At 43.0% G+C, this 115,343-nt stretch carries 108 protein-coding genes, 2 tRNA genes, 1 other RNA gene and 1 riboswitch (2 of these 112 only partly in view); of the genes, 51 read left to right on the top strand and 60 right to left on the bottom strand.

The annotated features are described in order from the left end of the window. Both ACTHQF_RS07135 and ACTHQF_RS07130 read right to left on the bottom strand, forming a co-directional pair. On the bottom strand, positions 1-1,137 hold the 5' portion of the coding sequence (locus ACTHQF_RS07135) for a phytoene desaturase family protein (RefSeq protein ID WP_440429326.1). 360 nt of this gene lie to the left of the window's left edge; 1,137 of the gene's 1,497 nt are visible here — the first part of the coding sequence; the start codon lies at positions 1,135-1,137; its stop codon lies beyond the left edge, outside the window. Between the two features lie 351 nt (positions 1,138-1,488). Continuing rightward, on the bottom strand, positions 1,489-1,977 hold the full coding sequence (locus tag ACTHQF_RS07130) for a hypothetical protein (protein ID WP_440429324.1): 489 nt from the start codon (positions 1,975-1,977) through the stop codon (positions 1,489-1,491). Positions 1,978-2,085: 108 nt separating this feature from the next. On the opposite strand from ACTHQF_RS07130, the gene ACTHQF_RS07125 reads away from it, so the two are divergent. The 4 genes from ACTHQF_RS07125 (at position 2,086) to ACTHQF_RS07110 (ending at position 7,336) form a co-directional block, all read left to right on the top strand. After that, positions 2,086-3,201, top strand: a complete 1,116-nt coding sequence (locus ACTHQF_RS07125; protein ID WP_440429322.1) for a trans-sulfuration enzyme family protein — start codon at positions 2,086-2,088, stop codon at positions 3,199-3,201. A gap of 154 nt (positions 3,202-3,355) precedes the next feature. Further along, positions 3,356-3,467: riboswitch (SAM riboswitch) on the top strand. A gap of 240 nt (positions 3,468-3,707) precedes the next feature. Then, positions 3,708-5,027, top strand: a complete 1,320-nt coding sequence (locus ACTHQF_RS07120) for an O-acetylhomoserine aminocarboxypropyltransferase/cysteine synthase family protein (RefSeq protein WP_440429321.1) — start codon at positions 3,708-3,710, stop codon at positions 5,025-5,027. 6 nt (positions 5,028-5,033) lie between these two features. After that, the gene (locus ACTHQF_RS07115) at positions 5,034-6,092 is read left to right on the top strand and encodes a homoserine O-acetyltransferase family protein (protein ID WP_440429320.1); all 1,059 of its coding nucleotides are present in this window, start codon (positions 5,034-5,036) and stop codon (positions 6,090-6,092) included. Further along, a complete protein-coding gene (locus ACTHQF_RS07110) occupies positions 6,092-7,336 on the top strand; it encodes a homoserine dehydrogenase (RefSeq protein ID WP_440429318.1) in 1,245 nt (414 codons plus the stop codon). Before ACTHQF_RS07115 ends, ACTHQF_RS07110 begins: the two co-directional genes overlap by 1 nt. A gap of 58 nt (positions 7,337-7,394) precedes the next feature. Here the strand turns inward: ACTHQF_RS07110 and ACTHQF_RS07105 are convergent, their stop codons facing one another. From ACTHQF_RS07105 to ACTHQF_RS07095, 3 genes are read right to left on the bottom strand one after another with little or no spacing between them, the layout of a single operon-like run. Then, a complete protein-coding gene (locus tag ACTHQF_RS07105) occupies positions 7,395-8,717 on the bottom strand; it encodes a dihydrolipoamide acetyltransferase family protein (RefSeq protein WP_440429317.1) in 1,323 nt (440 codons plus the stop codon). 60 nt (positions 8,718-8,777) lie between these two features. After that, positions 8,778-10,022 (bottom strand): competence/damage-inducible protein A, encoded by a 1,245-nt coding sequence (locus tag ACTHQF_RS07100; RefSeq protein WP_440429315.1) that lies wholly within the window; start codon positions 10,020-10,022, stop codon positions 8,778-8,780. Positions 10,023-10,025: 3 nt separating this feature from the next. Beyond that, the gene (locus tag ACTHQF_RS07095) at positions 10,026-12,668 is read right to left on the bottom strand and encodes a putative LPS assembly protein LptD (RefSeq protein ID WP_440429313.1); all 2,643 of its coding nucleotides are present in this window, start codon (positions 12,666-12,668) and stop codon (positions 10,026-10,028) included. Between the two features lie 92 nt (positions 12,669-12,760). Between ACTHQF_RS07095 and ACTHQF_RS07090 the strand changes: the two genes are divergently transcribed. Genes ACTHQF_RS07090 through ACTHQF_RS07080 form a run of 3 tightly spaced genes read left to right on the top strand, consistent with a single transcriptional unit; the run spans position 12,761 to position 15,374 of the window. After that, positions 12,761-13,606, top strand: a complete 846-nt coding sequence (locus ACTHQF_RS07090; protein ID WP_440429312.1) for an N-acetylmuramoyl-L-alanine amidase family protein — start codon at positions 12,761-12,763, stop codon at positions 13,604-13,606. After that, a complete protein-coding gene (locus ACTHQF_RS07085; protein WP_440429311.1) occupies positions 13,606-14,406 on the top strand; it encodes an N-acetylmuramoyl-L-alanine amidase family protein in 801 nt (266 codons plus the stop codon). The genes ACTHQF_RS07090 and ACTHQF_RS07085 overlap by 1 nt, the downstream gene beginning before the upstream one ends. A gap of 17 nt (positions 14,407-14,423) precedes the next feature. Further along, positions 14,424-15,374, top strand: coding sequence for an MlaD family protein (locus ACTHQF_RS07080; RefSeq protein WP_440429310.1), 951 nt, complete (start codon positions 14,424-14,426; stop codon positions 15,372-15,374). A gap of 6 nt (positions 15,375-15,380) precedes the next feature. On the opposite strand, the gene ACTHQF_RS07075 is transcribed toward ACTHQF_RS07080, so the two are convergent. The 4 genes from ACTHQF_RS07075 to ACTHQF_RS07060 all read right to left on the bottom strand — a co-directional run bounded on the left by ACTHQF_RS07075 (position 15,381) and on the right by ACTHQF_RS07060 (position 18,724). Then, positions 15,381-16,292: a ribonuclease Z gene (locus tag ACTHQF_RS07075; RefSeq protein WP_440429309.1), complete on the bottom strand. Its 912-nt coding sequence runs from the start codon at positions 16,290-16,292 to the stop codon at positions 15,381-15,383. A 3-nt stretch (positions 16,293-16,295) separates the two neighbouring features. Continuing rightward, a complete protein-coding gene (locus tag ACTHQF_RS07070; RefSeq protein WP_440429308.1) occupies positions 16,296-16,718 on the bottom strand; it encodes an STAS domain-containing protein in 423 nt (140 codons plus the stop codon). 28 nt (positions 16,719-16,746) lie between these two features. Beyond that, positions 16,747-17,694, bottom strand: coding sequence for a phosphoribosylaminoimidazolesuccinocarboxamide synthase (locus tag ACTHQF_RS07065; RefSeq protein WP_440429307.1), 948 nt, complete (start codon positions 17,692-17,694; stop codon positions 16,747-16,749). A 64-nt stretch (positions 17,695-17,758) separates the two neighbouring features. Continuing rightward, on the bottom strand, positions 17,759-18,724 hold the full coding sequence (locus ACTHQF_RS07060; protein ID WP_440429305.1) for a PhoH family protein: 966 nt from the start codon (positions 18,722-18,724) through the stop codon (positions 17,759-17,761). 103 nt (positions 18,725-18,827) lie between these two features. On the opposite strand from ACTHQF_RS07060, the gene ACTHQF_RS07055 reads away from it, so the two are divergent. Both ACTHQF_RS07055 and ACTHQF_RS07050 read left to right on the top strand, forming a co-directional pair. Beyond that, on the top strand, positions 18,828-19,604 hold the full coding sequence (locus ACTHQF_RS07055) for an SAM hydrolase/SAM-dependent halogenase family protein (protein ID WP_440429303.1): 777 nt from the start codon (positions 18,828-18,830) through the stop codon (positions 19,602-19,604). 38 nt (positions 19,605-19,642) lie between these two features. After that, positions 19,643-20,170: a hypothetical protein gene (locus ACTHQF_RS07050; RefSeq protein WP_440429301.1), complete on the top strand. Its 528-nt coding sequence runs from the start codon at positions 19,643-19,645 to the stop codon at positions 20,168-20,170. Between the two features lie 72 nt (positions 20,171-20,242). Here ACTHQF_RS07050 and ACTHQF_RS07045 read toward each other — a convergent pair whose 3' ends face one another. The 5 genes from ACTHQF_RS07045 to rpsO all read right to left on the bottom strand — a co-directional run bounded on the left by ACTHQF_RS07045 (position 20,243) and on the right by rpsO (position 25,626). After that, positions 20,243-21,193, bottom strand: a complete 951-nt coding sequence (locus tag ACTHQF_RS07045; RefSeq protein ID WP_440429299.1) for a D-2-hydroxyacid dehydrogenase — start codon at positions 21,191-21,193, stop codon at positions 20,243-20,245. Between the two features lie 2 nt (positions 21,194-21,195). Beyond that, positions 21,196-22,266 carry a 3-phosphoserine/phosphohydroxythreonine transaminase gene (gene serC, locus ACTHQF_RS07040; protein WP_440429297.1) on the bottom strand — a complete coding sequence of 357 codons (1,071 nt, stop codon included), beginning with the start codon at positions 22,264-22,266 and terminating at the stop codon, positions 21,196-21,198. Between the two features lie 60 nt (positions 22,267-22,326). Continuing rightward, positions 22,327-22,998, bottom strand: coding sequence for a ribulose-phosphate 3-epimerase (rpe, locus tag ACTHQF_RS07035; RefSeq protein ID WP_440429295.1), 672 nt, complete (start codon positions 22,996-22,998; stop codon positions 22,327-22,329). A 93-nt stretch (positions 22,999-23,091) separates the two neighbouring features. After that, positions 23,092-25,230, bottom strand: coding sequence for a polyribonucleotide nucleotidyltransferase (pnp, locus tag ACTHQF_RS07030; RefSeq protein ID WP_440429293.1), 2,139 nt, complete (start codon positions 25,228-25,230; stop codon positions 23,092-23,094). Between the two features lie 117 nt (positions 25,231-25,347). Continuing rightward, the gene (gene rpsO, locus ACTHQF_RS07025; RefSeq protein WP_440429291.1) at positions 25,348-25,626 is read right to left on the bottom strand and encodes a 30S ribosomal protein S15; all 279 of its coding nucleotides are present in this window, start codon (positions 25,624-25,626) and stop codon (positions 25,348-25,350) included. A gap of 160 nt (positions 25,627-25,786) precedes the next feature. Here rpsO and ACTHQF_RS07020 point away from each other — a divergent pair, with 160 nt between their 5' ends. Both ACTHQF_RS07020 and ACTHQF_RS07015 read left to right on the top strand, forming a co-directional pair. After that, positions 25,787-26,206: an acyl-CoA thioesterase gene (locus ACTHQF_RS07020; protein ID WP_440429289.1), complete on the top strand. Its 420-nt coding sequence runs from the start codon at positions 25,787-25,789 to the stop codon at positions 26,204-26,206. Positions 26,207-26,241: 35 nt separating this feature from the next. After that, a complete protein-coding gene (locus ACTHQF_RS07015; protein WP_440429287.1) occupies positions 26,242-27,033 on the top strand; it encodes a DUF3575 domain-containing protein in 792 nt (263 codons plus the stop codon). Positions 27,034-27,053: 20 nt separating this feature from the next. Here the strand turns inward: ACTHQF_RS07015 and ACTHQF_RS07010 are convergent, their stop codons facing one another. Then, positions 27,054-28,040 carry a D-alanine--D-alanine ligase gene (locus ACTHQF_RS07010; protein WP_440429286.1) on the bottom strand — a complete coding sequence of 329 codons (987 nt, stop codon included), beginning with the start codon at positions 28,038-28,040 and terminating at the stop codon, positions 27,054-27,056. A 98-nt stretch (positions 28,041-28,138) separates the two neighbouring features. Here ACTHQF_RS07010 and ACTHQF_RS07005 point away from each other — a divergent pair, with 98 nt between their 5' ends. The 5 genes from ACTHQF_RS07005 to ACTHQF_RS06985 all read left to right on the top strand — a co-directional run bounded on the left by ACTHQF_RS07005 (position 28,139) and on the right by ACTHQF_RS06985 (position 31,563). Next, complete coding sequence (locus tag ACTHQF_RS07005; protein WP_440429284.1) at positions 28,139-28,909, top strand: PASTA domain-containing protein; 771 nt, start codon at positions 28,139-28,141, stop codon at positions 28,907-28,909. A gap of 15 nt (positions 28,910-28,924) precedes the next feature. Then, a complete protein-coding gene (gene mltG, locus ACTHQF_RS07000; protein ID WP_440429282.1) occupies positions 28,925-29,977 on the top strand; it encodes an endolytic transglycosylase MltG in 1,053 nt (350 codons plus the stop codon). Between the two features lie 4 nt (positions 29,978-29,981). Continuing rightward, the gene (locus ACTHQF_RS06995) at positions 29,982-30,386 is read left to right on the top strand and encodes an acyl-CoA thioesterase (RefSeq protein WP_440429281.1); all 405 of its coding nucleotides are present in this window, start codon (positions 29,982-29,984) and stop codon (positions 30,384-30,386) included. 12 nt (positions 30,387-30,398) lie between these two features. After that, positions 30,399-31,382, top strand: coding sequence for a YihY/virulence factor BrkB family protein (locus ACTHQF_RS06990; protein WP_440429280.1), 984 nt, complete (start codon positions 30,399-30,401; stop codon positions 31,380-31,382). A 96-nt stretch (positions 31,383-31,478) separates the two neighbouring features. Beyond that, positions 31,479-31,563 (top strand) — tRNA-Ser (locus tag ACTHQF_RS06985). Between the two features lie 366 nt (positions 31,564-31,929). Here the strand turns inward: ACTHQF_RS06985 and ACTHQF_RS06980 are convergent. Further along, positions 31,930-33,966, bottom strand: coding sequence for a hypothetical protein (locus ACTHQF_RS06980; protein ID WP_440429279.1), 2,037 nt, complete (start codon positions 33,964-33,966; stop codon positions 31,930-31,932). A gap of 73 nt (positions 33,967-34,039) precedes the next feature. Further along, positions 34,040-35,695, bottom strand: coding sequence for a glycoside hydrolase family 43 protein (locus ACTHQF_RS06975; RefSeq protein WP_440429278.1), 1,656 nt, complete (start codon positions 35,693-35,695; stop codon positions 34,040-34,042). Positions 35,696-36,123: 428 nt separating this feature from the next. On the opposite strand from ACTHQF_RS06975, the gene ACTHQF_RS06970 reads away from it, so the two are divergent. Beyond that, positions 36,124-36,993, top strand: coding sequence for an SGNH/GDSL hydrolase family protein (locus ACTHQF_RS06970; protein WP_440429277.1), 870 nt, complete (start codon positions 36,124-36,126; stop codon positions 36,991-36,993). Between the two features lie 50 nt (positions 36,994-37,043). Here the strand turns inward: ACTHQF_RS06970 and ACTHQF_RS06965 are convergent, their stop codons facing one another. Genes ACTHQF_RS06965 through ACTHQF_RS06955 form a run of 3 tightly spaced genes read right to left on the bottom strand, consistent with a single transcriptional unit; the run spans position 37,044 to position 38,938 of the window. Continuing rightward, entirely contained in the window at positions 37,044-37,445 is a 402-nt protein-coding gene (locus tag ACTHQF_RS06965) for a hypothetical protein (protein ID WP_440429276.1), read from the bottom strand. Between the two features lie 46 nt (positions 37,446-37,491). Then, positions 37,492-37,926: a hypothetical protein gene (locus ACTHQF_RS06960; protein WP_440429275.1), complete on the bottom strand. Its 435-nt coding sequence runs from the start codon at positions 37,924-37,926 to the stop codon at positions 37,492-37,494. Positions 37,927-37,936: 10 nt separating this feature from the next. Beyond that, positions 37,937-38,938, bottom strand: coding sequence for a beta-ketoacyl-ACP synthase III (locus tag ACTHQF_RS06955; protein WP_440429274.1), 1,002 nt, complete (start codon positions 38,936-38,938; stop codon positions 37,937-37,939). 119 nt (positions 38,939-39,057) lie between these two features. Here ACTHQF_RS06955 and ACTHQF_RS06950 point away from each other — a divergent pair, with 119 nt between their 5' ends. From ACTHQF_RS06950 to ACTHQF_RS06935, 4 genes are all read left to right on the top strand, one after another. Then, positions 39,058-39,711 (top strand): SCO family protein, encoded by a 654-nt coding sequence (locus ACTHQF_RS06950; RefSeq protein WP_440429273.1) that lies wholly within the window; start codon positions 39,058-39,060, stop codon positions 39,709-39,711. Next, positions 39,711-40,142, top strand: a complete 432-nt coding sequence (locus ACTHQF_RS06945; protein WP_440429272.1) for a c-type cytochrome — start codon at positions 39,711-39,713, stop codon at positions 40,140-40,142. Before ACTHQF_RS06950 ends, ACTHQF_RS06945 begins: the two co-directional genes overlap by 1 nt. 23 nt (positions 40,143-40,165) lie before the next feature. Beyond that, positions 40,166-40,535: RNase P RNA component class A (gene rnpB / locus ACTHQF_RS06940), an RNA gene on the top strand. A 93-nt stretch (positions 40,536-40,628) separates the two neighbouring features. Continuing rightward, a complete protein-coding gene (locus ACTHQF_RS06935) occupies positions 40,629-42,029 on the top strand; it encodes a sigma-54-dependent transcriptional regulator (protein ID WP_440429271.1) in 1,401 nt (466 codons plus the stop codon). A gap of 23 nt (positions 42,030-42,052) precedes the next feature. Here the strand turns inward: ACTHQF_RS06935 and ACTHQF_RS06930 are convergent, their stop codons facing one another. The 5 genes from ACTHQF_RS06930 to gatB all read right to left on the bottom strand — a co-directional run bounded on the left by ACTHQF_RS06930 (position 42,053) and on the right by gatB (position 47,959). Then, positions 42,053-43,846: a chloride channel protein gene (locus ACTHQF_RS06930; RefSeq protein WP_440429270.1), complete on the bottom strand. Its 1,794-nt coding sequence runs from the start codon at positions 43,844-43,846 to the stop codon at positions 42,053-42,055. Positions 43,847-43,853: 7 nt separating this feature from the next. Continuing rightward, positions 43,854-44,576 (bottom strand): RluA family pseudouridine synthase, encoded by a 723-nt coding sequence (locus tag ACTHQF_RS06925; RefSeq protein ID WP_440429269.1) that lies wholly within the window; start codon positions 44,574-44,576, stop codon positions 43,854-43,856. A gap of 27 nt (positions 44,577-44,603) precedes the next feature. Next, a complete protein-coding gene (locus tag ACTHQF_RS06920) occupies positions 44,604-45,293 on the bottom strand; it encodes a response regulator transcription factor (protein WP_440429268.1) in 690 nt (229 codons plus the stop codon). A 108-nt stretch (positions 45,294-45,401) separates the two neighbouring features. After that, positions 45,402-46,508, bottom strand: a complete 1,107-nt coding sequence (locus tag ACTHQF_RS06915; protein ID WP_440429266.1) for a redoxin domain-containing protein — start codon at positions 46,506-46,508, stop codon at positions 45,402-45,404. 2 nt (positions 46,509-46,510) lie between these two features. Beyond that, the gene (gene gatB, locus ACTHQF_RS06910; protein ID WP_440429265.1) at positions 46,511-47,959 is read right to left on the bottom strand and encodes an Asp-tRNA(Asn)/Glu-tRNA(Gln) amidotransferase subunit GatB; all 1,449 of its coding nucleotides are present in this window, start codon (positions 47,957-47,959) and stop codon (positions 46,511-46,513) included. Positions 47,960-48,063: 104 nt separating this feature from the next. Here gatB and ACTHQF_RS06905 point away from each other — a divergent pair, with 104 nt between their 5' ends. After that, a complete protein-coding gene (locus ACTHQF_RS06905) occupies positions 48,064-48,531 on the top strand; it encodes a hypothetical protein (RefSeq protein ID WP_440429264.1) in 468 nt (155 codons plus the stop codon). Between the two features lie 87 nt (positions 48,532-48,618). On the opposite strand, the gene alaS is transcribed toward ACTHQF_RS06905, so the two are convergent. Beyond that, positions 48,619-51,327: an alanine--tRNA ligase gene (gene alaS, locus ACTHQF_RS06900; protein ID WP_440429263.1), complete on the bottom strand. Its 2,709-nt coding sequence runs from the start codon at positions 51,325-51,327 to the stop codon at positions 48,619-48,621. Between the two features lie 115 nt (positions 51,328-51,442). On the opposite strand from alaS, the gene ACTHQF_RS06895 reads away from it, so the two are divergent. The 6 genes from ACTHQF_RS06895 (at position 51,443) to ACTHQF_RS06870 (ending at position 59,700) form a co-directional block, all read left to right on the top strand. Beyond that, positions 51,443-51,778 carry a MerR family transcriptional regulator gene (locus tag ACTHQF_RS06895; protein ID WP_440429262.1) on the top strand — a complete coding sequence of 112 codons (336 nt, stop codon included), beginning with the start codon at positions 51,443-51,445 and terminating at the stop codon, positions 51,776-51,778. A 98-nt stretch (positions 51,779-51,876) separates the two neighbouring features. Then, positions 51,877-53,892 carry a ComEA family DNA-binding protein gene (locus ACTHQF_RS06890; RefSeq protein WP_440429261.1) on the top strand — a complete coding sequence of 672 codons (2,016 nt, stop codon included), beginning with the start codon at positions 51,877-51,879 and terminating at the stop codon, positions 53,890-53,892. Position 53,893: 1 nt separating this feature from the next. Next, positions 53,894-56,053: a ComEC/Rec2 family competence protein gene (locus tag ACTHQF_RS06885; RefSeq protein ID WP_440429260.1), complete on the top strand. Its 2,160-nt coding sequence runs from the start codon at positions 53,894-53,896 to the stop codon at positions 56,051-56,053. Positions 56,054-56,071: 18 nt separating this feature from the next. Continuing rightward, a complete protein-coding gene (locus ACTHQF_RS06880; RefSeq protein ID WP_440429259.1) occupies positions 56,072-56,851 on the top strand; it encodes an enoyl-CoA hydratase/isomerase family protein in 780 nt (259 codons plus the stop codon). 18 nt (positions 56,852-56,869) lie between these two features. Continuing rightward, complete coding sequence (locus tag ACTHQF_RS06875) at positions 56,870-57,550, top strand: DUF4412 domain-containing protein (RefSeq protein ID WP_440429258.1); 681 nt, start codon at positions 56,870-56,872, stop codon at positions 57,548-57,550. A 5-nt stretch (positions 57,551-57,555) separates the two neighbouring features. Further along, on the top strand, positions 57,556-59,700 hold the full coding sequence (locus ACTHQF_RS06870) for a S9 family peptidase (RefSeq protein WP_440429257.1): 2,145 nt from the start codon (positions 57,556-57,558) through the stop codon (positions 59,698-59,700). Positions 59,701-59,811: 111 nt separating this feature from the next. On the opposite strand, the gene ACTHQF_RS06865 is transcribed toward ACTHQF_RS06870, so the two are convergent. Beyond that, the gene (locus ACTHQF_RS06865; RefSeq protein ID WP_440429256.1) at positions 59,812-60,663 is read right to left on the bottom strand and encodes a dienelactone hydrolase family protein; all 852 of its coding nucleotides are present in this window, start codon (positions 60,661-60,663) and stop codon (positions 59,812-59,814) included. A gap of 119 nt (positions 60,664-60,782) precedes the next feature. Here ACTHQF_RS06865 and ACTHQF_RS06860 point away from each other — a divergent pair, with 119 nt between their 5' ends. The 4 genes from ACTHQF_RS06860 to pdeM are packed head-to-tail and all read left to right on the top strand — an operon-like array spanning position 60,783 to position 66,550. Then, positions 60,783-61,802: a ligase-associated DNA damage response exonuclease gene (locus tag ACTHQF_RS06860; RefSeq protein ID WP_440429255.1), complete on the top strand. Its 1,020-nt coding sequence runs from the start codon at positions 60,783-60,785 to the stop codon at positions 61,800-61,802. Continuing rightward, a complete protein-coding gene (locus ACTHQF_RS06855; protein WP_440429254.1) occupies positions 61,799-63,394 on the top strand; it encodes an ATP-dependent DNA ligase in 1,596 nt (531 codons plus the stop codon). Before ACTHQF_RS06860 ends, ACTHQF_RS06855 begins: the two co-directional genes overlap by 4 nt. After that, on the top strand, positions 63,391-65,931 hold the full coding sequence (locus ACTHQF_RS06850) for a ligase-associated DNA damage response DEXH box helicase (RefSeq protein WP_440429253.1): 2,541 nt from the start codon (positions 63,391-63,393) through the stop codon (positions 65,929-65,931). The genes ACTHQF_RS06855 and ACTHQF_RS06850 overlap by 4 nt, the downstream gene beginning before the upstream one ends. Beyond that, positions 65,915-66,550: a ligase-associated DNA damage response endonuclease PdeM gene (pdeM, locus tag ACTHQF_RS06845; RefSeq protein ID WP_440429252.1), complete on the top strand. Its 636-nt coding sequence runs from the start codon at positions 65,915-65,917 to the stop codon at positions 66,548-66,550. The genes ACTHQF_RS06850 and pdeM overlap by 17 nt, the downstream gene beginning before the upstream one ends. Before the next feature lie 2 nt (positions 66,551-66,552). On the opposite strand, the gene ACTHQF_RS06840 is transcribed toward pdeM, so the two are convergent. Then, complete coding sequence (locus tag ACTHQF_RS06840) at positions 66,553-66,993, bottom strand: NUDIX domain-containing protein (RefSeq protein WP_440429251.1); 441 nt, start codon at positions 66,991-66,993, stop codon at positions 66,553-66,555. Beyond that, positions 66,990-67,967, bottom strand: a complete 978-nt coding sequence (locus tag ACTHQF_RS06835; RefSeq protein ID WP_440429250.1) for a cation diffusion facilitator family transporter — start codon at positions 67,965-67,967, stop codon at positions 66,990-66,992. The genes ACTHQF_RS06840 and ACTHQF_RS06835 overlap by 4 nt, the downstream gene beginning before the upstream one ends. A gap of 115 nt (positions 67,968-68,082) precedes the next feature. On the opposite strand from ACTHQF_RS06835, the gene ACTHQF_RS06830 reads away from it, so the two are divergent. Further along, positions 68,083-69,276 carry a pyridoxal phosphate-dependent aminotransferase gene (locus ACTHQF_RS06830; protein ID WP_440429248.1) on the top strand — a complete coding sequence of 398 codons (1,194 nt, stop codon included), beginning with the start codon at positions 68,083-68,085 and terminating at the stop codon, positions 69,274-69,276. 106 nt (positions 69,277-69,382) lie between these two features. Here the strand turns inward: ACTHQF_RS06830 and ACTHQF_RS06825 are convergent, their stop codons facing one another. Further along, positions 69,383-70,627, bottom strand: coding sequence for an ABC transporter permease (locus tag ACTHQF_RS06825; RefSeq protein WP_440429247.1), 1,245 nt, complete (start codon positions 70,625-70,627; stop codon positions 69,383-69,385). Positions 70,628-70,930: 303 nt separating this feature from the next. On the opposite strand from ACTHQF_RS06825, the gene queA reads away from it, so the two are divergent. Beyond that, on the top strand, positions 70,931-71,980 hold the full coding sequence (gene queA / locus ACTHQF_RS06820) for a tRNA preQ1(34) S-adenosylmethionine ribosyltransferase-isomerase QueA (RefSeq protein WP_440429246.1): 1,050 nt from the start codon (positions 70,931-70,933) through the stop codon (positions 71,978-71,980). An 84-nt stretch (positions 71,981-72,064) separates the two neighbouring features. Continuing rightward, the gene (locus ACTHQF_RS06815; RefSeq protein WP_440429245.1) at positions 72,065-72,745 is read left to right on the top strand and encodes a 2-C-methyl-D-erythritol 4-phosphate cytidylyltransferase; all 681 of its coding nucleotides are present in this window, start codon (positions 72,065-72,067) and stop codon (positions 72,743-72,745) included. 30 nt (positions 72,746-72,775) lie between these two features. Here ACTHQF_RS06815 and ACTHQF_RS06810 read toward each other — a convergent pair whose 3' ends face one another. The 6 genes from ACTHQF_RS06810 to ACTHQF_RS06785 form a co-directional block, all read right to left on the bottom strand. Next, complete coding sequence (locus tag ACTHQF_RS06810; protein WP_440429244.1) at positions 72,776-72,934, bottom strand: lmo0937 family membrane protein; 159 nt, start codon at positions 72,932-72,934, stop codon at positions 72,776-72,778. A gap of 123 nt (positions 72,935-73,057) precedes the next feature. Then, entirely contained in the window at positions 73,058-73,279 is a 222-nt protein-coding gene (locus ACTHQF_RS06805) for a DUF2795 domain-containing protein (RefSeq protein WP_008240955.1), read from the bottom strand. 69 nt (positions 73,280-73,348) lie between these two features. Further along, positions 73,349-73,915: a cob(I)yrinic acid a,c-diamide adenosyltransferase gene (locus ACTHQF_RS06800; protein ID WP_440429243.1), complete on the bottom strand. Its 567-nt coding sequence runs from the start codon at positions 73,913-73,915 to the stop codon at positions 73,349-73,351. A 5-nt stretch (positions 73,916-73,920) separates the two neighbouring features. Continuing rightward, the gene (locus ACTHQF_RS06795; RefSeq protein ID WP_440429242.1) at positions 73,921-74,676 is read right to left on the bottom strand and encodes an ABC transporter ATP-binding protein; all 756 of its coding nucleotides are present in this window, start codon (positions 74,674-74,676) and stop codon (positions 73,921-73,923) included. Positions 74,677-74,736: 60 nt separating this feature from the next. Then, positions 74,737-75,027 carry an Asp-tRNA(Asn)/Glu-tRNA(Gln) amidotransferase subunit GatC gene (gene gatC / locus ACTHQF_RS06790; RefSeq protein WP_440429241.1) on the bottom strand — a complete coding sequence of 97 codons (291 nt, stop codon included), beginning with the start codon at positions 75,025-75,027 and terminating at the stop codon, positions 74,737-74,739. Between the two features lie 5 nt (positions 75,028-75,032). Then, the gene (locus tag ACTHQF_RS06785) at positions 75,033-75,758 is read right to left on the bottom strand and encodes a lysophospholipid acyltransferase family protein (protein ID WP_440429240.1); all 726 of its coding nucleotides are present in this window, start codon (positions 75,756-75,758) and stop codon (positions 75,033-75,035) included. 132 nt (positions 75,759-75,890) lie between these two features. Here ACTHQF_RS06785 and trpS point away from each other — a divergent pair, with 132 nt between their 5' ends. From trpS to ACTHQF_RS06740, 9 genes are all read left to right on the top strand, one after another. After that, positions 75,891-76,889: a tryptophan--tRNA ligase gene (gene trpS / locus ACTHQF_RS06780; protein WP_440429239.1), complete on the top strand. Its 999-nt coding sequence runs from the start codon at positions 75,891-75,893 to the stop codon at positions 76,887-76,889. A gap of 25 nt (positions 76,890-76,914) precedes the next feature. After that, on the top strand, positions 76,915-77,529 hold the full coding sequence (locus tag ACTHQF_RS06775; RefSeq protein WP_440429238.1) for a deoxynucleoside kinase: 615 nt from the start codon (positions 76,915-76,917) through the stop codon (positions 77,527-77,529). After that, positions 77,529-78,263, top strand: a complete 735-nt coding sequence (gene kdsB, locus ACTHQF_RS06770) for a 3-deoxy-manno-octulosonate cytidylyltransferase (protein ID WP_440429237.1) — start codon at positions 77,529-77,531, stop codon at positions 78,261-78,263. The genes ACTHQF_RS06775 and kdsB overlap by 1 nt, the downstream gene beginning before the upstream one ends. A gap of 26 nt (positions 78,264-78,289) precedes the next feature. Then, positions 78,290-78,832 carry a hypothetical protein gene (locus tag ACTHQF_RS06765; RefSeq protein WP_440429235.1) on the top strand — a complete coding sequence of 181 codons (543 nt, stop codon included), beginning with the start codon at positions 78,290-78,292 and terminating at the stop codon, positions 78,830-78,832. A 169-nt stretch (positions 78,833-79,001) separates the two neighbouring features. Beyond that, complete coding sequence (locus ACTHQF_RS06760; protein ID WP_440429234.1) at positions 79,002-80,618, top strand: CTP synthase; 1,617 nt, start codon at positions 79,002-79,004, stop codon at positions 80,616-80,618. Positions 80,619-80,636: 18 nt separating this feature from the next. Beyond that, the gene (yidC, locus tag ACTHQF_RS06755) at positions 80,637-82,448 is read left to right on the top strand and encodes a membrane protein insertase YidC (RefSeq protein WP_440429233.1); all 1,812 of its coding nucleotides are present in this window, start codon (positions 80,637-80,639) and stop codon (positions 82,446-82,448) included. A gap of 288 nt (positions 82,449-82,736) precedes the next feature. Continuing rightward, positions 82,737-85,604 (top strand): prolyl oligopeptidase family serine peptidase, encoded by a 2,868-nt coding sequence (locus ACTHQF_RS06750; protein WP_440429232.1) that lies wholly within the window; start codon positions 82,737-82,739, stop codon positions 85,602-85,604. 62 nt (positions 85,605-85,666) lie between these two features. Then, the gene (locus ACTHQF_RS06745; protein ID WP_440429231.1) at positions 85,667-86,833 is read left to right on the top strand and encodes a M14 family zinc carboxypeptidase; all 1,167 of its coding nucleotides are present in this window, start codon (positions 85,667-85,669) and stop codon (positions 86,831-86,833) included. Positions 86,834-86,956: 123 nt separating this feature from the next. Continuing rightward, positions 86,957-88,129, top strand: a complete 1,173-nt coding sequence (locus ACTHQF_RS06740) for a nucleoside recognition domain-containing protein (RefSeq protein WP_440429230.1) — start codon at positions 86,957-86,959, stop codon at positions 88,127-88,129. A gap of 29 nt (positions 88,130-88,158) precedes the next feature. Here the strand turns inward: ACTHQF_RS06740 and ACTHQF_RS06735 are convergent, their stop codons facing one another. Continuing rightward, positions 88,159-88,398: a hypothetical protein gene (locus tag ACTHQF_RS06735; protein ID WP_440429228.1), complete on the bottom strand. Its 240-nt coding sequence runs from the start codon at positions 88,396-88,398 to the stop codon at positions 88,159-88,161. Positions 88,399-88,460: 62 nt separating this feature from the next. Then, the gene (locus ACTHQF_RS06730; RefSeq protein WP_440429227.1) at positions 88,461-88,823 is read right to left on the bottom strand and encodes a response regulator transcription factor; all 363 of its coding nucleotides are present in this window, start codon (positions 88,821-88,823) and stop codon (positions 88,461-88,463) included. A 126-nt stretch (positions 88,824-88,949) separates the two neighbouring features. Between ACTHQF_RS06730 and ACTHQF_RS06725 the strand changes: the two genes are divergently transcribed. Together ACTHQF_RS06725 and ACTHQF_RS06720 are read left to right on the top strand one after the other, a co-directional pair. Further along, positions 88,950-90,341, top strand: coding sequence for an exonuclease domain-containing protein (locus tag ACTHQF_RS06725; RefSeq protein WP_440429226.1), 1,392 nt, complete (start codon positions 88,950-88,952; stop codon positions 90,339-90,341). A gap of 73 nt (positions 90,342-90,414) precedes the next feature. Next, positions 90,415-90,488 (top strand) — tRNA-Arg (locus ACTHQF_RS06720). Positions 90,489-91,019: 531 nt separating this feature from the next. Here the strand turns inward: ACTHQF_RS06720 and ACTHQF_RS06715 are convergent. The 3 genes from ACTHQF_RS06715 to ACTHQF_RS06705 all read right to left on the bottom strand — a co-directional run bounded on the left by ACTHQF_RS06715 (position 91,020) and on the right by ACTHQF_RS06705 (position 93,812). Next, complete coding sequence (locus tag ACTHQF_RS06715) at positions 91,020-91,427, bottom strand: hypothetical protein (protein WP_440429225.1); 408 nt, start codon at positions 91,425-91,427, stop codon at positions 91,020-91,022. A 797-nt stretch (positions 91,428-92,224) separates the two neighbouring features. Further along, positions 92,225-92,605: a helix-turn-helix domain-containing protein gene (locus tag ACTHQF_RS06710; RefSeq protein ID WP_440429224.1), complete on the bottom strand. Its 381-nt coding sequence runs from the start codon at positions 92,603-92,605 to the stop codon at positions 92,225-92,227. Beyond that, positions 92,595-93,812 carry a tyrosine-type recombinase/integrase gene (locus ACTHQF_RS06705; RefSeq protein WP_440429223.1) on the bottom strand — a complete coding sequence of 406 codons (1,218 nt, stop codon included), beginning with the start codon at positions 93,810-93,812 and terminating at the stop codon, positions 92,595-92,597. Before ACTHQF_RS06705 ends, ACTHQF_RS06710 begins: the two co-directional genes overlap by 11 nt. 185 nt (positions 93,813-93,997) lie before the next feature. Between ACTHQF_RS06705 and ACTHQF_RS06700 the strand changes: the two genes are divergently transcribed. After that, entirely contained in the window at positions 93,998-94,132 is a 135-nt protein-coding gene (locus tag ACTHQF_RS06700; protein WP_440429222.1) for a hypothetical protein, read from the top strand. A gap of 587 nt (positions 94,133-94,719) precedes the next feature. Here ACTHQF_RS06700 and ACTHQF_RS06695 read toward each other — a convergent pair. Both ACTHQF_RS06695 and ACTHQF_RS06690 read right to left on the bottom strand, forming a co-directional pair. Further along, positions 94,720-94,974: a hypothetical protein gene (locus ACTHQF_RS06695; RefSeq protein ID WP_440429221.1), complete on the bottom strand. Its 255-nt coding sequence runs from the start codon at positions 94,972-94,974 to the stop codon at positions 94,720-94,722. Positions 94,975-95,086: 112 nt separating this feature from the next. Then, complete coding sequence (locus tag ACTHQF_RS06690; RefSeq protein ID WP_440429220.1) at positions 95,087-95,422, bottom strand: hypothetical protein; 336 nt, start codon at positions 95,420-95,422, stop codon at positions 95,087-95,089. A 338-nt stretch (positions 95,423-95,760) separates the two neighbouring features. Here ACTHQF_RS06690 and ACTHQF_RS06685 point away from each other — a divergent pair, with 338 nt between their 5' ends. The 3 genes from ACTHQF_RS06685 to ACTHQF_RS06675 all read left to right on the top strand — a co-directional run bounded on the left by ACTHQF_RS06685 (position 95,761) and on the right by ACTHQF_RS06675 (position 97,926). After that, positions 95,761-96,567, top strand: a complete 807-nt coding sequence (locus ACTHQF_RS06685; RefSeq protein WP_440429219.1) for a hypothetical protein — start codon at positions 95,761-95,763, stop codon at positions 96,565-96,567. A gap of 22 nt (positions 96,568-96,589) precedes the next feature. Next, positions 96,590-97,393, top strand: a complete 804-nt coding sequence (locus ACTHQF_RS06680) for a hypothetical protein (protein WP_440429218.1) — start codon at positions 96,590-96,592, stop codon at positions 97,391-97,393. Between the two features lie 242 nt (positions 97,394-97,635). Then, entirely contained in the window at positions 97,636-97,926 is a 291-nt protein-coding gene (locus ACTHQF_RS06675) for a hypothetical protein (RefSeq protein WP_440429217.1), read from the top strand. A 251-nt stretch (positions 97,927-98,177) separates the two neighbouring features. Here ACTHQF_RS06675 and ACTHQF_RS06670 read toward each other — a convergent pair whose 3' ends face one another. From ACTHQF_RS06670 to ACTHQF_RS06655, 4 genes are read right to left on the bottom strand one after another with little or no spacing between them, the layout of a single operon-like run. Then, positions 98,178-100,655 carry a hypothetical protein gene (locus ACTHQF_RS06670; protein WP_440429216.1) on the bottom strand — a complete coding sequence of 826 codons (2,478 nt, stop codon included), beginning with the start codon at positions 100,653-100,655 and terminating at the stop codon, positions 98,178-98,180. A gap of 29 nt (positions 100,656-100,684) precedes the next feature. Then, complete coding sequence (locus ACTHQF_RS06665; protein WP_440429215.1) at positions 100,685-104,908, bottom strand: tape measure protein; 4,224 nt, start codon at positions 104,906-104,908, stop codon at positions 100,685-100,687. 3 nt (positions 104,909-104,911) lie between these two features. After that, positions 104,912-105,364, bottom strand: coding sequence for a hypothetical protein (locus tag ACTHQF_RS06660; protein ID WP_440429214.1), 453 nt, complete (start codon positions 105,362-105,364; stop codon positions 104,912-104,914). Between the two features lie 4 nt (positions 105,365-105,368). Beyond that, positions 105,369-105,704, bottom strand: a complete 336-nt coding sequence (locus tag ACTHQF_RS06655) for a hypothetical protein (RefSeq protein WP_440429213.1) — start codon at positions 105,702-105,704, stop codon at positions 105,369-105,371. Between the two features lie 485 nt (positions 105,705-106,189). On the opposite strand from ACTHQF_RS06655, the gene ACTHQF_RS06650 reads away from it, so the two are divergent. Next, a complete protein-coding gene (locus ACTHQF_RS06650; RefSeq protein ID WP_440429212.1) occupies positions 106,190-107,506 on the top strand; it encodes a hypothetical protein in 1,317 nt (438 codons plus the stop codon). 65 nt (positions 107,507-107,571) lie between these two features. Here the strand turns inward: ACTHQF_RS06650 and ACTHQF_RS06645 are convergent, their stop codons facing one another. The 13 genes from ACTHQF_RS06645 to ACTHQF_RS06585 all read right to left on the bottom strand — a co-directional run. Then, entirely contained in the window at positions 107,572-108,087 is a 516-nt protein-coding gene (locus ACTHQF_RS06645; protein WP_440429211.1) for a hypothetical protein, read from the bottom strand. Between the two features lie 64 nt (positions 108,088-108,151). Further along, the gene (locus tag ACTHQF_RS06640) at positions 108,152-108,331 is read right to left on the bottom strand and encodes a hypothetical protein (protein ID WP_440429210.1); all 180 of its coding nucleotides are present in this window, start codon (positions 108,329-108,331) and stop codon (positions 108,152-108,154) included. Between the two features lie 3 nt (positions 108,332-108,334). Further along, on the bottom strand, positions 108,335-108,544 hold the full coding sequence (locus ACTHQF_RS06635; protein ID WP_440429208.1) for a hypothetical protein: 210 nt from the start codon (positions 108,542-108,544) through the stop codon (positions 108,335-108,337). Then, positions 108,537-108,758: a hypothetical protein gene (locus ACTHQF_RS06630; protein WP_440429207.1), complete on the bottom strand. Its 222-nt coding sequence runs from the start codon at positions 108,756-108,758 to the stop codon at positions 108,537-108,539. Before ACTHQF_RS06630 ends, ACTHQF_RS06635 begins: the two co-directional genes overlap by 8 nt. A 197-nt stretch (positions 108,759-108,955) precedes the next feature. Beyond that, positions 108,956-109,213 carry a hypothetical protein gene (locus ACTHQF_RS06625; protein ID WP_440429205.1) on the bottom strand — a complete coding sequence of 86 codons (258 nt, stop codon included), beginning with the start codon at positions 109,211-109,213 and terminating at the stop codon, positions 108,956-108,958. Further along, entirely contained in the window at positions 109,194-109,526 is a 333-nt protein-coding gene (locus ACTHQF_RS06620; protein WP_440429204.1) for a hypothetical protein, read from the bottom strand. Before ACTHQF_RS06620 ends, ACTHQF_RS06625 begins: the two co-directional genes overlap by 20 nt. A gap of 6 nt (positions 109,527-109,532) precedes the next feature. Next, entirely contained in the window at positions 109,533-109,928 is a 396-nt protein-coding gene (locus ACTHQF_RS06615) for a hypothetical protein (RefSeq protein WP_440429203.1), read from the bottom strand. Then, on the bottom strand, positions 109,925-110,059 hold the full coding sequence (locus ACTHQF_RS06610) for a hypothetical protein (protein ID WP_440429202.1): 135 nt from the start codon (positions 110,057-110,059) through the stop codon (positions 109,925-109,927). Before ACTHQF_RS06610 ends, ACTHQF_RS06615 begins: the two co-directional genes overlap by 4 nt. After that, positions 110,056-111,321, bottom strand: a complete 1,266-nt coding sequence (locus tag ACTHQF_RS06605; protein WP_440429201.1) for a hypothetical protein — start codon at positions 111,319-111,321, stop codon at positions 110,056-110,058. Before ACTHQF_RS06605 ends, ACTHQF_RS06610 begins: the two co-directional genes overlap by 4 nt. Before the next feature lie 135 nt (positions 111,322-111,456). Continuing rightward, positions 111,457-112,659: an AAA family ATPase gene (locus ACTHQF_RS06600; RefSeq protein WP_440429200.1), complete on the bottom strand. Its 1,203-nt coding sequence runs from the start codon at positions 112,657-112,659 to the stop codon at positions 111,457-111,459. 274 nt (positions 112,660-112,933) lie between these two features. Then, the gene (locus ACTHQF_RS06595; RefSeq protein WP_440429199.1) at positions 112,934-113,272 is read right to left on the bottom strand and encodes a helix-turn-helix domain-containing protein; all 339 of its coding nucleotides are present in this window, start codon (positions 113,270-113,272) and stop codon (positions 112,934-112,936) included. A gap of 89 nt (positions 113,273-113,361) precedes the next feature. After that, positions 113,362-114,324, bottom strand: a complete 963-nt coding sequence (locus ACTHQF_RS06590) for a hypothetical protein (protein WP_440429198.1) — start codon at positions 114,322-114,324, stop codon at positions 113,362-113,364. A gap of 11 nt (positions 114,325-114,335) precedes the next feature. Beyond that, positions 114,336-115,343 carry the 3' portion of a tyrosine-type recombinase/integrase gene (locus ACTHQF_RS06585; RefSeq protein ID WP_440429197.1) on the bottom strand. It continues 348 nt past the right edge of the window, so the window shows 1,008 of its 1,356 coding nt (coding positions 349-1,356); its start codon lies off the right edge, out of view; it ends in the stop codon at positions 114,336-114,338.

Genomic DNA, 115,343 nt, shown 5'->3' with positions numbered 1-115,343 from the left:
TGCAGTAGCAACCGGAACCAGGATAAATAAATTTTCCATGCCGGCGGGCGCAACAGTATCATCAGTTTTTGAAGGACAACAAACATAAAACAATGGTTTCTCCGGCCATTGTGGCGTCTTATAAATGTCTCCCGCATGCTTCTTAAAATCCGCATCAAAAAATAAGCTATGATGAAGTAATTTGTCGATGCGTTTATCTACGCCAATATAATAAATGAGGCATGACGGCGCAAAGGTTTTTTCTGACCAATAGCTTGCCGGATAGTTACGGTATTTTTCCTCCAGTAATTGCTGTTCTACATGATGATAGTCCGCAGAGGCAATAATACCGTCGCATTCAAAACTGCCGCCAGGGGTTTGCAGAGCTTTCACCTCCCCATCTTCCACCAGAATTTTTTCTACAGGTGTCCCGGTATGGAAGGTCACGCCAAGTTCCAGCGCAAGTTTGTGCATGCCGGAAATAATCTGGTGCATACCGCCCTCCGGATACCAGGTGCCCTGTACCAATGCAGAATAATTCATCATGGTATAAAGGGCGGGAATTTTATTGGCCATGGCCCCAAGGAATAAAACTGGAAATTCCATCAGTGCTACCAGCTTCGGATCTTTGAAATATTTTTTAACATAACGACTTACCGAACTGAAAAGATTTGACTGCAGCATACCTTTGGCAACACGCAGGTTCGCATATTCCAACCAGGAGAAAGCAGGTTTATAAACCAGGTCTTTCATGCCCACCTCATATTTAAACTGGGCTTCTTTCAGAAATTTATGCAGCGCAACGGAGCTGCCGGGTTCAACTTCTTCGAAACGCAAGTAAAGTGCCTTTAATTCTGCAGGTATTTGAAGGAGTTCATCCTGATCAAAAACGATCTGGAAGCCTGGGTCAAGCTTTTTCAGCTTATAGTAGTCTTCCGTTTTCTTTCCGAATTGTGCAAAAAAGTTGTCAAAAATATCCGGCATCCAGTACCAGCTCGGGCCCATATCGAAAGTAAAACCTTGTTCGGTATAGGTTCTGGCCCTACCGCCTATCGCAGAATTTTTTTCATAAACGGTGACCTCATGCCCGTCACGGGCCGCAAAACATGCCGCGGAAAGTCCGGAAAAGCCACTTCCGATGATAGAAATTTTTGCCATTAAGCTATTTGTATAGATGGATATATTTGCAAGATAAGGTATAAGTACCCATTCTTTGATGTTGCTGGAACAATATTGTTTGAAGGTATCATTAAGCTTTGTAGTTGATCGAGTACATAACACCATTATACCTGCGATGGTTTTGATACGAGTTTGTGACGTACTTGCCAGGTGGTTGCTACGTACTTCGTTCGTGTGGATACGTAGCAAACCCGTTTCAACGCCCTGGCAATTTACTACCAAGTTCATTACTGACACTCATCCATAACGCATCCGCCAGCAGGATGCGTAGAAACAAAAAAGGCCTGAACACAAAAGTGTCAGGCCTGGTTGATTAAGATGCTTTAAATGCTAATTAGTTGCCTTGCTGAAATTCAACACTACATAAGCGGTTGTAGATCCATATTCAACAGGAGATTTCAAAACCATAGAGTCGCCGGTAGCAGAAAATAACACCAGGCGGTATCCCTGATCTACATTCTTGGCTTTATCGCCATCCTCAAGTTTCTTGAACTGGAAGGTTTGATCCGCCGGGCTTGCTGACCAGAAAATGCTCTGTGTTTTAGCCACACAGCCCTCTGCCCCACCAGATAAAATGTAACTTCCGTTACCGCTGTTGGTTAAACTCCATGTACTACCATTGAAACAGCTTGCAGAAGCCTCTCCCAGAAAAGATCTAACTGCTATAGCAGGTACGCCTTCGTAACTCACGTTGCTTAAAACCCATGTTCCTGTAACATTACCGCGCTTTATGGTGCTGGCATTCTTTGTTGAGGAACAACTTTGCAACACCATTATAGCACTACACAAAATGGCTGCGATTACTAATATTCTTTTCATAAAATTGTTTTTTCATCATAACTTACACAAATCCTGCCAAAGCGTGGATCAATTAATTCCGAACCTTAATTTTGTTCATCAAAAGAACGTTTTTTAAAATACACTAAAATGAAAACAGAAACCATTGCCATACATGCCGGGAACTTAGTAAAGAGTAATACGGGTGATGTTACTCAGCCACTTAGCTTATCTACCACATTTTTCAGGGATGAAAATGGTGGCTACCCAGGCGGACATATGTATAGCAGGGTCAGTAATCCAAACCGCTCCACGCTTGAAAATTTACTCGCTACGCTAGAAAAGGGTGTCGAATGTTGCGCATTTTCCTCAGGTAATGCAGCAGGAATGGCAGTATTTCAGGCGCTGAAACCTGGCAGCCACATCATCGCACCAGATGATATGTACTGGGGCTTTAAGAAACAGTTGCAGACTATTTTTAAAGACAGTCTGGAGATCGATTTTGTTGACCTCACCAACACCGGGGGCATTGCCGATTACATCAAAGAAAACACGGTGATGATTTGGATCGAAACCCCATCTAATCCACTATTGAAGATCACAGACATCAGGGCCCTCAGTGCGATTACCAAAAAGCATAATTTGATCCTGGCTTGCGACAGCACCTTTGCTTCACCGATATTACAGCAACCTATTACCTTAGGTGCAGACATTGTGATGCACTCCACGACTAAATATATTGGAGGACACAGCGACGTGCTGGGCGGCGCTTTGATTACTGCGAAAAAGGATGAGGTTTGGGAACGAATCCGTAATATCCAGCAAATTGGCGGAGCAGTACCATCACCTTTCGATAGCTTCCTGTTGGTGCGAAGTATCAAAACATTGCCCTACCGCATGCGCGGGCACTGCAGCAATGGTATGGCCTTGGCGCAGTACCTGGAAAAACATCCGCAGATCGAAGCCGTTTATTATCCAGGGCTAGCCTCACATCCCCAACATCAGATCGCAAAGGAACAGATGTCTGATTTCGGTGGAATGATGTCAGTATTGATCAAAGGAGGCTTCGAAGAAGCAAAAAAGGTGGTTAATCAAGTGAAGTTGTTTGCCCAAGCAACGAGTCTTGGTGGCATAGAAAGTCTGATCGAACACCGGGCCTCTGTAGAGGGCCCTGACACCAAAACCCCGGGTAACCTACTGCGCATATCGGTTGGGCTGGAGCACGTTGATGACTTGATTGAAGATTTTAACCAAGCCCTTGGCTAATTATTTTATTTGGCAAACGTATATTTTAGCTCCAAGTATCCGAATTTTAGGTAGCTGAAAATATTTTTTCAGAATAAAATTTTGAACTTGAAGATCTAAAATATACATTTGTGACATCAGCGATGCTGAACTAATCAATACCGGTAAATGGTTTGATTTATTAAGAAGTGGCGAGAGACAGGCTCATTAACCCACTGGCAACCCTCCTAACACGAGAAGGTGCCAATTCCTGACCAGAGGGCATGGAGCCACTGGAAAAATAATATTAAACTAAATGAAAACGAACCATCAACGTCTGTTGGCAGTCAGACAAAATCATTTGCCACAATCCAACCTTCTTATCCTACCTGGAACCAACATTTGCAGAATTGTAGCTGCTGCAGATGATATGTGCTGTTGCATATCTTAAACTCAAAAATCTTCCTTCTATGTTAAGCCATTCAATTAGGAAGGCCTCGTAACGGGGTACGCTTTTTTACAAGAATAATTTTAACTAATTTAAAGATATGTCAACTTCATATAAATTTGAAACGCTGCAACTACATGCAGGTCAAGAGATTGATCCAACTACAGGATCTCGCGCAGTACCAATTTATCAAACCACTTCTTACGGATTCAAGAACTCAGAACATGGTGCAAACCTGTTTGCATTGAAGGAATTCGGAAACATTTACACCCGTTTAATGAACCCGACGACGGATGTTTTTGAGAAGCGTATCGCTGCACTAGAGGGCGGTGTAGCTGCTGTGGCGGTAAGTTCTGGTCAGGCAGCCCAATTCCTTGCCTTGACAAACATTCTACAAGCGGGCGACAACTTTGTTTCTTCGACACACCTATATGGTGGCAGTTACAACCAGTTTAAAGTCTCTTTCAAAAAGCTGGGTATAGAAGTAAAGTTTGCACAAGGTGATAATCCGCAGGATTTTGAAGCCAAGATAGATGAGAAAACAAAAGCGATCTATGTAGAAACCATTGGAAATCCTTCGTTCAGCATTCCTGACTTTGAAAGGATCTCCTCCATAGCTCAAAAACATGATCTGCCATTGATCGTAGATAATACCTTTGGTGCTGGTGGATACCTGTTCAGGCCGCTGGAACATGGGGCGAATGTTGTTGTAGAATCGGCAACGAAGTGGATCGGCGGACATGGTACCAGCATCGGCGGTGTAATCGTTGACGGCGGAAACTACAACTGGGGCAATGGTAAATACCCGCAGTTTACCGAACCGTCCGAAGGTTATCATGGTCTGGTGTTCAATGATGTTTTTGGAATTGGTGGTCCTTTTGGAAACATTCAATTCGCAATCCGTACAAGAGTTGAGGGTTTGCGCGACTTCGGTCCTTCCATCTCTCCTTTTAACTCCTTTTTACTGATTCAGGGTCTTGAAACCTTATCATTACGTGTACAGCGTCACGTTGAAAATGCTTTGGCTTTAGCAACATGGTTGGAGAAACATCCTGCGGTGAAGAGTGTAAGTTACCCTGGACTAGAAAGCAGTCCATATCACGCTTTAGCGAAGAAATACCTTCAGAATGGATTCGGCGCGGTGTTGTCTTTTGAACTTCAGGGGGAAAAAGAACAGGCTATTACGCTGGTAGACAATCTGAAATTGGTGAGCCACCTGGCCAATGTGGGTGATGCAAAAACGTTGATCATCCAGCCTTCTGCAACAACACACCAACAATTGAGCGCTGAAGAACAACGCCAGGCAGGTGTAACACCTACACAATTGAGAGTATCCGTTGGTATTGAACATATTGACGACATAAAAGCTGACTTTGAACAGGCATTTCAGAAGATCTCGGGTACGGATGTTGCAAGCTAATTTGAAATGAGCGAAGTACAATATTTTCATGCCGCAGAAGGCCTGACACTCGAAAGTGGTAAGCAACTGAAGAACTTCAGAGTTGCTTACCATACTTATGGCCGGCTGAATGCAAAAAAAGATAACGTGATCTGGGTTTGTCACGCACTGACGGCGAATTCAGATGTCTTTAGCTGGTGGACAGGGCTCTTCGGTAAGAAAGAGTTGTTCAATCCTGAAGAACACTATATCATATGTGCCAATGTAATTGGTTCCCATTACGGGACCACTAATCCTTTGTCTCTAAATCCAATTACGGGCAATGCCTACTATCTTTCCTTTCCTGAGTTTACCATCCGTGACCTGGTTAAAGCACATCAGCTGCTCGCCGCCCATCTTGGGATTGAAACGATCAAGGTTTTAATTGGAGGTTCTCTTGGAGGACAACAGGCGCTCGAATGGGCCATCATGGCCAATAAGGAAATTGAAAACCTGGTCCTGTTGGCATGTAATGCAGTGCATTCCCCATGGGGCATTGCATTTAATGAAAGTCAGCGGCTCGCGATAGCGACTGACCGAAGCTTTTATGCACAGAAAAAGGACGGCGGGAATAAAGGGCTTAAAACCGCGCGTAGCATAGCTTTACTGTCCTATCGCACCTATGAAGCTTATGGGGCTACGCAGTTGGAGAGTTCCAATGAGAAAACCAGTGATTTCCGGGCCTCCTCCTACCAAAATTATCAAGGGGAAAAGCTGGTTAAGCGCTTCAACGCTTACAGCTACTGGTATCTTACCAAAGTCATGGATAGCCATAATGTTGGTCGTGGCCGACAAAGCATCACTGCTGCACTTGCTGCAATTAAATCGAATACCCTGGTGATCGGCATTCAGAATGACGTATTGTTTCCAGTGTCCGAGCAAGAATTCATTGCACAACATATACCCGGCGCGAAGTACCACCTGGTTAACTCTGCGTATGGACACGACGGCTTTTTGATCGAGACACAGGCACTTACGGGCTTGATCAGTAACTTCCTTAAGGAGCACGCAAATAAGAAAATTGTAAAATTAATACAGACTGCATAATGAGTGAAAAAATAAAGATTGGACTTTTTGGTTTTGGCGTTGTTGGCCAGGGTTTACATGACGTAATTCTTGGACAAGACCTAAATCTGGAGATCATCAAGATTGCCATCAAAAACCCAGAGAAGAAAAGGAGTCTTGACCCTTCCTTATTTACCACCAATCACCAGGAGATCTTCGATCACCCGGAAATTAATACCATCGTTGAACTGATAGACGATGCAGATGTCGCCTTTGAAATTGCAAAAAAGGCGCTAAGCAGCGGCAAACATGTTGTTTCCGCTAATAAAAAAATGATAGCGATCCATTTGGCGGAGTTGGTTGAACTGCAGCTGAAGCATGGTACCTCATTGCTGTATGAAGGTTCTGTATGCGGCAGTATTCCGATCATCCGAAACCTGGAAGAATATTACGATAATGAGCTTCTGCATGGGATCAGTGGTATCTTCAATGGTTCATCGAACTACATACTTTCAAAAATATTCAATGAAAAGCTGAACTACCATGTCGCTTTAAAACAGGCACAGGATCTTGGATTTGCAGAAACTGATCCGATCTTAGACGTGGGTGGCTATGACCCAAAATTTAAGCTGACCATTGTTGCTGCACATGCTTATGGCCTGTTCCTGAAGCCGGAGGAGATCCTCAACGTCGGGATACAGCACATCTCAGACCATGATATCCGCTACGCAAAGGAAAAGGGCTACAAGATTAAACTTGTACCTACTGCGAAAAAGATTGGCAGTTCAGAGTTGATCACCTATGTATTGCCAAAATTCATCAAACCGGACGACTTCCTGTACAATGTAGAAAATGAATACAATGGTGTAACCGTGCAGGCTGCATTTGCAGACAAGCAGTTCTTTTTTGGTAAAGGCGCTGGAGGACATCCGACAGGATCAGCTGTTTTATCTGACATCACTGCTTTAAGGTACGGCTACCGCTACGAGTACAAGAAGTATCACCGTCAAGGCAGCCTTAGCCATTCCAATAAGGTGAATATAGAGGTTTACATCCGCTATGTGGAAGAAAGCACTTTAGAAAAGCTGCAGGTGAGTGATATTGTTGAACGGTTTAGCCGGAACGATTACAAGTATGTAATCGGAATGGTAAGCCTGGAGAATTTGTTAAAGAATAAAGATCTTCTGGAACATGGGGATGTCTTTATTGCACATACTGGAGATTACTCCTTTTCGGAAGCAGCGTTGGAGATTGCTGCAGATGAAGAAGCGCTAATACTTAATTAGTTTTGTTTGTTTAATGAAAAAGGCCGGTTTTACCGGCCCTTTTTGTTTACAAGATATTTTAGATTTCGCGATTGATGTCCCAGTTTTCAAGGTACTCGGCAACTCGCTTCACGAAAGAGCCACCTAGCCCCCCGTCTACTACCCTATGGTCGTAAGACAAGGACAAATACATCATATGTCGGATGGCGATTACATCACCAAACTCCGTCTCGAGCACTGCAGGTTTCTTTTTGATCACGCCCACAGCCAGGATAGCCACTTGCGGCTGATTGATGATCGGCGTACCCATGATGTTACCGAAAGATCCCACATTCGTAATGGTAAAAGTACCACCCTGGGTTTCATCTGGCTTTAGTTTGGAGTTCCTTGCACGGCTTGCCAGATCGTTCACTGATTTGGTTAGTCCCACCAGGTTTAGCTGATCGGCCTTTTTGATCACAGGGACAATAAGATTTCCGCTTGGTAAAGCCGCGGCCATTCCAATATTAATGTCTTTCTTTTTGATGATCTGGGTACCGTTTACAGATACATTGATCATCGGGTAATCTTTTATGGCTTTCGTAACGGCTTCTACAAAGATTGGAGTAAAGGTGATCTTCTCGTTTTCACGCTTTTCGAAATTCTTCTTTACACGGTCTCGCCAGAGCACCATATTGGTTACGTCAGCTTCTACGAATGAAGTTACATGCGGAGAAGTCTGTACACTCATCACCATGTGATCGGCGATCAGTTTACGCATGCGATCCATTTCGACAATCTCATCACCGCCACTTACGCTAACTGCTGCTGCTGGCTTAGCTACAGCTGCTGGTGTTGATGGTATTTGTTGTGAAGCAGGTGCTGCCGGGCTTGGTGTACTACTGTTGTCCCGCGCTGCGATATATTTCAATAGATCGTCTTTGGTCAGGCGGCCTTCGGCGCCTGAGCCCTCAATCTGATCAAGCTCTTCATTGGATATATTTTCCTGCGCAGCAATGTTCCTGACCAAGGGCGAATAAAAACGATCTCCGCTGGTACTGCTTTCGGTCATTGTTGCTTGTTGAGCTGGCGCCTCTTGTGTCAGGGCTGCAGGAAGTGGAACTTCCGGAAGTTCGCTGACCTCTTCTGTAGCTACAGCTGGCGGAGTTGTGGCTTCGCCCTCTGCCGTTTCAATGATCGCGATTACTGCACCTACTTGTACAATTTCGTCTTCTTTATAGAGCTGCTTGACAAGGGTTCCGGCAACTGGCGCAGGAACTTCAGAATCGACTTTATCGGTAGCAATCTCGAGTATGGTATCATCCAGTTCAATGCGCTCACCAGGTTGTTTGGTCCATTTGATAATGGTTGCTTCTGCAACGCTCTCCCCCATTTTGGGTAACAGTAATTCGTATTGAGCCATTTTAATTCGGTAAATTATTATTTGGTTTTCCCAGCAAAAGTAAGTGTTTTCGGGAACTTATTATTGATCTAGTTTAAGGCGGCTTAAAAGCAAGGTTAATGCAGAGGCAGCAGCACGTTCAATATTCTGTGTGCGTTTATTGCCGAAATTGAATTTCCTGGCTTCCACACCATGCCTGCTTGCTACTGCAATCCACACGGTGCCAACGGGTTTGTCTGGCGTGCCACCATCGGGACCAGCAATACCGCTAACGGATATTGCATAGTCTGTTTTAAAATTTTGCAAGGCACCCGAGGCCATCTCTTTTACGGTTTGTTCGCTTACCGCACCAAATTCCATGAGGGTTGAAGCCTGTACACCAAGTACAGCCATCTTCAGGTCGTTAGCATACGTGACGGCACCGCCGCTGAATACTGCCGAACTTCCCGGGTGTTTGGTTAAAAGGTGTGCAATGTAGCCGCCAGTGCAGCTTTCTGCAGTAGATAGGCTGAGGTTCCTGGATTTCATGATATCCGATACTGCTTTTTCTAAGGGGATATCATCTTCAACCACTACAAATTCGCGGACCTCATCTGCAATCATTCTGGAGTACCGATCAATGTCGGTATGCAGCTGTGCTTCATCTCTCGAACTTCCGCTTAAACGTAGCCGCACTTGGCCCAGTTTAGGCAGGTATGCAAGCTTAATATATTCGGGTAGTGCTGCTTCGATCTCCGCAATCCGCAAGGCTAGGAAAGACTCACCGATGCCAGCGGTCAGTATGGTCTTGTGGTAGATGAATGGAAGGTTCAGTGCTGCCTTCAAACGTGGCAACACTTCTTCTTCCATCATGTACATCATCTCATAGGGTACGCCTGGCATGGAAACGAAGATCTTTCCATGTTCATTGAACCACATGCCGGGAGCCGTACCGTTCCTGTTGGGCACCACCACACAGCCATCAGGAACATCTGCCTGCATGCGATTGAGCTCAATCATCGGCCGGTTGGCTCTTTGGAAGATGGCTGACACTTGTTCTAACGTTTCTTCATCCCGACGAAAGCCCATGTTAAAGTACTTGGCCAGGGTGCGCTTCGTGATATCATCTTTTGTGGGTCCAAGTCCGCCGGTGATCAGGATCACCTCGGCGCGGCTTTCGGCAAGTTTCAGCGCATCAAGGATGTGCTGTTCATCATCCGATACCGAGCTAATCTGTTTTACCCGGATGCCAATGTTGTTTAACGTTTGAGCCATCCAGGCAGAGTTCGTATCAACGATTTGCCCTATGAGAATTTCATCTCCGATGGTAATAATTTCTGCTAGCATATGTTAGTCATAACGCGAGTAGTAACCTTGTTGTTTGCTTAACTTAAGGTCCTGAAGAATTGATGCTTTAACTTTGATGGTAATAGAATAGCTCTTGTAATAACCGAAAGGTACCCAGTTGATACTCATGTCCCAGCAATGTAGATCACGATAGATCGCGATGTTGGTTAATGAAATGTCCTTTCGTTCGAAATCGTAACCAGAGTTAAACTGTACTTTCAGTTTTTCGGTTAAGTTGAAATCGCCATTGAAAGTTAATGCATTGGTGATTCTGGAGTTTGTGCCCTCCGGACTGGTAGAATATTGGAAACTGTAGGCAAAGGCAAAGTTCCATGGAATATTGAAGTCTACAAAGGCGTTAGGATCTCTACTGATGGCCCGAAGTTGTGCATCCTGCTCAGGTGTGCGGCCCGTTTTAACGGTTTCTTCATTCACCCGGTCGATGTTTTCGTTTCTCCGTTTGAAAGATTCAGGATTCAGACTGTAATCGAATGAAAAACCAAAGCTGGTTAAACGTGGAATGGTGTACTGGTCGACCAACCTTTTCGTGATCCGGCTGTTGATTATGGTGTCGCCTACCTGATAAGGGTTCAGGATACCATTATAGTTGATCCCCAGTTTATCTGTAAACTGAGAACGGCCACTGAAAGAGATGGTGGAAAGCTTGAAAGCCGGTGCCAGGAAGTTGTAAGATCCCGAGAAGTTCAAACCCTGGATTACTGGGATCTTCCTGAAGCCTGTACCAGTGGTGTCTTTGTCTGACCTTACTTTCGCTTCAACGGTGTTGTCTAATCCAAAGCTCAGTAATGCCTGCTCCCCTTGCGAAGGTCCGGTGTAAAGGGTTCTTTCAAAGATGGAATACCTGCGATTTCTTCCCGGATAAGAAGGATCAAGTACCGGACTGCCATCCTGATAGCGAAGTTCGTTGTAATACCCTTTTCTAGGATCGGAAAAATCCGGTTTATAGCTCAGGTTAAAGTTTGGCGTCATGACATGTCTGATGGCACTGATTTTACTTGAACTACCAAACTGTGCCTGGTTGTAGATCTTGGTAGACATACCGATACCGATGTTGTATTCCCCGGAACGTTTGAATCCTTGTATGGTATCGTAAGTTAATGAGTCAGGGCGGTTCACCAGTCTCAACATCTTCTGTTGCACAGACTGAAAGTGCCATTGCTCATTGTACTGCGCATTCACGTTGAAATTGAAATAGTTTGCAACGTTGAATGGTAAACTGATTGGAATGTTGTGGTTAAAACCATTCTGGAACCTTTTAAACCCGTCTTTATCAAAAAGCTTGTCTTCAGTTGTACTTACCGTATTATTGGCCTGCAAGGAATAACCGAGCGTTAACTTCTGATACCACTTTTGTTCCCCAACCCTATTCTTGGAATCAAAAGGATTGATGGTATTCATACTTAGGTTTACCTGCGGCAAGGTTAAGCTTATGGTTTTACTCTGGATCTCCTGGCTGTGCCCTAATGCCGCCGTAAGATTGAAGATGCCCATGGTTTTTCCGTAGCTCACACTGGAAGCGAGGGTATTTTGCGATATGGCACGAACGTCATAGGTATTTCCAGCAGCCGTAGCCCGGTTATAAGAAGATGTTCCTGCATTCACATAAGCACTAAAAACGGTTCCGGGATTTGCATTCGCATTCTGGCTATGGGTCCAGTTGATATGGAAGTTTTTCTGCGGTTCGTACTCCGGTGTACCTTCAAGTCCGTTTCTGGTGCTTGCATACGATATATTGACGTTACCGTTGTATTTATACCGCTTCAGGTAATTGGAGTTGATGTTGGCTTCATAGGATCCCCGGGTAAAAATGGTCCCCATAATGCGGGCATCGAGGTAATCATTGAAACCTAGGTAATAACCGGCATCGCGAAGGAAGAATCCTCGTGTAGCATCTTCACCAACACTCGGCAGAATGATTCCGGAGGACTTTTTATTGGGCTTAGGAAAGAATGCAAAGGGAAGACCTATGGGAATCGGGATATCTTCAATTTTAAGGTAAGCAGGTCCGGTAATGATCTGATGTTCTGCAACGATCCCTTTGGTGATATAAATACCGAAGTGTGGATGTGGCAGGTTACAGGTACTATAGGTCATCCCCTTTACATGGATCTCATCATCGGGTTGTTTCTTACTCTGGCCTCCGGAAAAGAAACCACCCTCCTGTTCGGTGAAGGTGTTGTACACGGTACCCTTTCCTGATTTGGTATTGTAAAGCAATGAGTCAGCAACGGATGAGCCTTCCTGTTCCATCTTGAAGATTGGTTTACCGTAGTAACGTCCTTTCTCGTCCTTCAAACCGCTGGCGAAGATGGTGTTGTTTTTGGAATCGTATCGAATGTACTCTGCATCAAGCTCAAAGCTTTGGTAAACGACGCGTGCATTTCCATACAAATACATGATGCTTCGGTCTTTGCTGTATTTTGTAGAGTCGCGTGCATAGGTTTCTACCCTATCACTTAAACCTCCTGCAGGAGGCGTCTGGCGCTTAGCCGTATCTTGGTTCAGGGTATCTTGCTGTGGTATAACCTGGATCATCGCCAGGCCCGCAAAGCCATAGGACTTATTACCTGTTACAGCTAATAAAATGAATGAGGTAACTAAAATGATTGACCGTAAAAGTTTCAAATTCGTGTGTGAATGTTATTTTTGCATTAATGTATAATCCAAAACGTCCAAAATTAATCAAAAATATACCATTGATAAGTCCAAATGCTATAATGATGGTATTTATTTCTTTGCTAACCATCATCTCCTTTGATAATCAAGCCTTTAGCCAGGGATACAAAATAAAAACCATCGTCATTGATGCGGGTCACGGTGGCAAAGACGGCGCCACCAGAGGTGCCTTTTCTACTGAAAAAGAAGTTGCTTTAAAAACCGCTCTAAACCTAGGAAAGCTCATCGAAGCCGAAATGCCTGATGTCCGGGTGGTTTATACCCGTACTTCAGATGTCTTTGTGCCATTATACGACCGCATCGGCGTTGCCAACGAGTCTAAGGCGGATCTTTTTATCTCCATCCACTGCAACGATATGCCCCTTCGCCGGAGTACCGTAACAACAGGTTACCGCAAGCTAAAAAGCGGAAAACGGGTACCGATCAGGAAGACAGTTTATAGAAAGAGCACTTCCACCCGCGGAACGGAAACCTTTGTTTCTGGTATGGGCCGGATGAATGAGCAGGATGAGGTGATAAAAAGGGAGAACGCAGCCATTCTACTCGAAGAGAACTATCAGGAAAATTATCAGGGCTTTGATCCGAACAATCCTGAGAATTATATCATACTTTCGTTGATGAAGAATAACTTCCGCGAGGCTAGTTTAAACTTCGCCAAGATGGTGCAGAATGAATATGTTAAGGCTGGTCGCATAGACCGCGGCGTACAGGAGAAAAGTCTCGCTGTGTTGGCCAGAGCGGGTATGCCGGCGATTTTGACGGAGATCGGCTTTATCTCCAATCCCGAAGAAGAAGAATATATGAACTCCGAACTTGGTCAGGCGGAGATCACCAGAGGACTATTCAATGCAATTTCAACATATAGAAAAACGGTAGAACATAATTAATGAGCGGAATTTGTAGGAAGGAAATGCGGAAATACTTTAGATTTTTTGTTTGCACATTATTGGCTGGTAGTAGTTTAGCAGTAAAGGCACAAGGTGAGAACTACCGGGTAAAAACAATTGTAATAGATCCGGGCCATGGCGGTAACAAACCTGGCGCCAGGGGCTCTTTCTCGACGGAGAAAAACGTAGCCCTGGAAGTAGCGCTAAAACTGGGAAAAAGATTTGAGGAAGATATGCCTGAGATGAAGGTGTTATTCACCAGAAAAACTGACGTGGATGTAGATTTCCTTAAGCGGGCAGCAATTGCCAATAATGCGAAGGCAGACCTCTTCATATCGATCCACTGTAACTCCGTAGCGAGTTCAAGAGCCAGATCAACCTATGGAACGGAGACCTTCGTGGCGGGTTTACACCGCATAGATGAGCAGAATGTAGCCATTCGGGAGAATGCGGATATTAAGCTTGAAAAGAACTATAAGGAAAAATACGACGGGTATGATCCAAACGATCCTGAAACTTTTATAATACTTTCTTTGTTTAGAAATAACTTCAGGGCTAAGAGCACTGAAATTGCGAAGTTGATCCAGTCGAATTATGAAAAGAACGACAGGATAAACAGGGGCGTTAAAGAGCAGGGTTTATTGATCCTACAGCGCGCGGGAATGCCGGCTGTACTCACGGAAATTGGCTTCATCAGCAATCCTGCGGAGGAGAAATATATGAATTCGGAAAAGGGCCAGAATGAGATTGTCGATGCCATCTTTAACGCAGTGAAAAAATACAAACAACAAAACGAATAAATAAAAACCAGGATCGAGTGAAAATAGCAAACGAAACCAAAGTGGGCATACTAGCTGCCTTTGCCATAGCCTTATTAATCATCGGGTATAACTTTCTAAAAGGCAATTCCATTTTTTCAAACGAGACGGTACTATATGCCAAATACCCAAGGGTTGACGGTTTAGGAGTATCCAAGCCAGTGCTGATTAATGGATTTCAAATTGGTCGCGTAGACAAATTACAACTACAGCCCGACGGTTCAATCGTTGCAACACTGAAGATCAATGGCAAGTACGACATTCCTAAAAACAGCATTGCACGCCTGGAGAGCACTGACCTTTTAGGTAGTAAAGCGATCGTTATGGGACTTGGTACCGGCACCGTGTTCGCACAGGAAGGCGATACCTTGAATGCCAATGTCGAGAAGAACCTGATGGAGGCTGTTGAGCCGGTGCAGAAAAAGGCAGAAGTGATGGTTGGAAAGTTAGATTCCATCCTGACCTCTATCAATTCCATCATGAATCCAAACTTTCAGAAGAATGTTGACAAAAGCTTTAACAGCATTGCTTCTACGCTTGCATCCTTGGAAGCAACTTCAAAAAAGGTTGATCGTATGGTTGGTACCGAAAGTTCTAAAGTTGAAGCGATCATGAATAATGCGGTATCGATTTCAAATAACCTGAAAAACAATAACGAGAAGATCAATTCAATTCTGAACAACTTGAATACCGTAACCGATCAGGTTGCTGCCGCTAACTTTAAGCAGACGATCGACAACGCTAATCAGGCGGTTGCCGAGTTGCAGGGTGTCGTGGGCAAAATTAACCAGGGACAGGGAAGTTTAGGTTTACTGGTGAACGACAGGCAGATGTATGATAACCTGAATAATGCCTCAAAAAGTTTGGATAATCTCCTTATTGACCTGAGAGAAAATCCTAAACGCTACGTACACTTCTCGGTATTCGGAGGCGGAAAGAAAGATAAATAAAGATTATTAAATCAGATAGGTTACACCTTCGAGTGCCAGTTCGGTATTCGGAAATACTGCAGCCGCTTCATCAAGGAGCGGCTGCAGTGTTTTATAACGGGACGAGAAATGTCCGATCAGAAGTTTACTTGCACCGGTTTGCTGCGCAATCTCAGCGGCCTGCAAAGCAGTGGTATGGTGCGTAAAAATTGCCCGGTCCAATAGTTCATGTAAAAACGTTGCTTCATGATAAAGCACTGTACTGTTCTTGATGCTATCCAGGTAAGTGCCATCGGCAAGTGTATCCGAACAGTAGCAATAGGTTTTTGGTTCGTTGGAATCAACGGTATAGTCGATGTTCAGAATGGTTGAGCCATTCGGAAGATCCAGATCTACCCCACGCTTTAACAAGGGATAATATTCTATCGGCACCTGATCTGCCTCAAGTTTTTCGACCAGCAGTTTTCGAAGGCGTTTCTTCTCTCTGAACTTAAAACCCGTACAGGGGATGCGGTGGTTTAAAATGATGGTCTCGACGCTCAGGTCTTGGTTCTCATAAATACAGGTAGGTTTATCTGCCTGTACCGCGGTAAACTCGATTGGAAATTTAAGGCTTGTGTCGGAATGTTTAAACTGAAGGTTTAATATTTCAAGTAAGGGTTCCGGACCAAAGATCTTCATCGGTTTGGTCCGGCCATTGAGGTGCATGCTTGATAGCAATCCAATTAGTCCAAAGTAATGATCTCCATGTAAGTGACTGATGAATACGTGGTCAATCTTACTGGATCTTATGCCATATTTAATTAGCTGCTGTTGGGTACCTTCACCGCAGTCGATTAAGTAGAACTTTTCATTACAATTGAGCAGTTGCGCCGTAGGGTTTCTATTATAGACCGGCGTTGCAGAACTACTGCCTAAAATGGTTACCTCAAATTTCATTTGTTATTTCACTTCTTCGTCTAAATCATCTTCGTCGTCTTCGTCACCAGCTCCGCCACCTAGAAGGTCTTTTTCAACTTCTTCCATGAAGATCAGGTCCTCTGCTTCACGCAGCTTTGCAACAAAGTTTAAGGATTCGTCAAGACCGGAGATTTCGATGATCTTCTCGAGCGAATCGTTCACACCTGTGATCAGGAAGTGTCCATTTGACTTCTTGCACAAGCGGTCGCCAACCAGCAGGCAGCTTAGGTCCTGGCTATCCTCACAATCCTTTACCATAGAAAGATCCATGATGATGTTACGATATCCCTGAGAGTTCAACAGGATAAATTCAGATTTCAATAGTGGTGCATTGTCGTTGGTAAAAGTTTCCTCATTCAGCTTAACAACAACGTACTTTTCGTGTTTATCAACAATTAATGCCATTCGTTTTTGTATTTAGGTGCGTTTGTGTTTAGGAAAGAGACCTCAGACATTCCTGAATATTAGATTTTATTCGGGTGTAAATGTCTTCGGCTTCATTCTTCACAAATTGATCACCGGTTATTTGTTCGTATAATTCAATGTAACGTTCGGATATGGACTCAATGATCTCTGGTGTCATTACAGGTACAACTTGCCCTACTTTCCCCTGAAAATCATTTTCAATCAACCACTTTCTGACAAATTCTTTAGAAAGCTGCTTTTGTGCAGTTCCATTGTCTTGCCTTTCCTGATATCCTTCAGCATAAAAGTAGCGGGAGGAATCCGGGGTATGGATTTCATCAATCAGATAGATTTGGTCACCCACTTTACCGAACTCGTATTTTGTATCCACCAGGATAAGTCCACGTGAAGCTGCGATCTCGGTTCCACGTTGGTAGAGCGCACGAGTGTAAGCTTCCAGCTGTTCATAGTCCTTAATTGAGACAATGCCCTGCGCAAGAATATCTTCGCGGGAAATGTCTTCATCGTGCCCCACGGCAGCTTTCGTGGTCGGCGTAATGATTGGCTCAGGAAGTTTATCGTTTTCCTTCAATCCCTCTGGTAAAGACACGCCACAAACGCTGCGTTTACCGGCGGTATACTCACGCCAGGCATGACCTGCAAGGTAGCCTCTGATCACCATTTCAACTTTAAAAGGTTCACAGATGCGGCCAATCGTTACCATTTCATCCGGCACAGCCAAAACCCAGTTCGGCACAATATCTTTAGTGGCTTCAAGAAACTTGGCTGCAATCTGATTCAGAACCTGCCCCTTGTAAGGAATTGCTTCAGGGAGCACGACATCGAAGGCGGAGATACGGTCGGTAACCACCATCGCCATAAACTGGTTCGAAATGGTGTAAACATCTCTGACTTTACCCTTGTAAAAATTTGTTTGTCCTGGAAACTGGAAGTTGGTTTCTTTAATTGCCTTCATTCTGTTGGTATTCGCGTGTTATATTTTGATGCCTTTTTGGGGCTGTAATTAATGAAGCTCCCGGTTATTGAATATCGCCGTAAGCTTTTAGTATTCGTTTTACAAGTTTATGCCTTACCACATCTTCCCCGGTTAGATAAATGATATCAATACCTGGAATATCTCCGAGAATTCTTAGTGCGTTGTGCAGACCCGACATTTGCTTCTTTGGTAAATCGATCTGCGTAACGTCACCAGTAACAATGAATTTCGCCGTTGGGCCCATCCTGGTCAGGAACATCTTCAGCTGAAGATCGGTGGAGTTCTGGGCTTCATCAAGGATCACGAAGCAGTTATCCAATGTTCTACCACGCATGAATGCCAAAGGAGCAATTTCGATGGTCCGGTTCTCCAGGTACATTCTGAGCTTATCTGCAGGGATCATGTCGTCTAAGGCGTCATATAAAGGTCGTAGATATGGATCTACCTTTTCCTTCAGATCCCCAGGAAGGAAGCCAAGGCTCTCCCCTGCTTCTACTGCCGGGCGTGTTAGGATGATCCGCTTCACCTCTTTATTTTTCAATGCACGTACGGCGAGTGCCACTGCGGTATAGGTTTTACCAGTACCCGCAGGTCCAATGGCAAATAGCACATCATTCTTAACGATGCTGTCGACCATCTTTCGCTGGTTGGCCGTACGGGCCTTGATCATGAGGCCACTATTCCCAAATACGATCACCTCGCCAGTACCTGAAGCAGGTCTGTCGGCTGCCGGAGCATTGTCACTTTCAGCAGGTTTGGTGATCAGTAAAATAGACTCTACGTCGGAGGGTGTCAGCGACCGAAAACGGTCAAGATGCGCAACAAGCGCGTTGAATTTATTCTCGAAATTCTGGAGTTCACGTTCATCACCAAGGACCTTTATATCAGTACCTCTGGCCACGATTTTAAGCTTCGGAAAAGCGAGCTTAATGAGTTCGTAATGTTCGTTATTGGTACCCCAAAATTGTGCGGGATCTACAGATTCTAATGTCAGTTTTTTTTCGTTCAAAATATTGTTTTTTAAGATAGACGTCTATACTTTGATTTAAAAATTGAATATTTGTAGGCTTTTTACCACATAGGCAAGATTAAGCATAAATATTCAAATTTTAATGGCCATTATCACTTTAACAACGGATCTAGGTTCCAAAGATTTCTACCAGGCCGCCCTTAAAGGCAGTATCCTGAGCATCATGCCTACAGCCAATATTGTTGATGTGACCCATGAAGTACCTTCCTTCAACATCTCTTATGCAGCCTTTGTTTTAAAGAATGTTTATCCTTATTTCCCCAAAGGAACAGTCCATTTAATAGGGATAGATTCCGTGTTTAATGAAGGTTCGAAATACGTAGCATTGAAGCATCAGGACCACTATTTTGTAGGTGCAGATAATGGTATTTTTTCGCTGCTTTTTGACCAGGAACCTGATGAAGTCGTAGAGTTAAACATCATGCAGGATCTTAAATATCTGCACTTCCCCCTGGTTGACATCTTTGTGAAGGCCGCCATACATCTGGCTAAAGGAGGACGCATGAGAGACATTGGCGTACCGGCAGATAGCATCGAGGAACGCATGCTTTTACATCCGGTAATAGAAAAAGACATTATCCGCGGAAGTGTAATTTATATAGATACTTTTTGCAATGTAATTACCAATATTACCAAGGACCTATTCACCAGGGTACAGCGAAATCGTGACTTTACCTTATACTTCCGGAAAAGTGAGACGATCACGCAACTTAGCTGGCATTATAATGAGGTGCCGGAAGGTGAGAAACTATGCCTTTTTGGCATCAGTAATCATCTGGAAATTGCAATTAATAAAGGAAAAGCAAGCGGACTGCTTGGTTTGCACCTGAATGACATTGTCAGAGTTGAATTTCATTAGCTTTTATCCTAAGGCATAAAGTTTGATATCCCACAGGTATGATTAAACATTTGCTATTTGTATGCCTGCTTTGCTTCACATTTTTCGCTCAAGCACAAGTAGATACCAACTCCTATCAAACGCAGCGCTTTAAGATCAATGAACTATTAAAAGAACGCAGCGCGAGATTCGGCCAATACGATCAAAGTCTGAATCAGCGTACTGGTATTTTTGGCTTCCAGACTAAAAAAGACATTAAAAATTCCAACGAAATTCTACGGCAAATTGTACTGAATGACAATAATATCTTCAAAGAACTTAAGGTGTTACTGGAGTATAAGGACCTGCAAGTACAGCAGGTACAAAGCAATGCAAAGGCTAGTAATGAAAGGATCAGCGCCTACATGGCAGCGATTAAAAAGCTGCAGGATCAAAATGAAATACTCAGGAAGCAACTTAGTGAACAGGAGAAGGAATCTGGAAATGCATCCTTCTATGTGATTCTGTTGATGGCAGCACTACTCGTAGCCGCTGGCTATATTATCTACACAAAAGTAGCATTGATCAAAAAAATAAGGAACGCCTAAACGTTCCTTATTTTTTATCTTTTGTAAGTCATAGCTGAATGTTCTGCTGAAGATTGCAGCCATGAATTGAGCCTACTTACTGAAATGCCCTATAATTAGATTTGCAAGCTCCGTTCCAATCCGCTCTTGCGCTTCATTGGTCGAAGCACCAATATGTGGTGTAAGTGAAATCTTTGGATGCTGTAAGATTGCAGTTTGTGGTGTTGGTTCATTGTCAAATACATCCAATCCTGCAAACCCTACCTGGCCAGAATCAAGTGCAGCCATTAAGGCTGCTTCGTCGATTGTACCACCTCTGGAGCAGTTTACAACCCCCACGCCATGCTTCATTTTTGCAAACTCTGCTTCACCTAAAATTGGTTTGTCGGCGAAAGGTGTATGCAGCGTGATAAAATCGCTATGCTGAATCACATCTTCGAATGAAACCGTGTCCACTGGGATATCAACCTCAACACCACCTTGAAAATCCAGCTTTATGGTAACTGCAAATGGATGCAGGTCATAAGCAAGTACCTTCATACCTAGGCGCAACGCTATTGTAGCAGCCTCACGGCCAATTCTACCAAATCCAATCACACCTAAGGTTTTGCCCTTCAGCTCTATACCAGGCGCATAAGCCTTCTTTAGCTTGTTAAATGTACTTGCACCCTCTACTGGCATCTTGCGGTTGGCATCTTGCAGGAATCTAACACCAGTAAACAGATGAGCAAATACCAACTCTGCCACTGATAACGAAGAGGCCGCAGGTGTATTTACTACAGCAACACCTTTGCTACGTGCATATTCAACATCAATATTGTCCATGCCCACACCACCCCTGCCAATTAGCTTCAGGTTTGGACATGCATCAATAACATCTTTTCTAACCTTGGTAGCACTTCTCACGGTGATGGCATCATAATTCTGAAGTGCTTCTATTAATTTATCCTGAGGAACAGTTTCTGTATCCACAACGTATCCGGCTTGTTCCAGTAAAGCTTTACCGGTGGGATCAATCCCATCATTAGCAAGTATTCTGATCATTATTATTGATTTGGGTGTTTTTCTGCAAAAGTTTGCATTAAATCTATTAAATGGTGTACACTAGTGATTGGCAGGGCATTGTATATCGAAGCACGGAATCCACCAACACTGCGGTGTCCTTTCAGACCTTCAACACCGTTCTCTTCCACAAACTTTAAGAAGGGTTTTTCCAGTTCTGGATTGTTCATCACAAAACAAACGTTCATCCTGGAACGGTCTTCAACGTTGCAAGTTCCTTTAAATAATGGATTGCGGTCAATCTCTGTATATAATGCCTGAGCTTTAGCGATATTCTCTTTTTCAATTTCTGCAACGCCGCCTTTCGACTTCAACCATCTTAGGTTTAACATGGCTACGTATATTGAAAATACCGGAGGCGTATTGTAAAGTGATCCGCCGTCTATGTGCACTTTATAATCCAACATGGAAGGAATCTTACGTCCGCTTTTACCGAGAAGTTCATCTTTCACCACCACCACGGTTAAACCCGCAGGGCCGATGTTTTTCTGCGCTCCGGCATAGATCAATCCGAATTTCGATACATCAATCTGGCGGCTTAGAATATCAGAGGACATATCACAAACAATGGGAACATTCGTTTCTGGAAAGTTAAAAATCTCTGTACCATAAATGGTATTGTTAGAAGTACAGTGGAAGTATGCGCTATCTGCAGGAATTTCAAAGCCTTTCGGCACAAACGTATAGTTGTCTGATTTAGATGAAGCAACGACATTTGCTTTTCCGAAAGCAGCAACTTCTTTGATTGCTTTTGTTGCCCACACACCTGAATCCAGGTAACTGGCTGTCTGCCCTTCCGGCAACAAGTTCATTGGCACCATAGCGAACTGTAAACTTGCACCACCTTGTAAGAACAACACCGAATATCCCTCAGGCACATTCAACAATTCCTTTACCAGTCGACGGGCCTCCTCAATCACAGCTTCGAACTCGGAAGTTCTGTGGGAGATTTCCAGAATGGATAAGCCATCTTTAAAGTCAAGCACCGCTTGAGATGCCTGTTTAAATACTTCTTGTGGTAAGATGCAGGGTCCTGCGCCAAAATTATGTCTCATTATGTATAAGGGTTTGTATGGATGTAAATATAGTATTTTAGTAGACTATGAAACGGGGAATTAGAGATTTACCGTACCTGTAGAAACGTTTTTAAGGTCCGAGATCATTTTAGATGGGGATTCAGCGGCGAATACAGCACTGCCCGCAACAAATGCAGTTGCACCAGCTTCAACCAGCAAACCGATGTTCTGCAGGCCTACACCCCCATCGACTTCGATGATGAGATTGGGATGAACCGTCATTGCCATCGCCTTAAGTGCACTGATCTTCCGGTAAGTGTTGTGAATGAAACGTTGACCACCGAAACCTGGATTAACCGACATGATGAGCACCAAATCCAGATCTACCAGGATGTCTGTAAGTACAGAAACAGGGGTATGTGGGTTGATGGCGACCCCAGCTTTACAGCCCGCGGCTTTAATGGCCTGCACCGTACGGTGAAGGTGAACGCAGGTTTCGTAATGTACGGTTATGACCTCTGCACCTGCCTGTGCAAAGCGCTCAATGTAAGCATCTGGGTTTACAATCATCAAGTGCACATCGAGCGGCTTCGTTGCATGTTTCTTTATCGCTTCCATCACGGGAAAGCCAAAAGATATATTAGGTACAAACACCCCGTCCATCACATCCACATGAAACCAGTCGGCTTCACTGGCATTAATCATTTCCGTATCACGTTGTAGATTGGCGAAATCCGCTGATAGAATAGATGGCGCTATAAGGTGTTTCATGGTGGTAAATATAAATAAATAAACTTTTTGGATAACAAAAAACCCCGCAATTGCGGGGTTTCGTATGTCAACTGAATAACATGTTCCGAGAACTTATTTCTTCTCCGTAGCCTCTGGCTTCGGTGGGCGCGGCATCAACGCTTTCTTTGAAAGCTTCATTTTGCCTTGCTTATCAACGTCAAGTAACTTAACAGTAACCTTATCGCCTTCTTTAAGTACGCCGTCCATAGTTTCTAAACGCTCCCAAGCAATTTCAGAAATATGTAACAGACCATCTTTACCTGGCATAATTTCAACGAATGCACCGAAAGGCATGATTGATTTTACTTTACCTTCGTAGGTAGCACCAATTTCTGGCTTAGCAGCTATCGCATTGATACGACCAACAGCAGCATCAATTGCAGCTTTGTTGTCCGCGAAGATCTCCACGATACCTTTGTTACCAACCTCTTCAATTGAAATTGAAGCGCCAGTTTCACGTTGCATCTCTTGGATAATCTTACCACCTGGCCCGATTACCGCACCGATAAATTCTTTATCAATGGTAAGCGAAACGATACGAGGCGCATGTGCTTTGTAATCCTCACGTGGCTCAGCAATCGTTTTCTTCATCTCATTCAAGATGTGTAAACGTGCTTCTTTAGCCTGGTTTAAGGCATTGGTTAACACTTCCCATTTCAGACCATTGATCTTCAAGTCCATCTGGCAAGCAACGATACCTTTTTCAGTACCAGTTACCTTGAAGTCCATATCACCTAAGTGATCTTCATCACCAAGGATATCTGAAAGGATCGCATATTTACCGGTTTTCTCATCCGTGATTAAGCCCATTGCGATACCTGAAACTGGTGCTTTGATCTTAATACCTGCATCCATAAGTGCCAATGTACCAGCACAAACCGTAGCCATAGATGAAGAACCATTTGACTCCAGAATATCTGAAACGATACGGATGGTATATGGGTTTTCTTCAAGTCCAGGTAATACCTTTTTCAAAGAGCGCATAGCAAGGTTACCGTGACCAATTTCACGACGACCAGCACCTCTGTTCGGGCGAACCTCACCAGTAGAGAAACCAGGGAAGTTATAGTGTAATAAGAATTTGTTGTAACCATTAACAAATGCACCATCAATCATTTGCTCATCATCCTTAGAACCTAAAGTAACGGTGGTTAATGATTGTGTTTCACCACGGGTGAATACTGCTGATCCGTGTGCTGCAGGCAAGTAACCTACTTCACTCCAAATCGGACGCACGGTACGTACATCACGACCATCTAGACGGATACCTTCATCCAGAACAAGGTTACGGATGGCATCATACTGCACATCATGAAAATACTTCTTTGAAAGGAAGCCAGTAACATCATCGATGTCTTCGCCTAAAGAAGCAATGAAGTCCATAAGGATCTCACCGAACTTATCACCACGTTCGTGTTTAGAAGTTCCGCTTTTTGCAATAGCATATACCTTATCATAAGTCGCTGCATAAACCTGCTCTCTAAGTTCAGGGTTGCTCTCTTCATGAGAATAGGTACGTTTAACAGTTTTACCAACTGCTTCAGTAAGTTCTTTCTGAACCTGAACCTGAACCACAATAGCTTTGTGTGCAAATTCAATAGCTTCCACCATTTCAGCTTCAGAGATCTCGTTTGCTTCACCTTCAACCATTACAATGTCGTTTTCAGTACCTGCAACAAGGAATTCCATGGTAGCACGTTCAAGATCACTTAAGTAAGGGTTGATAACCAGCTGTCCGTCGATTTTCGCCACACGAACTTCAGAGATCGGTCCGTTAAAAGGAATATCAGACACTGCGATTGCAGCAGAAGCCGCTAGACCAGCAAGGCAGTCTGGTGTAATATTTTTATCTGCAGAGATTAATGAAATCATTACCTGCGTATCCGAGTGATAATCTTCAGGGAACATTGGGCGCAATGCACGGTCAACCAGACGAGAGATCAGAATCTCATAGTCAGACAACCTTGCCTCACGGCGTAAAAATCCTCCTGGAATACGTCCAGCAGCAGCATATTTTTCTTGGTAATCAACAGATAATGGTAAGAAGTCGACGCCAGCTTTCGCACCTACTGTAGAAACTACAGTGGCAAGCAACATCGTGTCGCCCATTTTTACAACAACAGCTCCATCAGCTTGTTTAGCCAATTTACCTGTTTCAATTTCGATTGTTCTTCCATCGCCCAGATCGAACGATTTTGTTATTACATTCATTTAAAAAGTGTTGTGGTGTGTTTCCTCTTTCTGTCACACCGGATTTATGTATGGTATTTTATTTTTCAAATTAAAAAAGCCATCCCTGAAGAATGGCTTTTCTTGATATGACTACTCTTACTTAATGATATCTCTAAGCCCTAAAGCTTTGATAATAGCACGATAGCGAGCAATATCTTTCTTAAACAGATAAGCCAAAATTCCGCGGCGTTTACCTACTAGTTTTTGCAATGATAACTGCGTAGAATAATCTTTACGATTTTTCTTTAAGTGTTCTGTCAAATGCGCAATACGGTAAGTGAATAATGCTACTTGACCTTCAGCAGAACCAGTGTTGGTTTCTACTTCGCCGTGTTGTTTAAAGATGTCGGCTTTTACTTCTTTACTTAAATACATTCTTGAATGTTACTAAAGTGTTTATTTTTTAATTAATTAGGCACAAAGATACGTATGTTTTATTTATTACCAAGTACATCATTAAGTATAAATAGGCATAAAATCGATTATTGGCATAATATTGATACGAATTCTAATTTTGCAGCCATATAAAACATAGATGGAAAAGAATCAATACAGCATTTTTGAAACGCAACTCACCGTTAGGCCTGATGATATCGACATGTTTCAGCATGTCCACAACAGCAAATATTTTGATTATGTACTTGCTGCACGATACGAACAAATGGAAAAATTCTATAAGATGCCAATGGAAGACTTCCTGAAAAGCGGCTTTGGCTGGGTGGTAAGAACCGCGATGGTCGACTTTAAACGTCCATTATTGCTGGGTGATGTTCTGAAGATTAGAACCGGTATCTTAACCATCAATGAAAAAGGCTGCAGGGTCCAATTTGAAATTGAGGCGGTACGAACGGGCAAGATCGCATCAGACGGTTATTTCGATTATGTTTTGATCGACACCAATACCGGCAGAGGCTGTAAGGTAAGTGAAGAGATGATCCGGGCTTACAGCATTTAAGACAATCATCCCAGATTTTGTTAAATCCCTAACCTATGAAATATTTAATTAAATCTCTTGCGGGCCTGGCCGTGGTCTCGTCCACTTTCATTGCCACAAACAGCCTTGCGCAAACCTCAGCACAAGCAACAACAAACACAAACGATTACGAACAGATTAACCTGGTTAAGCTGAATGCTGGAGCCTTGCTCCTGAAAACCTTTTCCATACAGTATGAACGGGCAATCAGCAGAAAAAGCTCGCTTGCACTGGGTTTTAGAGCAACCCCAAAGTCCAGCCTTCCATTTAAATCTACTTTAGAGTCCATTATCGATGATGATGAAACCTGGCGGAATGTGCGTAACCTGGAAACTGGTAGCTTTGCAATTACCCCGGAGTTCCGTTACTACCTGGGTAAAGAGCAACTCAGCGGCTTCTATTTCGCTCCCTTCCTACGCTACTCGCATTATACCGCAGAGATGCCTTTCATCTATGACATCACTGATCCCACAACCAGTACCGTCGTAGCGCAGGATGTTATGCCACTTAGCGGAAGTATGAACACCTATACTGCCGGTATCATGATCGGCGCTCAATGGCGATTATCTAAGAAGTTTTATTTAGACTGGTGGATTCTTGGACCAAACTTCGGCGCTTCAAAAGGCAAGATAGATGGTGCCAAGAACCTAAGCCCTTTTGAGCAGCGAGATTTACGGGAACAACTGGCTGATCTGGATATTCCTTTAACCGATTACACGTACGAGGTAACGGATACCGGAGCCAAAATGGACTTTGATGGAGGCTGGGCCGGTGTACGTGCCGGATTAGCCATTGGGTTCAGATTTTAAGCTGAACCCGGAATAGAATATTATCCAATGGTTTCCTTAACCAATTTGGTATAGAAATCATTCAGTTTCATACCCATAGCAGCCACCTGTTGTGGAATGAAACTGGTTGCGGTCTGGCCTGGAATGGTGTTAATTTCAATAAAATAGAATGCCTCTTCCGTGCCGGATAAAATAAAGTCGATCCGCACCACTCCACGGCAGTTAAGCACTAAATAAACATTCTTTACAATTTCCGCCACCCGGTCGCGCGTTACAGCATTCAGATTTGCAGGCGTAGTTTCTTTAGCCATGCCTGGAGTGTATTTAGCTTCAAAATCAAAGAAGTCCTTCCCGGTTTCTACCTCTGTAATGGGTAGCACAGTGATCTTTCCATCAAGCTTCACCACCCCTACCGAAAATTCCCGACCGGAAATAAATTCTTCAATCAGCACTTGTTTGTCTTCCTTAAAAGCTTTTTCAATCGCACCTTTCAGATCAAACTGATTGGTCACTTTACTCATACCAATACTACTGCCGCCATTGTTCGGCTTTATAAATAAAGGAAGCTTTAACGAAGACTTAATGTTTTCCAGGCTATATGGGGTATGATCAAACAGCTGTACAGACTTTGCCACATGAAGTTTATCAATGTTCTGCACAATTGCTTTGGTATAGCCTTTATTCATTGATATTGCAGAAGTAAGGGCATCGCAGGTGGTATATGGAATACCAAGCATATCAAAGTATCCCTGAAGCTTACCGTCTTCCCCGGGAGAACCATGAATAGCGATATAAACACCGTCAAACATCACTTTACGACCTTTAATCGTGATGGAAAAGTCATTTCGATCAACTTCGATCTTTACGGAATCCGCAGGTTCATAAAACCATCCCTGTTGGGTAAGCATGATTTTGTAGACGTCATATTTGTCCGCATCCAGATGATGCGCAATCGTTGCTGCACTCTTTACAGACACTACCCACTCCCCGGTAGTACCTCCGGTAAGCAATGCTATGGTTTTTTTCATGGCCAAATATAAATAAGTACCCCTAAATGATTTTAATTCCTATAAAATATTTTTTTAGCCTATTTTTGACCAGTTTCCATGTACATCTACAAACCGAAATGAGCAAATTTATAGCCTATCTAAAAACTAAATCCTTCCGAAATAACCTTCTTGCAGCAATCCTGACCGTAGCCGTACTACTCTCGATTGCTTTTTTTAGTTTAAGGTATTATACTAAACACGGTCAGGGGCTTGATGTACCCGCCCTGAAAGGATTGTCTTTCACACAGGCAGTTACCAAATTGGAGAGCCTTGGTTTACGATATGAAGTAGACTCTGTGTACATTATGGACAAACCACCGGGCATCGTGATAGATCAGGATCCTGACGCAGGCACCTTCGTGAAAGATAACCGTACCATATATCTTACCATCAACAAAGGCTCTGCACCGGATGTAAAGTTTCCGGATATCGAATTTAAGTCAATCCGCGAGGTACAACCGCTTCTGGAAGGTTATGGTCTGAAAATTGGGGACACCACCTACAAAGCCGATGTAAGTCGCGACGTGGTATTAAGTGCATCTTTTGGCGGACGGGAAATTAAAGCCGGCGAGGTATTGCCAAAAGGATCCAGAATAGATCTTGTATTGGGCGATGGCCGAGGAAATGAGGAAGTTGAAATCCCAACACTGTTAGGCTTAACCATTGACGAAGCCCGTTTTGCACTTAGAGGTTCCATGCTTGCGCTCGGTACTGTAACCTATGAAGGTGCCGTAACCGACACCGCAAATGCGGTGATCATCATGCAGACGCCTGTGGTTACAGACTCTGTATCCAAAGTCAAAATCGGCACACCGGTAAACGTTGTATTGTCTAACCAATCCTTTTAGAACGCATTCCAGTTTATGAGTAACGAAAAAAAGACCTTGTCTACCAAATACAAAATTATAATTGCCGCTGCTGCCCTGATCCTAATTGTAGGCGCGGTCATAGGCTTGCAGTTCTATAACACCTATTTCGCACCAAATGTAACTGATAACGAGAAATTCCTTTTCGTGCGTACGGGTTCTGATATGGAGGCCTTACTTAAGGAAGTTGAAGAAAAAAAGATCTTAAATAACGTAGAGGCTTTTCAGAAGGCAGCCTTGAAAATGGAACTATTCAGCCGGCTAAAGCCAGGTAAATACACCTTAAAAAAGGGCATGAACAACCGCAATCTGATCAATATGATCAAAGCCGGCAATCAGGACCCCGTTAAATTGAAATTTCAAGGACTTCGGACTAAGCAGAACTTCGCAGGCTACCTCTCCCGACAACTTGAGCCAGACTCCCTGACCTTCATCAATTACCTCGATTCAAATGCAGTGATTGAAAAATATGGTTTCGACAAAGAGAATTTCTACACGATGTTCATTCCAAATACCTACGAAATGTACTGGAATACCGCTGCAGGAGATTTCCTGGAGAGAATGCATCAGGAATACACCAAATTCTGGACTTCAGCGAGAAAGGACAAGGCAACAGCACTAAATCTTACACCGATACAGGTTACGATCCTGGCTTCAATCGTTGATGGTGAAGCATTATATGATAAGGAAATGCCTACTATCGCCGGACTGTACTTGAATCGTCTCTCCAAGGGTATAAAACTTCAGGCAGATCCAACGGTGATCTATGCAAATGGAGATTTTACCGTTAACCGGGTTACGGGCCCTTTGTTACGCATCGAGTCACCATACAACACCTACAAGCATGCAGGACTTCCTCCGGGACCAATCATGATGCCGAGCATTGCTTCGATCGATGCTGTCTTAAACAAAGAAAATCACCAATACATTTATATGTGCGCGAAGGAAGATTTTTCCGGATATCATAATTTTGCTAAAACCCGTGCAGCACATGAAGTGAATGCAAGGAAGTATAGAGCAGCCTTAGACGCACGTAAAATTTTCAGATAGATACATGTACACACACAGCACAACAATAAGGGTAAGGTATAGTGAGACGGATCAAATGGGCTATGTCTACAATGGTAACTATGCACAGTACTACGAAGTAGGTCGTGTAGAGATGCTTAGAAGCCTGGGCATGACCTACCAGGAAATGGAGAAAGACGGCGTGATGATGCCCCTACTGGAGCTTAACAGCAAGTTTATCAAGCCTGCTTTCTACGATCAGGAACTCACCATAAAGACCACGGTCGATGAAAAACCGGGTATCAGGATCAAGTTTATCTATGAGATCTTCAACGAGGAGAATGAACTGATCAATATCGGTAAAACCACCCTGGTGTTTTTCGATATGGAAAAGAAGAAGCCATGTCTGCCGCCACCAGCATTTGTAGAGCGAATGCTCAGGTTTTTTTAGCAATTTGCATAAATGGAATGGGTACATAAGCAGTTACTACGAATACGTATCTATCATCTATTTATAGAATGGACTAAGGTTTACGTTTTACCAGGCTTCAGTCCACTTCCGATTTACACCGTAGCAAGCTTTTTCTTTAAGGAGATTTCTAAAGATTCCCTCATCGACCGGGCGTCCTCGCTGGCCTATAATTTCATGCTGGCAATCTTTCCTGCAATCATCTTTCTCTTCACCCTCATCCCCTTCCTGCCCGATGGTTTTCAGAACCAGTTGATGTCGCTTATTGCGCTGATCCTACCGACAAAGGCTTTTGAAGCGTTCCAGAGCACAATCGAGGAAATTGTCAAGATTCAAAATGGCAAGTTACTTTCCTTGGGCTTTTTACTGTCCCTGATTTTTGCAACCAATGGTGTTCATTACCTCATGGTGGCATTCAACAAATCATCCCTGATCATCGAAACACGTTCCTGGTTAAAGCAAAGGGTGATTGCGATCGTCCTTACCCTGGTAATTGCCTTCTCGGTGATCATCTGTATCGGTGCGATGACGATCGGCGAGATCGCCCTGACTTACATCAAAACCGAACTACATATCAAAGGAAATCTAACCTACTATGCTATACAACTTACACGATGGGCACTACTGGGTGTACTTTACTTTGTAACCATATCCGTGTTGTATCGCTATGGCCCCGCAAATGCGAAGAAGTGGAAGTTCTTTAGCCCGGGTTCATTCCTGGCCACGGTACTGGCATTCCTTACCATCTGGGGCTTTTCGTTTTACATCAATCAATTTGGATCTTACAACAAAATTTATGGTTCTATCGGCACTTTGCTGGTGATGATGATCTGGTTATACCTGAATTCTTTAATCCTATTGCTCGGATTTGAGCTAAATGCGAGCATAGACCTGACAAAAAGAAGCGTAAAAATCATCAAACCGAACTTTAACAGATTCAAAAAAGAGGTGGAAATTGAGAATAAATTTCACAAATAAAATTTATTCTCGCTCATTTTAAAGGCATTAGCCCGTTTTCCAGAAAAAAAGCAAGTCGCTGTTTGCAGATCCAGCCGGAGTTTGTACTTTTGTCGCGGAGAGTTGGCAGAGTGGTCGATTGCGGCAGTCTTGAAAACTGTTGAGTGTAATAGCTCCGGGGGTTCGAATCCCTCACTCTCCGCAGAACCCGTCTTAGTTAATACTAAGACGGGTTTTTTCATTTCAGCGCAGTCTCAAAGACAAGTGAAGATAATAAGTCGCTTACTTTTTTAAACTAGTTGAATTACCTGACAGTTTTGTTTATGATTTAGATTGTCATTAGCTTTGAAGAAAAAAGATCATGATAAAATCGCTCTCAATTCTCTTCGTCTCATTCATCTTCCTAAGTGCTTCACCAAGTAATGTGGCGGTGAAAAACCATAGTTACGGTTCCCGTGTAGCTACTTGCAAAGGCTCTAGTTCATGCAAAGCTTGTAAAAACTGCAAGTACTGCAAACATTGTAAAAAAGATGGCGGTACCTGTGGCGTTTGTAAGTAATCTGATCGATCATTCCATTGCTATAAACACCGGCTTTTCTGAAACTTCAAGATTGATTGTTCCTGCTGTTACATTCAAAACCTGAACCGCAGGTATTTCTCCATCTTCATTCAACACATATTTAGTGACTTTTCCCGTCGGCACCTTTAAAGAATAGCTTCCTTGCTGGTTGATTTCCGTATCATAGTACAAGCTGAATACGAATGAATCTCCATGCTGCCACTTGTCTACAAGCGGGCTTAAACCAATCTGCTCAACCCAGACATAGTCCTTCATAAATGAATTTGTCTGAATCAGGTACATTGCGGATGGCCGTAATACCAGCTGCCTGTCAGCACTTTCACTTGTGATCCCGGAAGAACTAAACTGCCAGCCGTCTATCGCCCCGTCGTCCCTCCAGGTAAAAAAGAAGTTTCGGTACAATCCGTGCTTAGCATAAAATAGTGCTGTTCTGAGGATCAGTATCCCTTGCCAAACATATGGGGAGTACCCGCTATCTTTAGGCGGCTCCGCACGAAGCGGACTATTTTTGCTGATATCATAACCACTTTCTCCGACCACCAACCTCTTATTTCCAAGATGTTGATAGTTCACCTCATGAAATTTCTTGAGCTGGGCAGGAACTAAACTCTGTTCAATGCACATGCCTCTATTTTCAGTTTCGGCATGCTGCCCGCCGCTATAACTTGCGTAGCAGTGAAAGGAATAATAGCCATCTATAGGAATATTGACCTTGCCGTCGGGATGGTACCCTCTTATTTTTGCACATTCCTGAACAAAAGACATCAGAAAATCAGGAGATGTTGAAGCAAGTCCGGCATTAGTAACCTGCATGGTCGGATCGGCCGTTTTAATACCAACGTTTCTGCCTAGTGTCCCTTTGTGCCCATCATATACCGTGGATTGCATGTATGCAAACTGACGACCTAACAAGTTGGCATCTTCTCCCTCCCACCATTTGTCAAGCTCATTGCCGATCTCCATCAATGTAATTAGATCAAGACCGACCAACTTTCCAGATTTACTTTCATACCAGGGCTGCGTTTCATCCACTTCAATCAAGGAAGGTTCAATGTTTTTATTACGTCCATATCGAGCCGCAAACTGAAAAGCCATTTTACCGAGCGCTAAGTAACTAAAAACATCTTCCTTATCCTTTCCATATGGCATCGTGTAACTGTCCTTTCTGTTGTTTGCAGGCCATGTATTCACCACATAAGGTGGCGATCCCTGCAGACAGATGTTTACAAAAATTTGATCAGCTTTGCATCGGGAAAATAAACCATCAAGATCAAAGCCTCTCCAATCATGTTTAAACCTGTATTTACCTTGCTCCTGAACCAGTTCCTTTGCATCCAGATAGATCCTGCATGAACCCAGTTGTTTTAGGACCTGATAAGATCTTTCATTGAATGGATCTGCTTTATTCAGGCTCTTATTAAAGCTCCAGCTCCAGGAAAAGCCATTAACACCTGTTTGGTTCCCGAATGGATACCTTACAAGTTTTGGATATGCAATCTTTACAGGCTGATAATCACCAAATAATTTAATATAAGTGGGTCTGCATTGTTCGGATGTCGTGAAGCTGATCTTCTTTAGCGCTAGCGGCGCAGGCAGATCGTAGACAGTTTCAGTATTGTAGCCCAGTCCTTTAAACTGGAAGATCAGCACCTCGGAGTCATCATGTTTAGTTCCGACAATGAAAAAAGGCATGTCTTCGAAGGTTCCACTTCCGTCCCCCAGTCTGATTTGCCTCAAGATCACATTTGTACCATTCGGAAATAAGTAATGGCTCGTGTAACGCTTATACAATTGCCCCCATGCCTCTACCGGGCTGAAACTGGATTTGGTGAATAGTGAAAAGTCCGCGTCAAGAACTGGTGTATTTTCCTGATAAAAGTTGTTCGGATCCATAGGAATTTGATTTTCCAACCATTTGCCATCAAAAGGAGGTTCAGGGAAAAAGCCTGAAGCCACACTACTGATCTTCTCATAGGTTTTATAAACGATTGCTGTTGTTGCTCCACCCAGGATGGACAACGCCATCCGCCTAAATTTATTTGCTGTCTTGCTTGAATCTGTCACTACGGATCTATGTCTTTTCTTGTGTTAAAGCCTACTATTTTTCATCCCCTACATATTCAAACCAGTCATAATCCGCATCCGCAGTACTGGCTTTGCCATTACCGGTCGCATATAAGCCCAGGTACAAACCTGAGAACCCGCCAACGGTTTCCGTGCTGATGAATCGACCATCTACATGCTGAACCGGTTTCAGTGTTTCGTTACCTTGAGCATACATAAAAGATAATGATGCTTTCTCCCCTTGAACAGCCAGCTTTACCGGACCCGGTTTCAAGATTATTGGCTTAGAATCATGCACAACACCACCAAACCTTAATCTGCTTACCAACACCCGCTGACCATTTTCCTGTTTTATCAGCAGATCAAAGTGTGCACCGTTATTTATTAAGGTTAAACCAGCTTCTTCATTTACCTGGCGGGGATTAAATTCCAGCTCGGTGGAAGCGGTAAAATTTAAGTTCCGAACCCTCCGGCCAATGAAAGTGGGTGACTTTCGGTCTTCAATTGTCTGCGCTGAACCTTTAAGCCTCAAGTAGCCTTTCCTTGCGGTAGTCGAATAATTAGAGCTTACCGGATATCGTAGATAGTTCCATTCCAAATCGAGTTCTTGGTCCTTGAAGTCGATCCTTGCAGGTTTGGCCGCAAAAGGCTTCAATGGGAGTGTAGGGACACGCATATCCAGCGTCACGGTTCCATTTCCATTCACAACAGGCCAGCCGTTTGTCGGCCAGCTTACTGGCGCAAGGAATGTCTCTCTTCCAATGGTATGATGTACCGGATATCCAATTACCGGACGATAGCCATGGAAGATCATCCACCAGGAGCCATCATGTGCTTGTGTAATGTCGGCATGCCCCACCCCTTGTATCGGACTGCCCTGCCCTGCGGCATTCACGTGGGAAAGAATCGGATTTGCAGGATTATCACTATATGGACCCCAGATGTACTTACTGCGGGCGATTGTTTGCGTATGCGCTTCTTCCGTCCCACCTTCAGCGGCCATCAGGTAGTAGAAGCCGTCTTTCTTGTAAATGTGCGGACCCTCCGGGTAGCGTCCACCTGTGCCATTCCAAACTTTGCGTCCTTCGGATAAAAGGTTGCCGGTTTTAAGGTCAATTTCAAACAGTTCAAATGTGGAGGAGGTAACATAAACCTTACCGTCATCATCAAAAAACAGATCAGGGTCAATCGCCTTTACCTTAATGAATACGGGATCAGACCAGGGGCCAGCAGGATTGGTCGCAGTCACATAGAAGTTCCCCTCTATCCCCGTGTTTGTGGTAATCATATAAAAGACGCCGTTGTGATGGCGGATGGTTGTTGCAAAGATGTTAAGCTCATTGGGCAGTTGATCCGGGCGGGTGATACAATGCCCAATAAGTTGCCAGTTGACCAGATCTTTACTGTGATAAACAGGAACCCCGGGGAAGTATTCAAAGGTACTGCTTACCATGTAATAATCGTCACCTACCCTACAGATGCTTGGATCTGAATTAAAGCCGGCAATAACCGGATTACGGTAAGTAATGGGTGCGGCAGTGTCTACCAATGCAGAAAATGCATTTTCTGGTGGGCCCGTGGGTACCGTCTTTTTAATCTGTGCATCTGCACCGGTGCAGAAAGATACCAATGAAAAGACGAGCACAGGAACCTGAAACAGCTTTTTCTTAAATTTTTTATAGACAGTCATTCTTTTATCTGGTTAGTTGAATTTTCCGCAACTGGAGCACCCTGCGTTTCATCAATGATAGTAATTTTCATAATAGCTTTAAAAATTAAATCACAGATAAACGGTTTAGCTATATTAGGATAGGACATAGGATCGGACATGGACAAGACAGCTTCGGATCAAACGCACATGAACCACACAACAATCGCACATCAGCCCAAGGCGGATGTGTGTTTGATGTTGGGTTGATGTTTCTCTCATCCCTGTTCCAGGTGAACCTGGTAAGTGTATGCGCTAAACCTAATGTAGATTTTTCTCTATTTTTCCCATCTTCTTGTGTAGTAGTTTGTGCCGCATCAGATGTGATTCTATTTGCACTTTCGTGGTGTCTAAGTATTCCAAAATTAAATAGACAAAAACAACCATAACATTGCTGTTTTCTACCAAAAATGAACCTGAAATTAAGCGCTTCAAGGCTTTCAATTTTACTGATTGCCCTCACCCTCTTTGGCTGTAAAGAACAGCTTTTTGATAGTCCAGTCGTTACTACGCCATCTGCAGCTGTACCCGATCCAGAACCTGTCACCAATACCGGCCCTTCAGTGAAATGGTATGAGGATGTTTCACCGGTTGTTCCACCTGTAAGCAATAAGAAGCCCGTTGATCCCTCCTTCAAAAGAGGTAACACTAATCCGACGATCGTTATCTTAGGTTCTGCTACCGCAGAAGGTGTAGGCGCCAGTACAAAAAGCAAAAGCTGGGTGGAGTTAATGAAAACAAAACTCAAGAAAGACAATAAAACGGTCTCGGTTGTAAATTTGGCCAAACGCACGTATACCTCCTACCACATTATGCCTAGTGGCACGAAAGCCACAAACAGGCCGGCGCCAAATAAAGACAGGAACATTACCAAAGCACTGGAAAGAAAACCGTTCCTGGTGATTATACAACTAACCACCAACGACATCAACAATGGTTATAGTGACCAGGAGACACTCCGCAACTATGAAACCTTGCGGCAGATGTTGGTGAAAGCAAATGTCAACTATCTTTTTGCCGGCCCACAACCGAGAAACTTTAACGCGAAAAGCCAGCGTAATCGCTTGCTAACGTTCAATGAAAAACTGATCAAATGGGATCCCGATCATGTGGTTGATGTACTTAAAAAGCTAAGTCAGCAAGACTTTAAGATCAAAAAAGCCTATGCCTATACAGACGGTAGAAACATCAATGATAAAGGGCATGAGGTTGTAAATGGCTATATGTTCAATGCACCATTGTTTAAACATTTACTCGGTTACGGTCCGGTTAACCCATAAACAAGTAAGGCCCGCATCATCTGCAGGCCTTACTTGTTTATAAGATCAAATTAGTGGCTTTCTTTGTCTTCTGTACAAAGACCAACAATATCGTGGAAGGTGTCATGTACCGAAACTAGCGCAGCGTTAATTTTTTCATTTTTAGCTTTTTTAAGCACAATCTTGTTTAACGCTGTGGTTTTAGTCTTGAGTGTTTTCAATGCAGCTCTGATCTCCGGCTTGTCAAATTGAGCAGGCACAGCAGACTTTTCCAATAATGCCGCCTTGTCGACCATTTCACCACTGCGTTGCTTAACAGGATCAAAATCGCCTTTTTCAGCTGGATGGAAGGTTGCAGACATAACGGTATGAAAGCTTCCCAAAGCTGGCCATGCAGCAAACTTGTCCTGAGCATTAGATTCAACAGCAACAAGGCTAATCAGGAGCATTACAACGAAACAGATTTTTTTCATAATGATTATTAAAAACAGCCGATATTAGCCGTTACAACGAATATAATTATTTTTTGAACTTGCTCAAATAAGCCTCTGCACGCTTAAGTTCAGCCTTGAAAAGGGTATCCACCTTCTGGATCTTTTGCTTTTCAGCTTCAAAATAAGTGATCGCCTCTTCGTTTGATTTACCAGTAATGTCTGGCTCAAATTCATGCATCCAGGTGTTCATCGCTTCTTCAGCAACATTCAGCCTGTCCCGCACAATAGTAATGCTGTCTTTTTCTTTAAGGGTATCAATATCGGGGTTCTTCAGCTTTAAGGCCGACAAATCTTTCAGCATACCGTTTAGCTTTAATTGCTGATCGACAACCTTGCCATGATCGGCCATCACAACATCGTGCACCTCGATCACTTCATCCCGGCTCGCCTTATAGTCCGCCTGCTGCTTGCAGGATGACAAAGCGAGTGCAAGCAATAAAAAACAAGAAATTTTATTCATGATTTTAGAATTAGTCTCTCAGTTCAGCCCACCTTAAATAGGTCGCACCCCATGAAAACCCTGCACCAAAGGCAGTAAGAATCATGTTATCGCCAGCTTTAAAGTCCTTTTTGTAGTCCCATAAGCAAAGCGGTATGGTCGCCGCCGTAGTGTTTCCGTAGCGTTGAATGTTAACTTTAACCTGCGCATCAGTAAGACCAAGTTTCTCTCCAACTGCATTAATGATTCGTAGGTTTGCCTGGTGTGGAATCAGCCAGTTGATTTCGTCAACACGCAACTCATTACGTTTTAGCAAGGTCGTGCAGGTATCACTCATGCCTTCAATAGCGGCTTTGAATACCACTTTACCATTCTGACTAATGTAATTCAGCTTGTTGTTTACAGTATCTACGCTGGAAGGCGTTTGTGAACCGCCGGCAAGTACGATGAGGTGTTCGCGGCCTGCGCCATCTGTTTTGAAAACATTGTCCATAACACCAACATCTTCCGTGGTTTGTTCCAGGAGCACCGCGCCAGCACCGTCTCCGAAAAGAATACAGGTGTTACGGTCTTCATAATTGATGATGCTGCTGTTCTTATCTGCACCTACAACAATTACATTCTTGTAACGGCCGCTCTCCACCAGGCCTGCGCCCAGGGTTAAGGCATACAAAAAGCCACTGCAGGCAGCATTCGAATCTACGCCCCATGCATTCACAAGTCCGGCTTTCTCACAAACCACACTTGCTGTAGAAACCATGATGTAATCGGGTGTTGAAGTGGAGATAATGATACATTCCACCTCTTCAGGGCTCATGTTCGCACTTTTAAGTAAGTCTTTAACCGCCATGGTTGCCAGGTCTGAGGTCGCAAACCGTTCGTCATTTACAATCCGGCGTTCTTCAATTCCTGTTCTGGATACAATCCATTCACTGTTTGTATCCACCATTTCCTCTAAAGCTTTATTAGTAAGAACAGTTTCTGGTACATATCCTCCTAAAGCGGTAATAGCGGCATTATATCTAATCCTCATTAATGTCTCAATTATGTGGGCGCAAAAGTATGAAATATTACAGCTACGTTACATTTTATTTTGAAGGTAATGTACCTTTGCCCGGTATTATAACAATCATTCAACAATCCTTTTAGCTGATGAAATTTTCTCCCTTATTTTCCCTGCTTCTTTTTGCTTCAATGGTCGGTATGCTGACTTCCTGTAAACAAGATAAAAAGCTACCAATTTTTGGAATGCGGGATACGAAAACGGTCACATTGGCCGACGGCTCGAAGCAGGTGGATACGGTGTATCAAACCATTCCAAACTTTTCATTCCTCAATCAGGATAGTACTTACATCAACAACGATACGTTCAAGAATAAGGTATACGTGGCAGATTTCTTCTTTACCTCATGCCCTAGCATTTGCCCAATCATGCATCGGAACATGAAAAAGGTTTATGAGGAGTATAAATCAAACCCGGAAGTAGGTTTTCTTTCACATACCATTGATTTTAAATACGATAAGCCGAGTGTGCTAAAGCGATATGCTTCTAAACTTGGGGTTGATGATCAAAAGTGGCAGTTTGCGTATGGATCTAAGGAGGATATTTATACCATCGCTGAGAAAAGCTACCTGGTTTCAGTTACCATAGACTCAACTCAAAAAGGGATGTACGTACATCAGGGGTGGTTAGTATTGGTTGACAAGGATCGTCGAATCCGTGGTGCTTACGACGGTACAGACGCAAAACAAGTTGAACAAATGGCTAAAGACATTCCAGTATTGCTTGCCGAATACAAAAAATAATGAATCGTCGTCACCTGATTTCTGCAATCCTGCTTTGTGCCCTGCTCAGTATCTTCTACTCGTGTCACCGGGAAGCGGGCGGTAGCCTGGAACAGGATATGTACTATACCAATGGCCGCGATCTCTATGTACAACATTGCCAAAACTGCCATGGCGAGAAAGGTGAAGGTCTGGAGAACCTCATTCCACCTTTAACTGACACCACATATCTGAGGCAAAATCGAAACAAGCTGGCTTGCTATATCAAGAACGGGATGGAAGGCAAGATTGTAGTGGATGGACGAACCTTTGAGGACAAGATGCCTGCTCATGAAGAGTTTACCGATATAGATTTGGCGCAGCTGATCGTGTTTATCACAAATACCTACGGCAATAAACAAGGCATGTACCGCACGGAAGATGCTGCCAGGGACCTTGAAAACTGTAAATAATTAATTTTCGTATGTTTGCAGGAAATGCAAGCCGTCCTATCGCTGCGATTTCATTCGAAGAGGAAAGTCCGGGCAACGCAGAGCATCTCGCTTCCTAACGGGAAGAGGTCTGGGCTTTAAGCCTGGATTATGGAAAGTGCCGCAGAAAACATACCGCCGATGGCTTAGGCACAGGTAAGGTTGAAAACGTGAGGTAAGAGCTCACGACAGTTGCGGGCGACCGTAATTGTGGTAAACCCCGGGAGTTGAAAGACCAAATAGGCTAACGCATGTAGGGCTGCTCGTCCGATGTTAGTGGGTAGGTCGTTTGAGGTAAATGGCAACATTTATCCTAGATTAATGGTAGGAACCGGTTATCCGGAACAGAACCCGGCTTACAGGCTTGCATTTTTTATTTTATGTCAGCTTTTTATCTTTTTGTGACTCTCCTATAAAGATAAAAGTAATATATTCGTGTCCTTAAATTAGAACAATCTCAACCCCCTTATGGCGAAATTATTAATAATAGACGATGAGCGTGCGATTAGAAGCACTTTGCGTGAGATCTTGGAATATGAAAATTACGAGGTTGATGATATTGATAATGGTGCGGATGGATTGGAATTAATCAAAAAGAAAAAATACGACCTGGTACTCTGCGATATCAAGATGAACCGCATGGACGGCATGGAGGTTTTGGAGCAAGCGCTTGCTTTCAGCCCTGACCTTCCTTTCATCATGATCTCCGGCCATGGTACTGTGGAAACCGCTATTGAGGCCAGTAAAAAGGGTGCTTTCGACTTTATCTCCAAACCACCTGATCTTAATAGATTATTGATCACCGTTAGAAATGCACTTGACAGAGGTAGCCTGGTAACGGAAACTAAAGTTCTAAAAAGACGTGTTAGCAAGACCAGGGACATTCTTGGTAATTCTGAAAGCATTCAAAAAATCAAAGAAACTATCGAGCGGGTTGCGCCTACCGAAGCCCGTGTATTAATTACAGGAGCGAATGGTAGTGGTAAAGAACTTGTAGCGCGCTGGTTGCATGAGAAATCTAACCGGGCGGATAGTCCACTTATAGAAGTGAATTGTGCGGCAATCCCTTCAGAGCTTATCGAATCTGAACTTTTCGGCCACGAAAAAGGTTCTTTTACCTCTGCGGTGAAGCAGCGCATTGGAAAATTTGAGCTGGCTAATGGTGGAACGCTTTTCCTTGATGAGATTGGTGACATGAGCCTTTCTGCTCAGGCAAAGGTTTTGCGTGCTTTGCAGGAGCATAAAATAACCCGGGTTGGTGGCGAAAAAGAGCTTGAAGTGAACGTTCGTGTACTTGCAGCAACAAATAAGGATCTGCTGAAAGAGATTGAGGCTGGAAACTTCCGTATGGACTTATACCACCGTCTAAATGTGATTAACATCCACGTGCCTAATTTAACGGAACGCACGGAAGATATCCCGGAAATTGCGTTAAGCTTCCTGGATGACATCTGTAAAGGTTATGGCATGCCAGTGAAAAGCATCAGTGATGACGCAATGGTGGCACTGCAGTCTTTACCATGGACGGGGAACGTGCGCGAGCTACACAACATGATAGAACGTCTGATCATCTTGAGCGATAAAGTGATCACCGAACAGGATGTTATCGCTTTCGCAAATCCAGGAGGTGGCACCAACATTGGCCAGGGTAACGGCACCAATGTACAGCCAAGAAAATCGACCTTAACGAACTTCGACCAGTTCAGCAACTTCCAGGAATATAAAGACCATGCTGAAAAGGAATACATCAAATTCAAGCTGGAAAAGAACAACTGGAACGTATCCAAAACTGCTGATGACATTGACATTCAGCGTAGTCACCTATACAGCAAAATTGAGAAATTTGGATTAAAGCGCGTAACGGAGTAATCCACGCGCTTTTCCATTCCTGATTAGGACTCCATGTAATCAGCCTGCCTTCTAAGCATCGCCCGATACTTATTGAAAATCGCCGTTTTAGAGACAAATCCAAGAAATTGCCCTTGTTCATTCAGTGCTGGTAAGAGCCACACATTTTCCTGCTCCATTTTCTCGAGTACAACTTGCATAGAATCTGTGAGTAGCAACACCTTCGGTGCAGGGGCCATGAGGTCATTTGCAGTTAGTTGTGCGCTTTCAGGATTGTTAACCGCCCGGAGTACATCCTCTACATAGATCAGGCCTTTAAACTGCTGCTTTTCATCTACTACGGGGAAAATGTTACGCTTAGATTGAAGGATGTCATTCATACGGGCGCTGATCAGATCATTGCAATCCAGAATCAGGTAATCCTTCTTTTCAATCAGGTATCGTAGCTTCATCATGTTTAATACGGTGGTATCCTTATCTTCCAGGGAAAGTAATGCGCCAGATTCTGCAAGGGGTTTGGTATAGATGGAGTATTTGAACTTGCTACGATTGATGAAGTATGAAATTGCCGAAGTAATCATCAGTGGCACCATCAACTGGTATCCTCCGGTAATCTCTGCAATCAGGAATATGCCAGTTAACGGGGCGTGCATGATGCCGCTGAGTGCTGCCGCCATACCTGCAACAATGAAATTGGGCACACTCACCTGCGCAAAGCCAAGTGTATTTATGCTATATGCCAGCGTGAAGCCCATAAGCCCGCCCATAACCAGACTTGGTGCAAAGGTACCCCCATTCCCTCCTGCACTCAGCGTGACTAACGTCGCCACAGACTTCGTGAAAACAGTAAGTACGGAGAAAAGAATGATAAACAGCGGCACATGGCTGTAGTCGGAGAAAATACTGTTGCTGAGCATGGAGCTGTAATTTCCACTAAGCAGTTCTTTGATGGTAATATAGCCCTCTCCGTATAGCGCAGGAAATAAAAACACCATCCCACCAAGCATGAGCCCACCTACAACTACCTTCTTATATGGATGCTGAATATCTGCAAAGAAATGTTTGATGGCAAAGTTTGCACGGGCAAAGTAGATGGAAAACAAACCTATGAGTACTGCTAATACTACATACCAGAGTAAGGCGTTGGTTTCCCAGCCTTCGGTCAGCAGATAGAATAGTTGTTCCGTATAGAACAACCTGGCGACTACGGCGGCAGTTGCTGAAGCAAGTAGTAGCGGTATGAATGCCGGAATGGTAAATTCGGGCAGTAAGATCTCAATGGCGAATACCATTCCTGCAATCGGGCTGTTGAAGGCTCCCGCAATCCCTGCGGCAGCGCCACAGGCTAGCAGCATTGTGATCTCCCGATAAGAAAGGCCCAGAATGCGGCCCAAAGTTGAACCTATTGCAGAGCCACTGCTTACAATAGGTGATTCCAGTCCAACGGAGCCTCCAAAACCAACTGTTATCGCTGAAGTGATGATCTGCGAGTAAATATTGTGACTTTCAATGTTACTCGACTTCCGTGAGATCCCGTACAGTATCGGTGTTAATCCAGTCTCGAACTTTCCTTTTCTGATGAACTTACGTACATACAGCACGGAAAGAAAGATCCCGATCATGGGAAAGAGAAAATAGAGAAAGTACTTATACTTCCATTGAAACTCGGTTTGCAGGAAATGTTCAATGTAGTGTGTAAGTGATTTCAACACGGAGGCCGCAAGGCCCGCGATAATGCCCACAACAAGCGCGCATATAATAAGGAAGTTTCTGTTCGATATTTTCGTCCGTCGAAATTGGTTGACCTGATCAATATAGTTTACAAACTTCACCTGCATGCAGCACTTATTTATCGAATTTGTCTAATAGTTTAATTAGCGTTGCAAAATCCTTTGGGTAAGGTGCCTCTATGTTAATCTCCTGATCATCCAGACCTTTAAATATGATCTGTCTTGCATGGAGTGCAAAGCGTTTCATGATGGGCTGCTCCTCTTCGTCTTTCGACAACCGGTATCCTTTTTTGATTGAAGAAAGGAACACGGGTTTACCGCGGTACATTACGTCGCCCACAATTGCCGCGCGTTGTGTTGCAAGGTGTATACGGATTTGGTGCATCCGGCCGGTAATTGGCTTGCATTCAACCAATGTATAATGACGATATTGCGTAATGGAGTTAAAATAAGTCTCGGCACGTTTTCCTTCTTTCCTGTCGATGGTTACGTTTTTATTACCATCATTAAGAATAGGAAGATCAACGAACAGATTGTCAAAGACAAACTGTCCGTCTACTATAGCATGATAAAATTTCTGAATTCTTCTTTTCTCAAACTGAATGGCTACCGAGCGATAGGCCTCAGGGTGTTTTGCAATGATTATTGCACCTGATGTTTCTTTATCCAGGCGATGGCAAACCTGCGCATCCGGACTGTATTGTTTTGCTAGTCTTAATATGTTAACCTCTCCCGAACCACCGCGCTCATCTAGTGAGGCTACAAAGGGCGGCTTGTTGACAACAATAAAGTCATCATTTTCGAACAGGATCAGGTCTTTAAAGGAAGGATATTTCAAATTCTAATTTTCTAAAGCACAAAAGTACTAAGAAAGTTCGAATTTATACCCCACGCCCTTTACAGTTGATACATAATGTTCGCCCAGTTTCTCGCGTAATTTGCGGATATGGACATCTATGGTACGGTTGGTTACCACAACGGAATCCTCCCATATATTTTTCAGGATAGACTCCCGGGTATATACCTTTCCTGGTTTGGATGCTAAAAGATACAGCAATTCAAATTCTTTTTTAGCAAGTACAACCTTATCTCCGGCCTGGTAAACCAAATATGCTTCACGATCGATAACCAGGTCTCCAATCTCAATCTTGTTCTCGGAGAGCTCCTCAGTGCTGTTATTACGTCTTAGTATGGCATTGATCCTGCTTACCAGTGCACGTGGCTTGATCGGCTTGGCGATGTAATCGTCAGCTCCAACATTAAAACCTGCAATTTCAGAATACTCTTCACTTCTGGCAGTCAGGAATACCATGAAGGTGTTCTTAAACTCTGGAATGGCGCGCATCAAGCGGCAAGCTTCTATCCCATCCATCTTTGGCATCATAATATCGAGTACGATCAGATCGGGCTGAACTTTCTTGGCTAAGGTAATACCTTCCTGTCCGTTACTGGCCGTAAAGACAGTGTATCCCTCTTTCTTCAGGTTGTATTCAACAAGCTCTAAGATATCCGGTTCATCATCAACAATTAAAATCTTCTGGTTTGTAGCACTCATATCCTTAAACTATTTGTGACGAAATTAGGCAAAGTAATGTTTGAGCAGGTTAATTGAAGGTTAACAAATTGTTAAGCCGTAATTTTAAGCTAACATTACCTTGTTTGATTAAAGTGTTTTCTCCAGAAACGCAGCTAACTCCTCACCTCTCAGGTTCTTAGCAATGATCTTTCCTGTCGGGTCAATTAAGAATGAACTTGGAATAGCTTCAATTTGATACAATCTGACTGTAGGACCTTCAAAGTCGCTCAACTCACTGGCATGTGACCAGGTAAGCTTATCAGCCGAAATCGCCTGTGCCCAGGCTTTAGGATCTTTGTCGAGCGATATACCCAGAATAGTAAAGTTTTTGTCTTTATAAGTATTATAAGCTTTTACGATGTTAGGATTTTCGTTCCGGCATGGCATACACCAGGAAGCCCAGAAATCTAGCAGCACATACTTACCTTTGAAATCTGCCAGGCTGATTGGTTTACCATCTATGGAGTTCATGGTAAATGCCGGTGCATCTTGTCCCACTTGAACACTTTTAAGCTTGGCCATCCTTACCAGGAATTCCGTTACAGCAAGATTATCGTTGAATTTGCTTTTAATTCTATCAGAGTAGGCAATGAATTCCTTCTCGTAATCAGAAGGGTTCAGCGAATTCATAGCGTAAAAGCTGGTCAGGGCATCAGGATTGTCGTTCGCAAACTTCAGAATAAAGTTGATCATCTCGTCAGACACCTTGATAAGTTCAGGACGGAGCTGTTCCGCGATCATCTCTCGCTTATCTGGATTAGCGCTTACTTGTTGGTCATAGTTCGCCTGAATGGCCGCCATTTTAGCATTGTACTTGTTTTTGTACGTATTCAGCTCCTGCAGTTTGTCCGCTTCTGCTGCACCAGAAAGCTGGTAAGCCATTGTTGGATCGTTCAAGTCTGCGTTAAGTTTTATTTGATCACCATTCTGCGCAATGACCACATATTCGTTTTGGTTAGCGCCAATTTTGAAGAAGTCTACAGACTTAGTGGATCGGGTAAATTTAAACTCACCCTTGTCGCTTAATACCGTTGAATCGACAGGAACAGAGTTGTTATTGACCATTGCGAAAAGATATATCTTTCCTTGTGGTGCTGCGTTCTCAAATTTACCTTCGATGGTGAAATTATCATTGCTTTTGCAGGCTGCAAATACGACAATACCTATCAGGAACAACCAGGTTAGTTTCTTCATTTTTATTTTAATTTTTCGAGTATAATGGAGTTCACTTTTTGGGGATCAGCTTTTCCTTTGGCAAGTTTCATCACTTCGCCAACGAATAGACCTAAGACGCCCTTTTTACCTTTTCTATAAGCTTGCACCTGAGGCTGCAGTTTGGTTAACACCTGATCTACAAAGCCTTCCAGTTCATCGCTGTTTTCAGCAATAAGCAGGTTCATAGCGGTAGCTACTTCTTCAACGTCTTGTTGTTGGTTCTTTATATTTGGAATCAGCTGTTGAAGCGCAATTTGTTGCGTCACTTTCTTCTCGTCTACCAGGTTAATTACCTGGGCAAGCTGCGCCGGACTTAGGCTGAAGCTGGTTATCGTGCATTGTTGCTCTGCTAACAGTGCCCTAATTGGCCCGGTTAACCAGTTTACAAGGCTCTTTTTATTCTTAATACTTTCGGCTGCTGTGTTAAAGAATGTAAGAAGGTCTGCATCTTCAGCAAGTAAAGTGGCATCAGCAGGGTTGATGTTGTAGTCTTTCATCAAGCCTTGCATAATTTCCTTTGGTAGTTGCGGCATTCTGGCTTTAACCTCTGCAAGCCAGCTATCTGAAATAACCACAGGCGGAAGATCAGGGTCAGGGAAATAACGATAATCATTGGCCTCTTCTTTACTGCGCATTGGAGAAGTTGTGCCAGCATCAGCATCAAAGTTTAAAGTACTCTGGATGATTTCGCCTCCGGCGGATACGACTTCAACCTGACGCCCAAACTCAAAATCTATCGCACGGCGCACGTTACGAATAGAGTTCAGGTTCTTCACCTCACAACGGGTACCAAATGTCGTTGCACCAACCTCGCGGATGGAGATGTTTGCGTCACATCGTAAGCTGCCTTCTTCCATGTTCCCGTCACTCACGTTCAGGTGCCGCACGAGCTTCCTGATTTCAGTAAGCAGCGCTGAAGCTTCCTCCGCAGAGCGGATGTCTGGCTCGGTAACGATTTCAATCAAAGGTACACCAGCACGGTTAAGATCAATGAGACTATAAGCATCATCCTGATCGTGCATGCTCTTACCTGCATCTTCCTCCAGATGAATACGGTTTATTCCCACACGCTTCTCTCTACCATCTGATAGTGTCAGGTCAATATACCCGTTAATGCAAATGGGCTTATTATCCTGCGTGATTTGGTAGCCTTTTGGCAAGTCTGCATAGAAATAGTTCTTTCGATCAAAATAGTTTAGTTGATTGATGCTGCAGTTTAATGCCAGTCCGATGCGCATGGCTTTCTCGATCACCTCCTTATTGAGTTTCGGAAGTGCACCAGGCAGACCAATGGTTACCGGTGAGATATGCGCATTAGCCTCAGCGCCAAAGGATGCGCTGTCGGATGAAAAGATTTTACTTACAGTATTAAGCTGAACATGTATTTCCAGGCCTGATACCAATTCAAATTGCGTTTGATCTGTATTCATTTCTAAAGCAAAGATAACCAAATATGTTAAAGGATTTGTTTAGCAGCTACGCTGATCGTGGCACAAACTTTGAATTTTGCTTTTTACACACAAAATGAAACATTATGAAAAAACTATTGTTGATGGCGACACTTGGCTTAGCAGCCTTGTTCACCAGCCCTGCAGAGGCACAGGTTAGTGTTAACGTAAACATTGGTGCACAGCCTGCCTGGGGGCCTGCAGGCTACGATCATGTGGATTATTACTACTTACCAGAGGTTGAAACCTACTATTATGTGCCTTCCCGAACCTTTATTTATTATAGCGGTAGAAAGTGGGTTAAAACGAAACGCCTGCCGGCCAGATACCGTGGATATGATCTACATCGGGGGCGCAAAGTGGTCATTAACGCACCACGTCCATACCTCCGTCATCACAATTATAGGTCACAATATGGATACGCAAACTACGCACCCGCACGTGTAAGCAGGCAACGGGTGGTGTACCGCGACTATCCGCAGCCTAAACACCACAACAAGAAACACAACAAGCATAAACACGATAGAGAACACGGCCATCGTGGAAGACATTAAACAAGAAAGGCACCCTACAGGTGCCTTTCTTGTTTATATATGGTAAGATCCCAGCCAACGCGATATTACATGACAGGTGTAGCAAACCTATGGAAGGTTATTAACGATAGCCTCAGCTTTTTTCAATACCTCCGGAAGACCCGCTTTATTTTTTCCACCAGCGGTAGCATAGAATGGCTGGCCACCTCCACCACCCTGAATCTCCTTGGCAAGATCACGTATGATTGCAGCAGCATTAAGTCCCCGTTCTTCAATAAGGTTTTCTGAAAGCATTACCGTGATACCTGGTTTGTCATCAATTAAGGTGGTCATAACCAGAAATAACTCGTCCATGGTTTCCTTAACAGAAAAAGCCAGGTTCTTTACCGCATCAGCGCTCTGCAGATCCACGTGAGCAGCAATCAAATTAATTCCTTTAATGGTTTTAACATGATGTATAATGTTATTTTTTAGGTTGGCGGCATGCTCCACAAGGCCTTTCTCCGCTTCTTTCTTCAGCTTCGCATTTTCTTCAATCAAAGCGGATACTGCAGACTTAAGATCCCTGTTGCCTTTCAATAAAGTTCTTAGTTCATTAAGCTCACGCTCCTGATTGATTACAAAGGCTTCTGCCTTATCAGCAGTGATGGCTTCTATACGTCTTACGCCAGCTGCAACGGCACTTTCGGAAGTTATCTTGAAGTAACCAATCTGACCTGTGGCTTGTACATGCGTACCACCGCAAAGCTCTTTTGAGAAATGATCATCAAAAGTGATAATCCTTACTAAATCACCATATTTCTCACCAAACAACGCAGTTACACCACTTGAGATCGCTTTTTCATACGGCACGTAACGTTGTTCCTTCAATGGGATGTTCTCTCTGATCTTCTTATTCACCAGGTGCTCTATCTTCGCAAGCTCTTCGTCAGTGATCTTTGCAAAATGGGAAAAGTCAAAGCGCAGATATTCTGGGGTTACTAAAGAACCTTTCTGATTCACATGGGGACCAAGGATCTTTTTCAAGGCTGCATGAAGCAAGTGTGTAGCACTGTGGTTATCTTGCGACAACAGACGTTTATCTTCATCAATTACAGCCCAGAAGGTACCTTCGAGGTCTTCGGGCAGGGTATCTGCATAATGTACAATTACACCATTTTCCTTTTTGGTGTTGGTGATGTCTACAAAGAACATACGACTGTGGTCCTCCAAGCGCCCAGTATCCCCCACCTGACCACCGCTTTCAGCATAAAAAGGTGTTTTGCTCAACACAATCTGATATTGGTCTTTTCCTTTTGCAGAGACCTTACGATATTTGATTATCTCAGTTTCAGCCTCAAAATCATCATAGCCAACGAATTCCACTTCGAGATCAGGTTTAACAAGCACCCAGTCACCAGTATCAATAGCAGTTGCTGCACGCGAGCGCTCCTTCTGCTGTAGAAGTGCTTTATGATACTCCTCCATGTCCACAGACCAACGTTTCTCGCGAGCCATCAGTTCTGTAAGGTCTATTGGGAACCCGTAGGTGTCGTTAAGTTCAAAGGCGAAGTCACCCGATATAACCATCTGATCTTTAAGGATGCTGTACACCCATGGATCTTCAAAGGACTTTTCAGGGTCAATTGCATTTTCAGACATCAAAAACTCTGCTTGCTTAGCAGTATAGTTCTCGAAGCGCTGGATTCCTGTTGCTAGGGTTCTTAAAAATGAAACCTCCTCCTCCAACACTACTTTTTGTACAAAGTCCTGCTGCGCAGAAAGTTCATCAAATACACCCACAAACTGCTCCGCAAGCACCGGAACCAGCTGGTTTAGAAAGGGCTCTTTTAGGTCAAGGAAAGTGTATGCATATCTTACCGCACGGCGAAGGATCCTGCGGATCACATACCCAGCTTTGTTGTTTGCAGGCAATTGCCCGTCTGCAATTACAAAGGATATGGCCCGGATATGATCAGCCATCACGCGCATGGCGATATCCGACCTTTCATCTGCGCCATATACCTTTCCAGCCTTTGCCGCAATAAATTGGATTAATGGTTGGAATACGTCCGTATCGTAGTTTGATTCTTTTTCTTGTAGTACACGTACCAGGCGCTCGAAGCCCATTCCTGTATCTACATGTTGTGCAGGTAAGGGCTGTAATGATCCATCTTTCAAGCGGTTGAACTGCATAAATACATTATTCCAGATCTCGATTACCTGAGGATGATCAGCATTTACCAATGATTTTCCAGCAAGGGTTTCACGCTCCGATAAAGGGCGGCAATCTACGTGGATCTCAGAACATGGGCCACATGGACCTGTATCACCCATTTCCCAGAAGTTATCCTTCTTATTTCCCAAAATAATCCGGTCTTCTGGCACATACTGCAACCAGATGTCGTATGCTTCCTGATCCTTAGGCAAACCCTCCTTTTCATCTCCCTGGAAAACCGACACATATAATTTATCTTTAGGAATCTTGTAAACCTCAGTTAGCAGCTCCCAGCTCCAGGCAATGGCTTCCTTTTTGAAATAGTCACCAAAACTCCAGTTACCAAGCATTTCAAACATGGTATGGTGGTAGGTGTCCAATCCTACTTCTTCCAAATCGTTGTGCTTTCCGGAAACCCTTAAACAACGCTGTGTATCGGCAGCACGACTGAATTTGATCGGTGCTTCACCTAAGAACAGGTCTTTAAATTGGTTCATACCTGCATTCGTGAACATCAGGGTCGGATCATTCTTTACGACGATCGGCGCAGAGGGAACAATCTGGTGGGCTTTCGATCTGAAAAATTCTAAGTAGGCGGTTCTAATTTCTTTTGCTGTCATCGTATTTGAGTATAAGGAACAAAATTAAAATTTTATTACGGTATTCTACTAAAATCCCTTTACATTTGAACACTTTAGATAAGAGCCATAAACCATTAATAATCAAAGATAAACTATGCCATATAAAGATCGGGAAATTAATAAGATGTACTATACAATGGGCGAAGTAACTGAAATGTTTGGTGTTAATGCTTCCCAGATCCGCTTTTATGAAAAAGAATTTGATGTACTTCAACCTAAGAAAAACAAGAAAGGCAATCGTCTTTTTACACCTGAAGATATCGAGAATTTAAAGATCATTTTCCATCTGGTTGATGATAAAGGGTTCACACTAAAGGGTGCCAAAGAACACCTGAAGAACAACAATTCGGAGGTTAAGGAAAATCAAAAGATTATAGCATCACTAGAAAAGCTCAAAGATTTCCTTTTGAAGTTGAATGAAGAAATATAGCTTTCTAAAGTTGATTTAGACTTTCCCGCAGCCTGAGCTACCTTGAATGCATGGTATTTCAGGCAAAAACTTCTGGCTTTTATCGCAACCTGCTATGCATGGTTTTACTCCTTCTTGCGCTCCCTTTTGGCTCGTTTGCACAGGAAGACGCCATTATAAGAGACATCATTGAACAACTAGCCCCGGAACTTGGTGAGGATTACGACCTGTCCGAGCTGATCGAAGTACTTGGCCAGTATAGGCGCAAGCCCTTGGACTTGAACAAAACCGGTCCGGAAGAACTGAAGACCTTATTCTTCCTCTCTCCACTGCAAATCAGCAACCTTCTGACATACAGAAATACGTACGGAGCCTTTGGTAATGTTCTTGAATTACAAGCGATTGACGGCTTTGATCTGCAGACCTTAGAACGGCTAATACCTTTTGTCCGGGTTGGCAACGATCCGGATCTAAAAGACGTTTTCAGCAAACAACTCTTCAAAGCAGCCGATCAGGAACTATTTCTACGCTATGGGCAGACGCTGGAGAAACAACGTGGATTCCAAGACCTACCCGGAAGCAGGTACCTGGGTACCAGAGAGAAGCTTTTGGGGAAGTACAAATATCGCTATAAAGATATGCTCGCAGCCAATGTTGTGTTTGAAAAAGACGCGGGGGAATTTCTTTTTAGCGGTATAAACAAGAGGTCAATGGACTTCGTTTCCGGCAACCTTACGCTCTCAAACTTCAGTAAAATTAAGACCTTGGTGGTGGGTGATTACGGACTGCAGTTTGGACAGGGCCTGACCATGTGGTCGGGTTTTGGATATGGCAAAGGACCAGATGTGACCAGTGTGGCTAAGAAAGACCTGGGGGCTAGACCATACAGTTCTGCCAATGAAGTCAGCTTCCTTCGGGGCGCCGCAGCCAGCCTGAACATCAATGATCGCTGGCTACTCACCGCCTTTGCCTCATCGCGAAAGCTCGATGCCAGTACCAAGACCGCAGATGACGGTACGGTAACACAGGTAAATATGAGCTCAAGCGGACTCCACCGTACTTCAACGGAGATCCGAAATAGAAACGCACTTGGGCAGCAAGTGCTCGGAGGCGCAATACAGTACCTGTCGGACAACCTAAACGCCGGCATCGTTGCTTATAATAGTCAGTATTCCAACGCATTTGTGACCGGTCCATTAGCTTACAACCAATTTAATTTCACTGGAAAGGAGCTTACTAACCTTGGTTTGCATTACAACTACACCTTTGAAAACATCTACTTCTATGGAGAGCTAGCGCATAGCCTGGGAGGTGGTATCGCATATGTTCAGGGTGCAATGGCGAGCATCTCCAAGACCGTGTCTTTAGTCCTTGTCAACCGTTCCTATGATAAGGACTACCATAGTTTTTTCACCAGGAGCCTCGGAGAGACGGCAGATGCAAGTAACGAAAAAGGCTGGTACGCAGGTATTAATGTTACCCCTAACAAACGGATCACGTTTGCACTCTATGGTGATGTATTCAAATTCCCCTGGCTGAAATATCGGATTGATCAACCTTCCGCTGGTTATGAAATCTTAAGCCAAGCGATATACACACCTGTGAAAGCCATCAAGGCAACCATAAGGGTGAAAACCGAACACAAGCAACAAAATCCGGACGGCGATGTGGACAGCACCTATATGGTAAGCCTAAGTAAAACCAATTACCGACTGGCTTTATCCTGGCAGCTTAGCAGAGGTTTAACACTGGAGCACCGCAGCGAGTTGGTCCAGTACCATAAGGCATCAGTAAAGGATATCGGCTTTATGATCTACCAGGATGTGGGGATTCATCCTGCTGGAAAGAAGTTATCCGGCACGGCAAGAATAGCATACTTTAACACTGATTCATACAACAGCAGGGTTTACGCCTATGAAGATGACGTGCTGTATAGCTCAGGTTTTGGAATGTATAATGGTAAGGGCTTCAGGAGTTACCTGAATTTACGTTACAAGATGTTACGAAACCTCGACCTCTGGGCACGTTATGCCATCTTCATTTATCAGGATGTTGAGACTGTAGGCTCAGGTCTTGATCTCATTCAAGGTAACAAGAAAAACGAGCTCAAATTTCAGCTACGATACCAATTCTGAGATGCTGAACCAAAATGAAAATGTTTTTCTGAGGTTAACCATTCCCTTGGTTATCGGCATCCTTTGTTTCTCACAAGGACAAGGGCTCACCTGGTTATATGTGCTAGTTGGGCTCGGCACCATAACAATCCTGCTCCTCGGCCTGTTAAATCTAAGATACGCGCGATTCAGCGGCTACATGCATAAGCGGATAGTCTACATTTGCTTTTACATTTTCCCGTTCCTGGTAGGCGGCAGCCTGGCTATACTCAATGATCAGTTGGCCCAGCCCAGCCACTTCTCCAAATGGGAAAGTGACTATTTGAAGGTCCAGATCATTGAAGAACCAAAAGAACATGCTAACATCATTAGCATACGGGCAGAAGTTTTGGAAGCATTCCGAAAAGACCAGGGCATCCCCGTCTCAGGACAGCTCCTGATCTCGATCCAGAAAGAACCTCCTACTACTGATATAGTCAACAGTAGCGCTAAACTCAATCCCGCATCAGGGCCTGCAGGAAAGATCGAAAGCAAGGATGTAAGTTTTGCATATGGCGATCAGCTGTTTGTGCCAGGCAATTTCGATACGATTGCTGCACCCCGGAATCCATACGAATTTGATGTCCGTTCCTGGTACAAACAACAGAATTTTTTTCATCAGCTATTCGTTCAGTCGGACCAGGTCTTGAAGCATAAATCGAATCAAGGTGACCTGTTGACGAGTGCGGCCTTGAAAATACGTAAACAACAGGTGGCGTATTTCCGAAAATTAGTGAACAATGAGGAGGCCAATGCGGTAGCGGCAACGCTAATTCTTGGCTACCGTGCTGATCTTAGTGAAGAGACACTTTCCGCCTATTCCAAAACCGGCACCATTCACGCCCTCTCCGTATCGGGTATGCATGTGGGCTTGATTTACCTGATCATCAACTTCATGTTCAGCTTCCTGGATAAATGGCGGCAGGGACGTGTAGTTAAATTTTTGGTAGTCATCGGGCTGGTATGGTTTTATGCCTTCATCGCTGGCCTGGCCCCCTCTGTGCTGCGTTCAGCCATTATGTTATCCATTTACATCACAGGTACAACCTTCAAGAAGCATCAAAACAGCTACAACCTATTGTGTTGTGCTGCATTTCTGATGTTACTATACAACCCCTTGCTGATCTACGACGTCGGCTTTCAGCTCTCCTATCTCTCTGTCTTCGGATTGATCTTCCTTCAGCCGCTCATCTACAACTGGTTTGATTTTAAAAACTACGCAGCGGATAAGTTGTGGAACTTTTTCGCATTGTCCATAGCCGCTCAGCTTGCCACTTTTCCTCTAGCCATATACTACTTCCACCAGTTTCCCTTGTATTTCCTCATTAGCAACCTCTTCATTCTTCTACCCGTTTCGTTAATCATGTATCTTGGCATAGCTATCCTGATACTTCGCCTGGATATTCTTGGATCCATATTCGAATGGATAATCAACTTTAATAATATTGGGCTCAAATGGATCTCCGAACTTCCATTTGCCTCCATTTCAGGAATATGGATCAGCGTGCCCGAGCTTTTCCTACTCTCCACCTTACTTTTAGCTGGCTGTTTAGCATTCACTTTCTTTAGCAAAAAGCTAATCTACGTAGCGTTAACGGCACTCTGCCTGCTTACCCTGAACTTTGGATTTAAGCAATACCAAACGAGCCAACAACAGCAAGTCATCTTTTTTAGCCTCCGAAATTCTTTTGCGATAGGATTTGTACACCGGAACCAAGCCTGCTTACTTACGGATCTCGATGAAAACTCCAAAGTATTACGTTCCGCTGTAAAGCCCGCATTAGAACAGGCCGGCGTAACAAACATCAGATACCTCAACATTCATCAAAACCTGAAGAGCCAAAAACTTCAGATCAAAGAACATCAAGTACGTTTCCTTAATTTCCACCTATTATTTGTCGACTCCTGCTTCAACAATAAAGTGCTGCAAACTCCTCTGCAAGCAGATGTGCTCAACATCAGTCAGTTTGCTAAACTGGACCTCAAACAACTTCTGGAACAATGCCTAACCAAGCAGCTGATCATTGACGGCAGCAACACAGCTTTCCGTTCAGCGCATTACAAAAGTGTTGCGGAGAATTTTGCTCTGCCCGTTTATGAATTAAGAAATAAAAAAGCATATTTGGTAAACCTTACCAAATAGCTAATATTCCTATAATATATGTCAGAACCGCTGGTTTTATATACCGTATCCGACCGTATTGCTACAATCACATTGAACCGTCCGGAAAAAAAGAATGCCTTAAGTGCTGAGCTGGTTACCCAATTAACGGAGATCATGCTTGAGGCTTCGGACGATGATGATGTTAAAGTGATCATCCTCAAAGCAAATGGAAATGTATTCAGCGCCGGCGCAGACCTCGCCTACCTGCAACAACTCCAAAACAATACCCACGAGGAAAACCTTACCGATTCCAGAAACCTTCAAAAGCTCTTTACGACCATCTATTACCTTCCAAAGGTGGTCATTGCCCAGGTTGAGGGTCATGCTATCGCCGGAGGATGCGGACTGGCCACGGTATGTGATATCATTTTCAGCGTACCCGACGCTAAATATGGTTATACCGAGGTTAAGCTCGGCTTTGTGCCTGCAATTGTAAGTTGTTTCCTGTTGAGAAAGACCAGTGAAACCGTCGCCAAGCGCATCCTGCTTACAGGTGAACTTTTCACCGCACAACAAGCGCTCGACTTTGGACTAATCACCTTTTTGGCAGAAAAAGATGAAATAAATGATAAAGTACAGGAATTCAGCTTAAATTTATGTCAACAAGCCTCAGCGAACGCGTTGATGGTCACTAAACAACTTATCGGTCAAACCACCAACCCAACTTTAGAGAAGAGCCTGGAAATTGCAGTCCAGATCAATGCAAGGGTTCGAGAAAGCGAAGACTTCAAAAAAGGTATCGCTTCTTTTCTCAGCAAAGAACCCATTCAATGGTAACCAATTACAACTATCAATATGTTTAAGTCAATCAAAACGGGGGTAATCGCCTTCATCCTGCTTAGTACAGCAGCACTTGCGCAAGCGCAAAAGAAAATTGAGCAAGGCACCGTAACCTATGCGGTATCATATGAACTCACACCAGAACAAAAGTCATCGTTTGACGAGTCCATGTTACCAACAGAAAGTGTGCTGGAATTCAACAACAACCTGGCCCGTATTCAGATGGACCTGGGCGCTGCGCTTGTAAAAGTAATCTCTGATGCAAACACGAAAACCGCCTTAGTTTTGGTAGACGTACCAATGGCGCAAAAGCAATTTGCAACTAAAATGTCCGCAGAAGAGGTTGCAAAAGAACGCGGCGACATCAAGTATTCCAACTTCAAACCGACAGGTCAAAAGCAAACCATTGCCGGATACAATGCAGAGAAATACACTTACACCGACAATAAAAACGCTAACTACGAACTTTGGCTAACCAAAGATGTTCGTCTTGCGAAAGGTGCTGAATACGAAGATTTCGCTCCATTAAACGGCACACCTGTAAAATACGCAATGACGGCAAATGGTGTAAAAAGCATCTATACTTTGAAGAGTATCAAAGAAAGTACGGTGGCTAATCTTTCAATGGAAGTGCCCGCAGGCTATGAACTGAAAACTGCTGCTGAAATGAAAGCAATGCAAGGAGGCGGACAATAATCTAAATGAAAAAGTATTTTAAGCATCTAATAAGCCAATTTTTACTCTTTATCGTCCTTAGCAGTGTTGCCCTTGCGCAGTCAAGAGGCCTCAACTGGACAAAAGATGGAAATGGCTACTATGAAATTCAAAACGGCGGAATCGTTTTAGTTTCCCTACCAAAAATGGAGCGCAAGCAGGTATTAAAAAATACCAGCTTGCGTATACAGTCATTTCAACTATCCGCGGATGGTAGCAAAGCCCTTATTTTCACAAACAGCAAGAAAGTTTGGCGTTACAACACCCGTGGCGACTACTACGTAGCTGATCTAAGCAGTGGCGCAGTGAAGCAGCTCGGTAAAAACATGCCGGCATCCTCGTTGATGTTCGCAAAGTTTTCACCAGATGGCGGACAGGTGGCGTATGTTAGCAAGCACAACCTTTATGTAGAAGATCTTGCCAGCAGTTCCATCAAGGCACTTACAACTGATGGAACAGACCGCTTAATAAACGGAACCTTTGATTGGGTATATGAAGAGGAGTTCAATTGCCGTGACGGCTTTCGCTGGAGCCCTGATGGAAAGTCTATTGCTTACTGGCAACTTGACGCGAACAAGATCAAGAATTTCCTCATGATCAATAACACAGACTCCATCTATGCTTACACCATCCCTGTCGAGTATCCGAAAGTCGGTGAAAATCCATCGGCTTGCCGCATTGGTATCGTTGATATTGCCTCAGCAAAAACCAAGTGGCTTGATGTACCAGGCGACAATGTACAGCACTACATCCCGCGAATGGAATGGATCCCGGGAACCAACGAAGTTATCCTTCAACAGCTGAACCGGGAGCAGAATGTATCAAAGTTATTTGTCGGTGATGCAACAACAGCAACGACGAAGAACATTCATACAGAAACCGATCCGGCCTGGATAGATGCTGCAGATGACTTCGAATGGATCAATAGCAACAAAGAGTTTTTATGGGCAAGCGAGAAAGATGGATGGAGACATTACTATAAAATCAGTAAAGACGGAAAAAAGCAAACGCTGATCACCAAAGGAAACTATGATGTGATCGAAAAAAGTCTTACTGACGAAAAAAACAACATGCTCTATTTCATTGCTTCTCCAACCAATGCCACACAAAAATATCTTTATAAAACAAAGTTAGATGGGAAGGGCAGTTTAGAAATGGTTACCCCCTCTGTGATGCCGGGCACCCATTCTTACAGCATCTCTCCGAATGGGTTATATGCAAGACACACCTATCAGAGTGCGTCTATTCAACCGCTAACAGAATGGATGAACCTCAACACTAGAACACCATTTAGCATGGATGGCAGCATTACCAATCAATTGGCTAGACAAAAACCAGCAGCAAACAAAACAACCTTCTTCAAGATCAAAACAGAAGATGGCATTGAACTCGATGGTTGGATGAAAAAACCAGCGAACTTTAATGAAAATAAAAAATACCCAGTGCTATTCTATGTTTATGGTGAGCCCGCATCCCAAACCGTAACCGACACCTATGGTGTGGATCATAACGCACTTTATCAAGGTAGCCTCGCTGAGGATGGCTACATCGCCATCTCCATTGAAAACCGTGGTGCACCAGCGCCGAAAGGCCGCGAATGGCGTAAAAGCATCTACAAGAATATTGGCGTGCTAAACATTCGTGATCAGGCAATGGCTGCAAAGGAGATCCTGAAATGGCCCTTCGTTGATAAAGATCGTATTGCGGTGTATGGCTGGAGCGGAGGCGGATCCTCTACGTTGAACCTGATGTTCCAGTACCCTGAGATTTACAAAACAGGTATCGCAATTGCAGCAGTTGCCAATCAGCTGACGTATGATAACGTATACCAGGAACGTTACATGGGTTCCCCTTTGCAAACCAAAGAAGCATACGTTAAAGGTTCACCAATCAACCACGTTCAGGGATTGAAAGGGAATCTGCTTTATATTCATGGTACCGGTGATGACAATGTTCATTATCAAAATGCAGAGATGCTGATCAATGAGCTGATCAAACACAAGAAAGCTTTCCAAATGATGGCCTACCCTAATCGTACGCATAGCATCAGTGAAGGTGAAGGCACCAGATTTCATTTGGCGCTTACTTTTACAAACTTCTTGAAAGCAAATTGCCCTCCTGGAGCACGATAGAAACGCTAACAGAAAAGCAGCCTTTATTGGCTGCTTTTCTGTTAGTACCAATTGCAGATAAACGAATACGGCCAGGGCGGGCTTGGTTAGTTATTTTAGCCGAAAATCCACTTATCCTAATTTATCTTTAAACAACCCGATGGTTCTCCCCCATGCAAGTTTTGCAGCCGCCTCATTGTACCTTGTTGGCGAGGTATTGTTGTTGAAAGCGTGGTTCACACCCTCATAAACGTAAAGCTTATAATCTTTTTTGTTTTCTTTAAGCGCAGCTTCATATGCTGAAATACCCGCATTAACACGTTCATCTAGCCCAGCATAGTGCAACATTAGACTTGCTTTGATTCTTGGTACGTCTTCAGTTTTGGCCTGCATGCCATAGTAAGCAACTGCAGCCAGCAATTTAGGATCATTTACCGCGAGATTATTCGCCATTGCACCACCCCAGCAAAAACCCACGCAGCCTGCCTTGCCATTTCCGTCTTTGCGGTCACGCAGGTAATCCAATGCCATCAAGTAGTTCTTCAGGTTTTTCTCCTTATCAAGCTGACCAATTAGCTCACGGGCTTTGTCTTCATCGGCAGGTGTACCGCCAAACGGCGATAAGGCGTCCACTGCTACAGCGATGAAACCTTCAACTGCCATCTGCCGCGCGACATCAACGATATGCGGGTTCAAGCCTCGATTCTCATGGATCACCAACACAGTACCAAGCTTCTTCGTTCCTTTTGGTCGGGCAGCGAAAGCCTTCACCTGCCCCTCTGCACCGGGAAAAGTTATCTGTTCTTCAATAAGGTCCGCATTCAGCCGGCTTGCAGCCTGTGCGTAATTATTCTCCAGCATAGGCAAGAGTGTCATTGCCATAGCTGTTCCGCCCGCGAGCAAAGCAAGGCGGTTTATAAATTCTTTCCTGCTTAAGGCGGTGTGGGTGTACTCATCGTACAGGTTGATAATCTTCTGGTCCATTGCTTGTAAAGGTTAGATTGTTTTCTTAACCAATATACCGTTTTCACAATCAGAAGTCAATGCACGGGCCTCGCTGAGGCGCTAAAAAAACTTAAACTTTCAATTTTTGTTAAGGTATCATGAGCCTGATAAAGTTTACCAATAAGGGAATTTACTGCGAGCAAGGTGGCTTCTATATAGACCCATGGCAGCCCGTAGACCTGGCGGTTACCACCCACGGACATGCTGATCATGTGAAATGGGGCAACAAAGCCTACCTCTGCCACGACCTTACAAGACCAATCCTGAATCAACGGCTCGGTCCCGACCTCGTGATTGAAACACTGCCCTACAACAAACAAGTAACTATAAACGGCGTCAAACTTAGTCTTTTCCCTGCAGGACACGTCATTGGCTCGGCACAGATCCGCTTGGAATATAAGGGGGAAATTTGTGTGGTATCAGGTGACTACAAAGTCGAATTTGATGGTATCAGCACTGCTTTTGAACCGGTAAAGTGCCATACTTTTGTTTCCGAAAGCACCTTTGGACTTCCTATATACAAATGGCAGCCACAGGAAATTATCTTCCAGCAAACTCAGAACTGGGTATCGGATAACCATGACAAAGGTAAAACCAGTGTTCTGGTAGCATATAGCCTAGGAAAAGCACAACGATTGATCAAGAACCTGGCAGATTACTGCCAGATCTATGTACATAATTCCATTGCGAACCTCAATGAAGGATTCATAAGAGCAGGCGTTAACCTGCCGGAGACCATCCGTATTACACCTGAACTAAAAAAAGAAACGCTGCAGCAAGGGATCGTCATTGTTCCACCTGTCATGGCGGAGGGTAAATGGATTAAAACATTGCAACAGGCAGCAACGGGCGTTTGTTCCGGCTGGATGCAGGTGCGTGCGGGTCGCCGTTGGCGCAGTGCAGACGCAGGTTTCGCGCTCAGTGATCATGCGGACTGGCCAGGTCTGTTGGATGCCATCAAAGCGACGGAAGCAGAAAAGGTGTTCGTTACGCACGGCTTTACCGCTACCTTCTCCAAATACCTGAACGAGATCGGTATTGCATCCGAGGAGGTGAAAACACAATACGGAAACGAAGAGGAAGAAGAACCAGTACCTACGACAACAGAAACAATTTGAAACGATTCTCCGAACTTATACAGCAACTGGAAACCAGCAATAAGACCAACGATAAGATCGCTGCGCTAGTTGATTATTTCAGCAATGCGGATGACCGGGATAAAACCTACGTCATTGCGATGTTCACTGGCAAGAAGCCCAAGCGCCCGGTAAACACGGCATTATTGCGCAGCTGGGCAACAGAACTCAGTGGTATACCAGCCTGGCTTTTTCAGGAAAGCTACTCCAGTGTAGGTGATCTAAGTGAAACCATTGCACTGGTACTCCCTCCTCCTGAGAAAGTCACGGATCGGAAACTGCATGAGTGGATCACCGACCTGGCGAGGCTAAATGGTAAAAGTGATGAAGACAAGAAAACGTTCATCCTTGATGCATGGAACAGCCTGGACACGCCACAGCGATTTATATTCAATAAGCTCATCTCGGGCAACTTCCGGATCGGCGTATCCCATAAGATGCTGGTTAACGCCTTGGCCAAACAGAGCAACACCGACAGCAACAAGATCATGCACAGCATCATGGGTAAATGGCAGCCCGAAGAAATCACCTATGATGCGCTAATAGAAGGCGCTCACGTCAACACCGATAACTCTTGGCCATATCCGTTCTGTCTTGCTTATGCATTAGAGATGCAGGCAGACGATCTTGGACCGGTAGACGATTGGCAGGCAGAATGGAAATGGGACGGCATCCGCGGTCAGATCGTGAAGCGAAACGGAGAATTGTTCATCTGGTCGCGCGGTGAGGAACTGGTTACGGACCAGTTTCCGGAATTGCACTTCCTTAAAGACGAGCTCGATGACGGTACCGTATTAGATGGAGAGATACTTTCAGTTAAAGACGGAAATGTGCAGGTTTTTAGCATTTTACAGCAACGCCTAAACAGGAAGACCATAAACAAAGCTCAACTGAATGATGCACCTGTAGGCTTTTACATCTACGACCTGCTGGAACTCGGCGCAGCCGATATCCGGGAAAAACCGCTTGCTGAAAGGCGTGCGTTGCTGGAGCAGATCGTATCCAGGCTGCAAACGAAAGATGTAGCCGTATTATCCCCGGTGATTACATTTCAAAGCTGGGAAGCACTAACCGAGATCCGCCAGCATAGCCGTGATATGAATAGCGAAGGCATCATGTTAAAGCGGCTTGATTCCCCTTATCATAGCGGCAGAAAACGTGGGGACTGGTGGAAATGGAAGATCAATCCTTATACCGTTGATACCGTTTTGATCTATGCGCAGAAAGGAAGTGGCCGAAGAGCCAACTTCTACACGGATTATACCTTTGCGGTTCGAGATGGCGAAAAGTTGATCACCGTCGCAAAAGCATATTCAGGGCTCACCGACAAGGAGATCAAAGAAGTCGATGCTTTTGTAAAAAGGAACGCCGTAGAGAAGTTCGGCCCGGTTAGAACCGTCAAGCCTGAGCTTGTTTTTGAGATTGCCTTCGAAGGTATCGCTGAAAGCAAAAGGCATAAGGCCGGACTGGCACTGCGCTTCCCTAGAATCCTAAAGTGGCGGAAAGACAAAAAGGCTGAAGAGATCAATACGCTCGAAGATCTGAGACAATTGCTAAATTCGACCTTATCATGAGTCCTGAAATCAACAGCCTAAGCAAAAGTTACGGCTATAAAACAGTAATCAAGTGGCTGCGACAAACCAGGAAAAAACCTTTTGACTTCCAGACGGAAGCCTGGCAATACTATGCCGAAGGGTATTGTGGGATGGTAAACGCACCAACAGGCTTCGGTAAAACCTTCTCCATGTTCTTAGCTGTGGTAATTGATGAGCTTAACATCATCCATGAAGCAAAAACGAGCAAGGTCAAACCACCTAAAAAGAGAACAGATGCAGGGTTGAAGCTGCTTTGGATCACACCACTCCGCTCGCTGGCAAAAGATCTTGCAAGAGCCATGCGCGAAGTCTGTGCGGAATTGGAGTTGGACTGGATCATTGGTGTTCGGAACGGCGACACCTCGCAAAACGATAAACTTAAACAAAAAAAGCAGATGCCGGAGGTGTTAATCATTACTCCGGAGAGCATGCACCTTCTGCTTGCACAAAAAGGCACCATTAGCAACTTCAATAACTTGCGTTGCATCGTTGCAGACGAATGGCACGAGCTGATCGGCAGCAAACGCGGCGTGCTTGCAGAACTGGCCATCTCAAGAATCCGCGGCTTGCTTCAGGAAAAGCATCCTGAGCGGCTGTTGCGCATTTGGGGGATTTCGGCAACAATAGGTAATATGGAGGAAGCCTTGGATGTCCTGGTACCCTATGAGGAAGTCTTGAAGGTTATCGTAAAAGCAGATCTCGAAAAGAAAATTGATATCCGCTCCGTATTACCTGACCATATTGACATGTTACCCTGGGCCGGGCACCTGGGTCATAAGCTTGCACACAAGTTGCTACCCATTATTCATAAAAGTAAAACCACGCTGATCTTCACGAATACACGGGGCCAGGCGGAGCTATGGTACCAGAACTTACTTAAGCTGGATGAGAGCCTTGCAGGCCAGATTGCCATACACCACGGCTCCATAGATCATGAACTCCGGAACTGGATTGAAGACGCCATTCACACCGGCGCATTGAAGGCCGTGATCAGCACTTCTTCCCTGGACCTGGGCGTGGATTTCAAACCCGTGGATACCGTTGTGCAGGTTGGCTCCCCGAAAGGCGTTGCCCGCTTCTTACAACGCGCCGGCCGTAGCGGTCACTCACCCTATGAAACATCAACCATCTACTTTCTGCCCACCCATGCACTGGAACTTGCTGAAGCTTCGGCCATAAAAGAAGCCGCAAAGACACAGAACATCGAAAGCCGACAGCCAGTAGTCATGGCCTTTGATACGCTGATCCAGTATCTGGTCACCTTAGCTGTAGGAGACGGATTTGATGACAAACTCATCTACCGGGAGGTAAAAGAAACTTATGCTTACCGGGAGCTACTGGACTCGGAATGGGCATGGATCATGCAATTTATTACTTCGGGCGGAGATAGCTTGTCGGCTTACAACGAATTTAATAAAGTAGAACTGGTCGATGGACTATGGAAGGTTACGAGCAGGCAGATCGCCATGCGACACAGGCTTCACATTGGTACCATTGTGAGCGATGCTATGCTAAAAGTAAAATACCTTACCGGCGGTTATGTCGGTATGCTGGAGGAGTCTTTCATTGCAAAAATCAAACCCGGCAACAGCTTTGCCCTGGCTGGGCGTGTGCTGGAGTTTGTAATGGTGAAAGACATGACCGTGCTGGTTCGAAAGAGCAAACTAAAAACTGCGATCACGCCGAGCTGGCTCGGCGGGCGTTTGCCGCTATCCGCCAACTTGGGCGCCATACTAAGAAGAAAGTATAACGATGCTTTATCACAGGATAGAAATGATGAAGAACTATCCTTCATCTATCCGCTATTTGAACGACAGGCGAAAGTGTCGCACGTTCCCAAAGATGATGAGTTTCTTATTGAACTGATCGATACCAAAGACGGCCATCATCTATTTGCGTATCCTTTTGAAGGACGGCTGGTACATGAAGTGCTTGCTGCCCTGATCGCCTACCGTCTTGGGCGCGTTAAGCCGATCAGTTTTTCCATCGCTATGAACGACTATGGCTTTGAACTGCTAAGCGAGCAGCCCATTCCACTCGATGAGCCAAATATAAAAGCATTGTTCAGTCCTGACAACCTTGCTGAAGATATTGTGGCGAGTATCAACGCAACGGAGATGGCACGAAGAAAGTTCCGGGATATCGCCTGCATTTCCGGGCTGGTCTTTCAAGGTTATCCAGGAAAGTATGTAGCCAACAAACACCTTCAATCTTCTTCTTCATTATTCTTCAACGTGTTTAGCGATTACGACAAACACAACTTGTTACTGCGGCAAGCCTATGATGAAGCGTTCTATCAGCAAATTGAAGAACCAAGACTGGCGGCTGCCCTGCACCGGATACAACAAAGTAAAATAATTATTATTAAAACAAACCGTTATACACCATTGTGTTTTCCGATTAAGGTCGATAGCTTGCGGGAAAATATGAGTACAGAGGAACTCAGTCAACGTATCGAACGAATGACTGCAGAGACCGAGAAAAAGTCGAGGAGAAAGAATGACCATCAGTTGTAGCGGAGAAGAATTAATACTGGATAAAGAAAGAGCCATCTACTGGCCTGCAAAACGAATGCTGATCATCAGCGATATTCATATTGGAAAATCAGCCCACTTCAGGCGCAGCGGCATCCCTGTTCCAGCCACAATAGGCCAAAAAGATCTGAGCCGTATAACAAAGTTAGCTGAAGTATATGGCGTTGATAATCTTGTAATAACAGGTGATATGTTCCACAACAACATGAATAGTGATGTAGAAGACTTCAGATCTTGGAGAGCACAACATTCCCAACTGGAAATTCACTTGATTAAAGGAAATCATGATGGTCTGAAAATGGAAGATTATGTAGGACTAGGCATCCAGATTCATCAGAAAGAATTGTTGCAATTTCCATTTCGCTTCATTCATGATAAGCCAGAAACGAATGATGAATATTTTAATATCACCGGGCACATTCATCCTGGCGTCACCATACACGGCAAAGCCAGGCAGCAATTACGCCTACCTTGTTTTTACTTCAGCCATACTTGTGCAGTGCTGCCCGCCTTCAGCGCTTTTACGGGGTTGAGTAATATCAAAGCTTCCGAAGGCGACACCTTCTACGCCATCACCCCTACTAAGGTTGTAATGGTATAGGTTTAAATAGCCATTTGTTGAAGAAGCAGACGAACCACCATTTTGTCGGTTTTAAAGGTTACATCATCCTCGCTTAGTGCAACGAGTTTTACCCAGCGGAAACTTTGTGCTGTGCCTGCTGTAAAATCGAAGGGCTTATGCTTAAATTCCAGATCTAGCCTGCCGGCAGGTCTTACAAAATAATAGATGCTTAGAATCTGGCTGTCATTAAAAGAAGATTTTTCGTAGAAATCGGTCGTATAAAAGTGATTTAGCACTTCGACTTCAGCAGCACATTCTTCCATAAACTCGCGTTTTAAGGCATCAATAAGACCTTCTCCAAGTTCCAGTCCCCCACCGGGGAATTTACTAAAATGCCTGCCCTCCTGCTGCTCATCGCTGATCAGTATTTCATTCCGTTCATTGATCAGCAACCCATATACTCTTACATTAAAATAACTCATTGATCAAAGTGCTTTTGATTTTTGGTTGCATTTTCCAGCGTCCAGGTAATTTCACGCTTAAAATCCTCCTGCCGCACCGGACAATTCTCCATATGGCAATAGTTGCAGCATGCCGGTAAACATGGATCTGCATGGATGAACAGCTCTGTACGATGCCCAACAGTACCGTTGATCATGGCATCGATTTCCGAGATCTCATGATGTACCTTATTCAGGTCGAAATAATACGGAAATGTAAAGTGGCAGTCCATATGTACATCTGCCCCATATTGCTGCACCCGCAAGTTATGTACGTCGATCCAGGGATTGCGACGGTTTTCCTGCAGCGCGCCTACAATATTTCGCACCAGATCGATATTACTTTCATCCATTAGTCCCCCGACAGATTTCCTGGTCAGCTTGTAACCACTATAAATGATATACGTGCCCAGCAGGATAGAAATCACGCTGTCGAGCCAGTAAAGGCGGGAAAAGTAAATGATCAAAATGCCAATGACAAGGCCGGCACTAGTTATGGCATCAGTGAGTAGATGCTTGCCGTCTGCCTCCAGTGTGATGGAGCGATGACGCTTCCCGGTATTGATCAGATAGAAACCTACGATCATATTGATGAAACCAGTAGTGGCAATGATAATCGCGCCTTCAAACAGGTTCTGAATTGGGTTAGGAAAAATCAGATTATAACCGGATTTCAGAATGATAATAATCCCAGCAATTCCGATGAGGGTACCTTCCAGGAAAGCTGAAAAGAACTCCACCTTACCGTGTCCATAGGGATGATTTTCGTCTTTAGGAAGCGTAGTCAGGTAGATGCTGTAAAACGCAAAGCTACTGGCTAGTACATTCACAATGCTCTCCGCCGCATCCGTCAATATCGCATTAGACTGCGTTATGAAGTAAGCCGCGAATTTGGCGAGCATCAGGAAAACACTGACGCACAAAGAGACCAGGATTGCTTTTTTTTTGGGCTGCAACAGTTGAAATTTAGGGGGCAAAAGTACTTAATAACGCTGAAAATGCATTATTATTTATTTTTTTGGCCAGCACTAAGCACAGGTTTTTATATTTGTTAAACTACTTAAAACAATTATGAGCATATTATCTAGGAGAATCAACAACTTATCAGAATCTCAGACCATAAAAATGGCCAAACTTGGACGAGAATTATCTGCTAAGGGCATTGATGTCATCAACTTGAGTTTTGGAGAACCCGATTTTTTCACACCAGATGCGGTAAAGCAAGCAGCGAAAAAGGCTATCGACGAAAATTATTCTTACTACACCCCAGTTTCTGGTTATCCGGATCTAAGAAAGGCCGTTGCAGAGAAACTGAAGCGGGAAAATGATTTAGATTACACTTTTGATCAGATTGTTGTTTCAACCGGCGCAAAGCAATCACTTTCAAACGCTATTTTATGCTTGATCAATCCTGGAGATGAGGTGATCGTGCCTACACCATACTGGGTTTCCTATTCCGAAATGATCAAACTGGCGGAAGGTGAATCGGTTTTTATTCATGCAACGGTGGAAAACGACTTTAAGATCACAGCCGATCAGCTGGAAGCCGCCATCACCCCGAAAACAAAGATGTTCATGTTTTCTTCGCCATGTAATCCGACGGGATCGGTGTATTCACATGAGGAGCTTGCCGCCTTGGTAGAGGTTTTTGAGCGCTACCCAGATATTATGATCTTATCTGATGAGATTTATGAGCACATCAACTTCGTGGATAAGCACTACTCTATCGCCTCTTTCCCATCGGTAAAAGAACGCGTGATACTGATCAATGGATTTTCTAAAGCCTATGCTATGACTGGCTGGAGAGTCGGCTATATGGCTGCAAGCAAAGAAATCGCTGCAGCCTGCGATAAACTTCAAGGACAGATCACCTCAGGTACTTCATCCATCTCCCAGCGTGCTGCCCTTGCTGCCTACGAAGAAGGACTAGACTCTGTGAACGAGATGAAGGAAGCTTTTAGAAGACGTAGAACCATCGTTTATGATCTATTGAAAGCTATTCCAGACATCAAAGTAAACCTTCCGGATGGTGCTTTTTACTTCTTCCCTGAAGTTAAAGCTTATTTCGGCAAAAATCATAATGGCACAGTGATCAACAACGCAGAGGAACTTTGCCTATATCTGTTGAATGAGGCACACGTTTCTACAGTTACTGGTGAGGCCTTCGGAAATGAAAACTGCATCCGTATTTCCTATGCAGCTTCTGAAGATCAACTGAAAGAAGCCATGTCGAGGATCACAGCAGCATTGGCAAACCTAAAATAGACTTCACACCACAAATTGCCTTCGTTAGGACAGGCATAAACAATTCTTATAAAAAGAAAGCGGACGTACCCTGGGGTACGTCCGCTTTCTTTTTATAGTTAAACCGTTAGGATCGTATCGCCTCAACGGGATCAAGGCGGGAAGCAGAGAACGCTGGCCAAAATCCAGATATTGCACCGATAATCACCGAAATACTGATACCCATGATCACATTATTAATGTCTAGTATAATTTCAAAGTCTGCCAGATGTGTAAAGGCCTGGGTAACCATAAACACCAGAAGTAGCCCCAGTAGTCCACCCATCAGACACAAGGCAATCGCTTCAAACATGAACTGCAGCAAAATGAAGTAGTTCTTGGCACCGAGCGATTTCTGTATCCCTATAATGTTAGTACGTTCCTTCACCGAAACAAACATGATGTTAGCGATCCCGAATCCACCTACAAGAATTGAAAATCCGCCGATTACCCAACCTGCAATATTGACCATCTTAAACATAATGTCTAACTGATTGGAAAGCATGGTCGTTTTGTTTAAGGAAAAATCATCTTCGGCACCAGGAGGAATTCTTCGAATGGAGCGCATTGTTCCATAAAGTTCACTTTCAACCTCTTCCAGACCCACTGACTCCTTTCCTCTCACGGTAATTTGCGGTTGATATTGCTCATTTTCAATGTCAAAAAGTCCTTTTGCGTAAACGAGCGGAATAACAGCATTGTTATCCTGAGACATACCCAGCATATCGTCACCTTCCTTCTTGAATACCCCTACAACGGTCATTCGGCGGCCAAGAACCTTTATTTGTTTCCCAATTGCACTTTCGCCATCAAACAACCCGTTGGCTACTTCCGCTCCAAGAATGATCACAGGACTTGCCGACCTGCCCTCGCTTTCTGTAAAGTACCGGCCTTCCTGAAAATCAAGCGTCCAGGTCTTATTAAAATCCGGCGATACCGCGGTTACATTCACACCCTCAACGGAACTACTACGAAACTTCAGCGTCCGGTTTGATGCAGTAGCTTCAAACGAGATACCATCTACATGCTCCAGGCGTTCACGCAAAGCGTTATAGTCGCGCAAGGTAGGCTGTGGGCGGTTCACATACCTCCACCATTGGAAATCACCACCGAAAACCCATGGCCATTTTTGCACGAATAACGTATTCGAGCCCAGTTTGTCAACACTTGATTGAAGCTTGTAGCGCAGGGTATCTACGGCAGAAAACACAGAGATAATCGTGAATATACCAATGGTAATGCCCAGCAAAGACAACATTGTTCTTAGCTTATTTTGCCGCAAGGCGTCCGCCGCAAAACGGAAGCTCTCCCCTATAAGTCTGAATATGATCATAATTACCGTTTAGACCTAAGTTAGCTAAAAAGGTTACAGGATAAATTAAATAATTAGCGTTATGGTGTTTGGAAGATTATCAAGGCGTTGACAAGGGGTTAACAGGGGGTTGACAAGGGGTTGACAAGGCTAAAGCCAGATGAAGACCTGGTTAAACCCTTGTCAAGGCCAGGCATGTTAGCTGGCTGTCATATCGCTGAAAACAGGCTTGGAATGGTCTAAAAGTTGTGCGCTTACAAAAAATAAATCAATTCTAATGAAATTATTTTCGTATTTTTGCGCCTTTAATTAGTACATCGAAACATGAAGTTATCACAATTTAAGTTTAATTTACCCGAATCATTAGTTGCCAGTACGCCTTCCGACCAACGTGATGAGGCTCGTTTAATGGTTTTACATAAAGATAGTGGCAAAATTGAACACAAGATCTTTAAGGATGTTTTGGACTATTTTGATGACCAGGATGTAATGATTTTAAACAACACCAAAGTTTTCCCAGCCCGTCTGTATGGTAATAAGGAAAAAACAGGTGCAACCATTGAAGTATTTTTACTACGTGAATTAAATAAAGAGTTAAGATTATGGGACGTTCTTGTTGATCCAGCTCGTAAGATCCGCGTAGGTAACAAATTATATTTTGGCGATGATGATCTTTTGGTTGCAGAGGTTGTTGACAATACTACATCCCGTGGCCGTACCATCCGTTTCTTGTTTGATGGTACTGACGAAGAGTTCAGGAAGAACATCGAAATTCTTGGAGAAACACCACTACCTAAATACATCAAACGTAAAGCTACTGCACAGGATAAAGAGCGTTATCAGACCATCTTCGCTAAACATGAAGGTGCTGTTGCTGCTCCTACCGCAGGTCTGCATTTTAGCCGCGAGTTGATGAAACGTCTGGAACTTAAGGGTGTCAATTTCGCTGAAGTGACCCTTCATATCGGTCTTGGTACGTTCAGAACCGTTGAGGTTGAAGATTTAACCAAACACAAAATGGACTCTGAACAGTTCATCATTTCACAGAAAGACGCTGACATAGTAAATCAGGGTATCGAGCGTAAAAAGAAAATTTGTGCTGTTGGAACTACATCCATGCGTGCCATCGAGTCTGCGGTATCATCTGCAAGGACATTGAAAGCCGCTAATGACTGGACCAGCAAGTTTATTTTTCCACCCTACGAGTTCAACATCGCTAACGCGATGATTACAAACTTCCATACACCAGAATCTACGCTATTGATGATGGTAAGTGCATTTGGAGGATTTGAAAACGTTAGAAATGCATATGAAGTAGCCCTAAAAGAAAAATATCGCTTCTATAGCTACGGTGATGCAATGTTGATTATTTAAGACATTAATTTATCAAAATCCTGAAATGGGAGATTTAAACCGACAGGTTAAGGTCTCCCATTTTTTGTATCATGCCCTATTAAGATGAAATATTTCGCAATTATTGTCGCTGGTGGCTCCGGCACCAGAATGAATGCCGAGCTGCCAAAGCAGTTTTTACTACTTCATGGCAAGCCGATCCTGATGCATACCATAGCAGCTTTCGCTGCCTGCACGTTAAATCCGGAGATCATCCTTGTCCTAAACATCCATCAGCACCAATACTGGGAGCGTCTATGTAAAGAATACAACTTTGACATTCCACATCAACTGGTGAGTGGCGGCCAGGAGAGATTTCATTCGGTAAGCAATGGCTTAAAAGCTATCACAGGGAATGGCATTGTCGCTGTACATGACGCCGTCCGGCCATTGATCTCGCCGGAACTTATACGCAGCTGTTTTGAAGCAGCAGCAGAAAAAGGTAATGCAGTTGTAGGTGTACAACCTACAGATTCGATTAGAAGAATCGATGTTAATGGCCATTCAGAAGCAATTAACCGGAATATGGTTGCCCTTATTCAAACCCCGCAGGCCTTTGAAAGTAAGCTGCTTAAGAAGGCTTACCACCAACCATATCGCAACGACTTTACAGATGATGCCTCTGTAGTAGAACACATGGGAACTGAGATCCACCTGATTGAAGGTGAACGGAGCAACATCAAGATCACCTTTAAGGAAGATATGGAAATCGCGAAATACTATTTAACAAAAAAGGCTTCTGAATAATCAGAAGCCTTTAATATCTTTTGCTTGTTACTAGGTTGCTCTATTGATTAACTTCAAAATGATCGCAATAACTGCAATTACCAATAAGATGTGGATCAAGCCACCTACATCGCCAAAACCGTTAAAGAAGAAGCCAATAATCCATAGTATCACTAGTACTACGGCTACTAAATAGAGTAGATTTCCCATAATTTTTAATTTTTAGTTAGGTTGTAATATTTTTTCCAGCTGGTTGAGCTGCTGACAGTTCTATTACAATCTTCGTTCCAAAAAAAAAGCCTTGATGTTCAAGGCTAATTATGTGTCTGTATGTTAATATTCGTCTTCGTTAAAGAAAAAGTCATCCTTCGTAGGGTAATCAGGCCAAATCTCTTCAATGGTTTCATAAGGTTCGCCGTCATCCTCAAGGGCTTGTAGATTTTCGATTACCTCAACTGGTGCACCTGATCTTATACCGTAATCAATTAATTCGTCTTTTGTTGCAGGCCATGGAGCGTCTTCCAAATGCGATGCTAGTTCTAGTGTCCAATACATATTATTCGATTTTTATATACAAATTATTAATTTCCGCAAAAGTATAATAAAATTGTTCATAAGAACAAACTATTTTTTCCTATAACGCTGCATTCTCGGAATCCATATATTTTCCGGCGCTCCGGCATTATAATTTACTTTTCTTGAAAGTACAAACAAGTAATCACTTAGGCGGTTTAAATAGATCAGAATATTTTCATTCACTTGACTTTCCGTAGCCAGGTGCACTGCAAGCCGTTCTGCCCGGCGGCAAATGCAGCGAGCAACATGGCAAAAGGACACTGTAGTATTACCGCCAGGAAGTATGAAATGGGTAAGTTGCGGTAAGGTTTCATTCATGAGATCCATCTCCTGCTCGAGTAGGGAAATGTCTTCAGGGTTAAGATCAGGAAGCTTCTTTTTTGAACGCTCCGGATCGGCGGCAAGCTCAGCACCGATCGTAAATAACCTGTCCTGAATCTCCTTAAGAATATTGGACTCATGAACACCGATTTCCTGGCATCGGATTAGTCCGATATAGGAATTTAGCTCATCTACGGTACCATAGCATTCGATTCGCAAGTGGTACTTGGGCACGCGTGTTCCCCCGATAAGGGAAGTAAGGCCTTTATCACCTGTTTTAGTGTAAATCTTCATGATTATCAAATTTGTTCAAAATCGTCACCCGACGCCTGCAATTTAGATAATCTTGGGGATACCGTTTTAATGTCTGTATTTAAATAATCGTTTTCAATAAGGCCGTCACGCATACGCACAATCCGGTGCGCATGCTGCGCAATATCCTCTTCGTGCGTAACCAGGATAATGGTGTTTCCTTTGCTGTGAATTTCTTCCAGAAGTCCCATGATCTCGATGGAGGTCTTCGTGTCCAGATTACCTGTAGGCTCATCGGCCAGGATAATCGAAGGATTGTTGATCAAGGCACGTGCAACAGCCACACGTTGACGCTGCCCCCCGGAAAGCTCGTTGGGCTTGTGGGTGACACGGTGACCCAATCCAACATTCTCAAGCGCTGCAGTAGCACGGCGGTCTCGCTCCTGTTTATTTGCACCTGCATAGATCAAAGGAAGCGCTACGTTATCTAATGACGTGGATCGCGGCAGCAAGTTGAAGGTCTGAAACACGAAACCAATTTCTTTATTTCGAACTTCTGCAAGTTCATTATCCGACATGTGGCTAACATTCGTACCGTTCAAGATATAATCACCCTTGGTTGGCGTATCCAGGCAACCCAGGATATTCATTAAAGTGGATTTACCAGAACCAGAGGGCCCCATTAATGCAACAAATTCGCCTTTGTAGATATCCAGTGACACAGATTTTAGCGCATGAATAACTTCAGCGCCGATTACATATTTTCGACCGATATCTTTGATGACGATTAATGGAGTTTCCATAGAGAAGCTTTTAGTTTTTGGATTAAGACTGTTGTACTTGCCGATATGTTACACCGGGCTTTACTTTTCTATAATTTTCGGCACCATAAAGAACCGGTCATTGTGCTCAGCGGCATTTTTCAATGCCTCCTCCACCGGCAGCTCAGCCTTGGCAACGTCTTCCCTCCAGACATTGTGGGTTTCATTCATATACACCAAGGGCTCAACTTCAGTCGTATCCAATGCATTTAACTGCTCCATGAAAGTTAAGATCTTACTCATCTCGTCGATTAAGCCAGGCACTTCCTGTTCCTTAATCTCAATTCTCGCGAGGTTAGCTACTTTATATATGGTTTCTTCGTTGATGTTCATCGCATTTATAATTTACTGTTTATCGTGTTGAAAACACTTTCCTTTAAGAGTTCATCTTCCTTCAAGGCAAGGTTATCTGTAAAGATAGGCTTATGAACATAAATATCACAAATACCTGGTCGGCTTCCATAGCGGGAGCCATCATCCCAGATAAGATCCCAGGCGTTGATGATGCTTATTGGAACTATTGGCACCTGCTTTTCAATCGCTAATCGAAAGGGGCCATTTTTAAAAGGCATTAACTTCGGGGGATAATATTCATCCTGAATGCCTCCTTCTGGAAAGATCAATAAACTCATTCCATTTTGCAGGTTCTCTCCTGCTCTTTTGAAGGCACGAAACGCAGAGATCTTGCTGTCGCGATTAACAGGAATGTCTATAGTTCTGAAGAAGATGCCCAGGACCAGGTTGTTTTCCAGCTCTGCTTTGCCCATGAAATGAAAGCGTCCATGTGCCAGCATGCAGAGGATCATGATGTCGAGATTTGAACTATGGTTAGCGCAATAGATATAATGCTGTTCTGGACTTAATGGGACCTCAAATTTGTATTTAAAACGGATGCCCCCAAGCATGCTGCAGATCTTGCTATGATAAACGCGGAGTTTGTTCAGTACATCATACCATTCAGACCTTCTTGATGCCAACCAGTAAAGTGGAAAGAAAAGGATGGAAAAGAAAGAGATAATAAAAAGGAAATAAATGCGGTGACAGCGTCTTAACAGTTTAAACATCAAATCAAAAGTAGAAAATAATTCAATTAAGAGGCCCTGCGGTATACCTGATTTCGAATTCGAATACCCCGTGTTAAGTCAAAAATCGAATAATACTGAATTGAATTGCCCTTTTTTATTAATTTCGGCCTCATGAAAGAAACGGTAGTTAGTGGGATTCGCCCGACAGGTAAATTGCACCTGGGTAATTATTTTGGAGCAGTTACGAACTTTGTAAAGATGCAGCATGATTACAATTGTTACTTTTTTATTGCTGACCTACACTCTCTAACTACACATCCGACGCCGGGTGATCTGCATGGCTATGTAAAACATGTGCTTGTAGAATATCTGGCTTGCGGCATCAACCCGGAAGAATCTACTATTTACATTCAAAGCGACGTACCGGAAGTAGCAGAGCTTTACCTGTACCTGAATATGAATGCATACTTGGGTGAGCTGGAACGCAGCACCTCTTTCAAAGATAAAGTCAGATCCCAGCCGGATAACGTTAATGCAGGCTTGCTGACCTACCCTACCTTGATGGCGGCCGATATCTTGATCCACAAGGCCACTAAAGTGCCCGTTGGAAAAGATCAGGAGCAGCACCTGGAGATGACCAGAACGTTTGGTAATCGCTTCAACCGCCTTTACAATGCAGAAACCTTCCCTGAAGCATTTGCATTCAGTTATTCTGAAAACCTGGTTAAAGTACCTGGACTAGATGGAAAAGGCAAAATGGGCAAATCTGAAGGTGACGCAAACTGTATTTACCTTTCCGATAGTCCGGAGGTGATCCGTAAAAAGGTGTCTAAAGCTGTTACCGATGGCGGCCCAACCGAAGAAAATCAGCAGAAGCCCGAAGCTATTGAGAACCTTTTCAATTTGATGAAGATCGTTTCAGCAGCAGATACGGTAAACTTCTTTGATGAGCAGTATAACAAATGTGCAATTCGATACGGCGACTTCAAAAAACAACTGGCTGAAGACATGATTATTTTCAATACGCCAATCAGAGAGAAGATCGAAGACATCGCAAAAGATACTTCCTATCTGCGCCAGGTTGCCAGACATGGTGCACTTAAAGCCAGAGAAAGCGCACAAAAGACACTTAAAGAAGTTAGATCGCTAATTGGCTTTAAACCTTTCTAATACAAACATATAAACTACAGAATACATGCATATCGCAATTGTCGGAAACATCGGTGCCGGAAAAACAACCCTTACAGGACTGCTTGCCAAAAATTATCAATGGGAAGCCTTGTATGAGGCTGTAGACAATAACCCATACCTGGAAGATTTCTATAGCGATATGAAACGTTGGAGCTTCAATCTTCAGATCTACTTTCTAAACAGCCGTTTTCAGCAGATCGTAGACATTCAAAACTCCACCAGGAATGTAATTCAGGATCGCACGATTTATGAAGATGCCTATATCTTTGCAGAGAACTTGCATGACATGGGGCTCATGACCACCCGTGATTATAATAACTATCGTGCAATCTTCGACAACATTACCTCATTCATCAAACCACCAGACTTGCTGGTATATTTGAAGGCTTCTGTACCGACCCTGGTGAATAACATTCAACGCAGAGGTCGCGAGTATGAAGCAAGCATCCGGATTGACTATCTATCAAAGTTGAACGAGAAATACGAAAACTGGATAAAAGGCTATAGTGCAGGCAAACTGCTGATTCTGGATAAAGACAAACTTGATTTCACAAACAATCCGGAAGACTTAGGGGTTGTTATAGAAAAAATAGAAGCAGAAATTCACGGATTATTTTAATGAAGATTATAGGGATTATACCTGCCAGATATGGCTCCAGCAGATTTCCAGGGAAACCCCTGGTGCAAATAGATGGCAAGAGTATGATTCAGCGGGTATACGAGCAGGCGTCGAAGTCAACACGTTTGGATGCTGTGATCGTAGCAACTGATGATGTCCGAATAGCCGATGAAGTAAATGCTTTTGGAGGTCGGTTTCATCTTACTAGTGCAGCCCATCAAAGTGGCACGGACCGCTGTGCAGAAGTTATTCGTAAGGAATCCGGCTTTGACGTGGTCATTAATATTCAGGGGGATGAGCCTTATATTGATCCTGCACAGATCGACCTTTTAATTTCTTGCTTTGATGCAAGTACGGTGCAGCTTGCAACCCTGGTTAAACAGATCCACAGCAACGAAGAGCTTCTAAACACCAACATTCCTAAGGTTGTACTTAACGCCTCAGGAGAAGCGGTTTATTTTAGCCGCCAGACCATTCCATTCGTCCGGGGAAAAGAAAAGGAACAATGGCTTGAGGAGCAGATTTACTACAAGCATATTGGGATCTATGGTTACACCGCTGCCACCCTGCTGGAGATTACCAAACTGGAACCCTCATCTCTTGAACTTGCAGAAAGTCTTGAACAACTTCGATGGGTAGAAAATGGTTACACCATTCAGACGAAAACAACAACCTTGGAGACCATTGCCGTAGATGCCCCGGAAGATCTACTTAGAATAAAGACCCTTTCTTAAGGGTTGCAGACAATAATAACTCAACTATGAAGCTGAAAATTCTCTTGGTATTTATCGGTGTACTTTCCTTGGCAAGCTGTTCAAGCGATCCTAAATCTAACACACGAAAAGTGGAAGTGCGGGAGCAAGTTAAGCAAATAACTAAACCCTTCAGCGACCTGGAACAGGTTGACACGTTCAGAGTGGTATTGACGGGCGACAAGCCAAAGAATATGATGCTTAAGTTCAGTATTATCGCTCATGATGGAAAACAAATTTATGCCCAGAATTTAGAAGCGAAAACGCTCATAGATCATTACAAGCAGAGCGTTGATTTAAAGAAAGAAGATAAGCAGCTTGCTTTCATGAAACAGGAATTTGATATGTTCTTCGAAGAAGACAACTTTCTGGAGCCAGCGGTTACCGAATCCGAAGAGCCGGATCAGTTTGTTCCTGACAAAGCTTTTTATGCGGAGTTGAAGCAGTCAGGTCTTAATGGATTTATGTATCGACTCGGACAGGAAAACAAGGTCTATATTGCCTGGTCCAACCGGGAGCAGAAGGTAAAGATCTACTACAAATGTTGCTAAAATAAGCTGTTGAGCTTCAATGGCTCATCTATGATATAGCGCCCTCACCTGCCTGCTGCAATTCATTTTTACAAAAGATAAACGCCCGGTTTAGTTAAAATTGTTAGCTTTGTATCCCGTACAAAAACAATTAAAAAGGCGCTAAAAGCTCTTTTTCCAACTCAACACTATGACAAAGTATATTTTTGTTACGGGCGGTGTTACTTCCTCTCTAGGGAAGGGCATCATTTCCGCATCACTTGCCAAACTTTTACAAGCACGGGGTTATAATGTAACCATCCAAAAATTTGATCCTTACATTAACATTGACCCAGGAACCTTAAACCCTTATGAGCATGGCGAATGCTATGTGACTGAAGATGGTGCCGAAACAGATTTGGACCTTGGGCACTACGAACGCTTTCTAAACAGACCTACCTCACAAGCGAATAACATTACCACAGGTCGTATTTACCAAAACGTGATCAACAAAGAACGTAAAGGTGAATATCTTGGAAAAACCGTGCAAGTTGTACCACATATTACCGATGAAATTAAACGTAATATGAGGATTCTTGGTGAAAGTGGCGAGTTTGATATCGTGATCACAGAGCTGGGTGGTACAGTTGGGGACATCGAGTCATTGCCGTTCATTGAAGCGGTAAGACAGTTTAAATGGGAAGCTGGCTCAAACAATGCTATTGTTATTCATCTTACGCTTATACCTTTCCTTGCAGCAGCAGGTGAATTGAAAACAAAGCCTACACAACACTCTGTTAAAGCTTTATTAGAGTATGGTATACAGCCAGATATCTTGGTTTGCCGTACTGAACATCATATTGGTGCAGATATCCGCAAGAAAATTGCATTGTTCTGTAACGTAAACGTAAATGCGGTAATTGAATCTATAGATGCATCTACCATTTACGACGTACCATTGTTGATGCTCAAAGAGCAGCTTGACAAAATTGTTTTAAGCAAACTAAAACTTCCAAGCAAAAGCGAGCCGAACCTGGATCTTTGGAAAGATTTCCTTGGCCGACTTAAGAATCCGACCTCAGAAGTTAAGATTGGTTTGATCGGTAAATATGTAGAGTTACCGGATGCTTACAAGTCCATCATAGAAGCGTTTATACATGCAGGTTCTAAAAATGAATGTAAAGTAAAGGTTGAGTACATACATTCAGAGGGCATTGAGCCTGAGAATGCTAAAGATGCCTTAGGACATCTGCATGGTGTTCTGGTAGCGCCAGGTTTTGGTAGCAGAGGTATTGAAGGAAAGATCGATGCCATCCAGTACGTCCGGGAGAATAATGTACCATTCTTCGGCATCTGCCTGGGTATGCAATGTGCGGTGATTGAATATGGTAGGAATGTGATCGGATTGAAAAATGCGAACACGACGGAGATCGATGAAAACACTGAATACCCTGTAATCAACATGATGGAAGATCAGAAGAACATCACCAATAAAGGTGGTACCATGCGTCTTGGATCTTATCCATGTGACATCAAGAAAGGCACAAAAGCTTTTGCAGCTTATGGAAAAGCCCATATTACGGAGAGACACCGTCACCGTTTTGAATTTAATAACCAATATTTAAAGCAGTACGAAGAAGCAGGTATGATTGCTTCAGGTATCAATCCAGATAGCGGCCTGGTGGAGATTGTAGAGCTTAAAAATCATCCATTTTTTGTTGGCGGACAGTTTCACCCAGAATTAAAGTCAACAGTTGCTAATCCGCATCCACTTTTTATTAAATTTGTCGCCGCTGCGATGGAGTATGCGAAGAAAAAAACCAATTAATTCGTTTAAAAATCAATAATGGATAGAAATACGTTCACAGGATTATTCCTGATCATGATTGTTTTAGCAGGATCATTCTACTTTTTCAAGCCAACGGAGGCAGAATTGAAAAAGGAAGCTGAAAGAATTACTGCTGACTCACTCAAAAGAACCGGCAATAATGCTGCGACTACCAAAATGCCAGCTGCCGCGCAGGCACCTGCACCTGTTACACCGGACTCCAATGCTTTGAAGGGGCCCTTCGGCTCAAACCTGACCGGTACCGAGCAAACTACAGTTCTTGAGAACGAGAAGTTAAAACTTACGCTTACCAATAAAGGTGGTAAGATCTTGTCTGTAGAGGTTAAAAATGAAAAAACCTACGAAGGAAAACCGTTGGTGTTATTCTCCGGAAATGAGAATAAGTTCGGTTTGAAATTGAACATCAATGGTAAGATTGTAAATACCAATGATCTTTACTTTACTTCTACTACGAATGGAACTGGTGTTACCATGCGTGCAAATTATAATGGTGACAAGTATCTGGAATACTTCTACGATCTTCAACCGAATACAAACAACGTTACCTTCAACATCAACTTAAACGGCTTCAATCAGCTTGTTCAAGGAAATGCGATTACCCTGAACTGGGAAGCTATTCTTTTGGAGCAAGAGAAGTCAGTTGCAAATGAACAGCTTTATTCTGCACCTTATTACAAGTATGTAGATGAGAATCCAGAGCACCTGAATTTCTCGAAAGACGTTAAAGAAGAATTAACGGAAGGCAAGATTGAATGGGTTGCTTTTAAACAACACTTCTTTTCAGGCATATTGATTCCTAAAGAAGGTTTCTCAAAAGGTGAGGTTGAGGTAAAGGTAACGACAGCGCCAGGACAGGTGAAATGGTATGCTGCAAATCTGGAACTACCTTTTAACCAGTTGGCTGCTCAGAGCTATGGCATGAGCTTTTATTTCGGTAACAACAAATTCTCGGAACTTCAAAAACAAGGTCACGACATTGAGAAGATTGTTGAAATGGGCTACTGGCCGTTGAAATACATTAACCGTTTTGTTGTACTGCCTGTATTTAACTTCCTTGAAGGTTTTGGATGGGGATATGGATTGATCATTCTGGTATTAACCGTGTTGCTGAAACTGGTATTGTCGCCACTTACCTACAAGTCTTACATCTCCATGGCGAAGATGCGGATCCTTAAACCAGAGATGGATGAGATCAAAGCAAAGGTTGGTGAAGATAACCCTACCCTTTTACAACAGGAATATCTGAAACTGTATAAACAAGTTGGTGTAAATCCACTTGGCGGATGTTTGCCGATGTTACTGCAGTTACCAATTGTAATGGCCTTCTTCTTCTTCTTCCCGAATCTATTCGAATTGAGGGGACAAAGCTTCCTTTGGATGCAGGACCTTTCTACTTACGACGAGTTCATTAAGTTTGGCTTTAGTTTACCTTTCATCGGGGATCACTTGAGTTTGATGTGTGTGTTAATGACGATTTCTACATTGATCTTTACCTACTTCAATAACCAGGTTTCGGGTGCAACAGGTCAGATGAAATACATTGGTTACATTATGCCGATTGTATTCTTAGGGGTGTTAAACAGCTACCCTGCTGGTTTGAACTACTACTACTTCCTGGCGAACATGTTAACCTTCGGTCAACAGTTTTTGATCAAGTCTATGGTGAATGATGAAAAGATTCATGCTATTCTTAAAGAGAACAAAGCAAAGCCTGAAGAGAAAAGAAAGAAATCTAAATTCCAGGCTCGCTTAGACGAGTACATGCGCCAGCAACAGCAGGCGAAAGTTCAAGGAAAGAACACCAAATAATTAGAAGCACCCCAAGGGGTGCTTTTTTTATGCAATAACTTTGGGCTGGCTTTTTTTGAATATAGCCTGCGCAATAAGCTGCAACTCTTTTCATAGCAGGTATTTTACCGAATAAACCAGACAGGCCATTAAAAGTGTTCGGAATTTCAGAAAGACCTTCTTCTAAATACATCTATTTTCAATGATGCCTTAATTAAACGCTGCTTTTTCTGTAATATTTGACATACAGAGCGCTGATTATCTTAAGAATTTGCAATTTTTATACATTAATAGCGAATCAATCTGAATATGCAGAAATCAATCACCTTTATTTTACTTTTAATTGTGAACCTGGCCCTGGCACAGAAAAAGCCATTGGACCATCAGGTTTATGACAGCTGGGAAAGCATTGCTACAAAGCAGATCTCCAACAACGGCATATGGACCGCCTACAATGTTGCACAACAGGAAGGTGATGCCCGGCAATACTTCAGCAATATGAGCACTAACCAAAAAATTGCTGTGCCAAGAGGTACAGCAGTGAAGTTCAGTGCAGATACCAAGTTTGCTGCCTTTCTGATTAAACCTCAATTTCAGGAAACCAGAACTGCCAAAATCAAAAAGAAAAAAACAGACGAGATGCCTAAGGATTCCCTGGGGTATATTGATCTGACCACGGCAGTGGTCAGCAAAGTGCCGCGTGTAAAGTCTTTCCAGATACCTGAAAAGGGAACAGCGCTACTGGCCTATCACCTGGAAAAACCAGACACCGCAAAGAAAGTGAACCCAGCTAGTCCTAAAGTACCTGCTGCCGCACCTTCACCAGCGGTTAAAAAGACCGATATGGCTGACTTGCTGGCAGACGACGACAAACCTGGAGCAGATAAAAAAACTGAAGGTACTGACCTGGTTTTTAAAAATCTACTTACCGGTGCCACGAGGACGTTTAAATACGTAACCGATTACAGCTTCAGCAAGAATGGAAAGCAGCTGGTATTTACCTGCAGTGGTTCTAAAAAAGACAAAGAAGCGCCTGCTGGCGTATTTGTATACAATACAGAAAAAGGTGGACTGAAAACTTTGATTAAAAGCAAAGGTACCTTCAAGAACTTTGTGTTTGACGAGGAGGGCGAGCAGATCGCATTTGTTGGTGAAACAGGTCCTGAAAAGCAGGAAATCAAATCTTACCAGGTATATTACAATGCCTTAAGTCTTGATACTGCGCAGATTCTTGTAGACAATGAGATCCCTGGTATGCCGGCAAAATGGAACGTAAGTGCAGATGGGAAACTAACTTTCAGTAAGGACGCCACCAAATTGTTCTTTGGCATTGCCCCGGTTAAAAAGCCAAAAGACACTACACTGGTGGACTTTGAACATGCTAAGCTGGACATTTGGGGCTACAAAGACGACTACCTGCAGCCTATGCAGCTTAAAAATCTCGACAGGGAATTGAAAAGAAGTTACCTGACCGTGATTGATATTTTCAACAGCGATCCGAAGATCGTTCCTTTGACAGATCAAAATCTGCCAGATGCAAGCCTGGTGAAAAAGGGAGATGCAGCTTATGTACTCGCAACCACTGACGTTGGTAACCGGATTCAAACACAATGGACTGCTGAAAGCATCCGTGATGTGTATTTAGTTGATGTAAAAAGTGGCCAGCGTAGAAAGATCTTGACTGGTATCAACAGTAACGTGATGGCCTCCCCTGATGGAAATTATGTGCTTTACTTCGACAAAAGAACCTCGGGTTGGTACTGCTACAACATCGCTGATGGAAAAACTGTACACCTGAATAAGGATCTGAAGGAGAAGTTTGCTGATGAAGAGAATGATGTTCCGGCAGACCCGTCATCCTACGGGCTTGCTGGCTGGGCAGAAAAAGATAAAGCCGTTTACATTTATGACCGGTACGACATCTGGGCTTTCAATCCAGAAGGTAAGTCAGCACCAAAAAACATAACCAACGGATATGGCCGAAAGAATCAAATCACACTACGTTATCAGAAGCTTGACTCCGAAGCGGAATTCATCAATAAAGGAACAAGTTGGTTGGATGCCTTTAATAATGTTACTAAAGAGAATGGATTTTTCCGAAAAGACCTAGGAAATACCAAAGATCCTGAGTTGGTTGTGATGGCTCCTTTCAAGTTTTCTGATCTTGTTAAGGCTAAAGATGCAGATCTACTGGTTTATGAAAAGGCGAACTACACGAATTCTCCGAATGTTTTCAGCTCATTGGACCTGAAAACAGAAGTTAAGCTAAGCGCAACAAATCCGCAGCAGCAGAACTATAACTGGGGAACTGCAGAATTGGTTAAATGGACCACGCCAAAAGGCTATAAATCTGAAGGTATCTTATATAAACCGGAGAATTTTGATCCGAATAAGAAGTACCCAATGATCGTGTATTTTTATGAGAAACTGTCGGATGGGTTATATAGCTATCAAGCACCGGCCCCTACGCCTTCAAGATTGAACATCCCGTTTTTCGTTAGTAATGAGTACCTGGTATTTGCGCCAGACATCAGCTATGAAACTGGATACCCGGGTAAGTCAGCCATGGAGTTCATCAACTCCGGTGTCGAAGCGCTGAAGAAGAACAGCTGGGTAGATGGCACGAAGATCGGCATTCAGGGACAAAGCTGGGGTGGTTATCAGGTGGCATACCTCATCACACAAACCGATATGTACGCTGCAGCCTGGGCAGGAGCTCCGGTGGTGAACATGACTTCTGCTTACGGCGGAATGCGTTGGGAAAGCGGCATGAACAGACAGTTCCAGTATGAGAAGACACAAAGTCGCATCGGTGCCACTTTATGGGAAAAACCTGAGCTTTATATCGAGAACTCTCCCCTGTTTTACCTTCCGAAAGTAAATACACCAGTTGCAATCATGGCCAATGATGCTGATGGTGCTGTGCCCTACTATCAAGGCATTGAAATGTTTGCTGGCTTGAGAAGACTTGGAAAACCTGCCTGGTTGCTCGTTTATAACAATGAAGCACACAACCTGGTGCAGCGACAAAATCGTAAGGACATCTCCATCCGCGAACAGCAGTTCTTTGATCACTATCTAAAAGGCGCGAAGGCACCACAGTGGATGGTGACTGGTGTACCCGCGACAGAAAAGGGAATTAACTGGGGTTTTGAACTCACCGACGCCAAACCATAAACTAAAATCTATAGCTTTGCCACTGCCGGACTCCTCCGGCAGTGGCTTTTTTATACCCTTATATGAAGATTGATAAAATCTTAGAATCATATGATTCCTTCAGGGAATCAGGCCTGGAAGATCGTTTCTTTAAACATCAGGATCTCATGCGAATACTGGATCGACATTCGGGAGATTTCAACACCGAGCTTGCAGGGCACTCCCTTGAAGGTAGGGAAATACGTCTATTGACGGTTGGAACCGGTCCATGTAAGGTTTTCCTGTGGAGCCAGATGCATGGTGATGAAACAACCGGTACCATGGCGCTGATGGACCTTCTGAATTTTCTTAAACATCAAGCTGGTTCTCCTATAAGCACCCTACTTTTAAGCGCCTGTACGCTTTACCTGCTACCAATGGTAAATCCGGATGGTGCGGAACGGTTTAGCAGAAGAAATGCACAGCAGATAGACATCAACCGTGACTATTTGCGAGCAGCAAGTGCAGAAGCAAAAGTTCTTAAAGCCATGCATGAAAAGATTAAACCCTCTTTTGGCTTTAACTTACATGACCAGTCGAACTTATGGGGCGTAAAGAACAGTACATATCCAGCAGCATTATCCTTTCTAGCGCCCGCGTTCGACGAGCCCGGCAGCCTGAATGACAACCGTGGTCAGGCAATACAGGTCATAGCCTGTATAAAAGACAGCCTTCTCGGCATGTTGCCTGGGAAAATCGGCTTGTTTGATGATACCTTTGAACCGCGGGCATTTGGCGATAACTTCCAAAAAGCAGGCACTGCAACCATATTAATAGAAGGTGGCAGTATAATTGGTGACCGGAAATTCCAGGAGGTCCGCAAGATGGTTTTTGCAGCGATTTTAGCGGGTTTAAGTGCAATTTCTTCAGCATCTTACCTTCAAAATACCACAGATAATTACCTGAGCATTCCAAAAAACACCAAATCGTTGTTTCATATTTTGATTTGCGATGTTTTCTTTCAGGGCATACGTACGAGCATTGGCATTAATTACGAACCTGTGCCGACCTCAGATGGGAACAGCATCGAATGTTTTTACTCAATTGAAGATATTGGTGACCTGAGTACTATGAACGCATATCAAGTGTATCAGGCAGACAAGATGCAAATCTATGGTGACATAGTCTACGATTGCCCTGCAGACTTTGATCTCGTACATGGCACCGAAACTATTTTAAGCTTCAAACAGGGGATTTTACAATCAAAATAATAATTTAGAACTTTCAAATATTAAATGGCATTAAGCAGAATCTGGTCAGCCTTTATCCTTGTTGCAATATTCGTTGCGTGTATTAAGTGTTTTTTCCTTGGACAATCAGAGATTTTTAATTGGATGATCGTAGGCAAAGCCGACGATCCGGGCAATCCACTCCATGTTGACGGCGTGATTGAGACCTGCTGGACTGCCGTAAATATCTGTTTGAAGCTAATCGGTATCATGGCACTCTTTATGGGCTTCATGAGCATTGCAGAACGAGCTGGAGGCATTAGGGTACTTTCGAGGATTATCGGTCCGTTCTTCTCCAAGCTTTTCCCTGACGTGCCTAAAGGCCACCCTGCAACGGGCCATATGGTGATGAACTTTTCTGCCAACCTGCTCGGCTTAGATAACGCTGCTACGCCTTTTGGACTTAAAGCTATGGAAAGCCTTCAGGAACTTAATCCAAATAAGGAACGGGCCTCTAATGCACAAATTATGTTTCTTTGCCTGCATGCTTCGGGGTTAACGCTTATTCCCGTCAGTATCATCGCTATTCGGGCTTCCTTAAATGCAGCTAATCCTACGGAGATCTTTATTCCCTGCATGATCGCAACGTTCGTGGCAACCATAGCCGCGATGCTGATCGTGTCTTTCAAGCAGAAAATTAATGTACTTGCTCCGGCAATTCTGCTTTGGGTACTTGGATTATCAAGTGTCATTGCCTTATTGGTACTTTACCTTACTTCCCTCAGTACCGAAGGCCTTCAGTCTTTTTCGGGAATACTCAGTAACGGTCTGTTGTTGTTCATCTTCTTCATTATTGTTTTGGGTGCTGTTTACAAAAAGATTGATGTTTTCGATGCGTTTGTAGATGGGGCGAAAGGTGGGTTTGACACGGCAATCCGTATTATCCCCTATTTGGTTGGAATGCTTATCGCAATTAGCCTGCTAAGAACGAGCGGCACTTTTGATGTAGTCATCAACGGAATGAAGCAGGTTTGTTTGTTTTTTCATGTAGACTCGCGGTTTATAGATGGGATCCCCACGGCCCTGATCAGACCACTGAGCGGTGGTGGAGCAAGAGGAATGATGATAGACACCATGACTACGCATGGACCCGACTCCTTTGCAGGAAGGCTTTCGAGTATACTGCAGGGTAGCTCAGACACGACCTTTTATGTGATCGCGGTTTACTTTGGTGCAGTAAACGTCAAAGATACCCGTTATGCTATCGGAGCTATGTTACTAGCAGATTTGGTTGGGGTAATCACAGCAATCAGCCTGGCCTACCTGTTTTTCGGGTAAGCAAGCATTAAATCAATAAAAAAAGATTGTTATTTACTCGGCTTGAGTGCCTTTAGCTGGCTAATGACCTTGTCCAGTATACCGGGCTCTATGTTCGCGTACTTGGAGAACTTCCAATTCGCATTCCCATCCAGCCATACGCAGAAGGAATGATACCCATCCAGTACAACAGCATAGGTTTCATGAAAATCATCGTGAATTTGCATGCAAAAGCCCGATACAGGCTTTCCTGCTAAATCAAATTGCAGATTTAAATAGTTGCTCAACATAACTTATATCCGGTTAGTTGATACTAAACAAAGCTGTTTGATAATTGTTTAAAATATCTTTCTTAAGCAGCGAAGTGGCCGTTTACCACATTGACAAGTTTATCAATGTCGAAAGGTTTTGGGATAAAGCCATTCGGAGGCCCGGGCAATGCGCTGTAGTTCTGTAGATTATGGCTTGCAGAAATCATAATAATTGGAATAAAATTAAAATGTGCATCCGCTTTTATTGTTTTACATATTTCTCGCCCGTCCATGCCGCTCAGCATCACGTCCAATAATATCAGATCAGGTCTTATGCTTGTTATAGAATCTATGATATCCTTACCATTCGTTAAAGTTGCAACCTCGTAACCCTCGTCCTCCAGGATGATTCTGATTACATCGAGTATATCATTATCATCATCTACCGCCAGTATTTTTCTCATTTCATTTACCCTCATTTCACTGAGGTCAAGCGATTTGTATGCCAATAATGTCATATAATAGAATAAATTAACATGTTACTAATATTATTAGCATCTTTATCTCATCAACCTATTCCGAAAAACGACATGAAATACGCCGTTGTAGATATCGAAACAACCGGTGGTTATCCATCCGGAAATGGCATCACTGAAATTTCCATCCACATCATGGAAGGGAATGAGGTCATCCAAACATGGGAATCCCTGATTAACCCTGAGCAATTCATTCCAAACTATATTGAAGCGCTTACAGGTATAAGCAACGAGATGGTGGCAGATGCGCCTGTATTCTCAGAAATAGCCCCACAAATAATTGACTTACTACATGATAAAGTTTTTGTCGCGCATAATGTTAATTTTGACTATGCCTTCATCCGGCATCAGCTTGCTGCATGTGGCTTTACGTTAAACTGTAAAAAATTATGTACGGTAAGACTAAGCCGGAAGTTGTTTCCTGGTTTGGCCTCCTACAGTTTGGGCAAACTGTGCAAGTCACTTGAAATCAATCTGGAAAACCGCCACCGTGCTGGGGGAGATGCTGCAGCTACAGCCATACTCTTCGGGATGCTCCTAACTGCTGACCGCGAGGATCATATCTTACGCTCTTTACAGAAAGCATCCAAGGAGCAGGTACTGCCTCCACATCTCTCAAAAAATTATATTGACAGGCTCCCGGACCAACCAGGGGTATATTATTTCCGTGATCAGAAGGGCAAAATAATTTATATCGGAAAAGCAAAGAATCTTAAAAAGCGCGTCTATTCTCACTTTAGTGGCAACAGCAGCAGCAAGCAACGGCAGGAGTTCCTAAAAAATATACATAATATCGATTACGATATCTGTGGAACCGAGTTGATGGCGTTTATTCTGGAGGCTACACAGATTAAAAAGTTTTGGCCTGAAAATAATCGTGCACTGAAGCGCTTTGAACAAAAGTATGCCTTGTATGAGTATATGGATCAGAATGGTTACATGAGGCTTGGTATTGACAAGTACAAAAAGCAATGTCCTTCCTTATATAGTTTCAACAGCCTATTAGATGGACATAATCTACTCAGAACTTTGATAAAAGATTTTCAACTGTGCGAGAAGCTATGTTCTGTCCAGCGAAATCGTACCGCCTGTACTGGTCATGAGCAAGGGAACTGTAACGGTGCATGTATTGGTGAAGAAAGCCCCTCTACATATAATGAGCGAGTGCAGGAGGCTATAAAGCATCTTACGGTCATGCTTCCCTCCTTTGTCATGATTGATCAAGGCCGCAACGCAGATGAGCAAAGTTGCCTGTGGATTGAAAAAGGCAAGTTTTACGGTATGGGCTACGTTTCTCACCACACGGATGTAAATGACCTAGATCTGCTGAAGTCTGCTTTGGATCCTTATCCGTCTAACGATTATATTGTGAATCTGATCCTCTCCTATGCAGAAAGCCACCCTAATAAACGAATAATGCTAAATTTTGAGCCTGCAAATCAATAAAATAGCGGATATTTTCGTTTTAGATTTGCTGAAGTACAAACGAACTTCTATCTTTGGCGCTCCAAGCGGATAGGCACCCATAGCTCAGCTGGATAGAGCAACGGTTTTCTAAACCGTCGGTCACAGGTTCGAATCCTGTTGGGTGTACACTTACATACACTAAAGCCCTGTAAACTAATCATTTACGGGGCTTCTTTTTTTGCGTACATACGGAATTACATACAGTGTAGTATGATCTAAGTTGACGTATACCCTAGTTTGCAACCTGGTATGACGCGCATTTAGTTTAATAAATTAAGAAAGTTGTTAAATTCATCATTCCGAGTATGTGTGTCGAAGTGTGTGTGTAATGAGTGTGTTCGACTTTAAAGACAATACCTCCATATATCGCATGATCCATTATCAACTCAATATGTTTTGCTTGTTTTAGAATTTTAGATTCTTTTTGAGTGTAGATGTTAAACCTAATAAATACAGGCACCGGCTTAGCGTTTGGTTCATGTATATGGACTATGCAATAGATAGAATCCTTGCCATTATAGTCAGCCCCGTATCCGAGTTTTATACCCTGCTTGGGCCAAAGACTAGTTCCTGGCAAATAGCTGTCATATAAAATATGCAGGATAGCTTCAACGACTGGACTTACAAGATCTGACCTCTTGATCATCACGACACATTTTAATAGGACGTAAAGTGATACTCCCCCGCTGTAAATCCGACAATCTCCGCGTTATAACTTAGACGTCCTATTTCGGCCTGCCAATCTAGTGATGTGCCTTTGGTGAATTTATTAGCGTATAGCGTTTTATCGAGCACTCCATAAATTCGTAGTGTAGTACTCGATGCATTCCTGTCCTTTATATCGTATTTTAAAGTGACTACATCGTCATCAGGGAAAGAATTAAGCTGTACTGTTCCGTCTTGTTGAAACCGCAACTGTAAAACAACTGGCAACGATCCAAATTTTGCATCAGCTGAATAAGTGTTTAAAGTCATATCAATGGGAACAGTGGGATTCTCATCGCTTTTCTTGCATGATGTACCTATAGCGTATACTATCATGAGAAGGAATAATAGTTTTTTCATGAGACGTTAATTATATCCCTAAACTACTGATCTGTTTTGGTATAGCAAAAGAAAAAAAACCACATTGCTGTAGGGGTTGGGTTGATTATGTGTGTAACCAGAAGTTACTCTCAAAAAAGATGTCATAACACTGCACTTGTGATTCTTTTCAGGTGTTTCTCTCGGTGATTTAAGGTAATAGTACAAACAAACTTTGCATCATCTTTGCCGTGATTCCGGAAATTGCTGCCATGGTAAGAATCATTTACTACACCCCGGACCTAGGCTACAGAATACTGGATCGCTGTACCCATGAAGAAGTTTTGTATTTAGAGACTTCTTTAAAAAATGCTAATGCAGATGTTGTATGCATAGTTGATTTCAAGAACAAGATTGTTTCAAACAAGAGTTCCGATTTCCTAGAACACATGGATAGGATTGATCATGTACTATTTGACGAAGACTACGTCCAAATTTAGGTCTAAACACGTCAAAACATACTGTATGCCAGATCCTTCTCCCTACGTTAATATACCGAAAGATGCTCACTCCGAGCAATTTGAAAAATCTATATGGACCTCAATAAGACTCCTTGAGCAACGAAAGTTACTACTAAAATTATCTAAGGATAATTCTCTTGATGTCGAAGATCAGATAAAGGAAATAGAACTCTACATAATTCATCTGAAATCAGCCTTTCTTACCTTTCATTAGGTCAGTCAAAGTGCTTTTTCTCACTTTGGCCTCGCTCCATAATTTTATGGAATGAATCCAGTAAAAAGAAAACCCCCACATTGCTGTAGGGGTTAAAGCAATAGCTATGATCTCCGCTTGGCTGGCCTTTTTACCAGCGGTTCTGGTTTCTCTCCTTCTCTAAACCAATCTTCGCCTAGAAATTCGTCAATTGCTGACCGTTTAAAAAGGAGCGTGCCAGCTCGCTTTGTGGAACCAAGTTCGTGCTTGTGCTGCATTACCCAGGTTCTTTCTTTCTTAACGTAAGCGCAAACTTGTGCTGTGGTCATCCATTTGGAGTTGATATCTTCTAACTGTTTGGCTAGATGGAGCACTGTATCGTGCGTCCTTTCCAACATATTGATCAGTACATTGTACTGCTCGGTTGATATTATGGTTACACCTTCCATGGCTTTATGTTTTAGTCCCTTAAGTTGAGAGTTTTTCTTTGTTGATTCAAGATTCATTGAAGATATCATCATTCGCTTTATCCAGTTCATCATCTTTCCGGATATCGTTCAAGTACCCCTGATGCACCTTCAAATCACTATGCCCTAATAACTCCATGGTGATCATTGGATTGTTGATCTTGTCAATAGCCATACGTGCGTAGGTGTGTCGAGCAATGTGTGATGAGAGGGGTTTGTTAATATCCGCCTTTTCCGCCAGCACCTTCAGAACCTTATTCACGATAGCCGTTGATGCCTCTTTCTTCTTGATACTACGTCTTTTATTTTCAAACTCACTTGCCTTTGGATCCGGTTGCCATTTATAAATTGGAAACAACCGCTCATGTTTACCATAGTATTTATCAACTATTGCCTGTGCCTTTGGTATGAGTTTGGCACCAACGTTTTTTTTTCCCCCACCATTTACCGCTACATACCGGCCGTTATCAAACTGATTAGAGTAAGCCTGTAAAATCGAACCAATACGGGCGCCTCGAAGATATATCTGCAGAAAGAAGATGTCCCGCACCACATCCTCTAATGAGCCGGGTACAAGGTCTAGTGCTTCTATTCGGTCCAGTTCCTCACCAGTAAGTTTTTGTTTTACCGTCCTGGTAGTTCTTACTCTGAAACGTTGTATGTCCTCTGAAGGCCGGACTCCACTGTATTTCGCAATCACTTGGCGGATGGCTTTTATCTTAACTTGGACAACATTATTGCTGTTTGCTTTTTTGACGATCTTGCCCTTAACAACAAGTTCCTGAGCAAAGAACATTGCCAGCTTTTCAAACCATCTTATATTCACCGCAGCAATATCTACAGAGTCACTATTGAAGTATTGCTTCAGCACTTCTTTATATCCTTCAAACCTCTTGTATGCACCTGTTTTCTTTTCAGCCTTAAATCGTTCGAGTTCCTGAGCAAGAGCGTCATCTAGGGTCATTACAGTTTTTTTCCTAAATAAGTCATCAAAGGCAATTTCACCTTTTCGGAGTCTAAACAAGTCTGCTTCGGCCTTAAAGTATTCTTCAGCCAGATAGCTGTTGATGAGTGCAGAATTTCTAGCCTTTCCTTTAAGTTCATGATTTCTAAAATCCCATTCCTCTCGCTTGCACTTATGAATTACTTTACTTTTCCGTATTCGGTTTAAGGTGTATCGGATTACCACCGGATGAGATCCATCGGTATAAGTCTTAGAGATATACAGGACTAATTTCAACGTCACATTCATGGGATTTTCTTTATGTTGGCTATTCTGGTCTTTGGCTTCTCTATCAGTTGAAGGAATATCTCACTTTTAATAGCTACCTCCCTGATCGGTGGGTTTGTTGAAAGCCAGTATTTGTACATAGCTAGTTCAACCAGAAATTTGTTGTTCGTCATTACAAAGCCCCCCAAACATGAAGTAGCATGAATACGCATGCCGCGGCTAGGCTGATTGTAGATAGCTTCAATGCCTTATTCATCGCTTGCTCCTTTCTCAACATCTGGATAAATAACATCCATGAATCCCATGTCGGTATCGATGTCCCATTGTACATCTGAAGGCGAACCACTGTGAGGTACTTTTTCAAGCTCATCCCTCATTTGTTTGAAATTTTGATGTTTCAAATAATCCGTAAATACCTGGACAATTCCACTTTAGTAACAATCTTTAAAATGACTTAGCTTCTGGATTGCATAATTCACGTCTGCCTCATTGATTGTGATTTTAACAGCTCTACCTTGCTCTGAAGGGATCTGCTTGTTTTGGTTTTTACTTTTGGTACTTCGCATGACCTTTAAAATAAAGTATCCCGGTCGCTGCGAAGTACCAAATAACTCTTTACAGAGAAATAGGAGAATGAGGGGCTACCTCTCGACCGGGAATATTGTTAATAAATGATGTCTGTTTTGACTCTCTGTTTAAGGTTGATGATTCTGTTATTTGATACTTCGCATCACCAAAGTAGATAATAGAATCATAAATCTCAAATTTATTTACACAATCTCTTAGGCAACCATGATGCCAGCAAAGCCAAAAGCGCTTAAAAGGGCTTCTATCGATACTTCTGTATAATAAGCATTGACTTACACATGGAAATTATTACCCATGGTGTAAATAATACACCGTATTTTGCCGCAACTATCCTTTATTCTATAGCTGTCGCTCTGAAATCGCCGTATTTGAGTCCACGCATAATATCTTCTCTTAATGAGAATAATAGGTTTTTGTAATAAAGGTAGGGCTCAATGTTAACCCCTGGACCTGAGTTTTCTTCAATTATCCTCAAAAGGTCTTTAATACCTGCGTCTACATTGATCAAATGATGATTTAGATTTTTCCCTGTTGCAACATCTGCAATAAGCTTAATAATTGAATGATTGATGTCCGACATTTCTTCCATATTTTTTAATTTACTTGTGCTCCCTCATCAGCATTAATTAACACCTGTATTACCAGTAGTGCATTATTACTTAGCAATAGCGTTGAATGATGTCCGTATTAGCTTAATGTTCTTAATTCTTGTTACCATCCGCCTTTAATGGACTAAACTTAAAAGCCGCCAACATCTTCTTCATAAAAGTATCAAATTCCTGCTCCACCCTGCATAGATCTTCTAATTTCTTTTTAATAGCATGCTCAGGATAAAGGAGAGTGAAATTAGTGTGCTTTTCCATCCCCATCGCTTTAAAGACCACACGTTCATCACAGTCCATGAATTCCCTAGGAGTGTACCATTGCTTGGTTTCGTGAGAATAGATGATACAACCAGCCTTAAACGCTTTCATAGCTAATTTTAGCTTATCCTTATACGCTTCGCTATTCTTATCCTTTAAATCGTTTTGCATCATGGTAGGTTAACGACACGAATTTACTAATATTATTAGCAATATCTGTTCCGTGCAATGTGGCTATTGTGCAAATCTTTACATTTACTTACACGAACAACCCGTATATGACAAATTTTTGAGCTGCCTTGCTACATTTGTGGTGAGAGCGTAAGGGATTGGGTAGCCAGCATTGGCTGCCCTTTTCTTTTTCATGCTTTCAACTCCTCAACAAGGCAAACTATTTCTCGCTTATTTCCCGCTTTACACCACAGGTTACATTCAAGGTAACAACAGTTTACATTGAATACTAATCAGATGATTATCCGCTATTTTCGCTGCATCAAAAACCAATTATTAACATGAAACGAAATTATTTTCGCTCTTTTATGTTCGTGGCTCTGGGAACCATGATCATAAGCTGCTCCAAGGAAGATGGACCAATGGCTAAGCCAGATGAAAAGCTGGAGACTACGACAAAGGCTGCTGTAACTCAGGAGTATTCCTTTACCTACGGCGCTGTTCTACCTCAACCGGGAAGTACTAAACCCAGCACCATTTACTTTCCGCCCAAACCTGATGATCCATGGAACTGGCCGAGCTACCCATATACCAAGATTTTAACACCAACATCAGAGTATCTTGAAGAGACCTGCCTGGTGGATGTTTCCAAACTCGAAAATGGCAAAACCTATAGTCAACTTACGAATGGCAAGCTTACAATGGGATTCTTCCAATCGCCGTATGATGGAGACTCTAGGTTTAACCTAGTTAAATTAAAATCTAACAGCGCAACTGGTTGGAATTCCTCATGGGGTGTATCGCCGAACGTAGAAGGTGAAAATCCGGACGTATTTTATGCCGGAATAAATCGCGACGAACTGGTAATATATTTCTCAAAGCCACTTATTGAATTCGGCTTCGAAGTAGCTCCAAATCGCAAAAATGGTGATCACCAAATTTCAGCGCAATATGGAGACTGGTTGTTTGACGGCGCAAAAGGAGGTGCAGGGGTAGTAAGTAGAAGTCCAGGCGGAGCTAAACTGATCGCAGTCAAAGCAACAAAGCCTTTTACAATGGTCATGATCAATCTGGGGGATCATCCTACACAAGATATTCCAGCAAATGGAATCGCTCTCGCTAACTTCAGATATAAGCTTGCTAAATAATAAACAACAACAAACATAAACCATGAAAAAACATTTTATTACCGCTTTTGCCGCGGTAGGTCTACTTGCGACATTAAACTCCTGCTCAAAGGATGAATCCTCTGTAACTGATCAAGGCACAAAGCTTTCTAATACAGCTGCACAAAATCCGTACGAACTTTCCTTTGGCGGTAGAATTGCAGATTATCCCGCAGGAAAAGACGCACCTAAAGCTTTAATTTTTCCTAATCCCCCGGATGACCCTTATGGAGGTCCTAAATTTCCTTTCACAGTTATCCAGACTCCCACACCGGAGTATCTGAATGAGACCTGTTTAGTTGATATTTCAAAACTAGAAAACAACAAAACTTACCACTCCATCCAAAATGGAAAACTTACGATCGGCTTTTTCAGTGGAGCTTCCGGCGGTTCAGAAGCAAGACTTCTAAAATTAAAATCATCCAACGAAACTGGATGGACTTCAGCTTGGGGCGAAGCACCTTACGTTCAGGGTGAAAATCCAGAAGTATTATATACAACGATTAGCAGAGATGAGCTAATTATATATCTGTCCAAACCATGTATTGAGTTCGGATTTGAGATCGCCCCAAATCACAAAAACTATAACCATAGATTTGGTGCATCGTACGGCGACTGGGTTTTTGATAGCAATAAGGGCTCAGTAGGTCAATTGGTGACAAAAAGTCCATCGGGCGCACGTTTGGTTGCCGTGAAAGCAACAGAACCATTCACTATGGTCACATTAAGAAGCAGTGATAGTCCAACTGGAGATGAGCCAGTTGAAGGCCTCGCAATTGCAAACATTCGCTATAAACTTGCTAAGTAAGTTATAACCTTCATCCAAAGCCTCTCAGAAATGAGGGGCTTTTTTTTGGGTTAACTGATTTAGCTATGCCGTCCGAACGTTGATTTGTGCTTAACCTGAGCTTAATATAGGTCAGGTATCTTGCACTCAATTAATGGTACACTTTACTTCAATTACCTACCTTTCAATAGCGGCGCCTGGATGGGTTCCGCTTTTTTATTGGCTTGGAACCAAAAAAATGATTCTGTAAATTGTATTTCAGCATGGAGGATATGGAAGTTCACGACAGGGAATCATTTATGATCGTTTTCCAGCAGCGGTTTAAAGGCTTCATTGAGAGTATTGAATACGAGTACAGGCAGGATCTTGATGATCATAGGTACTGGCTCCGACTCAAGGAAGGATTCACAAAGCCTGATTTTACCACGAGTGGGGTATATCCGTTCATCAATCAGATGCAGCGGGTGTTTGACGATGAGCTGACCATTTGGGTGCGGGCATATGACGAACCAAAGGAAACGTCCTGGTCTGTTGACGTTAATGGGCTGTACTAAATACCGACTCCTTTCTTCTGCCCATCAACCCATGCTACGTATGCATCAAACCACCTGATAGCAGGGTTGCTCTGTATTTTTTTATTTCAAAATAAATTACCACGCTGAACAGATACAAGGCTATACTATATTTACGAAGGTCGGATGGCCGGTAACTATCATTGCCGTATAGTTTGAGAGCGGGGGCATAAAATACATGAGAGCGTTAATTTAATCAGCCCCCGCTTGTTTCTCCAACAAAAAGAACTAGGTTATAAAACAATTTCGAAAATAGGGCACCAACCGTACAATGTGAAGTAGTTCGCCACAGGGTTCATGTAACCTCTACTATCTCTCAGGTTTCCCCTGGCACCCAACATCCTGCCCGATTTCCCAACAACACCATCGATAGTTCCATTGATTGAATTCGATCCATCACCGTTTACACCATAAGTAAGTCTTGTTCCTGTTGCTGGTACGGCCGATAAAGATATTTTAACAACGTCCGGACCAAACAGACTCACTGATGTGATCGACTGTGCGGCTTGCGAAATTGTTCCAAAGGCGCCATTTGTTTCGTTCACAACAGAATATAGATTGAAGCCAAAGTTTCCATCCGGCAAGGGGCCAACGGTTGTGGTGTCAAATACCAATGGTCTAAATGGTGTATAAAATTTAATATACACATCTGTTCCTACAATGAAGTGTTGTGTCGGCGATATAGGTAATACCCTTTCATTTTTAACTGTAGCATTATACAGGGCGATACCATAATGATTACCCATGTTTCTATAAGTCTTAGCTGGAGCGTGCACATAGTCAGCAGTGTTGTAGTCTGCCTCATACATAGTCTTAGCTAACGAGACGCGTTCATCCTCTAAGGCTAATTCCAGCTGCTGCATTGCTATTCTTGGATATCTGTAGTAGGCGTTATGACTGCCAGTCTGATACATAATCATCTTAACATGATTCTTTTGCCCTGTGATCGCCTTAATGTCTACATTCAGGTCATTTAGCAACGTCTTAAGCTTAGATTTGTATAGATTAGGGTTCCAGTCGCCTAATCCGTAGTTTGCTGGTACACCTCCAGTTCTGTAATCTTCTTCACCTTGGGTCCAGATAAATGCCGGTACATTGTAAGGCTTACCCGCCGCATCTGCAGTTGCTTTTCCTGCTCGGATGTTGTTTAGCAATGTTGTGTAAAATGTGCTCCCTTTTGATAACTGCAGAACAGATCTTCCACCAGCTCCACCCAAACAGGTCATCATACGGAAATCAGATGGAAGGGCTTTGTACTCCTTGCTCATAGCCAGGAACATTTCAGCATAACCACCATTCATATCTTGAACATTCGCATGCGCTCCGGTTTGCGTGTATGCGATCGGAACAATCTCTGTAAATGTTGAAGGACCCGCATCAGTGTTTATCGACAGAGATTGACCGTAACATGGCACCATCCAATAACCTTCTGGATCAGGCGTAATTAATAGGTTTGCATTTTGGCTAATATCTCCAACATACGATAGCTTCATCTGGAACTGCAGGCTTGCCGTCGATGAACTCAATGCAGACATTGGAACGTCAGATGTGACATCTTTATAAGCTGCACCGCCTTTAATTGATGACCATGTTGTTTCCGATGTATTTATAAAGAGACCTCCCGTGTTGTAAATAGCTATGGTATCGCCTGAAAAAAAATGAAAGTCATTTTCTATTGGGATAGTGTTTATGCCTTGAGCTACGGGTAATTCAAATTCCCCTTTATAAACCAGAACGTTTTCAACCTGCACAAATCTTTTAACAGATAATATTCCGCCGGCAGGAACAGCTATAACCAATTCAGAAGGACGACTGTTAATAGGTATTTTAGAATCAATCCAGTATGCTCTGTCTGGAGATGACAATGCCCCCTGGCTAGATGGTTTTGCATGCCCAAACAGAATAGTTTCTGCTAGAGCTTTTTCAACTGAAACAAGCCTACTATTCAACTCTTTGCCTGATTCCGCAGAAAGAACTTTTTTGTTATCTCCAATCGTAAGGCTATTAACAATATCGGAAGGGGATAACACTTCTTTAGCGACCTCAAAGTTAAACCTTAATTGAAGAGCAAGTTCCGTAGGGGGAGACAAGGTGGATATTGCTGTATTGCTCACGACATCTGTCTGTGATGCTTTTCCCTGTAATAGACTCCATCCCGGGCCATCTACTTTAGATATTATCGCGTCTGAAGATTGTATTGCTATGATATCTCCAGGGTAATACTGTAGGTCCGCAGTAGTTTTAACACTAACAAGTCCGGCTGTAACTATTGCAGAAGTTTGAGAATGATAAATAAAGGTTAGACCATCTGACGATAAAGTAAAACGTTTTATTCTTAATGTCCCTCCTTGAGTAAAATTTCCACCTATGGATTTAAGTGTTGCTCCTTTACCTAAAGAATTCGTGTAAAAATAGACTCTGTTGACAATTGTTCCAACAGAAGATCCAGCTAGCGGATCTGACCCAAGAGAGAATTTACCTCCCTTTAGATCGGGTGCAACTGGAACCAAATTTCCATCCCCATTGCCACCATTCCACCAATATTCTACCAAGCCTGATGTTGTATTTATTCCAACTTTCTTGTGTAGTCTGATTACGGCAGGCACTCCAGCATTAGCAAGGGATATGCTTTCATAAGGGCCATACCACCCATCAAGGTTGCCAGGATTCAGTAGTTTAAATGATTTTGCTATTGAGGTGCTGTTAGCCATATGTGTTTTTTTATGTGTTTATCTTGTATTTATAGTCCGTTAGCTTTTAAGGCTGCATTTCCTGATCCAGTTTTACGATCCATACTCTGAAGTGCTTTTTCTATGTTTTCTAATCTTGTAAGGCTTTCAGTATTGTTAGCCGTTCTCAACGTATTGGCTGCTATTTGAACACTATATTCCAGGTTGCTCTTGGCAATGGAAAATGCATCAAAATGAACTTTGTTCGCTTCTGCCAGCAACCCATTTGTTCTATTTACTCCAACCAGCACCCCGTTCATAGCGCCTGCGATTACAGTACCCGTTTCCTCAGTGATATTCTTGATGGAACCGGTGAGGGAGTTGTTGTTTGAGCCCTTACCACCATCCTTTAAGCTCATGCCAGTAGTTTTCTCCCAATTCTCCAGATCTTTCTGGGCTTTCTCAGCGGCTTCTGTGTAGGATTTTCTTAATACCGCAATTTCCTTTTCAGTCAGTGTCCCGTCATCAGTGGCTGCAGCATACTCGTCATAGAAGGCCTGCAATTGCTTCCTGATCAATTCCCCCTTAAAGCCGTTCAATATTGACGTGCGTATGGTGTCCTCGAACGTTTTACCGAAATCATGTGTACCATCAGTAAGGGCGCCAATGAAGTCATCAGCAATGGCATCGAGGGATGTGCCGATTGTCTCAGCTTTAAGGTTGTTGGCAAGGTCTTTTGCGGCTTCAGCAGATTGGATTAGGTTCGCCACTATAACGGCTGTTTTCTCGTCTAGTTGCTTACTATCCAACAACCTTTGCAGTTCCTCCAGGCTTTCAGGTAGCTGCTTGTGACCGCTTAGTTGAAACGTTTTTTCAAGGAATGAGCGCGACATACCCGGCAGGGAGCCACCTTGATTGTAAGTAGCGATAATTGCATCCTCTTGCTTGTCTCCAGTAAGGGCATACCGGCCTTTTAACTGCTCCTGGAATTTCTTTTGATCGATTGTAGCCTGTGCAAGTGCAGCCTGATACTCTTTAATCCTGTCAGTACCATACGCCTCATTGATCAGCGATATCTGCCTTTCAAGAGCCTTATTCATCGCTTCAATCTGATTGGTCTGGACTTCACGAGCATAAGCCTGTTGTTCAGCGTTCGCCTTTAAGTCAGCGCCAAGTACATCAGATACAGATTTGAATGCGCTGAATGCTGCGCCGAAAATTCCAAGACCTGCACCTAACTGTCCAAGTGCATCTCCTTTGCCCTGCGCATCCTTCAGGTCCAGCATACCTTTCTTAATATTCCCAACCTGACCAACAACGTTACCAACGGTACCAAGTAGCTTTCCAAATCCCTCATCAACACCAGACACAGCTTCAGCAACGCGGTCGATCTGATTGGCCAGGTTAATTATTCGTTCAGGCATACGTTCAGCAATCTCACGTTTTGTATTGCCAAGTAGTGTTCTGATCTCTTTTGCTAGCTCTTTGCTGATCTTACCGCTTGCCATTAAGGCGTTCAGCATATCTTCAGCGTTGGATACCACCTTACGAGCATTTTCATCAGATAACCTGTCTACACCTTCAAATAGGGCTTTGAATGAATCCAGCTTTTTAGCGTTGGCATCATCGAGTGCATCCAGTTCAGTTTGGTACTGCTCAGTGCGCAAAGCCTTTGATTCAGCATCATCACCAAGTAATAACATCTGCTTGTTGTACTTTTCAGTAAGTACCTTTCTTTTCTCCTGGTAGGAGAGGAAGTCTGCAAGCAAATCATCCTGCGCTTTCTGCTCAATGATCCTGGCTGCCGCTATTTGCTCATTCAACAGCTTCATTGCAAATGGATTCGCTTCAGCTTCATCTTCGCTACCACCTTTGGCTTTCCCTGGGTTGGTCAAGTCCTCCATTTGCTTTTCAAGCGATTCCAGGTAGTTTTTGTCTACGTCAATTAGGTTCTCATATCTCGCCTTGGCTTTATCTTCCCCAATCTTGGTTTTTAAATCCTCAAATTCAGCGTAGTATTTAGCCTGCTCATCTAATGAGGTCTTTAGCACTTTGGCTTCAGCCTTATACCGGATCTCCTGTTTTTCTTCAGCTTCGGCAGCACTGAGTCCGCTGATGTTTACTTTCTGCCCTTTGCTGTCTTTCGCATTATTAAATGCAATCGCTTTCTCCCTTAATTTACGGTACTTTTCTTCAACGCTAACAATTTCCTGCTGATCGGCCGCTTCTTTACTGGCAACACCTTTACGGGTAAGCGCATCAATTTCAGCTTGCAGGGTTCTTTGTCGGTTTAAAGCGGTTTCCTCTGCTTTGGCAGTAGTTGATCCGCCCCCTTTTTTAATCCGAGCCTGAAGCGCCTCAATGCGTTTAGCGATATCACTTGTTGCATCAGCTGATCCAGGTAGCTTCTGAAGTTTGGTAATTCGCTTTTTGATGTCGGCAATAGCAGTTAATGCACTATCAGCAATCTCTTTGTTGCCAGTAACCTGTTGCCCTTTAATCTTTTTCAATTCCTCACCTACACGTTCCCGTTCAGCGTGCAGGCCTTCAGCAAGTTTGAAAAACGACTTCACCGTTTTATCATTCGATTCCTTCAGTGTTCCATTCTTAACACCTTCCTCAAAGGCTTTATAATCCCGAACCGCCTGCTTGTACGTTTCATTAACCTGACTGTAAGTGTTACGAAGTTCGCCAAGGCTGAGTAAAGACACATCCTTCTTTTGAGATGCTTGCAATGCGCTCTGATTGTTCTTACTGCTATCTCTAAGGTCGTAAGCCTTACGTTGTGCTGCAAGTGAACTGTTGGTAAATGTTAACGCATACCTAATGTTTTCGGTAAATGATCCCCTGAAGAACTGACTCAGCTCAATGGCTGCATTCTTAGCTCCACGTATGATAGGTTCAAAAAGATTAGTACTAAGTGCAGATCCCTCACCGGCCAAGCTTTGCAACGCTGATTTCAGGCCATTTAACTCGGCATTCAGTCCATGTATTCCATCGGCGGCTTTATCCCCGTAGGCCTTATCTAATTGCTCAGCTAATTTAGGCAACATGTCACTTGCCACTACAGAGCCAGATTCAAGCAGCTTGTTTAATTCTTGCTCAGTTACACCCATTGCTTTTGCAGCAAGAGAGAATGCACCCGGTAATCGCTCGGATAACTGACCACGTAGTTCTTCAGCTTGAACATTACCCTTACTAATCATTTGTTGCAAGGCAAGCAGGGAACCCGACATTTGATCACTGGATAAACCCAAGACAGCACCAGCCTTAGCTACTGACCTGAATATCTTTTCTGATTTATCAAGGTCAAAGTTAGAAGCCCTAGCGGCACCGGTAAATGACTTATAAGATTCAGCAAGAGCAAAGTAATCAAGCCCTAAATCTTGTGCTAGTTGCTTTAATTCAGATAATTTATTTAATGCGTCACCCTCAGAGCCAGTTATAAATGTTAGAGGGTTTTTAATCTTGTTGAATTCAAGTGTTGACTGAAAGATAAACTGCAGTGCCTGACCGGCTGATAGATACGCTGTTGCAAGTCCAGCTAAATCCTCTGCGGCACCACGTAATGCACCACCGTAATTACCAACGTTACGCTGATGATTACCCATTTGTGCATCAAACGCCTTTAGCTTATCATTGAGATCATTATACTCTTTGATTTTACGTTTCATTGCAGGGGTTTGGTTGTCAAAACCACCCTGAACACCTCTAATCCTTTCGCCTAACTCTTTTAACCTCTGCTGAGCTTCCTTATATGAGCCAGAAAGTGCTACGTTAGCCGCACGTGCCTTTTTCGCCTCTTCGGTAATCTTCTTCTGCTCAAGGGCATGCTCCTTCAATGCAGCAGCAGCTTGCTTATCCTTGATCGCTGCCTCGGTAAGCTTTTGGTTTAATTCTCCCTGAGCAACCTTGTTGGCTTGCACCTGTTTGTTGTAGTCCTGAAGTCCAATCTTACCCTGAGCAAAGGCATTCTTTAGTTCCTGCTCAGCAATCTTCAGTCGCTCAACTTCAGTACGGCTTGCCTGTGTTGCAATCTTACCCTGCTCCAGTTCGTTCTTTAAAGCCTGATTGACCTGGATCAGCCGTTGAACTTCAACACGTGCATCAGCTAAGGACTTCTGTAAGGCAAGTTGTGCCTGCTGGTAGTTGGAGATGGGTTTGGTGTCGAGTGTTACTGGTTTAACAGTAGCACTAGCTTTCGCTAAATCTGCCAATCGCTTTCTAACTTGTTCAGCAGTCTTAGTAAAACCGCTGATGTCGATTCCAGCTTTATAGTTTAATTCTCCAGGCATGCTTTATTTTATTGAGTGTTTTAATGCGGTTCTTAATTCTGATTCCATGTGTCCTTCTGATCCGGATATTACATCAAATCCTTTAGCCTCAACATAGTATGCGTATTCCATCCCAGCCACAACTATCAGCATGATATCGCCATCATCGAGTAATAAGGCTATTTCTTCAGCGTATTTGATGCCTTGAGTAGTGCCGAGGTCACCTTCTGCAAGAGGGGGGAAGTATTTATCGATGATTCCGTGATCTTTAACAATGACATACCCGATTGAGCCTCTAAGGTTCCAGGTAATGTTCCCGAAGCCGCCTTGTACTTTGGTCTTTTCACGAGAACGATCAACTGCTTTTTTGCCGACTACCTTCAAGGTTTCTACCAGCTTGTTTTTCGCGTCCTCAACAAACTGATCAAAGTGACGATCAAGGGCTTTAAAGTCGAAGTCTGCAGTGATCTTGAGCATGCGTTTAATTTAAGATGGGGTTAGGTGCCAGGCTGCTTTTTATGAAATGGATTCCGGCTTTGTAGGGGATTACAACTGTAGAGAAATGCTCACCATTGTTCAGCCGTAGAAGGTCCATAGCTTCAATTTGAGCCCAGGCGTAGTATCTACCTTCGGTATCGTGGTAGTAACTATCTGTACCTTGCGAATGATGATAGATATGGATTCCAAAGTTTTTCGAACTTTCTCTAAGCTCCCGTAGCTTGTCAATTTTGTTCTTCTTCCACAATTCAGCGATCAGCTTTGCTTTTTTGCGAATAACCTTCGGCACGCTCTTGTCGTTGATGCTAACTGGGATCATGCGGTAAGTGTTAGGTTAGGTGACCCAGCCCGTTGAGTGGAAGTGATTTGGCTATTAGAAACAACTCCAATGAGCTTTACAAAGAAATCACGCCTTTCTTCAGGTGAAGCAGTTTCAATTTCCTGTTCGATTTTGTCGAGATTAGTCTGTAGTAGGTTCTCAATTCTTTGTTTAATCGGTTTTTTACGTGGGGGGCGTCCGAGCGGGTAGCCCGACTGACCTGGTTTAAACTTTGCCATGATTTGTATTTCTCGTTTCCTGATGTACAAATGTAGGTGCCTGATTCTCCCCTGATAAATGAGTTCATTTACCTGATATCGGTAGTAAGTAAGGCGGAAAATGTATGTTAAAGTGTATGTATAGATCGCAGTTCTAGCCTGAATGGTGCGGGAGTTAGGATTAGCGTACTCCTTTGAGGAGTAACATAGGATCTAGTGCAGTCAACATCGACGGAAAAAATAGTGTATGTTCGTACATTTGATATCATGGGGGTTTTCGACTTTAAAAAGACATATGCTGGAACAATTTTTATCAATAACAATAAGCTCTCTTGCACAATCTCTTTTCCTGAGGGGAGCATTATTTTGAGTATCATAACTGAAAATGGCGAATATGGCTTCCCTTATGAGGTTGTAGCATCTATTACGGGACTTCTCTCAACTGAGAAAGGAATAATGAAATTTAAAGCATTTGAAAATTTCACTATATCAACAAGTGGAGGATGGAATCAATTCGCACATCACGAGTTTAAAGTGCAGGACTTATTAGTTACGGATATAGATGGCGACTTGAACCTAAATGCCTTTAGGCACTGTAGAGTTTATTATGATCGGTTAGAGTCTATAGGCCGTTACATCGACATTGAACATAATGGAAATGCCTTTTCATTTCAACCGACTTTTGAACGAATAGATTTTTATGAAGAGATCGACGGGACGGTGTCGTTATTTAATCCTGTTACATTTAGATGGTCAAAATCCTCAAACCGCGTATTTAGCGTCCAAGTGGAGCCTTACTTCGACCTTTTGCTTTCAGAAACAAAATCCTTGGATTTAATTGCGCCCGAAATTAAAAGTGTAGGATGGTTTGTTCAATTGATTTTTGGAGCTAAACAACTTCCGATTGACTTATTGTTATTTGCTGAGGATAAAGCCAATAAACCAGATAAGGATAGAACCTATTTCTTTTTTACAAAGGAGCTAGTTGAATGGAAGCTTAAAACTAAAACTCCAAAAGTCGATCAGTGTTTCATATCGATTGAAGACATAAAGGAACAAGTCAAACATTCATATTTGATCTGGAAGAGCTTTACCTCAGCACAAAAAAAAATCCTCACTTTATATTTCAACGAGATTAATTCTAGCCAATACATCTCAGACGATAGGTTTAAAAATCTATGTTCTTTGGTTCAGGGCTTAGCTGCCTTTAAAACTACTATCGACATTCCTGGAATAAATGGAGACATGAATAAAAAACTTCGTTACTCTTGCGTGCCTATGCTCGAACTTATCCTGTTAGATGTATTCGAGCATAAGGTTCTCTTTAAGCTTTTTGAAATCATAGGTCGACAGCGCGACCACTTTCAGCATTTGAATGTGAAGCTAAAATATGATTTGGATGATGATCCATCGGAATTTAGGGCTGTAAACGGGTTACTAACATGTATTATAAAGTTTCACATTTTAAAGGCTATTGAGTTCCCCGATGGCAAGATAAGAGACATAGTGAAAAGAGATCTGATGTATATAACTGAAGCGTGTCGGTCTCTACAAAAAAACATTAAACAACGATATTTGATTTAGTTATGCGCCCTTCAGGAAAAATGAAGAACATCTTAGGTCAGGGTTAAAGAGCAATAATCATGTGGCTAAATTTGACTCTTGATAAAAGATAATAAGTCAAGTACATCTGCTGTTCCTAGGAAGTCTGGGATTACTTTATTCATTCCATCAAGCTCGCTAGTTAACTTGAATTCATTGAAAAACGCAGCTCTTTTAGGCTCATTGTTTTTGAAGTGGAATCTATTCCCATGTGCCATTGCATTCCTTAGATGCCGTAAAAACTCGAATTCTGGACTATGATTTGATAAGTTCGCCTGTTGAATAAGATCACCAATGAAAACGATTGAGTGAATCAATGTATTATTCATTATGTAAACCATTTCGTTAGTTTCAGCTAAAAACTTTTTAACATTTTTTTCAACAGGATAAATTCGCGATCCTGATTTCGAGTAAAGAGTCAGATTGCCAACTTGGCCAAAGGTTTGTAAATCAAATTGAGTTCGGTAGGGAGATGTGAGATATTGTATCGTGTAGGTATGTACAACTACCAGCATTTCTGTTTTTTCAATGTATGCGATAATCTCATCCCTTCCAATAGCCATATTTCACAATTTTATTTTCCATGAAAGTTAGATATTCTTTCAGTTATATGTGCAACTATAAAGATTACTTTGTCTCCACAAATCTCACGAATGGATTATCTAACTTGATCCAGTCGCCCATGTTACTACCTCGTGCGCGCCAGTCTTTAAGCCACTTGTCCCGGCTTATCTCATCTTGCAGCTCTTTTAATTTCTCCTTGTCGTTCGCCTTTATAGCATCAATGATTTTATCCTTGATTTCCATACTCTATTGTTTGGTTACTTCTACCTCAAATGTATCGTCGGTATAAAGAAGGCTGAATACATCACTTAAGGTGATCGTTGAGCCGTTTAAGAGGAACATCCGACCTGTATCACTTCCCCTTCTGAATAGTAGCTTATTTCTCTTTAAAATGCTCTTAGGGGCTCTGCCCTTCAATACCTGCATCAAACTTTCAATCTTTTGTGACTTATTCATATTTGGCCCTCATTTCTACTATCCTGTCAAAATCTATTTTATTGACTTTACCGCCATTAGCCACATAGATGTTTTCTTCCGGATCTGTATCACTCCACTCGATACACACTGGAACTGGCATTGTCTGGACAACTTCTCGTTTGCTGATCTTCCCTTGGATGAGTGAAGCTATCAGCTCTATTTTATCCTTCTTACCCCCGATAGCTTTAATCATAATAATACTCCTCCATATTGTTAATTCTTCCTGTTGTTTCTAAATGACCTATTGCCGGCAGCGTCCTCAGGTATCTATGGAACTCATCCTTACTAACCATTTTATTATTAATGGGGTAAGTGTTTCCATTAGGCTCCTCAAAGTGAATTACCATTCGAGGCTCGATATCTTTCGCGGATATCCTGCCGGTCATTAGATCAATAATCTGTTGTATCTGCTGCTGTTTGTTCATATTCTCCATAAGTAACTGTAAATGACTCCACTGGATGTGCTGTGCTTACCTTCTCATACTCTTCTTTACTGGCCGGGTGATTGTTGATGAGGTAAACATTATCGGAGCCATATCCTATGCAGATGCATAGATCTTTTGGCTTTAAATCATCTTTGGAAACCGAACCATTGATCAGTCCAATAAGCTGATTAATCAGCTGTTCTTTAGTTTGTTGCTTGCTCATCTTGGTCAAGTATTTGCGTAATTAATGTATTCAACTGATCCTCACTCATTCCTTCCAGTTTCGATTTAAGCTCAATTTCACTCGATACACTGGATAATGTTGGCACTGCGTACTTTAGAAGTTTTTCAATGAAAGACAACCTTTTCTCAGCATCAAGCACCTTAACATCTTCCTTCATTTGTTCCCAGTTGTCATCAATTAGATCATGTATTCGGCTTCTTAGATCGCTTGTAATCTTATTAGGCGTTCCTGGCATTCTACCTCCTGTTTTTGGCCTTCCAGGTGGCCTTCCTCGTTTTTTATTCATTTCCATTCTGTTCTATTTTAGAAATTCAATTATTGCTTCTGCTTCAGCAATTACCCTATCTTTAAACCGCGGATTCTTCCACATTGGGATGATAAACTTACTGTAGTGATTGACCAGTTCGGGATTTTCAAATCCCAGATTATCACTGATTAAAGTTCGTAGTCCAGACGCCAACTTAATAGACTGGCTTATTAATTTGTGGGGGGCTATTAGGTAGTACGTAACTGCAATCACAAAGGGCATTGTTTCCGGCTTTGGATTGTTACGGATAACCAGGTGTCGAACAATCCCAGGTGTCAAACTAGGTTCGCTTATTATTGGCGTTGCAATTCTTATACATTCTTCGTACACATCCGGGCTTACCTCCTGCAGTTTCATATGAACAAGCCGATTAAAGGTTGCTTTCATTTCTCGTCGATTAAAAACCGTAAATGGTTAATTTTCTTAGCCTTTTCTTCTGGTGTCATATACCGGTTTGCTTTTACGCTGGCGATCTCGGCTTTTAAGATCTCAACTTCATTTTTCCTGTTTTTTGTCATGCTGCTATGTGTTTGTTTGTTAATAATTCGGATTTTAATTGCTCCAGGGCATCAGTGTAAAGTGATAGGCTTAAATGGTTAGTAGGTAGCGTTAATTGCACACCTTGCCATAATGAGCCAATGTAGTTTCTATGCTTATCTGGGATATCCCCCCTACTTTCCAGATCTGAATAGTATTTCTGTAATTCAGCTAGTTCATCGGGGATCCTAGACGGTGCTGGATCCTTCACGCGCGTAGTGACCGTAGAAAAGTCTTTGTTTAGCTTATCGCCTGATATTTTGAAGTAAACAAACTCGTTTGATAGGACCTGGCTCATTATCACCCGAGCTTGTTCGGCTTTAGAAATAGGAATAATGATTTCATCGTGTACCGGAACGAAAATGATCTCCGCAGCTATCAGCTTTCGCCATATTTGCGCCATTACCTTTACTTCGGTGGTCTGCAGTAACCATGCTAAATTACTGTGTGGTTTATCCTTTCCATGTGGATTTAAGGTCTGCGGTGTCGCCTTGTATAGATTAATCCATGTGATCCAATCCGCAGCGCCAAACAAATTAGAAAGTGCATTGCTTGGTTTACTGAAAAGGATTTCAAAGAATTTCTTTTTTGCCTCGTCACGTGTCTCTAATCGTGCTTTGGTCTGCAGTTCAACATAGATGTCTTTTCCAGAATTAATCCATCCGCTATACTCATTTCCCGGTATAGCTTCTCTTAGTATTTTCCCTAATAAAGTAGGCTGCATGCAGGCAACATCCAGGGATGTGGTTTGCTCTCCATCAAGTAAAAGGTATGGCCTGTGTGACCTATGGAAATTTGAAACAGGACTGTGAACTCGGCCGGCAAACTCATCTACTTTAAAAAACAGCTCCGGCCTATCCTGTTGGTACTTTAGAAATAAATCAAAATAATCAGTCGAAGCTGCACCCGGCGGCAATGAAACACTTTTGAGGTGGTTTAGTATTACCTTGTAAATAGGATCTTCAGGTAAAGGCTTAGTTAGTAATAAACTTAGATCAATTTTACCTGGCTTCAGAGCCTCGTAAAAGAAACGTTTATCCTTTTCGGTGACTCTTAACTCTCCACTAATTACAAGTGCTAGTATTTCATCTTTCCTTTTAAAATCCGGAAAAGTAAAAAACCGTTCTTCTATTTCTTTACTTGGAATATGCACCGGCTGTAAATCGTCAAATTCAGTTCTTAGTCTTAAAGAGAACACCTGCTTTGTTCGTATATAAATGGTAAACTTTTGTTGTGGTGTCATGGAGTTGGTTAATCAGATTTTAAATCACTCATATTTTGTTAGTCAGTAGTGTTAGTTAACAGTGTCGGTTAGTTAACCCCTATATATAGGGGGTTTAACCAACTAACCAACCCTTTTTACTCTGTTGATAGTTGGTTAAAATAGTTGGTTAACCAACTGTTCCTCGCTAACCAACTCTACCTTATCCGCTAGTTTGTTAAGCGTCATATTACCTTTTTGACCTTTGAGCTGAGTGATGTATCCCTCTTGTACATAGAAAGAATGGAATACTTTTGCTCGGCTCAAATTCATGGGATCTTTTTTCGGCTCATAACTTACCGTAGACCATGCCGCCATGAAGCTGTTTAAGAAATCAGTGCTTTTTAATTCTTCATCATTCTTGAAAACCTTAGTTAAAACACTGTGATGTAAAACCGAAGGGACTTCAGTAGGTAGATCTAATTTTCTTCTAATTGGCGTTCCTTCTTCATTAGAAGAGGACCAGTTTTCAACCATGTAAGGCGTTCCATTTTCGTCACGATTCAAAGCAAATACATCAAAAGGCTTCCCACGGGTAAATTCTGGCTCTACTACAATCTCCTTAAGGTCATTTTGACCTACTTTGATAACAGTTTCAGCCTTATTAACCATCTCTGACCCTAAATGCCCTCTGGCGTGATCATTGCCTTTGTTTTGGTGAAGTATCGTTAGAATATGGCAGTTAAATACCTCCGCCCAGCGCATTAAGTTAGTGGCTGTGTGAGTAGCCTCTTCCGGACTGTTAATGTCAAAGACTAGATCACGCACACCATCAATGACAATCAAATCATACTGACCTGTTTGCATCAACGACTCAATAATATGTATGCGGATGTCAGGTGGATGGATCTTTAAATCGTAAAAGGATAGGTTTTCAGAAGTTTGAAGTCCGGCAATTGATAGTATCCAGCTTTGGGTACGGCTTCCGTAGTATAAGCCTTGTTCAGTGTCAACCCATAACACCCGAATACCCACCTGGATGGCTTGTGCTATAATCCAAGCAGCTACGGTAGTCTTACCTGCCTTTGCTTTGGCAATCAATAAAGAGATGGACTTCTTTGTAAGCATGGGAATACCACCAATTTCGAAAACGATTTCAGGTGGTGGTATGTCTATTCCCTGGGGTATTAAATGCTTTGCGGCTAATAAAGCATACTCTTTGAGTCTATCAGCTTTGATATCGCTTGGGTGTTGTAGGAGCCCTTGCTTTATAGCGTCACTGTACATCATGCCGATATCCTCAATAAAGCGGTCTTTCGTTGGATCCAACACGTTAACCGGTGGCGTTACATCTTCGCACTCTGTTATTTTAAACCCCATGCTTCCTCCTTTTCCACGACTGCAAAGCATAATGGTAGCACCTGTTACCAGTGATTTGACAAGGACATATATAAGCCACGTACAGTGATCCGGATTGAACCATCCTGAGCAGCGGCAAACAAAGGGTGCAAATTTCTACCTTAGTATATAGGCTGATTTGTCTCCTTGTTAGTGGCCGTTTAGCTTGGAATAATGCTTGCTTTATTAATTTTTTTGTATCTTCGTCCTTGTCATGCCCACCATGATCAAAAGACTTTTTAAAAGGAGCAGTCATTTATTTGGTTGCTCCTTTTTTCAATTTAGTCATTGACGACATTGCAGCGTCTACCTCTGATTGTTTGAAGAAAACCGTGCGACCCACCTGGTAGAATGGAAACACGCCATTCTTTTTGTAACGATGGATTGTTAGTTTGTTTACTTTCAGGTATTCTGCTAATTGTGGGATGGTGAACCGCTCGTCTTGTTGCAGATCGATCTGGCCGTTGGATTCTGAAAGTGATATCTCGTGATATTTCAAACACGTATTAACACAATCCATTATAATACCTCTCAAGGTGTGAATTGGCACCGAAATGAAAACGGTTTCTTGGGGATTTTGTGCGGTTGCTTGCATAACATTTTGTTTTGTTATGCTAAGGTGTTAATGTGTATCTTCCGTAACTTCCAAAAGGAAATACCGGAAGATACTAAGGGTACTTTCGTTTAATTTACCTTACATAATAAGGTATGTATGCCCTTCTCGTACTGAAGATAGGCTCTACTGATCTTACTTTCTGCGCTCCTCAATGTTCTATCGGTAATATCAAGATTGGGTATTGCTTTGTTAACTAGTTCGGCTCTTTGCGCATCGTTTAAGACTTCGTTAATGACACCAAGAGAAGATAATTGATCAATCCAGGCTGCGATACATGCCTTGCTTTTCGGACCTCTAACAAACTCACCTTCTGCATTCAAAATAGGTGGTTTCACTTTTTTAAGCACATCTAAGTAAGGCTGAGGATCAATTCCTGTTTTAAAAAGGTTTGTTGGCTCTACAGAGACGCTTGATTTATTTAGCTTTTTGGTAATAGGAAATTGGTCTTTTGTTTTTAGGTAGTCCAGCGTTGTAATAAAGAAATCATGAAGTTTCAGTGCCCAGCCTCTTTTGATTTCCATTGCATCAATCACGTTGGCTTTAAGTATGTATTTTGCCTCATTAACAGTGTGGATTAGATCTCTTACATAGGGGGTGTTTCTCACAATCTTAGACTGTTCATTACAGTGGGCTTTTATTGCTTTATCTTCAATGTCATCAATAATTGCAATGATGTCATTGAGCAGCTCTTCATTTTCTTGAGGATAAGCTATATTCATCCAAATGGCCTGGGTAATTCTCGAATTGAACTCCTCGGTAAGCCCGGCTTTAAGAACAAAGATCCAAGCTCCATTCTGATTCAGGTATTTCTTAAAATGACTCAACAAAGGCTCTATAGATTCGGTTTGCACTTTCACAATAAACAAAATGACATCCTCATCGTCAGCATCAGATAAGAAGTCAAGCAAACTCCTCAAGTGCTTTATCATTTCTTGTTTTTGTTCTTCGAAAGGTAGATTCAGGAAATACTCTTCGAATTCAGCCATCTCTTTTCTTTGGCTGACACTTCCTTTATTTTGGATCTCATTCATAGCGTTAATCTTTATAATCCTAGTTTTTGCATTGCTTCTGCCATCAAAATAGCTTTATCTTCATTGGTTGCCCTCAGGTATTTTAAAAAGGCTGATTCACTTTTATGTCCGGTACTATTCATTATCAGCATAGTAGGTACTCCTTTATTAAACATATTGGTAGCATACGATCTCCTGCAGCAATGCGAGGACACGTATTTATATAGTGGCTGAGTGGTTTTGTTCTGAGTGTTACCTTTTGTATTGGTTACAGTTTTAGGCTCTGTAAGTCCAGCAAGCCTAGCTACAATCTTGATGTATTCATTAAAACGCTGATTTGATATTTGGGGTAGCCCTTCCGAGTATCTAGCAAGGACAGGTTTAAGTTTTGCCATTACTGGAATGCTAACCCGGCCACCTGTTTTAATTTGCTTGACTTTAATAAAATTACCGTCAATGCTTTGCAGGTCCAGGCATGAGAAATCTGAAAAACGGAGACCACTCCAGAAACCTACCAGAGCCAAATCACGTACCTTTTCTAAAGTACTATATGAAACTTTGATTTCCAGACCGTCTTTAGTAATCATCTCAAATCCGTCCGGATCAGATAAATCAAGTGAGGCTATCTTGTCAATCTGTGTATCATTTAAGTATATAGTATCTGCTTCATACCCTGGTTTCACAAAATCCTTAGGCTTAAAAGTATCAGGAGCCACCTCATTCATTATACTTTTAATGTCTTTCACATAGCCCACGAAAGTTGAAACTTCCTTTTGCTCCACATCGAAGCAGTACCGCTTGAAGTTATCATAAAAATCTTTGTTGACAGTTTCGAACGGTAAGGATCCGAGCATCATATACCCCATGTACCTTTTTACCGCAGCTAAAGTGTTTCCATAGTTTTTGATGGAGTTGTGGGTAAAACGTTTCCCGGCATTACGCCCTGTGCTAATTTCCCTTTTTCCAGATTTCCGTTCTTCGATAACCATCTGGTAATAGGAGACAAAATCATGCTCTACATCTGACGGCAGTTCCTCTAC

Source organism: Pedobacter sp. SAFR-022 (genome assembly GCF_051965375.1).
GTDB lineage: Bacteria > Bacteroidota > Bacteroidia > Sphingobacteriales > Sphingobacteriaceae > Pedobacter.
The sequence above is the reverse complement of the archived record's forward strand: the minus strand, read 5'-3'. Positions and strand labels throughout refer to the sequence as shown.

Coding starts and splice junctions, on each gene's coding strand:
- ACTHQF_RS06815 (WP_440429245.1), top strand. CDS start 72,065: ATGAAATATTTCGCAATTATTGTCGCTGGTGGCTCCGGCACCAGAATG.
- ACTHQF_RS06690 (WP_440429220.1), bottom strand. CDS start 95,422: ATGATGCAAAACGATTTAAAGGATAAGAATAGCGAAGCGTATAAGGAT.
- kdsB (WP_440429237.1), top strand. CDS start 77,529: ATGAAGATTATAGGGATTATACCTGCCAGATATGGCTCCAGCAGATTT.
- ACTHQF_RS06920 (WP_440429268.1), bottom strand. CDS start 45,293: ATGAGTGCTACAAACCAGAAGATTTTAATTGTTGATGATGAACCGGAT.
- ACTHQF_RS06975 (WP_440429278.1), bottom strand. CDS start 35,695: ATGACTGTCTATAAAAAATTTAAGAAAAAGCTGTTTCAGGTTCCTGTG.
- ACTHQF_RS06890 (WP_440429261.1), top strand. CDS start 51,877: ATGGTTTTACTCCTTCTTGCGCTCCCTTTTGGCTCGTTTGCACAGGAA.
- ACTHQF_RS07015 (WP_440429287.1), top strand. CDS start 26,242: ATGAAATATTTAATTAAATCTCTTGCGGGCCTGGCCGTGGTCTCGTCC.
- ACTHQF_RS06870 (WP_440429257.1), top strand. CDS start 57,556: ATGAAAAAGTATTTTAAGCATCTAATAAGCCAATTTTTACTCTTTATC.
- ACTHQF_RS06735 (WP_440429228.1), bottom strand. CDS start 88,398: ATGTTGAGCAACTATTTAAATCTGCAATTTGATTTAGCAGGAAAGCCT.
- ACTHQF_RS06945 (WP_440429272.1), top strand. CDS start 39,711: ATGAATCGTCGTCACCTGATTTCTGCAATCCTGCTTTGTGCCCTGCTC.
- mltG (WP_440429282.1), top strand. CDS start 28,925: ATGAGTAACGAAAAAAAGACCTTGTCTACCAAATACAAAATTATAATT.
- ACTHQF_RS07005 (WP_440429284.1), top strand. CDS start 28,139: ATGAGCAAATTTATAGCCTATCTAAAAACTAAATCCTTCCGAAATAAC.
- ACTHQF_RS06725 (WP_440429226.1), top strand. CDS start 88,950: ATGAAATACGCCGTTGTAGATATCGAAACAACCGGTGGTTATCCATCC.
- ACTHQF_RS06590 (WP_440429198.1), bottom strand. CDS start 114,324: ATGAATGAGATCCAAAATAAAGGAAGTGTCAGCCAAAGAAAAGAGATG.
- ACTHQF_RS07100 (WP_440429315.1), bottom strand. CDS start 10,022: ATGCTAGCAGAAATTATTACCATCGGAGATGAAATTCTCATAGGGCAA.
- ACTHQF_RS06685 (WP_440429219.1), top strand. CDS start 95,761: ATGAAACGAAATTATTTTCGCTCTTTTATGTTCGTGGCTCTGGGAACC.
- ACTHQF_RS06765 (WP_440429235.1), top strand. CDS start 78,290: ATGAAGCTGAAAATTCTCTTGGTATTTATCGGTGTACTTTCCTTGGCA.
- ACTHQF_RS06650 (WP_440429212.1), top strand. CDS start 106,190: ATGGGGGTTTTCGACTTTAAAAAGACATATGCTGGAACAATTTTTATC.
- gatC (WP_440429241.1), bottom strand. CDS start 75,027: ATGAACATCAACGAAGAAACCATATATAAAGTAGCTAACCTCGCGAGA.
- ACTHQF_RS07085 (WP_440429311.1), top strand. CDS start 13,606: ATGAGCGGAATTTGTAGGAAGGAAATGCGGAAATACTTTAGATTTTTT.
- ACTHQF_RS07020 (WP_440429289.1), top strand. CDS start 25,787: ATGGAAAAGAATCAATACAGCATTTTTGAAACGCAACTCACCGTTAGG.
- ACTHQF_RS06810 (WP_440429244.1), bottom strand. CDS start 72,934: ATGGGAAATCTACTCTATTTAGTAGCCGTAGTACTAGTGATACTATGG.
- ACTHQF_RS06875 (WP_440429258.1), top strand. CDS start 56,870: ATGTTTAAGTCAATCAAAACGGGGGTAATCGCCTTCATCCTGCTTAGT.
- ACTHQF_RS07070 (WP_440429308.1), bottom strand. CDS start 16,718: ATGGCATTAATTGTTGATAAACACGAAAAGTACGTTGTTGTTAAGCTG.
- ACTHQF_RS06800 (WP_440429243.1), bottom strand. CDS start 73,915: ATGAAGATTTACACTAAAACAGGTGATAAAGGCCTTACTTCCCTTATC.
- ACTHQF_RS06665 (WP_440429215.1), bottom strand. CDS start 104,908: ATGCCTGGAGAATTAAACTATAAAGCTGGAATCGACATCAGCGGTTTT.
- ACTHQF_RS06645 (WP_440429211.1), bottom strand. CDS start 108,087: ATGGCTATTGGAAGGGATGAGATTATCGCATACATTGAAAAAACAGAA.
- ACTHQF_RS07115 (WP_440429320.1), top strand. CDS start 5,034: ATGAGCGAAGTACAATATTTTCATGCCGCAGAAGGCCTGACACTCGAA.
- alaS (WP_440429263.1), bottom strand. CDS start 51,327: ATGACAGCAAAAGAAATTAGAACCGCCTACTTAGAATTTTTCAGATCG.
- ACTHQF_RS07105 (WP_440429317.1), bottom strand. CDS start 8,717: ATGGCTCAATACGAATTACTGTTACCCAAAATGGGGGAGAGCGTTGCA.
- rpe (WP_440429295.1), bottom strand. CDS start 22,998: ATGAAACACCTTATAGCGCCATCTATTCTATCAGCGGATTTCGCCAAT.
- ACTHQF_RS06760 (WP_440429234.1), top strand. CDS start 79,002: ATGACAAAGTATATTTTTGTTACGGGCGGTGTTACTTCCTCTCTAGGG.
- queA (WP_440429246.1), top strand. CDS start 70,931: ATGAAGTTATCACAATTTAAGTTTAATTTACCCGAATCATTAGTTGCC.
- ACTHQF_RS06620 (WP_440429204.1), bottom strand. CDS start 109,526: ATGGAAATGAATAAAAAACGAGGAAGGCCACCTGGAAGGCCAAAAACA.
- ACTHQF_RS06700 (WP_440429222.1), top strand. CDS start 93,998: ATGAATACGCATGCCGCGGCTAGGCTGATTGTAGATAGCTTCAATGCC.
- rpsO (WP_440429291.1), bottom strand. CDS start 25,626: ATGTATTTAAGTAAAGAAGTAAAAGCCGACATCTTTAAACAACACGGC.
- ACTHQF_RS06715 (WP_440429225.1), bottom strand. CDS start 91,427: ATGAAAAAACTATTATTCCTTCTCATGATAGTATACGCTATAGGTACA.
- ACTHQF_RS06960 (WP_440429275.1), bottom strand. CDS start 37,926: ATGAATAAAATTTCTTGTTTTTTATTGCTTGCACTCGCTTTGTCATCC.
- ACTHQF_RS07055 (WP_440429303.1), top strand. CDS start 18,828: ATGGCCATTATCACTTTAACAACGGATCTAGGTTCCAAAGATTTCTAC.
- ACTHQF_RS06805 (WP_008240955.1), bottom strand. CDS start 73,279: ATGTATTGGACACTAGAACTAGCATCGCATTTGGAAGACGCTCCATGG.
- ACTHQF_RS06795 (WP_440429242.1), bottom strand. CDS start 74,676: ATGGAAACTCCATTAATCGTCATCAAAGATATCGGTCGAAAATATGTA.
- ACTHQF_RS06730 (WP_440429227.1), bottom strand. CDS start 88,823: ATGAGAAAAATACTGGCGGTAGATGATGATAATGATATACTCGATGTA.
- ACTHQF_RS07050 (WP_440429301.1), top strand. CDS start 19,643: ATGATTAAACATTTGCTATTTGTATGCCTGCTTTGCTTCACATTTTTC.
- ACTHQF_RS06955 (WP_440429274.1), bottom strand. CDS start 38,938: ATGAGGATTAGATATAATGCCGCTATTACCGCTTTAGGAGGATATGTA.
- ACTHQF_RS06610 (WP_440429202.1), bottom strand. CDS start 110,059: ATGACAAAAAACAGGAAAAATGAAGTTGAGATCTTAAAAGCCGAGATC.
- ACTHQF_RS06710 (WP_440429224.1), bottom strand. CDS start 92,605: ATGAATCTTGAATCAACAAAGAAAAACTCTCAACTTAAGGGACTAAAA.
- ACTHQF_RS06970 (WP_440429277.1), top strand. CDS start 36,124: ATGAACCTGAAATTAAGCGCTTCAAGGCTTTCAATTTTACTGATTGCC.
- ACTHQF_RS06980 (WP_440429279.1), bottom strand. CDS start 33,966: ATGGCGTTGTCCATCCTGGGTGGAGCAACAACAGCAATCGTTTATAAA.
- ACTHQF_RS07065 (WP_440429307.1), bottom strand. CDS start 17,694: ATGAAGGCAATTAAAGAAACCAACTTCCAGTTTCCAGGACAAACAAAT.
- ACTHQF_RS07010 (WP_440429286.1), bottom strand. CDS start 28,040: ATGAAAAAAACCATAGCATTGCTTACCGGAGGTACTACCGGGGAGTGG.
- ACTHQF_RS07130 (WP_440429324.1), bottom strand. CDS start 1,977: ATGAAAAGAATATTAGTAATCGCAGCCATTTTGTGTAGTGCTATAATG.
- ACTHQF_RS07110 (WP_440429318.1), top strand. CDS start 6,092: ATGAGTGAAAAAATAAAGATTGGACTTTTTGGTTTTGGCGTTGTTGGC.
- ACTHQF_RS06640 (WP_440429210.1), bottom strand. CDS start 108,331: ATGGAAATCAAGGATAAAATCATTGATGCTATAAAGGCGAACGACAAG.
- ACTHQF_RS07125 (WP_440429322.1), top strand. CDS start 2,086: ATGAAAACAGAAACCATTGCCATACATGCCGGGAACTTAGTAAAGAGT.
- ACTHQF_RS06995 (WP_440429281.1), top strand. CDS start 29,982: ATGTACACACACAGCACAACAATAAGGGTAAGGTATAGTGAGACGGAT.
- ACTHQF_RS06605 (WP_440429201.1), bottom strand. CDS start 111,321: ATGACACCACAACAAAAGTTTACCATTTATATACGAACAAAGCAGGTG.
- ACTHQF_RS06950 (WP_440429273.1), top strand. CDS start 39,058: ATGAAATTTTCTCCCTTATTTTCCCTGCTTCTTTTTGCTTCAATGGTC.
- ACTHQF_RS07075 (WP_440429309.1), bottom strand. CDS start 16,292: ATGAAATTTGAGGTAACCATTTTAGGCAGTAGTTCTGCAACGCCGGTC.
- ACTHQF_RS06830 (WP_440429248.1), top strand. CDS start 68,083: ATGAGCATATTATCTAGGAGAATCAACAACTTATCAGAATCTCAGACC.
- ACTHQF_RS06930 (WP_440429270.1), bottom strand. CDS start 43,846: ATGCAGGTGAAGTTTGTAAACTATATTGATCAGGTCAACCAATTTCGA.
- pnp (WP_440429293.1), bottom strand. CDS start 25,230: ATGAATGTAATAACAAAATCGTTCGATCTGGGCGATGGAAGAACAATC.
- ACTHQF_RS06750 (WP_440429232.1), top strand. CDS start 82,737: ATGCAGAAATCAATCACCTTTATTTTACTTTTAATTGTGAACCTGGCC.
- gatB (WP_440429265.1), bottom strand. CDS start 47,959: ATGAATACAGATCAAACGCAATTTGAATTGGTATCAGGCCTGGAAATA.
- ACTHQF_RS06625 (WP_440429205.1), bottom strand. CDS start 109,213: ATGAGCAAGCAACAAACTAAAGAACAGCTGATTAATCAGCTTATTGGA.
- ACTHQF_RS06635 (WP_440429208.1), bottom strand. CDS start 108,544: ATGAATAAGTCACAAAAGATTGAAAGTTTGATGCAGGTATTGAAGGGC.
- ACTHQF_RS06775 (WP_440429238.1), top strand. CDS start 76,915: ATGCATATCGCAATTGTCGGAAACATCGGTGCCGGAAAAACAACCCTT.
- ACTHQF_RS06695 (WP_440429221.1), bottom strand. CDS start 94,974: ATGGAAGAAATGTCGGACATCAATCATTCAATTATTAAGCTTATTGCA.
- ACTHQF_RS06965 (WP_440429276.1), bottom strand. CDS start 37,445: ATGAAAAAAATCTGTTTCGTTGTAATGCTCCTGATTAGCCTTGTTGCT.
- ACTHQF_RS06935 (WP_440429271.1), top strand. CDS start 40,629: ATGGCGAAATTATTAATAATAGACGATGAGCGTGCGATTAGAAGCACT.
- ACTHQF_RS06630 (WP_440429207.1), bottom strand. CDS start 108,758: ATGATTAAAGCTATCGGGGGTAAGAAGGATAAAATAGAGCTGATAGCT.
- ACTHQF_RS06670 (WP_440429216.1), bottom strand. CDS start 100,655: ATGGCTAACAGCACCTCAATAGCAAAATCATTTAAACTACTGAATCCT.
- ACTHQF_RS06675 (WP_440429217.1), top strand. CDS start 97,636: ATGGAGGATATGGAAGTTCACGACAGGGAATCATTTATGATCGTTTTC.
- ACTHQF_RS06740 (WP_440429230.1), top strand. CDS start 86,957: ATGATCGTAGGCAAAGCCGACGATCCGGGCAATCCACTCCATGTTGAC.
- pdeM (WP_440429252.1), top strand. CDS start 65,915: ATGACCATCAGTTGTAGCGGAGAAGAATTAATACTGGATAAAGAAAGA.
- ACTHQF_RS06865 (WP_440429256.1), bottom strand. CDS start 60,663: ATGGACCAGAAGATTATCAACCTGTACGATGAGTACACCCACACCGCC.
- ACTHQF_RS06895 (WP_440429262.1), top strand. CDS start 51,443: ATGCCATATAAAGATCGGGAAATTAATAAGATGTACTATACAATGGGC.
- ACTHQF_RS06860 (WP_440429255.1), top strand. CDS start 60,783: ATGAGCCTGATAAAGTTTACCAATAAGGGAATTTACTGCGAGCAAGGT.
- serC (WP_440429297.1), bottom strand. CDS start 22,266: ATGAGACATAATTTTGGCGCAGGACCCTGCATCTTACCACAAGAAGTA.
- ACTHQF_RS07045 (WP_440429299.1), bottom strand. CDS start 21,193: ATGATCAGAATACTTGCTAATGATGGGATTGATCCCACCGGTAAAGCT.
- ACTHQF_RS06850 (WP_440429253.1), top strand. CDS start 63,391: ATGAGTCCTGAAATCAACAGCCTAAGCAAAAGTTACGGCTATAAAACA.
- ACTHQF_RS06655 (WP_440429213.1), bottom strand. CDS start 105,704: ATGATCCCAGTTAGCATCAACGACAAGAGCGTGCCGAAGGTTATTCGC.
- ACTHQF_RS06840 (WP_440429251.1), bottom strand. CDS start 66,993: ATGAGTTATTTTAATGTAAGAGTATATGGGTTGCTGATCAATGAACGG.
- ACTHQF_RS07120 (WP_440429321.1), top strand. CDS start 3,708: ATGTCAACTTCATATAAATTTGAAACGCTGCAACTACATGCAGGTCAA.
- yidC (WP_440429233.1), top strand. CDS start 80,637: ATGGATAGAAATACGTTCACAGGATTATTCCTGATCATGATTGTTTTA.
- ACTHQF_RS06825 (WP_440429247.1), bottom strand. CDS start 70,627: ATGATCATATTCAGACTTATAGGGGAGAGCTTCCGTTTTGCGGCGGAC.
- ACTHQF_RS06680 (WP_440429218.1), top strand. CDS start 96,590: ATGAAAAAACATTTTATTACCGCTTTTGCCGCGGTAGGTCTACTTGCG.
- ACTHQF_RS06990 (WP_440429280.1), top strand. CDS start 30,399: ATGGAATGGGTACATAAGCAGTTACTACGAATACGTATCTATCATCTA.
- ACTHQF_RS06600 (WP_440429200.1), bottom strand. CDS start 112,659: ATGGGGTTTAAAATAACAGAGTGCGAAGATGTAACGCCACCGGTTAAC.
- ACTHQF_RS06785 (WP_440429240.1), bottom strand. CDS start 75,758: ATGTTTAAACTGTTAAGACGCTGTCACCGCATTTATTTCCTTTTTATT.
- ACTHQF_RS06595 (WP_440429199.1), bottom strand. CDS start 113,272: ATGCAAGCAACCGCACAAAATCCCCAAGAAACCGTTTTCATTTCGGTG.
- trpS (WP_440429239.1), top strand. CDS start 75,891: ATGAAAGAAACGGTAGTTAGTGGGATTCGCCCGACAGGTAAATTGCAC.
- ACTHQF_RS06885 (WP_440429260.1), top strand. CDS start 53,894: ATGCTGAACCAAAATGAAAATGTTTTTCTGAGGTTAACCATTCCCTTG.
- ACTHQF_RS06660 (WP_440429214.1), bottom strand. CDS start 105,364: ATGCTCAAGATCACTGCAGACTTCGACTTTAAAGCCCTTGATCGTCAC.
- ACTHQF_RS06915 (WP_440429266.1), bottom strand. CDS start 46,508: ATGAAGAAACTAACCTGGTTGTTCCTGATAGGTATTGTCGTATTTGCA.
- ACTHQF_RS06905 (WP_440429264.1), top strand. CDS start 48,064: ATGAAAAAACTATTGTTGATGGCGACACTTGGCTTAGCAGCCTTGTTC.
- ACTHQF_RS06745 (WP_440429231.1), top strand. CDS start 85,667: ATGAAGATTGATAAAATCTTAGAATCATATGATTCCTTCAGGGAATCA.
- ACTHQF_RS07090 (WP_440429312.1), top strand. CDS start 12,761: ATGATGGTATTTATTTCTTTGCTAACCATCATCTCCTTTGATAATCAA.
- ACTHQF_RS06615 (WP_440429203.1), bottom strand. CDS start 109,928: ATGAAAGCAACCTTTAATCGGCTTGTTCATATGAAACTGCAGGAGGTA.
- ACTHQF_RS06880 (WP_440429259.1), top strand. CDS start 56,072: ATGTCAGAACCGCTGGTTTTATATACCGTATCCGACCGTATTGCTACA.